96 protein-coding genes (1 of these 96 cut by a window edge) are annotated in these 115,343 nt (G+C 64.2%); 55 read left to right on the top strand and 41 right to left on the bottom strand.

Features of this window, described 5'->3' with window-relative positions; all coding sequences use genetic code 11:
- Positions 1-52 precede the first annotated feature (52 nt).
- Both AC07X6_RS02380 and AC07X6_RS02385 read left to right on the top strand, forming a co-directional pair.
- Positions 53-1,444 carry a Gfo/Idh/MocA family protein gene (locus AC07X6_RS02380; protein WP_494789972.1) on the top strand — a complete coding sequence of 464 codons (1,392 nt, stop codon included), beginning with the start codon at positions 53-55 and terminating at the stop codon, positions 1,442-1,444.
- A 63-nt stretch (positions 1,445-1,507) separates the two neighbouring features.
- On the top strand, positions 1,508-2,770 hold the full coding sequence (locus AC07X6_RS02385; protein WP_494789973.1) for a DUF3472 domain-containing protein: 1,263 nt from the start codon (positions 1,508-1,510) through the stop codon (positions 2,768-2,770).
- A gap of 10 nt (positions 2,771-2,780) precedes the next feature.
- Here AC07X6_RS02385 and AC07X6_RS02390 read toward each other — a convergent pair whose 3' ends face one another.
- Entirely contained in the window at positions 2,781-3,293 is a 513-nt protein-coding gene (locus AC07X6_RS02390; RefSeq protein WP_230538242.1) for a hypothetical protein, read from the bottom strand.
- 250 nt (positions 3,294-3,543) lie between these two features.
- Between AC07X6_RS02390 and AC07X6_RS02395 the strand changes: the two genes are divergently transcribed.
- The 3 genes from AC07X6_RS02395 (at position 3,544) to AC07X6_RS02405 (ending at position 7,577) form a co-directional block, all read left to right on the top strand.
- Complete coding sequence (locus AC07X6_RS02395) at positions 3,544-4,056, top strand: sigma-70 family RNA polymerase sigma factor (RefSeq protein WP_494789974.1); 513 nt, start codon at positions 3,544-3,546, stop codon at positions 4,054-4,056.
- Positions 4,029-5,030 carry a FecR domain-containing protein gene (locus AC07X6_RS02400; RefSeq protein ID WP_494789975.1) on the top strand — a complete coding sequence of 334 codons (1,002 nt, stop codon included), beginning with the start codon at positions 4,029-4,031 and terminating at the stop codon, positions 5,028-5,030. Before AC07X6_RS02395 ends, AC07X6_RS02400 begins: the two co-directional genes overlap by 28 nt.
- Positions 5,031-5,114: 84 nt before the next feature.
- The gene (locus AC07X6_RS02405) at positions 5,115-7,577 is read left to right on the top strand and encodes a TonB-dependent siderophore receptor (protein ID WP_494789976.1); all 2,463 of its coding nucleotides are present in this window, start codon (positions 5,115-5,117) and stop codon (positions 7,575-7,577) included.
- Positions 7,578-7,581: 4 nt separating this feature from the next.
- Here AC07X6_RS02405 and AC07X6_RS02410 read toward each other — a convergent pair whose 3' ends face one another.
- On the bottom strand, positions 7,582-7,959 hold the full coding sequence (locus AC07X6_RS02410) for a SirB2 family protein (RefSeq protein ID WP_494789977.1): 378 nt from the start codon (positions 7,957-7,959) through the stop codon (positions 7,582-7,584).
- Positions 7,960-8,046: 87 nt separating this feature from the next.
- Positions 8,047-8,493, bottom strand: a complete 447-nt coding sequence (locus AC07X6_RS02415; RefSeq protein ID WP_494789978.1) for a GNAT family N-acetyltransferase — start codon at positions 8,491-8,493, stop codon at positions 8,047-8,049.
- A 283-nt stretch (positions 8,494-8,776) separates the two neighbouring features.
- Between AC07X6_RS02415 and AC07X6_RS02420 the strand changes: the two genes are divergently transcribed.
- The 3 genes from AC07X6_RS02420 to AC07X6_RS02430 all read left to right on the top strand — a co-directional run bounded on the left by AC07X6_RS02420 (position 8,777) and on the right by AC07X6_RS02430 (position 12,160).
- Entirely contained in the window at positions 8,777-10,021 is a 1,245-nt protein-coding gene (locus tag AC07X6_RS02420) for an MFS transporter (RefSeq protein ID WP_494790081.1), read from the top strand.
- On the top strand, positions 10,018-11,403 hold the full coding sequence (locus tag AC07X6_RS02425; protein WP_230506046.1) for a NarK family nitrate/nitrite MFS transporter: 1,386 nt from the start codon (positions 10,018-10,020) through the stop codon (positions 11,401-11,403). The genes AC07X6_RS02420 and AC07X6_RS02425 overlap by 4 nt, the downstream gene beginning before the upstream one ends.
- A 61-nt stretch (positions 11,404-11,464) precedes the next feature.
- On the top strand, positions 11,465-12,160 hold the full coding sequence (locus tag AC07X6_RS02430) for a carbonic anhydrase (RefSeq protein WP_230538235.1): 696 nt from the start codon (positions 11,465-11,467) through the stop codon (positions 12,158-12,160).
- Here the strand turns inward: AC07X6_RS02430 and AC07X6_RS02435 are convergent.
- On the bottom strand, positions 12,146-12,517 hold the full coding sequence (locus AC07X6_RS02435; protein WP_494789979.1) for a ribonucleotide reductase subunit alpha: 372 nt from the start codon (positions 12,515-12,517) through the stop codon (positions 12,146-12,148). The two genes, AC07X6_RS02430 and AC07X6_RS02435, sit on opposite strands and share 15 nt — an antisense overlap.
- Positions 12,518-12,759: 242 nt before the next feature.
- Between AC07X6_RS02435 and AC07X6_RS02440 the strand changes: the two genes are divergently transcribed.
- From AC07X6_RS02440 to AC07X6_RS02480, 9 genes are all read left to right on the top strand, one after another.
- The gene (locus AC07X6_RS02440; protein ID WP_494789980.1) at positions 12,760-16,467 is read left to right on the top strand and encodes a nitrate reductase subunit alpha; all 3,708 of its coding nucleotides are present in this window, start codon (positions 12,760-12,762) and stop codon (positions 16,465-16,467) included.
- Positions 16,464-18,014 (top strand): nitrate reductase subunit beta, encoded by a 1,551-nt coding sequence (gene narH / locus AC07X6_RS02445; RefSeq protein ID WP_494789981.1) that lies wholly within the window; start codon positions 16,464-16,466, stop codon positions 18,012-18,014. The genes AC07X6_RS02440 and narH overlap by 4 nt, the downstream gene beginning before the upstream one ends.
- A gap of 21 nt (positions 18,015-18,035) precedes the next feature.
- Positions 18,036-18,692 (top strand): nitrate reductase molybdenum cofactor assembly chaperone, encoded by a 657-nt coding sequence (narJ, locus tag AC07X6_RS02450; RefSeq protein WP_494789982.1) that lies wholly within the window; start codon positions 18,036-18,038, stop codon positions 18,690-18,692.
- 27 nt (positions 18,693-18,719) lie between these two features.
- On the top strand, positions 18,720-19,406 hold the full coding sequence (gene narI / locus AC07X6_RS02455; protein ID WP_494789983.1) for a respiratory nitrate reductase subunit gamma: 687 nt from the start codon (positions 18,720-18,722) through the stop codon (positions 19,404-19,406).
- 15 nt (positions 19,407-19,421) lie between these two features.
- Complete coding sequence (locus tag AC07X6_RS02460) at positions 19,422-20,168, top strand: peptidylprolyl isomerase (protein WP_494789984.1); 747 nt, start codon at positions 19,422-19,424, stop codon at positions 20,166-20,168.
- Positions 20,169-20,270: 102 nt separating this feature from the next.
- Complete coding sequence (gene moaA, locus AC07X6_RS02465; RefSeq protein WP_494789985.1) at positions 20,271-21,257, top strand: GTP 3',8-cyclase MoaA; 987 nt, start codon at positions 20,271-20,273, stop codon at positions 21,255-21,257.
- A 29-nt stretch (positions 21,258-21,286) separates the two neighbouring features.
- Complete coding sequence (locus tag AC07X6_RS02470; RefSeq protein WP_494789986.1) at positions 21,287-23,188, top strand: type IV pili methyl-accepting chemotaxis transducer N-terminal domain-containing protein; 1,902 nt, start codon at positions 21,287-21,289, stop codon at positions 23,186-23,188.
- A 24-nt stretch (positions 23,189-23,212) separates the two neighbouring features.
- A complete protein-coding gene (locus tag AC07X6_RS02475; protein WP_086147379.1) occupies positions 23,213-23,875 on the top strand; it encodes a response regulator in 663 nt (220 codons plus the stop codon).
- A gap of 135 nt (positions 23,876-24,010) precedes the next feature.
- The gene (locus AC07X6_RS02480) at positions 24,011-25,222 is read left to right on the top strand and encodes an NnrS family protein (RefSeq protein ID WP_494789987.1); all 1,212 of its coding nucleotides are present in this window, start codon (positions 24,011-24,013) and stop codon (positions 25,220-25,222) included.
- 7 nt (positions 25,223-25,229) lie between these two features.
- On the opposite strand, the gene AC07X6_RS02485 is transcribed toward AC07X6_RS02480, so the two are convergent.
- The 9 genes from AC07X6_RS02485 to AC07X6_RS02525 form a co-directional block, all read right to left on the bottom strand.
- Positions 25,230-25,355: a hypothetical protein gene (locus AC07X6_RS02485; RefSeq protein WP_494789988.1), complete on the bottom strand. Its 126-nt coding sequence runs from the start codon at positions 25,353-25,355 to the stop codon at positions 25,230-25,232.
- A gap of 33 nt (positions 25,356-25,388) precedes the next feature.
- A complete protein-coding gene (locus tag AC07X6_RS02490) occupies positions 25,389-28,805 on the bottom strand; it encodes a response regulator (protein WP_494789989.1) in 3,417 nt (1,138 codons plus the stop codon).
- A 74-nt stretch (positions 28,806-28,879) separates the two neighbouring features.
- The gene (locus AC07X6_RS02495) at positions 28,880-30,604 is read right to left on the bottom strand and encodes a sensor histidine kinase (protein WP_494789990.1); all 1,725 of its coding nucleotides are present in this window, start codon (positions 30,602-30,604) and stop codon (positions 28,880-28,882) included.
- Positions 30,605-30,758: 154 nt separating this feature from the next.
- Positions 30,759-33,005 (bottom strand): hybrid sensor histidine kinase/response regulator, encoded by a 2,247-nt coding sequence (locus tag AC07X6_RS02500; protein ID WP_494789991.1) that lies wholly within the window; start codon positions 33,003-33,005, stop codon positions 30,759-30,761.
- Positions 33,002-33,364, bottom strand: coding sequence for an Hpt domain-containing protein (locus AC07X6_RS02505; RefSeq protein WP_230538222.1), 363 nt, complete (start codon positions 33,362-33,364; stop codon positions 33,002-33,004). The genes AC07X6_RS02500 and AC07X6_RS02505 overlap by 4 nt, the downstream gene beginning before the upstream one ends.
- Positions 33,365-33,391: 27 nt before the next feature.
- On the bottom strand, positions 33,392-34,018 hold the full coding sequence (locus AC07X6_RS02510; protein WP_230538221.1) for a response regulator: 627 nt from the start codon (positions 34,016-34,018) through the stop codon (positions 33,392-33,394).
- Between the two features lie 74 nt (positions 34,019-34,092).
- Positions 34,093-35,007 (bottom strand): HDOD domain-containing protein, encoded by a 915-nt coding sequence (locus AC07X6_RS02515; protein ID WP_494789992.1) that lies wholly within the window; start codon positions 35,005-35,007, stop codon positions 34,093-34,095.
- Complete coding sequence (locus AC07X6_RS02520) at positions 35,004-35,642, bottom strand: hypothetical protein (RefSeq protein ID WP_230538219.1); 639 nt, start codon at positions 35,640-35,642, stop codon at positions 35,004-35,006. The genes AC07X6_RS02515 and AC07X6_RS02520 overlap by 4 nt, the downstream gene beginning before the upstream one ends.
- 49 nt (positions 35,643-35,691) lie before the next feature.
- The gene (locus AC07X6_RS02525; protein WP_494789993.1) at positions 35,692-37,395 is read right to left on the bottom strand and encodes a methyl-accepting chemotaxis protein; all 1,704 of its coding nucleotides are present in this window, start codon (positions 37,393-37,395) and stop codon (positions 35,692-35,694) included.
- Between the two features lie 310 nt (positions 37,396-37,705).
- Here AC07X6_RS02525 and AC07X6_RS02530 point away from each other — a divergent pair, with 310 nt between their 5' ends.
- Positions 37,706-40,156, top strand: a complete 2,451-nt coding sequence (locus AC07X6_RS02530) for a membrane-bound PQQ-dependent dehydrogenase, glucose/quinate/shikimate family (RefSeq protein WP_494789994.1) — start codon at positions 37,706-37,708, stop codon at positions 40,154-40,156.
- A gap of 75 nt (positions 40,157-40,231) precedes the next feature.
- Here the strand turns inward: AC07X6_RS02530 and AC07X6_RS02535 are convergent, their stop codons facing one another.
- On the bottom strand, positions 40,232-41,323 hold the full coding sequence (locus AC07X6_RS02535) for a hypothetical protein (protein ID WP_494789995.1): 1,092 nt from the start codon (positions 41,321-41,323) through the stop codon (positions 40,232-40,234).
- A gap of 21 nt (positions 41,324-41,344) precedes the next feature.
- On the bottom strand, positions 41,345-44,815 hold the full coding sequence (locus AC07X6_RS02540) for a DUF748 domain-containing protein (RefSeq protein WP_494789996.1): 3,471 nt from the start codon (positions 44,813-44,815) through the stop codon (positions 41,345-41,347).
- A 255-nt stretch (positions 44,816-45,070) separates the two neighbouring features.
- On the opposite strand from AC07X6_RS02540, the gene AC07X6_RS02545 reads away from it, so the two are divergent.
- From AC07X6_RS02545 to AC07X6_RS02580, 8 genes are all read left to right on the top strand, one after another.
- On the top strand, positions 45,071-47,206 hold the full coding sequence (locus tag AC07X6_RS02545) for a TonB-dependent siderophore receptor (protein WP_494789997.1): 2,136 nt from the start codon (positions 45,071-45,073) through the stop codon (positions 47,204-47,206).
- A gap of 180 nt (positions 47,207-47,386) precedes the next feature.
- Positions 47,387-47,782 carry a DUF2946 domain-containing protein gene (locus AC07X6_RS02550; RefSeq protein ID WP_494789998.1) on the top strand — a complete coding sequence of 132 codons (396 nt, stop codon included), beginning with the start codon at positions 47,387-47,389 and terminating at the stop codon, positions 47,780-47,782.
- Between the two features lie 98 nt (positions 47,783-47,880).
- Positions 47,881-49,968: a TonB-dependent receptor gene (locus AC07X6_RS02555; protein WP_494789999.1), complete on the top strand. Its 2,088-nt coding sequence runs from the start codon at positions 47,881-47,883 to the stop codon at positions 49,966-49,968.
- Positions 49,969-50,201: 233 nt separating this feature from the next.
- Complete coding sequence (locus tag AC07X6_RS02560) at positions 50,202-50,423, top strand: hypothetical protein (RefSeq protein ID WP_494790000.1); 222 nt, start codon at positions 50,202-50,204, stop codon at positions 50,421-50,423.
- A gap of 4 nt (positions 50,424-50,427) precedes the next feature.
- Positions 50,428-50,865: a hypothetical protein gene (locus AC07X6_RS02565; RefSeq protein WP_474291002.1), complete on the top strand. Its 438-nt coding sequence runs from the start codon at positions 50,428-50,430 to the stop codon at positions 50,863-50,865.
- 112 nt (positions 50,866-50,977) lie between these two features.
- Positions 50,978-52,309 carry a D-serine ammonia-lyase gene (gene dsdA, locus AC07X6_RS02570; protein ID WP_494790001.1) on the top strand — a complete coding sequence of 444 codons (1,332 nt, stop codon included), beginning with the start codon at positions 50,978-50,980 and terminating at the stop codon, positions 52,307-52,309.
- Between the two features lie 20 nt (positions 52,310-52,329).
- On the top strand, positions 52,330-53,229 hold the full coding sequence (gene dsdC, locus AC07X6_RS02575; protein ID WP_494790002.1) for a DNA-binding transcriptional regulator DsdC: 900 nt from the start codon (positions 52,330-52,332) through the stop codon (positions 53,227-53,229).
- 41 nt (positions 53,230-53,270) lie between these two features.
- A complete protein-coding gene (locus AC07X6_RS02580; RefSeq protein ID WP_494790003.1) occupies positions 53,271-54,092 on the top strand; it encodes a ferritin-like domain-containing protein in 822 nt (273 codons plus the stop codon).
- Between the two features lie 27 nt (positions 54,093-54,119).
- Here the strand turns inward: AC07X6_RS02580 and AC07X6_RS02585 are convergent, their stop codons facing one another.
- Positions 54,120-57,563 carry a hypothetical protein gene (locus AC07X6_RS02585; protein WP_494790004.1) on the bottom strand — a complete coding sequence of 1,148 codons (3,444 nt, stop codon included), beginning with the start codon at positions 57,561-57,563 and terminating at the stop codon, positions 54,120-54,122.
- 226 nt (positions 57,564-57,789) lie between these two features.
- On the opposite strand from AC07X6_RS02585, the gene AC07X6_RS02590 reads away from it, so the two are divergent.
- The gene (locus AC07X6_RS02590) at positions 57,790-58,050 is read left to right on the top strand and encodes a hypothetical protein (RefSeq protein ID WP_230538206.1); all 261 of its coding nucleotides are present in this window, start codon (positions 57,790-57,792) and stop codon (positions 58,048-58,050) included.
- Positions 58,051-58,205: 155 nt separating this feature from the next.
- Complete coding sequence (locus AC07X6_RS02595; protein WP_230538205.1) at positions 58,206-58,589, top strand: YkvA family protein; 384 nt, start codon at positions 58,206-58,208, stop codon at positions 58,587-58,589.
- On the opposite strand, the gene AC07X6_RS02600 is transcribed toward AC07X6_RS02595, so the two are convergent.
- The 3 genes from AC07X6_RS02600 to AC07X6_RS02610 form a co-directional block, all read right to left on the bottom strand.
- The gene (locus AC07X6_RS02600; RefSeq protein ID WP_494790005.1) at positions 58,586-59,776 is read right to left on the bottom strand and encodes a serine hydrolase domain-containing protein; all 1,191 of its coding nucleotides are present in this window, start codon (positions 59,774-59,776) and stop codon (positions 58,586-58,588) included. The genes AC07X6_RS02595 and AC07X6_RS02600 overlap by 4 nt on opposite strands.
- 109 nt (positions 59,777-59,885) lie before the next feature.
- The gene (locus AC07X6_RS02605) at positions 59,886-61,181 is read right to left on the bottom strand and encodes a cation:proton antiporter (protein ID WP_494790006.1); all 1,296 of its coding nucleotides are present in this window, start codon (positions 61,179-61,181) and stop codon (positions 59,886-59,888) included.
- A gap of 50 nt (positions 61,182-61,231) precedes the next feature.
- Entirely contained in the window at positions 61,232-62,347 is a 1,116-nt protein-coding gene (locus AC07X6_RS02610) for a mechanosensitive ion channel family protein (protein WP_494790007.1), read from the bottom strand.
- A 238-nt stretch (positions 62,348-62,585) separates the two neighbouring features.
- Here AC07X6_RS02610 and AC07X6_RS02615 point away from each other — a divergent pair, with 238 nt between their 5' ends.
- The 3 genes from AC07X6_RS02615 to AC07X6_RS02625 are packed head-to-tail and all read left to right on the top strand — an operon-like array spanning position 62,586 to position 67,462.
- Positions 62,586-64,874, top strand: a complete 2,289-nt coding sequence (locus tag AC07X6_RS02615; protein WP_494790008.1) for an alpha,alpha-trehalose-phosphate synthase (UDP-forming) — start codon at positions 62,586-62,588, stop codon at positions 64,872-64,874.
- Positions 64,874-65,638, top strand: coding sequence for a trehalose-phosphatase (gene otsB, locus AC07X6_RS02620; RefSeq protein WP_494790009.1), 765 nt, complete (start codon positions 64,874-64,876; stop codon positions 65,636-65,638). Before AC07X6_RS02615 ends, otsB begins: the two co-directional genes overlap by 1 nt.
- 3 nt (positions 65,639-65,641) lie before the next feature.
- Entirely contained in the window at positions 65,642-67,462 is a 1,821-nt protein-coding gene (locus tag AC07X6_RS02625; RefSeq protein ID WP_494790010.1) for a glycoside hydrolase family 15 protein, read from the top strand.
- A gap of 23 nt (positions 67,463-67,485) precedes the next feature.
- Here the strand turns inward: AC07X6_RS02625 and AC07X6_RS02630 are convergent, their stop codons facing one another.
- On the bottom strand, positions 67,486-68,355 hold the full coding sequence (locus AC07X6_RS02630) for a hypothetical protein (protein WP_494790011.1): 870 nt from the start codon (positions 68,353-68,355) through the stop codon (positions 67,486-67,488).
- Between the two features lie 179 nt (positions 68,356-68,534).
- A complete protein-coding gene (locus AC07X6_RS02635; protein ID WP_494790012.1) occupies positions 68,535-69,470 on the bottom strand; it encodes a LysR family transcriptional regulator in 936 nt (311 codons plus the stop codon).
- Positions 69,471-69,589: 119 nt separating this feature from the next.
- Here AC07X6_RS02635 and mdcA point away from each other — a divergent pair, with 119 nt between their 5' ends.
- From mdcA to mdcH, 7 genes are all read left to right on the top strand, one after another.
- Complete coding sequence (mdcA, locus tag AC07X6_RS02640) at positions 69,590-71,263, top strand: malonate decarboxylase subunit alpha (protein WP_494790013.1); 1,674 nt, start codon at positions 69,590-69,592, stop codon at positions 71,261-71,263.
- A complete protein-coding gene (locus tag AC07X6_RS02645; RefSeq protein WP_494790014.1) occupies positions 71,263-72,150 on the top strand; it encodes a triphosphoribosyl-dephospho-CoA synthase in 888 nt (295 codons plus the stop codon). Before mdcA ends, AC07X6_RS02645 begins: the two co-directional genes overlap by 1 nt.
- A complete protein-coding gene (locus AC07X6_RS02650) occupies positions 72,137-72,445 on the top strand; it encodes a malonate decarboxylase subunit delta (protein ID WP_494790015.1) in 309 nt (102 codons plus the stop codon). The genes AC07X6_RS02645 and AC07X6_RS02650 overlap by 14 nt, the downstream gene beginning before the upstream one ends.
- Positions 72,442-73,296 (top strand): biotin-independent malonate decarboxylase subunit beta, encoded by an 855-nt coding sequence (locus tag AC07X6_RS02655; protein WP_494790016.1) that lies wholly within the window; start codon positions 72,442-72,444, stop codon positions 73,294-73,296. The genes AC07X6_RS02650 and AC07X6_RS02655 overlap by 4 nt, the downstream gene beginning before the upstream one ends.
- Positions 73,293-74,105 (top strand): biotin-independent malonate decarboxylase subunit gamma, encoded by an 813-nt coding sequence (gene mdcE / locus AC07X6_RS02660; protein WP_494790017.1) that lies wholly within the window; start codon positions 73,293-73,295, stop codon positions 74,103-74,105. Before AC07X6_RS02655 ends, mdcE begins: the two co-directional genes overlap by 4 nt.
- Before the next feature lie 104 nt (positions 74,106-74,209).
- The gene (locus AC07X6_RS02665; RefSeq protein WP_494790018.1) at positions 74,210-74,818 is read left to right on the top strand and encodes a malonate decarboxylase holo-ACP synthase; all 609 of its coding nucleotides are present in this window, start codon (positions 74,210-74,212) and stop codon (positions 74,816-74,818) included.
- Complete coding sequence (mdcH, locus tag AC07X6_RS02670) at positions 74,815-75,750, top strand: malonate decarboxylase subunit epsilon (RefSeq protein ID WP_494790019.1); 936 nt, start codon at positions 74,815-74,817, stop codon at positions 75,748-75,750. The genes AC07X6_RS02665 and mdcH overlap by 4 nt, the downstream gene beginning before the upstream one ends.
- Here the strand turns inward: mdcH and AC07X6_RS02675 are convergent.
- A complete protein-coding gene (locus tag AC07X6_RS02675; protein WP_494790020.1) occupies positions 75,747-77,003 on the bottom strand; it encodes a PepSY-associated TM helix domain-containing protein in 1,257 nt (418 codons plus the stop codon). The genes mdcH and AC07X6_RS02675 overlap by 4 nt on opposite strands.
- A 232-nt stretch (positions 77,004-77,235) precedes the next feature.
- Between AC07X6_RS02675 and AC07X6_RS02680 the strand changes: the two genes are divergently transcribed.
- From AC07X6_RS02680 to AC07X6_RS02705, 6 genes are all read left to right on the top strand, one after another.
- Positions 77,236-78,066: an alpha/beta fold hydrolase gene (locus AC07X6_RS02680; protein ID WP_494790021.1), complete on the top strand. Its 831-nt coding sequence runs from the start codon at positions 77,236-77,238 to the stop codon at positions 78,064-78,066.
- Positions 78,067-78,077: 11 nt separating this feature from the next.
- Entirely contained in the window at positions 78,078-79,619 is a 1,542-nt protein-coding gene (locus tag AC07X6_RS02685; protein WP_494790022.1) for a hybrid sensor histidine kinase/response regulator, read from the top strand.
- 477 nt (positions 79,620-80,096) lie between these two features.
- Positions 80,097-80,495, top strand: a complete 399-nt coding sequence (locus AC07X6_RS02690) for a DUF8788 domain-containing protein (protein WP_494790023.1) — start codon at positions 80,097-80,099, stop codon at positions 80,493-80,495.
- 315 nt (positions 80,496-80,810) lie between these two features.
- Entirely contained in the window at positions 80,811-81,332 is a 522-nt protein-coding gene (locus tag AC07X6_RS02695; protein ID WP_230538183.1) for a hypothetical protein, read from the top strand.
- Positions 81,333-81,345: 13 nt separating this feature from the next.
- Positions 81,346-81,750 carry a hypothetical protein gene (locus AC07X6_RS02700; protein ID WP_230538182.1) on the top strand — a complete coding sequence of 135 codons (405 nt, stop codon included), beginning with the start codon at positions 81,346-81,348 and terminating at the stop codon, positions 81,748-81,750.
- Between the two features lie 66 nt (positions 81,751-81,816).
- A complete protein-coding gene (locus AC07X6_RS02705) occupies positions 81,817-82,515 on the top strand; it encodes an aspartate/glutamate racemase family protein (protein WP_494790024.1) in 699 nt (232 codons plus the stop codon).
- A gap of 112 nt (positions 82,516-82,627) precedes the next feature.
- On the opposite strand, the gene AC07X6_RS02710 is transcribed toward AC07X6_RS02705, so the two are convergent.
- From AC07X6_RS02710 to AC07X6_RS02730, 5 genes are all read right to left on the bottom strand, one after another.
- Entirely contained in the window at positions 82,628-83,467 is an 840-nt protein-coding gene (locus AC07X6_RS02710; protein ID WP_494790025.1) for a DUF3037 domain-containing protein, read from the bottom strand.
- Positions 83,464-84,204, bottom strand: a complete 741-nt coding sequence (locus tag AC07X6_RS02715; protein WP_494790026.1) for a HipA family kinase — start codon at positions 84,202-84,204, stop codon at positions 83,464-83,466. Before AC07X6_RS02715 ends, AC07X6_RS02710 begins: the two co-directional genes overlap by 4 nt.
- 166 nt (positions 84,205-84,370) lie before the next feature.
- Positions 84,371-85,588: an MFS transporter gene (locus tag AC07X6_RS02720; protein WP_436496609.1), complete on the bottom strand. Its 1,218-nt coding sequence runs from the start codon at positions 85,586-85,588 to the stop codon at positions 84,371-84,373.
- 294 nt (positions 85,589-85,882) lie between these two features.
- Positions 85,883-86,299, bottom strand: coding sequence for an SRPBCC family protein (locus AC07X6_RS02725; RefSeq protein ID WP_494790027.1), 417 nt, complete (start codon positions 86,297-86,299; stop codon positions 85,883-85,885).
- 18 nt (positions 86,300-86,317) lie between these two features.
- Positions 86,318-87,334: an aldo/keto reductase gene (locus AC07X6_RS02730; protein WP_494790028.1), complete on the bottom strand. Its 1,017-nt coding sequence runs from the start codon at positions 87,332-87,334 to the stop codon at positions 86,318-86,320.
- A gap of 103 nt (positions 87,335-87,437) precedes the next feature.
- Here AC07X6_RS02730 and AC07X6_RS02735 point away from each other — a divergent pair, with 103 nt between their 5' ends.
- Entirely contained in the window at positions 87,438-88,340 is a 903-nt protein-coding gene (locus tag AC07X6_RS02735) for a LysR family transcriptional regulator (protein WP_494790029.1), read from the top strand.
- 27 nt (positions 88,341-88,367) lie between these two features.
- Here AC07X6_RS02735 and AC07X6_RS02740 read toward each other — a convergent pair whose 3' ends face one another.
- The 4 genes from AC07X6_RS02740 to AC07X6_RS02755 form a co-directional block, all read right to left on the bottom strand.
- Positions 88,368-90,617: a hypothetical protein gene (locus AC07X6_RS02740; protein ID WP_494790030.1), complete on the bottom strand. Its 2,250-nt coding sequence runs from the start codon at positions 90,615-90,617 to the stop codon at positions 88,368-88,370.
- A 243-nt stretch (positions 90,618-90,860) separates the two neighbouring features.
- Positions 90,861-91,334: a DUF6328 family protein gene (locus AC07X6_RS02745; protein ID WP_230538174.1), complete on the bottom strand. Its 474-nt coding sequence runs from the start codon at positions 91,332-91,334 to the stop codon at positions 90,861-90,863.
- A 74-nt stretch (positions 91,335-91,408) separates the two neighbouring features.
- Positions 91,409-92,116 carry a hypothetical protein gene (locus tag AC07X6_RS02750; protein WP_494790031.1) on the bottom strand — a complete coding sequence of 236 codons (708 nt, stop codon included), beginning with the start codon at positions 92,114-92,116 and terminating at the stop codon, positions 91,409-91,411.
- Positions 92,117-92,219: 103 nt separating this feature from the next.
- Positions 92,220-92,432: a hypothetical protein gene (locus AC07X6_RS02755; RefSeq protein WP_034751103.1), complete on the bottom strand. Its 213-nt coding sequence runs from the start codon at positions 92,430-92,432 to the stop codon at positions 92,220-92,222.
- Positions 92,433-92,694: 262 nt separating this feature from the next.
- On the opposite strand from AC07X6_RS02755, the gene AC07X6_RS02760 reads away from it, so the two are divergent.
- Entirely contained in the window at positions 92,695-93,114 is a 420-nt protein-coding gene (locus tag AC07X6_RS02760; RefSeq protein WP_230538172.1) for a YidB family protein, read from the top strand.
- A gap of 168 nt (positions 93,115-93,282) precedes the next feature.
- Here the strand turns inward: AC07X6_RS02760 and AC07X6_RS02765 are convergent, their stop codons facing one another.
- Positions 93,283-94,308, bottom strand: coding sequence for a LacI family DNA-binding transcriptional regulator (locus tag AC07X6_RS02765; RefSeq protein WP_494790032.1), 1,026 nt, complete (start codon positions 94,306-94,308; stop codon positions 93,283-93,285).
- Positions 94,309-94,546: 238 nt separating this feature from the next.
- Positions 94,547-96,640 (bottom strand): Ig domain-containing protein, encoded by a 2,094-nt coding sequence (locus tag AC07X6_RS02770; RefSeq protein WP_494790033.1) that lies wholly within the window; start codon positions 96,638-96,640, stop codon positions 94,547-94,549.
- A gap of 179 nt (positions 96,641-96,819) precedes the next feature.
- Between AC07X6_RS02770 and AC07X6_RS02775 the strand changes: the two genes are divergently transcribed.
- From AC07X6_RS02775 to AC07X6_RS02795, 5 genes are all read left to right on the top strand, one after another.
- Positions 96,820-98,070, top strand: a complete 1,251-nt coding sequence (locus AC07X6_RS02775; RefSeq protein WP_494790034.1) for an Hsp70 family protein — start codon at positions 96,820-96,822, stop codon at positions 98,068-98,070.
- Between the two features lie 119 nt (positions 98,071-98,189).
- The gene (locus AC07X6_RS02780; protein WP_494790035.1) at positions 98,190-98,819 is read left to right on the top strand and encodes a 3'-5' exonuclease; all 630 of its coding nucleotides are present in this window, start codon (positions 98,190-98,192) and stop codon (positions 98,817-98,819) included.
- Positions 98,820-98,995: 176 nt separating this feature from the next.
- The gene (locus AC07X6_RS02785; protein WP_329958032.1) at positions 98,996-100,384 is read left to right on the top strand and encodes a tetratricopeptide repeat protein; all 1,389 of its coding nucleotides are present in this window, start codon (positions 98,996-98,998) and stop codon (positions 100,382-100,384) included.
- 101 nt (positions 100,385-100,485) lie between these two features.
- A complete protein-coding gene (locus tag AC07X6_RS02790) occupies positions 100,486-100,962 on the top strand; it encodes a DUF4262 domain-containing protein (protein WP_474291037.1) in 477 nt (158 codons plus the stop codon).
- Entirely contained in the window at positions 100,959-101,387 is a 429-nt protein-coding gene (locus AC07X6_RS02795) for a DUF6386 family protein (protein WP_474291038.1), read from the top strand. Before AC07X6_RS02790 ends, AC07X6_RS02795 begins: the two co-directional genes overlap by 4 nt.
- 18 nt (positions 101,388-101,405) lie before the next feature.
- Here the strand turns inward: AC07X6_RS02795 and AC07X6_RS02800 are convergent, their stop codons facing one another.
- On the bottom strand, positions 101,406-103,193 hold the full coding sequence (locus tag AC07X6_RS02800; protein WP_494790082.1) for a GGDEF domain-containing protein: 1,788 nt from the start codon (positions 103,191-103,193) through the stop codon (positions 101,406-101,408).
- 414 nt (positions 103,194-103,607) lie between these two features.
- Between AC07X6_RS02800 and AC07X6_RS02805 the strand changes: the two genes are divergently transcribed.
- A complete protein-coding gene (locus tag AC07X6_RS02805) occupies positions 103,608-105,803 on the top strand; it encodes a prolyl oligopeptidase family serine peptidase (RefSeq protein ID WP_494790036.1) in 2,196 nt (731 codons plus the stop codon).
- Positions 105,804-105,818: 15 nt separating this feature from the next.
- Here AC07X6_RS02805 and AC07X6_RS02810 read toward each other — a convergent pair whose 3' ends face one another.
- The 6 genes from AC07X6_RS02810 to AC07X6_RS02835 form a co-directional block, all read right to left on the bottom strand.
- Positions 105,819-106,739 (bottom strand): STM4011 family radical SAM protein, encoded by a 921-nt coding sequence (locus AC07X6_RS02810; protein ID WP_494790037.1) that lies wholly within the window; start codon positions 106,737-106,739, stop codon positions 105,819-105,821.
- Complete coding sequence (locus AC07X6_RS02815) at positions 106,733-108,112, bottom strand: STM4012 family radical SAM protein (protein WP_494790038.1); 1,380 nt, start codon at positions 108,110-108,112, stop codon at positions 106,733-106,735. Before AC07X6_RS02815 ends, AC07X6_RS02810 begins: the two co-directional genes overlap by 7 nt.
- Complete coding sequence (locus AC07X6_RS02820) at positions 108,109-108,951, bottom strand: STM4013/SEN3800 family hydrolase (RefSeq protein WP_494790039.1); 843 nt, start codon at positions 108,949-108,951, stop codon at positions 108,109-108,111. Before AC07X6_RS02820 ends, AC07X6_RS02815 begins: the two co-directional genes overlap by 4 nt.
- On the bottom strand, positions 108,944-110,032 hold the full coding sequence (locus AC07X6_RS02825; RefSeq protein ID WP_494790040.1) for an STM4014 family protein: 1,089 nt from the start codon (positions 110,030-110,032) through the stop codon (positions 108,944-108,946). Before AC07X6_RS02825 ends, AC07X6_RS02820 begins: the two co-directional genes overlap by 8 nt.
- A gap of 13 nt (positions 110,033-110,045) precedes the next feature.
- Complete coding sequence (locus AC07X6_RS02830) at positions 110,046-110,972, bottom strand: STM4015 family protein (protein ID WP_494790041.1); 927 nt, start codon at positions 110,970-110,972, stop codon at positions 110,046-110,048.
- 237 nt (positions 110,973-111,209) lie between these two features.
- The gene (locus AC07X6_RS02835) at positions 111,210-111,401 is read right to left on the bottom strand and encodes a hypothetical protein (RefSeq protein WP_494790042.1); all 192 of its coding nucleotides are present in this window, start codon (positions 111,399-111,401) and stop codon (positions 111,210-111,212) included.
- Here AC07X6_RS02835 and AC07X6_RS02840 point away from each other — a divergent pair.
- Positions 111,400-112,347 carry a PEP-CTERM sorting domain-containing protein gene (locus tag AC07X6_RS02840; protein ID WP_494790043.1) on the top strand — a complete coding sequence of 316 codons (948 nt, stop codon included), beginning with the start codon at positions 111,400-111,402 and terminating at the stop codon, positions 112,345-112,347. The genes AC07X6_RS02835 and AC07X6_RS02840 overlap by 2 nt on opposite strands.
- Before the next feature lie 38 nt (positions 112,348-112,385).
- On the opposite strand, the gene AC07X6_RS02845 is transcribed toward AC07X6_RS02840, so the two are convergent.
- The gene (locus AC07X6_RS02845; RefSeq protein ID WP_071323776.1) at positions 112,386-112,961 is read right to left on the bottom strand and encodes a helix-turn-helix domain-containing protein; all 576 of its coding nucleotides are present in this window, start codon (positions 112,959-112,961) and stop codon (positions 112,386-112,388) included.
- Between the two features lie 222 nt (positions 112,962-113,183).
- Here AC07X6_RS02845 and kbl point away from each other — a divergent pair, with 222 nt between their 5' ends.
- Both kbl and AC07X6_RS02855 read left to right on the top strand, forming a co-directional pair.
- Entirely contained in the window at positions 113,184-114,410 is a 1,227-nt protein-coding gene (gene kbl, locus AC07X6_RS02850; protein ID WP_070218655.1) for a glycine C-acetyltransferase, read from the top strand.
- 20 nt (positions 114,411-114,430) lie between these two features.
- Positions 114,431-115,343: the 5' portion of an NAD-dependent epimerase/dehydratase family protein gene (locus tag AC07X6_RS02855; protein ID WP_494790044.1), read on the top strand. Its footprint extends 53 nt past the window's final position; 913 of the gene's 966 nt are visible here — the first part of the coding sequence; the start codon lies at positions 114,431-114,433; the stop codon falls past the right edge of the window.

The raw sequence follows: 115,343 nt of genomic DNA on the forward strand, positions 1-115,343 counted from the left end.
GGGGGGGGGGGGCCCCGCGACGATCATTACCAACGGAAGCGAGTAGAGACCAATGACAACACAAATCAATCGACGCAATTTCCTGTCCGCCAGCGCCGCGCTGGCCGGTGGTGCCATGGCCGGCAGCGCCTTGCTGCCTGGCGAGGCCAACGCCGCAGCTGCCGCCGGCCGCGACAAGGTCCGCCTGGGCGTGATCGGCACGGGCATGCGCGGCCAGGTGCTGCTGGCCGAACTGGTGCGCCGCGACGACGTCGAAGTAGTCGCCCTGTGCGATATCGAGCCGATCATGCTGAAACACGCGCTGGGCCAGGTGGCCAAAGCCGGCAAGCCGCGTCCGCGCACGTATGGCGAAGACCGCGACCAGAAAGCTTACAAGCGCATGCTGGACGCGGGCGGCCTCGATGGCGTGATCATCGCCACGCCATGGGAATTCCACGCACCGATGGCGATTGCCGCCATGCAGGCGAAAATCGCCGTCGGCTGCGAAGTGGTGGCCGGCATCACCCTGCAAGACCACTGGGATGTCCTGAATACCCAGCTGAAAACGGGTACGCCCTACATGTTGCTGGAAAACGTGTGCTACCGCCGCGACGTCATGGCTGCGCTGCAGATGGTGCGCGCAGGCCTGTTCGGCGAACTGCTGCACCTGCAGGGCGGCTACCAGCACGATTTGCGCGCCGTCAAATTCAACAGCGGCAATCCGGCCAAACCGTATGGCGGCGGCGTGGAATTCGGCGAAAAGGGCTGGTCGGAAGCCCATTGGCGCACGCAGCACTCGGTCGAGCGCAATGGCGAACTGTATCCGAGCCACGGCATCGGCCCATGCGCCATGTACACCAACATCAACCGCGGCAACCGCTTCACGCGCATCAACGCCTTCGCCACCAAGGCGCGCGGCTTGCACGACTATATCGTCAAGCAGCCGGGCGGCGCGCAGCATGCGAACGCCAAGGTCAAGTTCAAGCTGGGCGACGTCGTCACCACCACCCTGGCGTGCGAAAACGGCGAGACCATCATCCTGCAGCACGATACGAGCCTGCCGCGCCCGTATTCGCTGGGCTTCCGCGTGCAAGGCACGGACGGCTTGTGGATGGACCTGAACAACTCGATCCACATCGAAGGCGTCAGCAAGCCGCACCAGTGGGAAGACTTCAAGGTTTATCAGGACAAGTATGATCACCCGGTTTGGCGAAAATACGCGGCGCAAGCCGAAGGCGCGGGCCACGGCGGCATGGACTTCTTCGTCATCCACGCCTTTGTCGAAGCATTGAAGGCCAACGCGCCGATGCCGATCGATATCTACGATGCCGTGACGTGGAGCGCCATCACGCCCCTGTCCGAGCAATCTATCGCCGCCAACTTCCAGACCCTGGACTTCCCGGACTTCACGGGCGGCCAGTGGAAATCGCGCAAGCCGATCTTCGCCCTCGACGGCAAGTACTAAGCCTTAACGACCCGCTACCGCGCCTGCCGCCGTAGCGGGTTTTTTCCATCCCGGGAGACGTTGATGAAACACAGAAGTGCATTACTCCATTCAGTCCTGCCCGCCATGCCTTTGCTGGCCGCCTGCCTGGTCATGCCCGTGGCGTCCGCGGCGCCCGCCACCGTGGAACTGGCGGGCAACGCCTTCATCACCAGCGGCGACACAGGCGCCGTCATCAACGAACATGGCCTGGCCGGCTGGAGCAATCCCGCTGCCGTCGCCAGCACCTACTTCCGCGTGGCCGAAGCGGGCCCCGTCCAGGTGGCGCTCGATGCCAGCTTGGCCGACGGCGGCAACAGCACCATCCGCGTGAAGATCAACGGCACGCCGTTCGACGTCAGGCTGGCCGGCAAGGACCGCAAGACTTACGCTGTCGGCACGGTGCACGTGCGGGCGGACGGCTATGTGAAAGTGGACTTGCAGGGCCTGTCGCGGGTCAAAGCCACGTTCGGCGAGGTCGCCGCACTGAAGGTGACGGCCAGCGCGGCGCTCAATTACGCGAATGATCGCGCCAATTACTACTGGTCGCGGCGCGGACCGTCCGTGCACATGGGTTACACGGTGCCGGCCAATACCGAGTACTTTTATAACGAAATGACGATACCCAAGGGCCAGGACGCCATCGGCTCCTATTTCATGGCCAACGGCTTTGGCCAGGGCTACATGGGCATCCAGGTGAAGTCGCCCAGCGAGCGCTGGGTCCTGTTCTCCGTGTGGGACGCCGACAATGGCGCGAAAACCACCCTGGTCAGCAAGGGCGCCGGCGTGGTCGACAACGCGTTTGGCGGCGAGGGCACGGGCGGGCAAACCTACCTTTCATATAATTGGACGGCCGGCACGACGTACCGTTTCATCACGCGCGCGCGGCCCGACGGCAATGGCGGCAGCGATTATTCGGCCTGGTTCTTCGCGCCGGAAACGGGCCAGTGGAGCTACATCGCCACCTGGAAGCGGCCGGCGATTTCCACCTATTTGACGCGCGTGCATTCCTTCCTCGAGAACTTCATCGATACACTGGGCTACACGGAGCGCCGCGTCCAGTTCGGCAACCAGTGGGCGAGGAACGTTGCCGGCACCTGGTCCGAAGTGACGGCGGGGAGGTTCACCGGCGACGCCACGGCCACCAATGCGCAGCGCATGGATTACGCGGGCGGCCTGGAAAACGGCAGGTTCTACCTGCATAACGGCGGCTTTTTTGCCGATGTCGTGAAAACCGGCCAGAGCTTCACGCGTCCGGCCACGGGCCAGGCGCCCGCCGTCGACGTGAGCGCCTTGCCGATGCAATAGGCGTTGATCCTTACCCCGGCCGCTTGCCCACCATCGCTTCGATGCCGCGATAGTAAGTGAGCGGGCGGCCTATCGTCACTCCCATCAATGCCGCCGCCTGAATGATGTCGTCTGTATCGCGCCGGTACACGACCAGCGCATCCATCTGGTCGGTGCCGTTGCCGTCGATCTGGATCAAGTCATAGCCGCCTTCGTCCACGGCGCGCTGCGCCAGTTCCGCGTCCAGCCACTCGAAATAGGGCAGCGCGCTACCGTCGCCTCCCTCGAGCATTGCGTACGGGAAGTCGGGGAATTCGTCGAACATGTCCTGTATCTGTTCGTGCAGCTCATCGAGCTTGTCGCCCGACGCCATATAACCAGCCAGGTGCCAAAGGATCGCCACCGCGTAGGCATGCGCATCGCTGTCGATCCATTCGTCGCGCGGAGCGGAGGGCGCAGCGGTGATGGCGGTGACGGCTTCGTCGAGTTCCTCTCCTTCCAGTTCACCGCAGGTCAGCTTGGTCAGCAGTTCAGATAACAGCATGTTTGCCTTTCAATAGTGTGGATGCATGGCCAGGGAGGCCTGCTTGTTGAGGTGTTGCCAATACTATCATTGCCGCGTATCTGGGCGCGCTCTGCAGAACTTGCAATGTGGGCTACGCCACCGGAGACGATCAGCAAGGAAATGTTGGAAAGAAGCGCGTCAAACAAGCCTTTGCAGGGCGCTTGCGCCGCAGCCCCGCATGGATATAGAATGCGAATCATTATTATTTGCGAACCAGGGAGGTTGCGACGTGTCGGCTGCCCAACCCGGCGTCCACCAGGAGGTGGGTAGCCTGTATCACGAACACCACCGCTGGCTGCAAGGCTGGCTGCGGCACAAGCTGGGCAATGCGTTTGACGCGGCCGACGTGGCGCACGACACCTTCATGCGCCTGCTCAATCGCGAAGAAAGCATCGCCGCCCGCGAGCCGCGCGCCTTTTTGACGACGGTGGCCAAGGGCGTGCTGGGCAATCTGTACCGCCGCCGCGACCTGGAGGCGGCGTATCTGGACACCCTGGCCAGCCTGCCGGCGCAAAGTGCGCCCGATCCCGAGGCGCAGGCGATCTTGCTCGAAGCCCTGTTCGACATCGACCGCCGCCTCGATGGCCTGGCACCGGCCGTGCGCCGCGCCTTTCTGCTGTCGCAGCTCGATGGCATGCCGCAGGCGGCCATCGCGCTGGAACTGAACATCTCGCTGGCCACCGTGCAGCGCCACTTGGTCAAAGCCATGCACCAGTGCTTCTTTTCCCCGTCGGCGCCGTGATGGGCGGCTTGACGCCGGAAGCGGCCAGCTTGCAGGCGGTCGAATGGCTGGTGCGCCTGCAGGCTGGCGACGTAGCGCCGGAAGTGGAGCAGGCCTGGCGCGCCTGGCGCGGCAGCGACCCGGAGAACGAGCAAGCCTGGCAGCATGTGGAGGGCTGCATGGCGCGCATGCGTGCCTTGCCCGGGCCGCTGGCGCACGGCACTCTGGCGCGCAAGCCGCTGCACGCGCAGGCGAATGCGGCGCGCCGGCAGTCGCTCAAGCTGCTGGCGCTGCTGGCCGTGGGCGGAGGCGCCTGGCTGGCGGGCGGCGACGAGCAGGCGCGCTTCTGGCTAGCAGATTACCGCACCGGCACGGGCGAATTGCGCCGCCTTGTGCTGGCAGACGGCACGCGCATCACCCTTGGCACGGCTACCTCCATCGACGTGCGCTATGACGCGGGTCAGCGCCTGGTGACGTTATTCAAAGGCGAGATCATGATCCGCACGGCGCACGACGTGGCGGGCCGGCCGTTTTTCGTGCAAACGGCGCAAGGCCGCTTGCAACCGGTGGGTACGCGCTTTGCCGTGCGCGCCGGCGGCGAGTCCACGCGGCTGGGCGTGTTCGAAGGCGCCGTCGACATTCTGCCGGAACGGGCGCCAGAGGCGGCGCGCCGGTTGCAGGCGGACGAACGCGCGACGTTCACGGCCGGCCGCGTCGGGCCCGTCGAGTCCCTGCCTGCCGGCGCGGACGCCTGGACGGCTGGCATGCTGGTGGCGCACGACATGCCGCTGGCCGATTTTATCGGCGAGCTGGCCCGTTATCGTCAAGGACGCCTGGCCTGCGATCCTGCCGTCGCCCATCTGCGCGTGTCGGGCATCTACCCGCTGGCCGACACGACGCAAGTACTCGACATGCTGGCGCGCACCTTGCCCGTCGACGTGCGCCAGACCACGCGTTTTTGGGTGAGCGTGGTGCCGCATCGGCAGTATCCATAATTATTTTCTGAAAAGTGAGGGGTTTTCGATTTTCGCGTGACATAGCAAGTGAACCCTTCATTCACTTTCAGGAAAACAGTCCGCATGCCCAGCACAACACCTATTTACGCTTCTTCCATTTCCAGCACATGCCGCCGCAGCGTGGCGGCGCTGGCCGTCAGCCAGGCCCTGTGGCTGCTCGCCGCTGGCGGCGCCTCGGCCGCCGTCCCCGTTGCCCAGGCAGCCAATGCGGCGCGCATCGAGTTGGCGATACCCGCCGGCACCCTGGAACAGGTGCTGGTGCGCTTCGGCCAGGAGACGGGCACCATGATTTCCTACCAGGCCGCCGCCGTGGCGGGCAAGCGCAGCGCCGGGCTGACGGGCAGCTACAGCGTGCCTGCAGCGCTGGGCGCCATCGTCGCCGGCTCGGGCTTGCGCGCAGTGCCGCAGGCAAATGGCGGTTATGTGCTCGACGTGGCGGCGGCCGATGGCGGCCAGACCATGCCCGAGATGAAGGTCAGCGCCAGCGCCGATTCGAACGGCGCGACGGAAGGCAGCGGCTCCTATACGACGCGGAGCATGCGCTCGGCCACGCGCCTGGGCTTGTCGGTGCGCGAAACGCCGCAAGCCGTCGGCGTGGTCACGCGCCAGCAGATGGATGACCAGAATCTGCAAACGGTGGAAGACGTGCTGCAAAACGCGGCCGGCGTGGCCATCAACCGCTATGACAGCGACCGTACCTCGTTCTTCGCGCGTGGCTTTTCCATCGCCAGCTACCAGTACGACGGCATTCCCACCACGGTCGACAATGCGTTCAGCGTGGGCGACAGCACCCTGGACATGACGGCTTACGACCGGGTCGAGATCGTGCGCGGCGCCACGGGCCTGCTGACGGGCGCGGGCGAGCCGTCGGCCACCATCAACCTGGTGCGCAAGCGCGCGTCATCGAGGCAGCTGGCCGGGAATGCGGCCCTGAGCCTGGGTTCCTGGAACAATGCGCGCGCCAGCGCCGACCTGTCCACGCCCCTGAGTGCGGACGGCAAGGTGCGCGGACGAGTCGTCGCCAGCTACCAGGACAGCGAATCGTATGTGAATCTGTATCACGCCAAGAAAGCCATGGCGTATGCCACCGTGGAAGCGGACCTGGCGCCGGGCAGCGTGCTGATCGCCGGCTATGAATACCAGGACAACCGCCCGCGCGGCGGCATGTATGGCGGCTTGCCGCTGTGGTATGCGGATGGCGAACGCGCCACGCTTTCCCGTTCCGCCACCACGGCGACCACCTGGAGCCGCTGGTTCAGCACCAGCCAGACGGCGTTCCTGCGCCTGGAGCAGGAACTGGGCAAGGGCTGGAACCTGACGGCCATGCTGAATCACGGCTGGGGCAGTTACTCGGCGGCCGAGCTTTTCGCCAATACCTGGCCGGACAAGGCCACGGGGCAAGGCGTGACGGGCTACGCCGGTTTTTACGCGGGCACGCGGCGCCAGGACAGCGTCGACGCCTATGTGCAGGGCCCCGTGCAGCTGCTGGGCCGCACGCACGACCTGGCGTTTGGCGTCTCGGGCAGCAACCAGTTCTCCAGCTATCCGGGGATTGCCGGCAGCAGCGTCGATTACGGCAATTTCTACCAGTGGCAGGGCGTGGCGCCGGAACCGGACTGGAATGATCCGAGTTTCTCGCGCTGGCAGCTGCTCGACACGGTGCAGCAGCGCGGCATCTATGGCACGGCGCGCTTTTCGCTGGCGGATCCCTTGAAGCTGATCGTCGGCGCGCGTTACAGCCGCTACAAGGCGGACCACGTCGATGACTGGGGCGGCAGCTACGCCTATGCCAAGCACGCCGTCACGCCGTACGCGGGCCTGGTGTGGGATATCGATGCACAGCATGCGCTGTACACCAGCTACAGCAAGATCTTCAAGCCGCAGGGCTACCAGGACCGGTTCGGCTGCTACCTCGATCCAGTGCAGGGCAAGAATGTGGAGGCGGGCGTGAAGGGCGAGTATTTCGGCGGCAGGCTCAATGCGGCGCTGGCCGTGTTCCGCATCGCGCAGGATGGCCTGGCGCAGGAAGACACGGGCCGTTTCGTCGGCAATTCGCTGACGCAGGCGTACTACGCGGCCTCGGGCACCACCAGCAAGGGTGTGGAACTGGACGTGTCGGGCGAGCTGGCCAAGGGCTGGAACGTCTCGGCCAGCGTGTCGCATGCAGCGGCTGAGGACAACACGGGCGCGCGTCTGAACAGCTATGTGCCGCAGACCCTGGCGCGCGTGTTTTCCACCTACCAGCTACGTGGCGACTGGCGCGCGTTATCGGTGGGCGGCGGCGTGAACTGGCAGAGCGGTGCCTACCGCGATGCCACTGGGCCGAAAGGTACGGAGCGCGTGGAGCAGGGCGGTTACGCCGTGGCCAGCCTGATGGCGAAATACGCGCTGTCGCGCCAGCTGTCGCTGCAGGCGAACATCAACAACGTGTTCGACAAACATTACTACAGCCAGCTCGGCATGTACAACCAGGCTTACTGGGGCGCGCCGCGCAACGCCAGCGTCACCCTGCGTTACCTCTTCTGATGTATCAGAATGGCCAGGCCTGTTTGGTGACGGCCACGGCGACGATGTAGGCGAAGACCAGCACGGCTGCCGCGAAAGCGGCGCCGCGCACGGCCGGCGTCTTGCCCCGCTTCAGGGCGATGGTGCCCAGCACGATGTAGGCCACCAGCGCGCACAGCTTGGCGGCCAGCCAGGGCTGACTGCCCGGGGATTGGCCGCTCCACATGGCCAGGGTGATGGCGCTGGCCAGCAGGGCCGTGTCGACCAGGTGCGGCAGGATTTTTACCCAGCGCTGCTGCAAGGCGGGCGAGGCGCGCAGCATCCAGGCGCCGCGCAAGAGGAACAGCGCGCCGCTGGCGGCGGCGCAACCCATGTGGAAGTGCTTGAGGCTCAGATAATCCATGCGTGAGGTGGTGGGCGTTGATTGATGGTGGCGCCAGCATAGCCGCCTTTGGCGTCCTGCGCCATACGCCGTCGGGATGAGATGCAGCTAACGCAGGAATTTCACGTACACGAGTTCAGGGTCGCCCTCGTCGAGATGGTCGATCTGGCCGCTGCGCACGAAGCCAGCGCTGGCGAACAGCCGTTGCGCGGCGCCGTTGGATTGGTTCGTCGAGGTGAACAGTTTGGCCGTCGTGCACGCGTCTGCGGCCGCCGCCAGCAGGCGCAAGCCTACGCCGCGCCGCTGCTGTCCGGGAGCGACCATCACCAGCGAGACAAAACCGTGACCGAAGAAGTCGCCCTGCGTGAGGACATAGCCGGCCACCTGGCCAGCCCGGATGGCCACCTGGCAGTGCCCCTTGCCGACGGCATCGCGTACTGCCTCGCCACGCTCCGGGCGCGTCTGCGCATAAGCGTCGCAGCCCAGCATGGCTGCCACGTCGCCATGCCCGGCCACGCGCGTGACGATTTCATCTGCTTGCGTTCTGTTTTCCATGCCGCTCCCTGTTGTGCCGGTGCCGAGTGTGCCAAAAATGCGCCGTTTTGTAAAACACCCGCCATCCAGGCTAGGTCCATCCCCCGCCATCTAGTCACTTTTGCCGATGCGGCTATCCAGATTGCCTTTCCAGAATCACCCTGTGGCCGATAGTGCCTTTCGCCTCTGCCACGTAAGCTGGTCGGGACGGCTGGCCAGACGGCCAGTGCATTCATGGAGAAACATCGTGGCTACCCTAGATGGCACTAAGAACAACAGTAGTAACAAGGCAGTCGAACCCGGCATGCGGCGCAAGCAGTTTTCCGTGTTAGTCAGCAGTACCTTCGCATTTACCATCTGCTTTGCAGTCTGGATGATGTTTGCCGTACTGGGCATCCCCATCAAGACCAGCCTGGGCTTGACTGAAACACAATTCGGCCTGCTGGCCGCCATGCCCGTGCTGACGGGTTCCCTCGTGCGCGTGCCCTTGGGCATCTGGACGGACAAATACGGCGGACGCCGCGTCTTCTTCCTGCTGATGCTGGCCAGCGTGGTGCCGATCTACCTGATCTCCTACGCTACCGCCTATTGGCATTTCCTTGTGCTGGGCATGTTCGTCGGCCTGGCGGGCGGTTCCTTTTCCGTCGGCACGCCGTACGTGGCGCGCTGGTATGAAAAGGAGCGCCGCGGCCTGGCGATGGGCATTTTCGGCGCCGGCAACTCCGGTTCCGCGCTGACCAAGTTCGTCGCGCCCGGCATCGTCGCCGCCTTCGGCTGGCAAATGCTGCCCAAGGTGTATGCGGTGGCCATGCTGGCCACGGCCATCATCTTCTGGCTGTTTTCGTTCACGGATAAATCGCACCTGGCGCCATCGGGCGAAAGTTTTTCGGCTCAGATGAAGGTGCTGAAGGACCCGCGCGTGTGGCGCTACTGCCAGTACTATTCGGTGGTGTTCGGCGGCTACGTGGCGCTGGCCTTGTGGATGACGAAGTACTACGTGGCCGAATATGGCTTTGACTTGAAGCACGCGGCACTGCTGGCCGCCTGCTTCTCGCTGCCGGGCGGCGTGCTGCGCGCCGTGGGCGGCTGGATCTCGGACAAATACGGTGCGGCGAAAGTCACCTGGGCCGTGATGTGGGTGTGCTGGGTGTGCTTCTTCCTGCTGTCGTATCCGCAAACGCAGATGGTGGTGGAAACCGTCACGGGCCCGCTGGCCTTCCATATCGGCCTGTCGCCGCTGTGGTTCACCGTGCTGCTGTTCATCGTCGGCATCGCCATGGCCGTGGGCAAGGCGTCCGTCTTCAAGTTCATCGGCGATGATTTTTCCGACAACATCGGCGCCGTCTCGGGCGTGGTGGGTCTGGCCGGCGGCCTGGGCGGCTTCATCCTGCCCGTGATGTTCGGCGCCCTGGTGGACTTCACGGGCGTGCGTTCGAGCTCCTTCATGCTCCTGTACGGCACCGTCTGCGTTTCCCTCGTCTGGATGCATTTCTCGTTCAAGCCGCAGCGTGCGGCACCAACTACTCAACCTGCAGGAGTTAAAGCATGAGCCGCTATATGATCAATACCTGGGAGCCGGAAACACCGAGCTTCTGGCAAAGCACGGGCAAGGCCACGGCCGCGCGCAATCTGTGGATCTCGATTCCCGCGCTGCTGCTGGCGTTCGCCGTGTGGATGGTGTGGAGCGTGGTGGTGGTCAACCTGCCCAACATCGGTTTCACCTACAGTAACAACCAGCTGTTCTGGCTGACGGCCTTGCCGGGCCTGTCCGGCGCCACCTTGCGCATCTTTTACTCGTTCATGGTGCCGATCTTCGGCGGCCGGCGCTGGACGGCCATTTCCACGGGGTCCCTGCTGATTCCCGCCATCGGCATCGGCCTGGCCGTGCAGGACGTGAACACGGGCTATCCGACCATGCTGATCCTGGCGCTGCTGTGCGGCTTCGGCGGCGGCAATTTCGCCTCGTCGATGGCCAACATCAGCTTTTTCTATCCAAAGGCGAGCAAGGGTTTCGCACTGGGCATGAATGCGGGCCTGGGCAACCTGGGCGTGTCGGTGGTGCAGTTCGTCGTGCCGCTGGTGATCACGTTCGCCGTCTTCGGCGCCTGGGGCGGCGATTCGCTCACCTGGGTCAAGAATGGCGTGAGCAAGGAGATGTGGCTGCAAAACGCGGGCTTCATCTGGGTGCCATTCATCGCGCTGTCCACTTTGCTGGCCTGGTTCGGCATGAATGACCTGGCCTCGGCCAAGGCTTCGTTTTCCGAGCAGGCCGTGATCTTCAAGCGCAAGCACAACTGGCTCATGTGCTGGCTGTACACGGGCACCTTCGGCTCCTTCATCGGCTATTCGGCCGCGTTCCCACTGCTGATCAAGATCCAGTTCCCCGACGTCAATCCGCTCGATTACGCCTTCCTCGGTCCCCTCGTCGGTGCCCTGGCACGTGTCGCCGGCGGCGTGATTTCCGATAAACTGGGCGGCGCACGCGTCACCCTGTGGTCGTTCCTCTTGATGATAGGCGCCGTGCTGGGCGTGCTGTACTTCATGCCGCAGGCCGGCGTGGGTGGTAGTTTTAGTGGCTTCTTCTGGATGTTCATGCTGCTGTTCGCCGGCACGGGCATCGGCAATGCGTCGACCTTCCGCATGATCCCCGTGATCTTTTTGACGGAGCACCAGCGCGCGGCCGCCGGCAAGGGCAAGGCGGCGCAGGAACAAGCGATCGTCGACGCCAACAAGGAAGGCGCGGCGGTGCTGGGCTTCACCTCGGCCGTGGCCGCTTATGGCGCCTTCTTCATCCCGAAAAGCTATGGCACCTCGATTGCGCTGACGGGCAGCCCCGACGCGGCCCTGTGGTGCTTCATCGGCTTTTATGTCAGCTGCATCGCCATCACCTGGTGGTGCTACGCCCGTAAAAATGCGCCGATGCCTTGTTAATTGAGCAAAACGCCTGGCAAGTCGCACTTGTCAGGCGTTGTTTAAAGTATCAGAGGTAGTCATGGAAGAACTGGAAAAATTCGTCAACGGCTTCAGCCTGTTTCAGCAGCAGTATTTCAGCGAGCCGCAAACCTTGTACGACAGCTTGCGCGACGGGCAGCGACCCTCGACCTTGCTGATCGGCTGCTGCGATTCGCGCGTCGACCCCATGCTGCTGACGGGCAGCGATCCGGGCGACATGTTCGTCGTGCGCAATATCGCCAACCTGGTGCCGCCGTGCACGCCGGACGCGCCGCCCGGCGTCAGCTCGGCCATCGAGTTCGCCGTCTGCAAGCTGGAAGTGGCCAGGGTCATCGTGCTGGGCCATGCGCGCTGCGGCGGCATTCGCGCGTTGCTGGAACCGCAGCCGCGCGCGGAAGGCCAGGAAACGGACTTCGTGGGACAGTGGATGCGCATCGCCGAACCGGTGGCGCAGCGCGTGCGGCGCGACCTCGCGCACCGTTCGTCGGCAGAACAGCACCACGCGTGCGAACTGGCCAGCATCCTGCAGTCGCTGGACAACCTGCTTACCTACCCGTGGCTCAAGCGCAGGGTGGAGCAGGGCGTATTGAAATTGCATGGATGGTATTTTGATATCGACAGCGGGGCGCTGATGGCGTATTCGGCGCGCCAGCAGCAGTTTTTGCCGCTGGTCTGTCCCATCGAAAGGGCGCGCCACCTACACGAGCGCCCTTGGCCGGATTCAGCTAAAACGTAGCAAATCCCCGCTGCGGTCGAACGCCAGCAGGCTGTCGATGCGGCCTTGCTCGATGGCCGTCACCATGGCGCGCAGGGGCGCTTCGCATTCCTGCGCGGCTGGCGGCTGGCCCTCGCGACCCGCCAGTCCCGCCACGAAGACCACGTCCCAGTGCGTCTGCATCTGTTTCGACTCCTCCTTCAATGTCTCGAAGCTGCTCAGTTCCTCGGGCAGCTTGTCGGCGCACATCACGGGCGTGAGGGACTTGCCCTGTCCGCCAGGCTGGGCCTGCGCCTGGGTAAAAGTGAACAGCAGGCGTTGCGGCTGCTCCTGGTTGCGGGCGCTGCGCAGCAGGCTGGCGTAATCGGTAATGTGCATGGTTTTCCTCCTGATTGAACGATGGCGACAGGTATACCTCAGCGCCGCCTTGCCGCCCATAGGCAATAGTGACTATCCGGGTGACTACGCGCCTATGCATTCCTGGTGCCGGAAACCGACTTCTTGCCAATACCGCCGGGCAGGGCGCATCGATAGACTGTTTGTATCGACGCTTGAGCCATCCTGCTTGCAGCGTTTTTTAAGACCTGGCGCCGCTGCCTGCGGCGCAATGTGGAGGTAGCATGAGTCACTTTCTGGACCGCCTGAAATTTTTTAGCAAGCCCGCCGAGCCGTTTTCCAACGGCCATGGCACTGTGGTCGACGAAGACCGTACCTGGGAAAACGCCTACCGCCAGCGCTGGCAGCACGACAAGATCGTGCGCTCCACGCATGGCGTGAACTGTACCGGCTCGTGCAGCTGGAAGGTGTATGTCAAGAATGGCCTGATCACCTGGGAAACCCAGCAAACCGATTACCCGCGCACGCGGCCCGACCTGCCGAACCACGAACCGCGCGGCTGCCCGCGCGGCGCCAGCTATTCCTGGTATGTGTATTCGGCCCAGCGCGTGAAATACCCGATGGTGCGTGGCCGCCTGATGGAAATGTGGCGCGAAGCGCGCAAGACCATGGATCCCGTCACGGCCTGGGACTGGATCAGCCAGGACCCCGTGCGCTCGCAGCAGTACAAATCCATCCGCGGCCTGGGCGGCTTCGTGCGCGCCACTTGGGACGAATCGAATGAAATCATCGCCGCCGCGAATGCGCTGACGATCAAGAAATACGGCCCGGACCGCGTTGTCGGCTTTTCGCCGATTCCCGCCATGTCCATGGTCAGCTACGCTTCCGGCACGCGCTACCTGTCGCTGATCGGCGGCGTGGCCCTGAGCTTCTACGACTGGTACTGCGACTTGCCGCCGGCCAGCCCGCAAGTGTGGGGCGAGCAGACGGACGTGCCGGAGTCGGCCGACTGGTACAACTCGACCTATCTGATGGTGTGGGGCTCGAACGTGCCGATGACGCGCACGCCGGATGCCCACTTCTACACGGAAGTGCGCTACAAGGGCACGAAAACCGTGGCCATCTCGCCCGACTACGGCGAAATGGTGAAGTTCGGCGACATCTGGCTGGCGCCGAAGCAGGGTACGGATGCCGCGCTGGCGCTGGCCATGGGCCACGTCATCCTCAAGGAATTCCATTCGGAAGGGCAGAGCGCCTACTTCCGCGACTATGCGCGCCAGTACACGGACTTCCCAATGCTGGTGCTGCTCAAGGAGCATAACGGCACCCTGGTGCCCGACTACTTCCTGCGCGCTTCGCACCTGGACAACAACCTCGACGAAACCAACAACCCGGAATGGAAAACCCTGGTCATCGATGAAACCACGGGTGCGATCACGGCGCCGGCCGGCTCCATCGGCTTCCGCTGGGGCGAGTCGGGCAAGTGGAACCTGGAGCAGAAGGCCGGCGGCAGCGGCGCGCCCATCGTGCCGATGCTCTCCATGATCAACGACAGCGACGCCGTCACGGAAGTGGGCTTCGCCTACTTCGGCGGCAAGGACGCGTCCGACATGCTGCTGCGCAAGGTGCCGGTGAAAACCATCCGCCTGGCTGACGGCACGACGGGCCTCGTCACCACCGTGTTCGACCTGACCCTGGCCAACTACGGCATCGACCGTGGCCTGGGCGGTGAAAACGTGGCCGAGAGCTATGACGACGACGTGCCGTACACCCCCGCGTGGCAGGAGAAGCACACGGGCGTGAAGCGCGCCGACGTCATCACCGTGGCGCGCCAGTTCGCGGAAAACGCGGACCAGACGCGCGGCAAGAGCATGGTGATCGTGGGCGCCGGCCTGAATCACTGGTACCACATGGACATGACGTACCGCGGCATCATCAACATGCTGATGATGTGCGGCTGTATCGGCCAGTCGGGCGGCGGCTGGGCGCATTACGTGGGCCAGGAAAAACTGCGTCCGCAAACGGGCTGGACGCCTCTGGCATTCGCCCAGGACTGGGTGCGCCCGATGCGCCAGATGAACGGTACCTCGTTCTTCTATGCCCACACGAGCCAGTGGCGCCACGAAAAGCTGGAAACGGGCGACATCGCCTCGCCATCGGCGGCCGGCGGCACGGGCGACCTGACCCTGCTCGACTACAACGCCAAGGCCGAGCGCATGGGCTGGCTGCCTTCGGCGCCGCAGCTGCAGACCAATCCGCTGGAAGTGGCCAAGGCCGCCAAGGCGGCAGGGCAGGCACCCGCCGCGTATGCGCTTGACCAGATCAAGGCGGGCCAGCTGCAGTTCTCGTGCGACGATCCGGACAATCCGGCCAACTTCCCGCGCAATATGTTCGTCTGGCGCTCGAACATCCTCGGCAGCTCGGGCAAGGGGCACGAGTACTTCCTGAAATACCTGCTCGGCACGCAGAACGGCTTGCTCAGCGATGAAGACGACTGCATCACGCCGAAGCAGGTGAAGGTGCGCCCGGCCGCCGAAGGCAAGCTCGATCTGCTGGTGGTGCTGGATTTCCGCATGTCGACCACGTGTCTGTATGGCGACGTGGTGCTGCCGACGGCCACCTGGTACGAAAAGGATGACTTGAACACCTCGGACATGCATCCGTTCATTCATCCGCTGTCCGAAGCCGTGCAGCCGCTGTGGCAATCGAAGTCGGACTGGGAAATCTATAAGGGGCTGGCCGAGAAATTCTCGGAAATCGGCGGCGAACTGCTGGGCACCCAGCAAGACATCATCCTCACGCCGCTGATGCACGATACCCCGGGCGAACTGGGCCAGCCTTTCGATCCCAAGGACTGGCGCTCCGGCGAATGCGATGCGATTCCCGGCAAGACCATGCCGAACATGACGGTGGTCGAGCGCAATTACCGCGACGTCTACAAGAAGTTCACTTCGATCGGGCCGCTGCTGGAAACCATCGGCAATGGCGGCAAGGGCATTTCCTGGAAAACGGGGCATGAAGTGGACGTACTGCGCGGCATCAACCGCACGGTGCTGGAAGAAGGCGTGTCGCAGGGCCAGCCGCGCCTCGATACGGCCATCGATGCGGCCGAGATGATCCTGTCGCTGGCGCCGGAAACGAATGGCCACGTGGCCGTGAAAGCCTGGGCCGCGCTGTCCGCCATCACGGGACGCGAGCATACCCACCTGGCGCTGCCGCGCGAGCATGACAGCATCCGCTTCCGCGATGTGCAGGCGCAGCCGCGCAAGATCATTTCCTCGCCCACCTGGTCGGGCCTGGAAAGCGAAGAAGTCAGCTACACGGCCGGCTATACGAACGTGCATGAACTGATCCCATGGCGCACCCTGACGGGCCGCCAGCAGTTCTACCAGGATCACCTGTGGATGCGCGACTTCGGCGAGGGCCTGTGCGTGTACAAGCCGGCGATTAACACGAAGACGACGGAAGCGCTGCTGGGCACCAAGCCGAACGGCAACAAGGAACTGGCGCTGAACTTTTTGACGCCGCACCAGAAGTGGGGCATCCACTCCACGTATTCGGACAACCTGCGCATGCTGACCCTGTCGCGCGGCGGACCGCACGTGTGGCTGTCGGAGACGGACGCGCAAGCTGCCGGCATCGTCGACAACGACTGGATCGAAGTCTTCAACGTGAATGGCAGCCTGACGGCGCGCGCCATCGTCAGCCAGCGCATCCCGGCCGGCATGACGATGATGTACCACGCCCAGGAAAAGATCATCAACGTGCCTGGCGCCGAGATGACGGGCAAGCGGGGCGGCATCCATAACTCGGTGACGCGTGCCGTGCCCAAGCCGACGCACATGATCGGCGGCTATGCCCAGCTGGCCTACGGTTTCAATTACTACGGCACGGTGGGTTCCAACCGCGATGAATTCGTATTGGTGCGCAAGATGAACAAGGTTGACTGGCTCGAAGGGCCATTGGAAACAGAAGACGGGAGCATGGTATGAAAATCAGAGCGCAAATCGGCATGGTGCTGAACCTGGACAAGTGCATCGGCTGCCACACCTGTTCCGTCACCTGTAAGAACGTGTGGACCAGCCGCGACGGCGTCGAATACGCATGGTTCAACAACGTCGAAACCAAGCCCGGTATCGGCTATCCGAAGCAGTGGGAAAACCAGGACAAGTGGAACGGCGGCTGGCGCCGCACGGACGCGGGCAAGATCGAGCCGCGCCAGGGCAGCCGCCTGAAAATCCTGGCCAATATCTTCGCCAACCCGAACCTGCCGGCCATCGACGAGTACTACGAGCCGTTCACCTACGACTACGAGCACCTGCAAAGCGCGCCGCTGTCGCAGACGCCGCCGACGGCCCGTCCGATCTCCGTGCTGACGGGGAAAAAGATGGAGAAAATCGAGTGGGGCCCGAACTGGGAAGATGACTTGGGCGGCGAGTTTGCCCAGCGCAGCAAGGACAAGCTGTTCGACAACATGCAGAAGGAGATGTACGGCACGTTCGAAAATACCTTCATGATGTACTTGCCGCGCCTGTGCGAGCATTGCCTCAACCCGACGTGCGTGGCGTCTTGCCCGTCCGGCTCCGTGTACAAGCGCGAAGACGACGGCATCGTGCTGATCGACCAGGACAAGTGCCGCGGCTGGCGCATGTGCATCTCCGGTTGCCCGTACAAGAAGATTTACTACAATTGGTCTTCCGGCAAGGCGGAGAAGTGCACCTTCTGCTTCCCGCGCATCGAAGCTGGCCAGCCTACCGTGTGCTCGGAAACGTGCGTGGGCCGCATCCGCTACCTGGGCGTGCTGCTGTACGACGCCGACAAGATCGAGGCTGCCGCCTCCGTGCCGCAGGAGCAGGACCTGTACCAGGCGCAATTGGACCTGTTCCTCGATCCGCACGACCCGGCCATCATCGCCGAGGCGCGCCGCCAGGGCATCCCTGACCTTTGGCTCGATGCTGCCGTCAAGTCGCCCGTCTACAAGATGGCCGTCGAGTGGAAGGTGGCGTTCCCGCTGCATCCCGAATACCGCACCTTGCCGATGGTGTGGTACGTGCCGCCCCTGTCGCCGATCCAGGCTGCGGCCGAATCGGGCAAGCTGGGCGTGAACGGCATGCTGCCGGACACGCAAAGCCTGCGCATTCCGGTGCAGTACCTGGCCAATCTGCTGACGGCCGGCGACCAGCCGCCCATCGTCTCGGCGCTGGACCGCATGCTGGCCATGCGTGCCTACATGCGCAGCAAGACCGTCGAGAAGGTGGAAAACCTCACGGTGCTGAAACAGGTGGGCTTGAGCAAGGCGCAGGTGGAGGACATGTACCACATCATGGCCATCGCCAATTACGAAGACCGCTTCGTCATCCCCAGCAGCCACAAGGAAATGGCCGAGGACAGCTTCAACGAGAAGGGTTCGTGCGGCTTCAGCTTCGGCAATGGCTGCTCGGACGGCACCAGCGAGCCGACCTTGTTCGGCAAGAAAAAGCACGGTTCGGCCATCTTCATGCAGATGCCGAAGTCGCGCAAAACGGCGCCAGGCGCTTAAGGAGCTCATATGGAACACGCTATGCATCACTACCAAGTCCTTTCTCGCCTGCTGCTGTATCCCGAGCCGGAGCTGATCGCGCACCTGCCGCAGCTCGACGCCGCGCTGGCGGCCGTGCCGGAGCAGCACGCGCTGCTGCGGCCCTTGCTGGCGCACCTGGAAAGCAGCAGCCTGATCGACCTGCAGCAGCAGTACGTGGCCACCTTCGACCGCAATCCGTCGCACTCGCTGCACCTGTTCGAGCATATCCACGGCGAATCGCGCGACCGGGGCCAGGCCATGGTCGACCTGATGGAGGAATACAAGCGCCACGGCCTGCAAATGGTGGGCGACGACTTGCCCGACTTCGTGCCGCTGTTCCTGGAGTTTCTGGCGCAGCTCGACGAGGCAGTCTCGGCGCCGCTGCTGGGCGACGCCGTCCACGTGCTGGCGCACATCGGCCGCAAGCTGACGGCCAACGGCAGCCCTTACGCGCCCGTCTTCACGGTGCTCGAACGCCTGAGCCCCGTGGCGGCAGAAATGCTGGCAGAACCGCCGGTGCGCGACATGGACGAAGCGCTGGAAACCTTCGGTCCCGGTGCGGACGGCGTCGAGCCCTTGCTGCGTCAAGGTCCGGGCCAAGTTCCGGGCGGCGTCCATCCCGTGCATTTTCACCCGCAGCCGCGGCGCGCAGCTTGAACCGCGCCCGCATGAGGAGAGTACATCATGAGTAATTACTTGCATCAATTTGTGTATGGCATTTATCCATACATCGCGCTGGCCATCTTTTTCCTGGGAAGCCTGATCCGTTTCGACCGCGAGCAATACACGTGGAAGTCCGATTCCAGCCAGCTGCTGCACCGCGGCAGCCTGCGCCTGGGCAATATCCTGTTCCACATCGGCATCATCGGCCTGCTGTTTGGCCATGCGGCCGGCTTGCTGACCCCCGTCTGGGTGTGGGATACGCTGGGGGTGTCGCATAGCCTGAAGCAGGGCGTGGCCATGGCGGCCGGCGGCGTGATGGGCGGCCTGTGCCTGGCCGGCATCCTGATCCTGCTGGCGCGCCGCTTCGGCAATGCACGGCTGCGCGCCGTCACCACGGCCGGCGACAAGCTGGTGATGCTGTGGATCTTGCTGACCTTGCTGCTGGGCCTGTCGTCGATTTTTGTGTCGGCTTCGCACATGGATGGCCACATGATGGTCTTGCTGATGAACTGGGCGCAGCACATCGTGACTTTCCGCGGCGACGCGGCCAGCTTCATCGTCGATGCGCCGCTGGTGTTCAAGCTGCACCTGTTCATGGGCATGTCGCTGTTCGTCATCTTCCCGTTCACCCGCCTGGTGCACGTGTGGAGCGGCTTTGGCGCCATCGGCTATCTGGGCCGCGCTTACCAGTTGGTTCGCCGCCGTTAAGAAAGGAGCAACATCATGGGAATCTCCGTCAATGGCATCGATATCGACGATGCCGACATCGCGCAGGAATTGCCGCATCACGATGGCGCCGGCAATCCGCTGAAACAGGCCGTGCATGAACTGGTGCTGCGCCGGCTGCTGCAAGACGAAGCGCAGCGCCTCGGCGTGCAGGGCGGCAGTGACGATGCCCGCATTGAGGCGCTGTTCGAGCAGGAAGTGCGCGTGCCGCCCGCCGACGATGCGGCTTGCCGCACCTTTTATGCGCAGCGCCCGCAGCTGTTTCGCAGCGGGGCGCTGGTCGAGGCGCGCCACATCCTGTTCCAGGTGACGCCGGAAGCGCCCCTGGAGCTGCTGCGCACGACGGCGCAAGCCGTGCTCGACGCCCTGAAACTGGCGCCCGAGCGCTTCGCCGAACTGGCGGCGCAGTACTCGAACTGCCCGTCGGGCGCCCTGGGCGGGAGCCTGGGCCAGCTGTCGCCGGGCCAGAGCGTGCCGGAATTTGACGCGCTCGTGTTCCGCCTGGAAGAGGGCGCGCTGGCTGGCCACTTGCTGGAAACGCGCTTCGGCTACCACATCGTGCAGGTGCAGCGCCGGGTCGAAGGCCAGGCCATCCCGTACGAAGCGGTACAGGCGCAGATCGCCGACCGCCTGTCGCGGGCGGCGTGGCAGCGCGCCGTGCACCAGTATCTGCATTTGCTGGTGGGGCGCGCCGACATTGCCGGCATCGAGCTCGAAGGCACAGCCAGTCCGCTGGTTCAGTAAGTAGAAATGCGTAGCTAAAAAGGCGTAGGCCGCTAGGCCTTCTGGGGCACAGCCAGATCGTGCCCCAGCCTTTACAATCACGGAAGAATCAGGAGTAGCGTCATGGGTAGCGTCAAGTTGCAGGACCGTTTTGGCCGTTCGATCGATTATGTGCGGCTGTCCGTTACCGACCGATGCGACTTGCGTTGCAGTTATTGCATGCCCAAGGGCTTTCGCGGCTTCGAGGAGCCGAAGGACTGGCTGACGTTCGACGAGATCGAGCGCCTGCTGGGCATTTTTGTGCGCCTCGGCACGCGCCGCGTGCGCCTGACGGGCGGCGAACCCCTGTTGCGGCGCAACCTGCCCGAGCTGGCGCAAAAGCTGTCCGCGCTGCCCGGTCTGGACGACCTGTCGCTGTCGACCAACGCCACCCAATTGGGCAAGCACGCCGTGGCCTTGCGCGCGGCGGGCGTGGACCGCATCAACGTCAGCCTCGATTCGCTCGACCGCGCCTGCATGCAGCAGATCACGGGGCGCGACAGCCTGCAGCCCATTCTCGATGGCCTGGTGGCGGGCAAGGCGGCCGGTTTCGACCCGATCAAGATCAATATGGTGGCCATGCGCGGCATCAACGACGGCCAGATCGAGGCCATGGCGGCCTTCTGCATCGAGCAGCAGTTCATCCTGCGCCTGATCGAAGCCATGCCGATGGGCAGTACGGGCCGCAATGCCAGCTACATGCCGCTGGGCCCCGTGCGCGAGCGCCTGGCAGCCCGTTTTGGCCTGGTGCCGCAGGCGATGGAACTGGGTGGCGGACCGGCGCGCTATCTGGCGACGCAAGACGGACGCTCGAGTATCGGCTTCATTACGCCCATGTCGCAGCATTTTTGCGCCACCTGCAACCGCGTGCGCCTGTCCGTCGATGGTACCCTGTACCTGTGCCTCGGGCAGGAAGAGAAATTCGCCTTTGGTCCCATGCTGCGCGGCGGGGCCACGGATGCGCAGATCGAAGCGGCGATCCGCGCCGCCATCGAACTCAAGCCGCAGCAGCATGATTTCAATTCGCAGCCGGACAAAATCGTGCGCTTCATGGCGCAGACGGGCGGCTGAGACAGTTTGCATTTACATTCAAGGGCGGTATGAAATTCAAGGCGATGTTTTCCTCGTGGCAGAAGCTGTCGACCAAGATCGTCGGCGCGCTGCTGCTCATGCTGGTGCTGGCCCTGAGCGCCATCGGCTGCACCCTGTTCCTGTCGTGGCAGCTCGAAGGCAGTTCGGCCGCCATCAATGAAACGGGCCGGCTGCGCATGCAGACTTACCGCCTGACCCTGCTGCTTGCCAGCGACGCCGGCGAACAGGCGCGCCAGCAGGTGCTGCTGATCGACGAAACCCTGGCCAAGATCGGCCACGGCGACCCGCAGCGCCCCTTGTTCCTGCCTCCCAGCACGGCCATCAAATCCGAATTCGAGCGCATCGGCACCGCCTGGCGCGGCGCCTTGCGCCCGGCCGCGCTGGCGGCCGATTCCGCTGCGCGCGCGCGCCAGTTCGAGCATGACGCCGATACCTTCGTCGGCCAGGTCGATCAATTGGTGCGCCTGATCGAGCACGATAGCGAACAGCGCACCTTCTGGCTGCGCGCCTCGCAGCTGATCCTCGTCGGCATGGCCGTCATCGGCACGGTCAGCATGATTTACCTGATGTTCATGCTCATCATCGAGCCGGTGACGCGCCTGCGCCTGGGCATGCAGCGCATGAAGGAGCGCGATTTCAGCGTGCGCCTGGCTGTCGAGAGCAATGACGAATTCGGCCAGCTGGCCAGTGGCTTCAACCAGATGGCCGACCGCCTGCAGGCGCTGTACGGCAACCTGGAAGAGGGCGTGCGCAGCAAGACGGCCACCCTCGAATATCGTAACCGCGAGCTGGCGCTGCTGTACGAAAGCGCGGCCTTTTTGCAGCGCCCGCAGCCCCTGGAAGACATTTGCGGCGGCTTCATGCAGCGCATCGTCGATTATTTCGAGGCCGACGGCTCCACCGTGCGCGTGCTCGACGCCGAGCGGGGCAACCTGCACATGGTGGTGCATACGGGCCTGTCCGAGGAACTGGTGGCGTCCGAACACTGCCTGAAGGTGGGCGACTGCCTGTGCGGCACGGCTGTCGAGATGAAGGTGGCGAAGGTGCACGACATGCGCCGCATCGACAAGGCGCACGAGCTGCGCTGCCACCGCGAAGGCTTTGCCACCGTTTCCGTCTTCCATATCCATGCGCATGAACAGCACCTGGGCTTCTTCAACCTGCATTTCCGCCATGCGCGCGTGTTTTCCGCGCGCGAGCTGGCCTTGCTGGAAACCCTGGGCCAGCTGCTGGGCATCGCGCTGGAAAACCTGCGCCTGGCCGCGCGCGAACGCGAAATGGCCATTTCCGAAGAGCGCAACCTGGTCGCGCAGGGCCTGCACGACAGCATCGCGCAAAGCCTTAATTTCCTCAACCTGCAGGTGCAGATGCTCGACGACTCCGTGCGCAATGCGCGTTTCGACGAGGTGGCGGGCATCGTGCCGGCCCTGCATGCGGGCGTGAAGGAAAGCTACGAGGACGTGCGCGAGCTGCTGGCCAACTTCCGCAGCCGTTTGATGGAGGATGACCTGATCGGCTCCCTGCGCGCGGCAATCGACAAATTCCGCCGCCAGACGGGCATCGACGCCGAGCTGCTGGCCGACGTCGACGGCGCGCCATTCCCCCGCGAGCAGCAATTGCAGTTATTATTCATCGTGCAGGAAGCGCTGTCGAACATCCGCAAGCACGCCCAGGCCAGCCACGTCGAGGTGCGTCTCGCCGATCACCAGGATTTTACGCTGACGATCAGCGACAATGGCGTCGGCTTCGACGCTGCCGCCGTGCTGGAAAAGGGCGACAGCCACGTCGGCATCCACATCATGCGCGAGCGCGCGCAGCGCATCGATGCCACGTTCGACGTGCACGCCTGTCCCGGCGGGGGCACGACCGTCGAACTGCATCTGTCGCGCGAGCAGCGCCGCGCCGCCTAAGCCACTATCAGAAAGTACAAAAAAATGGAGACTCCCGATAAACCGATCACCGTCATGCTGGTGGACGACCACGCGCTGTTCCGCAGCGGCATACGCTCGCTGCTGCAGCGGCACACGGAATTTTCCGTCGTGGGCGAGGCCGCCGATGGCGTGGAGGGCATCAAGCGCGCCATCCAGCTGCAGCCCGACGTGGTGCTGCTGGACCTGAACATGGCCGGCATGTCCGGCGTGGAAGCGCTGCAGCTGATGCAGCACGACTGTCCCGACACGGCCATCGTCATGCTCACCGTGTCGGAAGATGCGGAGGACCTGGCGACGGCCCTGCGCGCGGGCGCCTGCGGTTACCTGATCAAGAATATAGACGCCGACTACCTGGTGCGCGCCATTCGCCGCGCGGCCGCCGGCGAAGTCGTCATCGCTGAAGCCATGACGGGCAAGCTGGTGGCGCAACTGCAGGCGGGCACGCGGCGCGAGGAACCCGTGTCGGAGCTGGACAAGCTCACGCCCCGTGAAAAGGAAATCATCGATTGCCTGTCGCGCGGCGAAAGCAACAAGGGCATCGCCCGCACCCTGGACCTGGCTGAAAGCACGGTCAAGATCCACGTGCAGAACGTGCTGAAAAAACTCAACCTCACCAGCCGCGTGCAGGCGGCCGTGTACGCGGTCGAGCATCGCCAGGGCAAGTAGCCCGGTAGTTGGGGTCTGACCCGCCGGGCCGGACCCCATGGTTAATTGTCGCTATCTCTCTAGTCCTTTTTGCCGATGGCAGTTCCTGCGCTTTTAAAGTAGTATATTAAATATATCTTTAAAGGCGACTCCATCATGGCCATCACCCCGATCAGCGAACCTTCTTCCTCTCCCGCCGCCTCCGGCGCGGCGCCATGGCAAGCCGGCCACGCCGTCTGGCAACTGGGTTTCCGCCCGTTTTACCTGCTGGCGGCCGTGTTTGCGGCCATCGGCATACCACTGTGGCTGGCCAGCTATGCGGGATTGCTGCCGGGCGGTTTGCAGGTGGGCCTGGGCTGGCACATGCACGAGATGGTGTTTGGCTTTGCCGTGGCCGTCGTCGTGGGCTTCCTGTACACGGCGGGGCGCAACTGGACGGGCTTGCCCACGCCGCACGGTGTCCAGCTGATGGCGCTGGCGGGCCTGTGGCTGGCCGGGCGCGTGGCCATGCTGTGCGGCCCCGGCCTTCTGGCGGCGCTGGTGGACTGGCTGTTCCTGCCGCTGGCCGCCTGGCCCCTGTACCAGGTGTTGCGCCGCTCTGGCAATACGCGCAACCTGTTCCTCGTCGGTCTGCTGGCCTTGCTGGCGCTGGCCAATGGCCTGTTCCACGCGGCTGAGCTTGGCTGGCTGCCGCTGTCGCTATTCCTGCCCGTGCAGGCGGCCATTTTCATCATCGTGCTGATCGAATCGGTGATCGGCGCGCGCGTCATTCCCATGTTTACGCGCAATGGTGCGCCGGGCAGCACGCCCGTGGCCAGTCCGCAGCGGGCCCTGATCGCCGTGGCCTGCATGGCGGCCGCCGCCATCGCGTGGCTGGCCGGTGCGCCAGCCTGGCTGACGGCGCCGCTGGCGTTCTGTGCTGCCGGCGTGTCGCTGGCCAACCTGCTGGCCTGGCAGCCGCAGCGCACCCTGCGCGTGCCGCTGCTGTGGATACTGCACCTGTCGTATGCGTGGATCGGCATCGGCTTTGCGCTGCTGGGACTGGCCAGTCTCGGCCTGCTGCCGGCCAGCGCCGCGCTGCACGCGCTGACCGTGGGCTCGATGGCGGGCCTGATCATCGGCATGATGACGCGCACCACCCTGGGCCATACGGGCCGTCCACTGAGGGGCGGCCGGGCGGAAGCGGCGATGTACTGGCTGATCCAGCTGGGCACGCTGGCGCGCCTGCTGGCCGCTGCCGGTCCCGCCGCGCTGGCCATGCCGCTGCTGCTGGCGGCCGGCGCGTGCTGGTCGCTGGCCTTTGGCCTGTATGCGTGCGTGTATGCGCCCTATCTGTGGCGCGCCAGGGTGGATGGGCGCGAAGGCTAAGCTGGTATCAGGACGGGCGCCAGGCCAGCAGCTTCCTGATTTCCGGCACCCAGTACGACAGCGATTCGCCCACGACGAATAGCAGCATGCCCAGCATGAAGGCTTTCAACAGCAGATCCCTGCACCAGATCATGGCGTCTCCTGAATTTTCATATTGGCAAGTTTATCATTGGCATGCGCTGCCATGTTGCGTTTCTGGCATGGCTGCCTGGCCAGGCGCCGGCGCCTGTGCCGTGTATGCGGCGGCGGCATCGATGGCGTGTGCCAGCGCCTGCTCCAGCGTGTCGAGCGCGGCGGCCGCGTCCTTGCCGGCGTGGAGCAGCTGCTCCGCGCGCTGGGCCGCGTGCAGGGTGGCGGGCAGGGCGAGGCTGCCCGCCACGCCGGCCAGCTTGTGCGCCAGCGCGGCGGCGTCGCCGCGCGCATTGGCCGCCAGCAGGGCGCGCATGGTGGCGACCGTGTTGTGGTAGGTGGCGCCAAAGCGCGACAGGTGCTGGCGGTAGGGCGCTTCGTCGAGCCACTGGGCCAGTCCTTGCGCCAGGTCGATCACGGGTGCCGTGCCGGATGGCGGCACGGGCATCGCCGCCGCGCTGATGGCTGGCGGCAGGGCCGGCAAGCCTTGTGCATGGCGCCGGTGCACGCGCGCGACCAGGGCGATGGTCTGCGGCACGTCGAATGGCTTGCTGATGAAATGGTTCATGCCCGCTTCCAGCGCCGCCGTCTGCTGCGTCTGGAATGCGCCCGCCGTCAGCGCCACCACGGGCAGGTCGTGGAATTGCGGCAGCTGGCGCAGCGCGCGCGTGGCTTGCAAGCCATCCATGACGGGCATCTGCACGTCCATCAGCACGATGTCGACGTCATCCGGGTGATCCAGCAGCCAGTCCAGCGCCTGGCGTCCATCGCAGGCGAACGCGGGCAGGGCTCCCTGGTCGCGCAGGATATGGTTCACCACGTCGCGGTTGATTTCGCTGTCGTCGACCACCAGCACGCGCACGCCGGCGAGCTGGCGTTCCTCCAGCGCCGCATGGCTGGCATCGAGGCCGGCCAGTTCGGCGCGCCGCTGGCGCGCATCCATCGTTGCGTTGTACAGGCTGGAGGCCGTGACGGGTTCGTTGAGGATGGCATCGGCGGGATTGTCCGGATCGGTATGGCGCCGCGCGGGCGCCGTGGCCGGCGCGCCGCTGGCCGCCACGATGACGACGGGGCAATCCTGCGGCGGCAAGTGCTCGCGCAGCGCGCGCGCGACGGCTTCGCCATCCATGTCCGGCAGGTGCGCGGCCAGCAGGACGACGCCGGGCCGCGCGCCTTCGGCGCAGGCAAGAGCGTAGTCGAGCGCCGCCTCGCCGCCGGCGACCGCATGCACGCTCCAGCCCAGGCCTTGCGCCACGGCGCCGACCGTCGCGCGCGTGGCGGCGTTGCCGTCGGCCAACAGCACGTGCAGGCCCTGCATGTCGGGCATGCCGCGCGCGCGCGCGGGCATCAGCTGCAGCGGCGCCGTGAAACTGAATTCGCTGCCCTGGCCCAGCGTGCTTTTCAGGCGCAGGGCGCCTCCCATCAGACGCACCAGCTGGCGGCAGATGGTCAGGCCCAGGCCCGTGCCGCCGAAGCGGCGCGTGGTCGAGGTGTCGGCCTGGGTGAAGGCGGAAAAGATCGTTTCCTGCACTTCGGGGGCGATGCCGATGCCCGTGTCGCGCACGCAAAAGCGCAGCACGGCGACATCGCCATCGCGGCTTTCCAGCGCCGTGTGCAGCTCGACCGTGCCCTGCGCCGTGAACTTGATGGCGTTGCTGGTGAGGTTGACCAGCACCTGTTCCAGCCGCAGCGCATCGCCCAGCACATGGTCGATGCCGTCGGGCAGGGGGCCGATGCGCACGGCGATGGGCTTGTCATGCACAGCCACGCCCATGCTGGCGGCGATCTTGTCGATCACCTCGGCCAGGCGGAACGGCGCCTGCTCCAGGTGCATATGGCCCGCCTCGATTTTCGACACGTCGAGCACATCGTTGATAATGCCGAGCAGCGACTGGCCGGCGGCGCGGATCTTGCGGGCCATCAGCAGCGCCTCGCCATCGAGGCCGCCTCTTTCCAGCAGCCAGGCCATGCCGAGGATGGCATTCAGGGGCGAGCGGATTTCATGGCTCATGTTGGCGAGGAATTCGGCCTTGCTGCGGTTGGCCGCCTCGGCCCCGTCGCGCGCCAGCAGCATGGCTTCCTCGGCCTGTTTTTGCGCGGATATGTCCTGCACGAAGATCAGCGTTGCCGGCCCGTCCTTGAGCATCACGCGGGCCGTCGTCTTGAGGATGGGCACGGGCCGTCCCTGCTTGTCCAGGCCGACGGCTTCGAAGACCTGCTCGCTGGCGGAATCGGCTTCGATCAGCGCCTCGCTGCTCGCCAGCGCCGCCTGCGATTCTGCCGTGAGCATGCTGCGCCACGGCAGGCCGCTCAAGTCGTCCTCGAGGGCGTAGCCGTGCAAGTGGCGGTAGCGGGGGTTCGAATAGACGAAGCGGCCATGGCGCAGGATGGCGATGGCCAGCGGCGCATCCTCGATCAGCGTGCGAAAGCGCGTTTCGCTGTCCGACACGGCCTGCATGGCCTGCCGCGCGCTTTCCTGCTGCGCGTGCCAGGCGGCCAGGTGCCGCCGGCGCCGCTGGCTCCAGTACAGCAGCGCGCTGCCGGTGGCGGCCAGGATGGCGAAGAAAATGGCATAGCCGGTTGCCTGGCGCCGCAGCGGGGCGGCGATGGCCGCTTCCTCGCGGCTCAGGCCGATGATCAGCGCGCGGTCCATGTGCAGCGCCGGCGGCGCGATCGTGGCCATGGCCATCATGCGCGGCGGGCTGGCGGGCTGGCCGGGCACCATCACACCGTCGAGCACCGCCGATGGCTGGCCGCTGTCGCGCAGGCGCCGCAGGAAGCTGCCGGGCACGTCCAGGTTGCTGCCGTCGACGGCGCCCTTGGCCGGGTAGTTGAGGAACTGGTGGCCGTCGCCGTGCAGCACCACGGCCCACACGTCGCCCGCATACATGGCGGTGCGGAACTTGCCCGTGAAATATTCGGGATCGAAGGTCGCCATCACCAGGCCGGCGAAGCGGCCCTGCCGGTCCGGCACCATGCGCGCGGCCGTCATCACGAGGTCGTTCCTGAACGAGCGGAAGGGCGGCGACAGGTACAGCATGTGCGCGTCGGGCGCGTCGCGCACCGTCTGGAAGTAGCCGCGGCGCGAAAAATCCTGTTGCATCAACTCCGGGATATTCGTGGCGAGGGGCTTGCCGCTGGCGTCGAGCACCAGCATGGTGCGCACGCCGGGCATGGCGTCGACCAGGGCGGTCAGGCGCCGGGGCAGGGCCTGGCTGGCGCCCGTTTCCGCCGCAGGGCCGAGAAAGTCGCGGATCACGCCTTCGAGCACCAGGTTGGTGGCGGCCAGGTCGACTTCGATATTCTTTGCCAGCAGCGCCGTCAGCACCTCCAGCCGCTCGCGTTCCGCCGCCGCGTGCCGCGTGGCTTCGGCGAGGTGCAGATACGCCAGGGTGACGCCGATGACCAGCAGTCCGAGGAGAAAAAAAAGCCACTCAATCAGTCGTCTGTGCACTGCGTCGCCACCTGGTAGTCGGATCATGTGACGATGCTATACCGTATAGGGGAGAAGAACAACTTTCCCTGTGACTACTCAGCCGATAGTGTGGTCAATTTGTCGAAGTGGCCCACCGGCTGCGCCGTGTCGGCCAGCGGCAGGTACAGGCTGAATACGGCACCCTGGCCCGGCGCCGATTCCACCGCGATGCGTCCGCCCATCAGGACCGCCAGGTGGCTGGCGATGGCCAGGCCCAGCCCGGCGCCGCCATGCGCGCGGCTGGGCGTGTCGTCCGCCTGCGAGAATTTCTCGAAGATGCTGGCCTGCTGCGCCTGCGCGATGCCGACGCCCGTGTCGCACACGGCGATGCGCAGCTGGCCGACGTGGCGCGCCACGCGCACGTCGATGCGTCCGGCGGGCGTGAAGCGCAGCGCGTTGTCGAGCAGGATGGCGAGCAGGCGCACCAGGCGCGGGCGGTCGCAAACGAGGTGCGACGGCGTATCGGCGGCGGCGCACCAGGCCAGGGCGATGCCCTGCTCCGCCGCGCGCTGGCGGAACGGCGCCAGCGCCTGGGCCAGCACGCCGGGCAGCGGCTCCACCGCGCACTTGAGCCTGAGCTGGCCGCCCTCGAGGGCACTCAGTTCCATGGTCGCCTCGACCAGCGCCAGCAGCTGGCGGCCGCTGGCGCGTATGGCCTGCGCGTGGCTGGCCAGCCCGGGCTGCGGCTGCAGCTGCTCCAGCAGCAGGTCGGAAAAGCCGAGGATGCCGTTGAGCGGCGTGCGCAGCTCATGCGACATGTTCGACAGGAAGCGCGACTTCGCTTCGCTGGCGGCGATGGCCCTGGCGCGGCTGTCGATCAGGCGCCCGATCAGCAGCACCAGCGCGGCCCACGACAGCACGATCAGCGCGCTGGTGACGGCCGCCATCAGCAGCGCCTGCTCGCGGCGCGAAGCGTAGTCGGCCAGCACCGTGTCGCGGTCCAGGCCGATCAGCATGTAGAGCGGATAGTGCGCCAGCTTTTCAAACGCGTAGTAGCGCAGGGTGCCGTCGATGGGGCTGCGCTGCAGGAAGCTGCCGCGCGTCTTGCCGCGCATCTGCGCGAACAGGGCGCTGTCGCCGACGTCCTGGCCGATGGTGTTGACGCTGCCGACGCGGCGCGCCCGCATCACGCCATCGGTGCCGATGAGGGCGATGGAGCTGTTCTTGCCCAGGTCGACCTCGTCATACAGGCGCGTGAAGTAATACGGATCCATCGACGCCACCACCACGCCCTTGAAGCTGCCATCGGGGTGATTGATGCGCCGCGTCAGCTGGATCGACCATTTTTTCGACACGCGGCCCAGCACGGGCTTGCTGATGTAGAGTTCGCCGCTGTCGCCGCGCACGTGCACCTGGAAGTGCTCGCGGTCGGCCAGGTTGGTGGGTTTGAACGGCTTGCTCGTCAGTACGGTGTCGCCCCGCTCGTTGACGATACTGAACAGGTTATACAGGGGGCCGGGATTGAGCCCCTGCTGCAGGTCGGTGACGATGTCGAGCTTGTCTCCCAGCGCATTGTAGCGCCCGCGCAGGTAAGTGACGGCCTGGTCGGCCCCTTCGATGGTGCGTATCGCATGTTCGTCGAAGACCCGCGCCATGCTGCGCGCATCGCGCTGGGCGTCGGCGATGGCCCGCTCGTGGGCGTGGTCGAGTTGCCGCAGCGTAACGCCCCACAGGCCGGCCAGCAGCAGGGCCACGAAAAACGACAGCAGGATGCGCGTGTCCAGGCGTTCCCAAGGCAGGGCCTGCCATTTCAATCGTGGTGTGATGTCGTGCCGCATGCCGCCTCCCACAGTAGTCGGCCCGTGACGGCCGCCGCGATGGCGGACCTGGACACGGACTGCATTGCTCTCTGCGATCAATTATATCGAATATAAATGATTTCATCGATAAAATTGAATTATTTGTGGTAAGTGTTGTATTTGAACGCTGCGCCTAGGATGCGGCCTGGCGTGCCAGCCAGTGTTCCACCAGCTCGCGCAACTGGGCCGCCGTGAAGGGTTTGGACAGGTAAGCGTCCATGCCGGCATCCATGCAGCGCTGCCTGTCGTCGTCGGTGACGCCCGCCGTCAGGGCGATGACGGGGGTGCGCGCGGCGCCGCTGCGCAGTTCGCGCGCGCGCAGCGTCTGGCAAGCCTGGTAGCCATCCATGACGGGCATCATGCAATCCATCAGCACCAGGTCGTAGCGCTGTGCCGCCAGGGCCAGCAGGCCCAGCTCGCCGTTTTCCGCCGTATCGATGGCGTAGCCGCGCCCGCCCAGCTGCAGGCAGACCAGCTGGCGGTTCAGCGCCGTGTCCTCGACCAGCAGGATGCGGGCCGCGGGCGCGGACTCCGGCTCCGGCGTCGGCGCAGGGGCGGGCGGTGCTGGCGGCGCGGCAGGCGGCGCGGCGCACGCATCGTCCTGCGGCACGCCAGCCGGGGCGGCCGGGCCGCACGGGATGCGCACGGTGAAGCGCGAGCCGGCGCCGGGCGTGCTGTCGCAGCCGATCTCGCCGCCCAGCAGTCCGGCCAGCTGCTGGCAGATGGCCAGTCCCAGTCCCGTGCCGCCATATGCGCCGCTGATGCTGGCGTCGGCCTGGCAGTAGGGCTGGAAGACGCGGCCCAGCTGCTCGGGCGTCATGCCGATGCCGGCGTCGCTGACGCGGAACAGGAGGGCGGCCGTGCCGGGGCTGTCCGGAGCGCCAGGCGCCAGCTGCAGGCTCACCGTCACCTGTCCCGACGCCGTGAACTTGATGGCGTTGCCGACCAGGTTGCCCAGTATTTGCGCGATGCGCGTGCGGTCCGAGCACACCTGCCGCGGCACGCGCGGGTCCACCTCGGCCACCAGCTGCAAGCCTTTGCGGTCCGCCTGTGCGCGGTGCAGCGCCAGCAGGTCGTCGAGCAGCTGGCGCGGGTCGAAGTCGCGCAGTTCCACGCCCATCTGGCCCGCCTCGGCCTTGGACAGGTCGAGAATGTCGTTGAGTATGTGCATCAGGTCGTGCACGCCGTTGCTGACGTTGGCCGCATAGTGGCGCTGCGTCGCATCGAGCGGGGTTTCCAGCAGCAGTTCGGCCATGCCGGCGATGCCGGCCATCGGCGTGCGGATTTCATGGCTCATGATGGCCAGGAAGCGCGACTTGGCGGCATTGGCCGCTTCCGCGTGCGCCTGCAGCGCCAGCGCCTGGGCCGTGTCGCGCTCGCGGCGCCGCAGCAGGCCCATGATCAGCGCCACGGCCAGCGCCACCGCCAGCAGGCTGACCAGCGCCGCCCCGCCCATGGTGCGCAGCATGCGGCGCCAGCCCGCCAGGTAGACTTCGTCCGTGACGGTGACGTTGACGGCCAGCGGATAGTCGCGCACCAGGCGGATGCCGGCCAGGCGGTCGACGGGGCGGCCCTGTTCGGCCGCGCGCGGCAAGTCCACCTGCAGCACGCCATGCGTCTTGCCCTGTTCCAGCAGGCGGTAGGTACTGCCCGTCAGGTTGCGCTTGCCCATCATGGCGGGGGCGGCTGGCCAGCGCGCCAGCAGGGTGTAGTCGCTGCGGTACAGGGAAAAGGCCGTATGCTCGCCGATGCTCGTGTTCTGGAAGAATTTGCTGAAGAAGTCGCACGACAGGCCCACCAGGATCACGCCCAGGAAGCGGCCGTCCGGCCCGCTGATGCGCCGGCTGATATAGAAGGTCCAGGCGCCGTTGCCCTTGTTTTGCACGGGCGCGCTGACGTGCATGCCGCCGTCCGGGTGGCGGCGGTGGTAATCGAAGTAATCGCGCTCGTCGAGGCGGATGGGCGGTGCGGGAAAGGCGCGGCTGAAGACCAGCACGGCGCCGTCGCCGCCCACGATGGACACCACGTCCACTTGCGGCACGCCGCCGATCTTGTGCCGCAGCATCTGGTGCATGGCCTGGTTGCCGGCGGTGGCGGCCAGCGCGGCTCCGTCGGCCGGGGCGGCTGCCTGCACTTCGTTGCTGACGCTGTCGAGCACGAGGCGCGCCGCCGTCATGCTTTGCGCCGTGTTTTCCGCCAGCAGCAGCGACAGGTTGGACAGATCCCGTTTCCAGTCTTCGACGGCTTCGCGGTGCAGCAGCATGCCGGAGATGACGATGCACAGCGCCAGCAGGCCCACCAGCGCCAGGCCGGCCACGGCTGCCGTGGTGCGCGGCGGATAGCGGTGGACCAGGCGCAGGATGGCCCGGCGCGCATTCATGCCTGTGCGCCCGTGTAGTCAAGCATGCTGCGGCGTACCTCCTGTTCCACCGCGCCGAGCAGCGCCGCCGTTTCTGCGAGCCAGCCGGGCGCCGCCACGCCCTGGTGGCGCACCAGCTGCTCCAGTTCCGCCAGGCGCGCCGTCAGCGCGCGGGCGCCCAGCAGGGCCACCGTGCCGCGCAGGGTATGGCAGGCATGCACGATGGCTTGCGCCGCGCCGCCGCGCACGGCCTGCTCCACGCGCGCGTACATGGCCGGCGACGTGTCCAGATAGGTCTGGGACAGGGCGCGGAACATCTCCAGGTCATGGCCGGTGGCCTGGAACAGCACGGCGGGATCGATGTGGCGATAGGCTGGCATGCTGGACTCCCGGACAAAGGTGGTGAACTAGGCGGCCAGGCTGTTGCGCCGCGCATGGCCGGCGCAGCAGGCGCGCAGATAGCCGCGCAGCTCGTCGTAATTGACGGGTTTGGCAAAGAACACCACGCCGGGCGGCACGCCGCCGCGTTCTTCGAGTTCCTCCGACGTCAGGCTCGACAGCATGGCGATATGCATCTCCGCCAGCAGCGGATCGGCCAGGATGGTGCGGATCACCTCGTAGCCGTCGATGCCTTCCATGACGATGTCGGCCAGCAGGATGTCGGGCTGGTCGCGGGCGATTTCCATCAGCGCCTGGTAGCCGTTCTCGCAAAAGCGCAATGCCGCCTGCAAGCCCCAGGAGCCGATCTGCTTTTCATACAGCGCGCGCTCGATCGGATTGTCTTCGATTACCAGGATGGAGGGCGGACGGCCTGATGGGGCGGGGCGGCTGGCGCGCGCCGCGCGCTGGTCCTGGCCCGGCTGGCCGGGATTGCCCTTGTAGGCCTCGACGGCCGCGAGGGGAATGCGCCGGTGGCCGCCCTTGGTTTTCCAGGCTTCGATTACGCCTGCCTCGACCAGTTGCTGTACCGATGTCACCGAAATACCGAGGATTTCGGCGGCCTTTTGGGTAGTGCAAACGTCTGCAGTGTGCATGATGGACTTTATGGTCGCGGATGAAGTTGAAGGGAATGATACGCAATCGCGCTCAAAAAATCAATTTCAACGAATTAGATGAATTCACTAAAAACCTGGCCGGTGGCGGGCCGGGGCCTGGTGCGCGTGCGGCAAGTGGCGACATGGGCGGGCGCTGCCAGGATCTCGCGCCATTCGCTCCACTCGGCGTTGCTGTGGCGTAGCAGGGTTTCCATGTGTTCTGCGTCCAGGCCCAGTACCCGCGCAGCGGCCAGGGCCGGCCCGCGCGGCCCCGCACCATTGTGCAGTATCAAGTCGGCGAAACTGCTGGCCAGCTTCAGCAGCCAGGCCAGGTCCGTCATGTGCCCGGCACGCCCGAAGCCGGGCGGCGCGGCATGGCAGCGCACGGCGTCGCACAGGATCTCCGGCATGCCCCAGCCCCGCATGAGGCTGGCCGACAGGGCCAGCCGGTGGTGGCCGAAGCGCCGCGACTCCGCGCACAGCAGCCGGGCGCCGGCAGCGTCGCCATGCTGGGCCAGCAGTTGTCCATATTCCTGCGGATGCAAGGTGGCCAGGGCCAGCTGGCCGCAGTTGGCCAGCAAGCCGCAGCTGTACAGCTCATCGGCCGGCGCCAGCTGCAGCGCGTCGCCCGCCACGCGGGCGGCGCACGCCATGGCCAGCGAGTGCGACCAGAAGCGCTGCGCGTCGAAATGCGCGCAGGTGGCCGCTGGCGGGGCCGGGGCGGCGATCGCCTCGCGCAGGGCGGGCAGGCCGATGGCCTCCAGCAGCGCGGCGTTGACTGCAGCATGCATGCGTTCGCCCGGTGGCACGCCGGCATTCGCCAGGCCGATGACCTTGCCGGTCAGGGCCGGATCGCAGCCTATCTGTTCGGCGAGCTCATCGAGCGGAACCTGCTGCTGGCAGCGGCTCGCCAGCCAGTGCTGGCGCCAGGCGGGCGAAGGCAGGATGGCGCCGCCGAGCAAGCCTGCCAGGTCGATGTGCGCGCTCATGGCCGGCTCCCGATGTCGCTATAGTCATCGGCTTGCGCCGTGCCCGTTTGCAGGGCCGTGACGGCTTGCGACAGCGCATCGAGCGCCATCAGCAGATCCGCATGCAGGAGGCGCAGCGCGCCGATATCGTTGGAGAAGCCCGCATGCACGGCCTGGCGCGCCAGCGCCTGCAAGGGAAGCAGTCCCATGGCCTGGCTGCCGTCGAGAATTTCCTGCGCCAGCACGCGTGCGGGGGCGGCCCGCTCGCAGCGCAGCGCATGGGCGATGCCGGCCAGGCGGTCGCGCGTCTCGGCCACGAACAGGGCCAGGATCTCGCCCTGCAGGCGCCGGTCGTAACCGAACATCGCGTCGAGCCGGGCCGCCTCGAAGGGCGGCGTGTCCGCTGCCCTGGGCGCCGGCGGCGGTGCGCTGTCAGCCGCCTTGGCCGGCGGGGCCGCTTTGCGCGTTTGCAGCAGCTGATGCAGATCGGGCGGCGTGCCGCCTGCGGCCGGCGCGCGGCCGGCATGGCGCCAGCGGGTACGGCGCCAGAGCAGGGCGGCCAGCAGCAACAGCAGGCCCGCCAGCGCCAGCGCCGGGCGCATCAGCGAGAGGTCTTCGCAGCGAAGGAAGGGGTGGATGGAGAGTAAGGCGTTCATGACAGTGCTCCAGTACGGACGATGCTTGTTATCTTGCGTGATGGCAGACCTAAAATACTTCCCAGTCGCCGGAGTCGGCCACCGCCGGGGCCGTGCCCTTGGACTGGCCCGGGGCAGGCGTGGCGACCAGTTTGAGCGACGCCTTGCGCTGTGCCGGCCGCGGGGCGGCAGGCGCGCGGGGCGCTTGAGGCGGCGCTGGCCGGGCCGCCGCGCCGGCTTGCCCGTGCGCCAGCTTGAAGGTCCCCACCACGCCGGCCAGGATGCCCGCCTGCTCCTGCAGCGATTGCGATGCCGCCGCCGCCTCTTCGACCAGGGCCGCATTCTGCTGCGTGACTTCATCCATTTGCGTGATGGCGCGGTTGATTTCCTCGATGCCCGTGCTTTGTTCCACGCTGGCGGCCGAGATTTCGCTGACGATGTCGGTGACGCTGCGCACCGTGTCGACCACTTCCGTCATGGCCTCGCCGGCCTGCCGGACCAGCTTGCCGCCTTGTCCCACCTGTTGCACGGAGTCGCCGATGAGTGTCTTGATTTCCTTGGCTGCCGCCGCCGAACGGTGCGCCAGGTTGCGCACTTCGGTCGCCACGACGGCAAAGCCGCGCCCCTGTTCCCCGGCGCGCGCCGCTTCCACGGCCGCATTCAGGGCCAGGATATTCGTCTGGAAGGCGATGCCGTCGATGACGCCGATGATGTCGGCGATCTTGTTGGACGCACTGTCGATCGCTTCCATGGTGCGGATGACGTCGTTCATCACCTGGCCGCCCCGTTGCGCCTTGTCCGAAGCGCTGACCGCCATTTGCTGGGCCTGGCGGGCATTGTCCGCGTTCTGCCGCACGGTGGCCGTCAGTTCTTCCATGGCCGAGGCGGTTTCTTCCAGCGAGCCGGCCTGTTGTTCCGTGCGCGCCGACAGGTCCAGGTTGCCCATTGCGATCTCACCCGACGCGGTGCTGATGGTGTCCGTGCCGGAGCGCACTTCGGACACGATGCGCACCAGGCTCCCGCTCATCTCCGCCATGGCGTTCATCAGCTGGCCCACCTCGTCGTTCGAGGTGGCGCTGATTTGTGCGCTGAGGTCGCCGCCGGCGATGGTGCGGGCCACGCCGATGGCGCTCTCGAGCGAAGAGGCGATGCGCCGCGCCAGCAGCAGGCCCATGCCGGCCACCAGCGCCGTCACGGCCAGGGCCAGGCCGAGCGAAATCCAGCGCGCGCTGGCCGCGGTGGCGGCGCCCTCGGCGGCTCCCCTGGTGGCCAGGCTTTCGTTGTAGCGGTGGTGGGCGGCGAGGGCATCGACCAGTTCCTTGATGACGGGCTGGCTCTGCATCAGAAAGTCGCGCGCCGCGTCGAGTTCTCCCGCCTTCGACAGTGCCAGTACCTTGTCGCGTACGGCGTCGTAGTGCTGCAGCACGGCGCGGTCCGCGGCCAGCAGTGCTTTATCTTGCTCATCGGAAAGGTTTTCTTTTTCATACTTGTCGAGCGCCTGGCCGACTGCCGCGCGCGCTTCCTTGATGCCCGCTTCCAGGGCGTCGCGCCTGGCGGCATCCTTGCTGGCCATGTGTTGCCAGACGGCCGTGCGCATCTGTGCGAACGGCACGAAAGCCTGGTTCAGGGTCAGCAGGCTGGGAACGGTGTTGACGGTGGCATAGCTGGCCGCCGTGTACACGCGATTCATCTGGTAGATGCCAAAGCCCGTCAGGGCGGCCAATCCCAGGACGACGGCAAGGATCAATAAGTACAGGCGTTTGGCAATAGTCATGATGGGGACCGCTCCAATGAAGTGAAATTCACGAAAAGTGCTTGTTTTCGATGTTTTTTCCATTCTACGATAAAAATATGTTTTATTCGAGAAATTTGTTGTTGATTTATTTTATTCAATGATTTTCATCAAAATCACACTGCTGTATCTGGCTTGACGGTCAGTTCGTGTATAAAAAGCCACACGGCACGCGGCGCGCGCTCTCGCGTGTGCCACGCTTTGCCGATTGGTGAAAAAATGAAATTGCATTGATCGCCGTCAATTCGGTGCGCTGGCGCGTGCCGCCGACTTACCCTTGCAAAGGAGCATCATGACTGCCTCTACCCGGCCTGGACCCTTGTTAGTCATTACCGCAGTCGTCTTTATCCTGCTTGGACTGGCGCTCGCTGGCGGCGGCGCCTGGCTCGTCAGCCTCGGCGGTTCCTGGTATTACGTGGTGGCCGGCATCGGCATGCTCGTCGCGGGCGCGCTCGTGGGGAAGGGGCGGCGCAGCGCCCAGCTTTTCCTCGCGCTGCTGCTGTTTGCCACCCTGATCTGGTCCGTCATCGAAGTAAAGTTCGACTGGTGGCAATTGCTGCCGCGCCTCGATATCTGGTTTGCCGCCGCCGTCTGGCTGCTGCTGCCGTTCGTCGACCGCCGTCTGGCGCCGGCCCTGATCCACGGCGCCAAACCGCGCGACGCGGGCAAGAGCGCCCTGACGGCGGCCGTGCTGCTGACGGCCGCCGTGGCTATCTTTTCCCTGTTCCAGGATTACTACACCTTGCACGGCGAAGTGCTGGCCGAGAACATGGCAGCCGCGCCGCAGGGCGACTACGCGCCCGGCGTGGCGCCCAACGACTGGGCCGCGTATGGCCGCTCCGGCTATGGCGACCGCTACGCGCCGGCCGCGCAGATCACGCCGGCCAACGCCGCGCAGCTGCAACAGGCGTGGGTCTACCACACGGGCGACTTCAAGGGGCCGAACGATCCGGGCGAGATCGCCAATGAAGTCACGCCCCTGAAAGTGAACGGCATGCTGTACCTGTGCACGCCGCATAACATCGTCATCGCGCTCGATCCGGACACGGGCAAGGAGCTGTGGCGCCACGATCCGAAGATCAACCGCGACGCGTCCAGCTACCAGCACATGATCTGCCGCGGCGTCGCCTACTGGGACGTCAACGCGGGCCGCGCCAAGGGCGACCCTGCGCCCGAGGCGGCCGGCATGGAGTGCCCGCGCCGCATCTTCGCCCCCACCATGGATGCGACCCTGATCGCCGTCAATGCCGATACGGGCGAAGCGTGCAAGAGCTTTGGCGAAAACGGGGTGATCGGCCTGTACCACGGCATGGGCATGAAGAAACGGGGCTTTCTGATGCCGACGTCGCCGCCGGCCGTGGCGCAGAACGTGGTGGTGATGGCCGCCAGCGTGACCGATAACTTTTCCACGGAAGAACCGTCAGGCGTGATCCGCGGCTACGATCCCGTCACCGGCAAGCTGATGTGGAACTGGGATGCCTCAAACCCGGACGACACGGCACCCATCGCCGATGGCAAGACCTATACGAACAACTCGCCCAATTCCTGGGGCGTCTCCAGCGTGGATGAAAAGCTGGGCATGGTGTACGTGCCGATGGGCAATGAAACGCCGGACACGTGGGGCGGCAAGCGCAACCCGAATGGTGAAAAGTACAACAGCGCCATCGTCGCGCTCGATCTTGCCACGGGGAAAGTGCGCTGGGTCTACCAGACCGTGCACCATGATATCTGGGACATGGATATCGGCGGCCAGCCCACCCTGGTCGACATCGACACGCCGAAAGGCAAAGTCCCATCGGTCGTCGCCACGACGAAACGGGGCGACATCTACGTGATCGACCGGCGCGACGGCAGCCTGGTCGTGCCGGCGCCGGAAAAACCCGTGCCGACCGCCAACGCGGCCCCCGGCGACCGCCTGTCGCCCACGCAGCCGTTCTCGGCACTCACTTTCTTGCCCGAGAAACACATCAGCGAAACGGATATGTGGGGCACGACGCCGTTCGACCAGCTGGCGTGCCGCATCATCTTCCGCCAGCACCGCTACGAGGGGCCGTTCACGCCGCAAACGGTGGCCGAAGGCAAGATCAAGGGCGCCATCATCTCGCCCGGTCCGCTCGGCATCTTCGAGTGGGGCGGGGCGGCCGTCGATCCCGTGCGCCAGTTGCTGCTGGTCAATCCCGACTACATGGGCTTTCTGGAGCGGCTGGTGCCGCGCGCGCAAGCCAATGCGCCGGGCGGCACGGGCACGGAAATGGGCTTGCAGCCGCAGACGGGCGTGCCGTTCGCCGTGGAAATCAAGCCCTTCCTGTCGCCGCTGGGCTTTCCATGCCAGGCGCCGCCGTGGGGCTATGTGGCCGCTGTCGACTTGCGCACCATGAAAAAAGTCTGGATGCACAAGAACGGCACGACCATGGACAGCGCCCCCGTGCCCATCGCCTTGCCGCTGGGCGTGCCCAGCCTGGGCGGCATGAGCACGACGGGCGGCGGCGTGGCATTTCTCAGCAGCACGCTCGATTACTACATCCGCGGCTACGACGTGCGCAATGGCAAAACCGTCTGGAAAGCCCGCCTGCCGGCCGGCGGCCAGGCCACGCCGATGAGTTATGTCTCCGACAAGACGGGCAAGCAATATGTCGTCGTCATGGCCGGCGGCCATGGCTCCCTGGGCACGAAGATGGGTGACAGCCTGGTGGCGTTCGCCTTGCCGGACGAGGCGGTGAAGGGGGCGGGGAAAGGGAAGTAAGAAGAAAAGTAAGTGAAGCGCATCCGCGGCATGGTCTGGCCATGCCGCGGATGCGCCGCCATAAGGGCCCCGACGCTATGGCAAGCGGCGATTCAAGATGATGAGTTCGGCATTATCCGCGGTATCGTCCGCCAGCGGGTAGAGCACGACCGCATAAGCACGCTCCGTGGTCTTGTTGATGCTGGAAATGATCAATTTGTCAGCGGGTATCGACAGAACCTCGTTGGTCAGCAGGTTCCGGTAGCCTTGCACGCCTTTGCTATAGAATATTTCCAGTAATTTATCATTTTGCGTGGTCAGCCAGCCGTTTCCAAACTCGGTATTGAAGCGCGTGACGAAAGTGTCGTCAGCGATGTCGACTGGCAGCCATGTATTGAACAGCGGGTCGGCAAAGTCCGCCAATTCGATGATCTCGCTTGCCCCGGACGCAGCTATTTTTTCGATAATGATTTTATCGTTTTCTTGCGCCAGCAGATAAGAATCCTTGTCGAAGGAGGCGCTTAATATCTGCAAAACCGGGATATCCTTCGCCTCCATCTCCCGCGAGCGCGTGACGTTGCCTTTTTCATCGATCTCCCGGTGCAGCAGGATGCTGCCGTCATTGGCCAGCAAGTGGATCGCCTTGTTGCAAATGGCAATGCGGTTATTTGCGGGCAAGGGGATCTTGCTATTGTGTTTCTTCTTCAGCTTCCCATTGATAAACTCGATGGCCAGGATTTTGTCCGGTTTCTTATCGTCAAAATCCACATCGTGAAATATCGAATGTGAGTCCGTCGTTCCAATGAAGTCTCCTGTACATGGACGGTTACCCTTTGGTAATTCCACATCTTCACGATGAAAGACGGGAATGCTGATTTCCAGTTCTTTATCAGAATGATAGGGAATGACGGAAACATAATTTTCCTGATCCGGACTCAGGAACAGTGTCGGCAAGATGCCGTCATCCTCGACGTAGTTTTCAATACTGCCATCCATCCCGACAGTCGTATATATCAGCTTGTAGGTGCCATTTTTTTCGTAGACGTAATTAGCCAGCAGCGTCTTTTCAGCAAAGGAGATGCTGTCTTTGGCTGATACGGCTGTTTCAGCAAGCAGTGTTGTCATTGTGCCCCAGTCGCCCTGCGTGACAGACGATGTATAGGGCGCTACTTTGTCGAGGTTTTTCATGCGTCTGATGCTCTCCGTATTTTATTGTGCCGCCAATCCCAGTTTCAAGCCCACCGGCTTGCCCGGTACGGCCTCCGTTTTTTCCGGCGCACCCGCGCTGACCCTGGCCGCCGGCGTGCCGTCCTGCTGCAGGGCCGCCAGGATGGCCGCGCTGCGCTGGGCGCCCAGCTTGCTCAAGGCGTCGGCAGGCAGGGCTTGCCTGGCTTCCAGCTGCTCGCGCAAGCCGTTATAGAAAGTGCCCGTGTCGGCCACTTGCGGTTCGCCCTCGATCAGCTTGCCCAGGCGCTGCAGGACGGGGATCTTGGCCGTTGCCGGAGCGGAGGCAACGGCGGATGCCGCCGCTGTGGCTGGTACGGCCGATTCCGCCGCCTTCTTCTGCTTGTCCAGCTCGGCCTTGCCGAAGCGTTCCGCGTACAGCTCGCGCAGGGCGCCCCGTATCTTGCGTTCGCCTAGGTTCAGCGGTCCCGGTTCTTCGCCCGCTTCCAGTTTGATGCCGGCCTTGGCGGCGACGGCGCGGCGCACGGCCTGGGCGCGCAGGGCGGCCCCGTCCGTGTCGCTGTACTGGCCCGGCACGGCCAGCTTCAGCTGTTCGCGCTTGGCGAGGATCTGCGCCACCTGCTTGAGCTTTTCCCGTTCGGGCGGCAGCAGCACGGCGCTGCCCGCATCGAAATCGATGGCTTCCAGCTTGTCGGCGCTGATGCCCAGCAAGTTGCCCAGCGCGCGGAACGGCGCCGTGACGATCTTGGTCAGCACATTGCCCACGGCTTTCCAGATCAGCGCGCCGTAGCTGAATTGCGGGTCGTTCATGTCGCCCGACACGGGCAAGCCCAGGTCGATGCGCCCGTCGCTGTCCTTGAGGATGGCCAGCGCCAGTTCCAAAGGCAGCTTCAAGGCGTCCGGGCTGTCGATGCGCTCGCCCAGGGTCAGCTTGTCGAGCACGATCTGGTTGGTGCCGTCGAGCTGGCGGTTGCGCACCTTGTATTGCAAGTCCAGCGAAATCTTGCCTTCGGCCACCTTGTATCCGGCGAACTTCATCGTGTACGGCGAGGCGGAGACCATGTCGACGTTCTTGAAGACGACGTTCAAGTCCGTGTTGTCGGTCGGGGCGAAGGGATTTAATTGTCCGCGCACGCGGGCCAGGCCGAATTCGTCGATGCGGCCATCGAGTTCGATCTGGCTGCGCGCATCGCGTTTCGTCGACAGGCCCGTGACGACGCCGTTCAATTCATAGATTTTCGCCGCAAACTGGGGCCGCAGGCTGAGGTCGGCAAAGTCCAGCTTGGCATTCTGCAGGCGCACGCGGCGTACGCGCACGGGGAAGGCGGCGTCGGCCGCCTGCGCAGTGGCGGTCGCAGGAGCCGGGGAGGGCGCCGTGGCAGGCTCGGGCGGTTTCACCAGCAGGCGCTGCGCGTTCAGGCTGCGGTCGTTTTCGATGATCAGCTGGGCGTTCGGTTCGACCACGCGCAGCTCGGGGATGTCGACAAAATCGGGGCCCACGCTGGCCGTCAGCTTGTCGGCGCGCACGCTTTTCCATGAGGCAAAACGCTTGCCATCCGTTTCATTGAGCACGAGGCCGGCGATATCCACGCCGCCCTCATAGCGCACTTTGGGCGCTTTCGGCGCGCCGCCGCCCGTCGTCAGGCGGCCGCTGCCGGAGAGGGTGCCGCCCGCCAGCTTGAGCTTTACATGCTGCGCCAGCAAGGGTTGCACGGGCGCCAGGGTCAGCTGTTTCAAATTCAGCTGCGCATCGACGGCGCCCGTGCCCGGCACGAACTTGCCGTTGGCCGTCAACACTCCGCCTTCGCGCAGGCCCACGCCCAGCTCGAACGGCAGCGCCTGCTTCATATCGTTGCTGACCTTGTGCAGCGACAGGCGCGCGTCCTGCAGCGTGCCCTTGATGCCCGTGCCCGCATCGTCGAAACGGGCGCCGAACTTGCTCAGTTCTACCTTGTCTACCTGGGTGGACCACGGCGCGGAAGCGGTTTCCTTGCCTGCGTCGGCCTTGCTGGAGGCAAACACGGGCAGCTTTTGCGCAATCGCAAACTCTCCCTGGCGGTTGCGCGCCAGGTCGATCTGCGCGCCGCTGGCCGTCACGGCGCCCACGTGCACGGTATGCGCGGCCAGGTCGATCTTGCCTTCCGTAAAGCCCAGCTGGGCCAGCTTGAACGGCGTTTGCGTGCCGCGTTGCATGGCCAGATCGGCCAGGCTGAAATTCGCGCCGTCGATCACGGTAGCCATGCCCGCTGGCCCTTGCTGCAAGCCCAGCTGAAGCTGCAGTTGCAACTGTCTGGCGCTCAGTTGCAGGGCGGGCGAGACGGTTTCATCGATGGCGGACACGTCCACATTGGCCAGCGCCAGCTGTTTTAAATCCACCTTCCACTTGCCAGGTTTGGCTGGCGCGGCGGCGGCCGATGCTGCGGGGGCGGGATTGCCCGGCAGCATCAGGTTCGCCACGTCGATCTCGCCCTTGCTGTTGCGCCGCACGGCCACCTTGCCGCCGTACAGATTGATTTTATCCACCGTGACGTTCTGGCGCGCCAGATCCACGTTCACGCCGGCGATGCCCAGGGTGTCCAGCGATGTAAATGGCGCGCCCTTGCCATCTTGCACCAGCGCCAGGTCGCGCAAGGCCAGGCCCGCGCCCTTGACGGTCGCTTGCAGCGTGCCGTCGGCATAGGAAAAGGCGTAGGGAAGGCGCGCCGACAGCTTGCCGCTGGCCACCGTCGCGCGCGTGTACGCCTTCAAATACGCGGCCAGGCCGGGCAGGGCAGCGTCGTTCAGTATCAGTTCGCCTTCGCCGCGAATCGGGCTGAGGGAGGCCGTGCCGCGCCAGTGCAGCTTGCCGCCGCGCGCCGCATCGGCGCTGAGGCTGTAGCTGCCGTTGGCGTCGGGCAGGGTCGAGATATTGTCGAGCGTAAAGTTGATCGGCGTGAAGTTATCCGCATAGCCCGCCTTCTGGTCTTGCCAGTCCACTTTACCTTGTTCCAGCGCAAAGTGGCCGATGACGAGGCGCGGCATGCCGCCGTCGCTCTTTTCTGGATGATTGCGTTGCCAGGTGGCCAGCACTTCGGCCAGGTTGAACTTGCCATCCGGCGTGATGGTCAGCTGCGCCTGCGGCGCCGTGATGCGGATTTCCGCCAGGCTCCAGGCGCGGCGCACGATGGATTTCCATTCCAGCTGCACGGCCAGGGCGCCGATGGACAGCAGCGGCGCACCGCTCTGGCCATCCGCGCTGGCCGCCTCCTTGAAAGCGATCTGGTCCGCTTCCAGGCGCAGGGTAAACGGATTGAAGCGTACGGAGCTTATGCTGGCCTGGCGCGCCAGTTCTTTTTCTGCAAATTTGGGCAACTGATTCTTGATGACGTAGGGCACCAGCCAGAAGCCGGCCGCGCTGTAGGCGGCGAGGGCGCAGCCGGTGCCAAGGGCCCAGCGCTGCCAGCGTTTCCAGCGAAATGTTTTCGTCTGCACGCTTTTGTTGTCGATTGTGTTCACGAACTTACCTTTTGATCTTGTTGGGCGGCGCATCTTGGGCGCCGTGACTGTCAGTATGCCTCTTTGCGGCCTCGTCTGCAAAATTCAAACGTGTTCAAGTGACAACAGGCGCCACGGTGGCCTTGTTTCTTCTGTAAAACTCACACAAACTCACACAAACTCACTCTTACTTGATAATGATTCTCATTATCGGTATCATGCCCGCTAACCGTAAGTTTCCATTCGTACATATTTTCTCATTGAAAGCCCGATGTCATGCCTGTCGTTTCTCCCCGTACCCGCTTACTTCCAGTCGCCGCCGCCCTGTCGCTGGCCTTTGCTTCCCATGCGGCCCATGCCGCCAGCGGCCAGGATGACTTGACGGCTGGCGATGAGAAAGTCATGCAAGCCGTGCAAGTGACGGGTGCCCGCGCGCAAGGCCTGGTGCCCGTGACCACGGAAGCGGGCAGCTTTCGCGGCGCCAGCATCATGGACGTGCCCTCGACTGTCAACGTGATCACGCGCGCATTGCTGGAACAGCAAGCCGTGTCCGGCCTGTACGACGCCGTGCGCAATACGGCAGGCGTGACGCGCCAGCAAAACGGCGGCGAAACGTGGGATCAGCTGGTCATCCGCGGCATCGCCGTGGAAAACCGCACGAATTACCGCCTCAACGGCTCCATGCCCATCATGAACTTCTCGCAAGTGCCCATGGAAAACAAGGAGCGGGTGGAAGTGCTGAAGGGGGCTTCGGCCCTGTACTACGGTTTTACGTCGCCGGCCGGCGTCGTCAACTTCGTCACCAAGCGGGCTGGCAGCCAGCCCGTCACCAGCATGGGCCTGGTCCTTGACGACCGCGGCAGCGCCGTGGCGAATGTCGACGTGGGCCGCCGCTTTGGCGCGCAGCAGGAATTCGGCGTGCGCATCAACGCCGCCGGCGGCACCCTGGGTTCCTACCTCGATCATGTCGGCAATGGCAACCGCAGCTTTCTCTCCACCGCGCTGGACTGGCGCGTGACAAATAAACTGCTGCTGAAGGCCGACCTGGAATACGACCGCCGCAAGGTGACGGAACAGGCGGGCGTGGCCTTGCCGGCCGCCGTGAAAGGCGTGATCAGCCTGCCGCGCGCCGTCGACCCGCGCCAGCTGATCGGCCCGGACTGGTCGAATTTCGAGGCGCAGACGAAAAACGCGCAATTGCGCGCCGACTACGCCATCACGGACGGCTGGGCCCTGACGGTGGAGGCGGGCCACTCGGAAACGGCGCGCGACCGCCGCCTGGCCATCTTTCGCCTGAACAACGCGGCCGCGCTGGCCACGGGCGCGGGCCGCATCACGGGGAATATCCAGCACAGCGTGACGGCGTCGGATTTGCTGCGCGCGGAACTGGCCGGCAATTTCAATACGGGTTTGATTGCCCACGAACTGACCCTGGGCGCCTCGCGCACGGACAAATCCCAGGATCCTATCTACCAGAGCAACTATACGATCGCGGCGCAAAACCTGTACCAGCCCGTGCCCGTGACGAATGTCGTGTTCGGTCCCAAGCCAACGGCGCCCACGACGGCCGCGCTGGAGACGCGCGACACGGGCTTGTACGCGCTCGACCGCATGGTCTTCAGCCCGCAATGGCAAAGCGTCATCGGCATGCGCCGCAGCAGTTATCAAAGCGACCAGGGCGCCAGCCACTACGACGTCAGCAAGACGACGCCGATGGCCTCGCTGATCTACAAGGCCACGCCAGAACTGTCGTTCTACGCCTCGACGGCGCGGGGGCTGGAAGAGGGAGAAACTGGCCCGACGGGCACCGTCAACCAGGGCGTCAAGATGGCGCCCGGTGTCAGCAAACAAAAGGAACTCGGTGCGCGCTGGCTGACGCCGGGCGGCACCTTGCTGTCGGCCGCGCTGTTCGACATCACGCGCCCCGGCTACTACACGAATGCCAGCAATATATTTACGTCGGATGGCGAACAGCGCTATCGCGGCCTGGAAATCTCGACGCAAGGCAAACTGACGCGCCAGCTGTCGTGGCAAACGTCGGCCCAGCTGCTCGACCCCAGGTTCGCCAACATCAACGCCGACTACAACGGCAAGGCGCCGGAAAACGCGTCGAAACGCACGGCCAGCGCCTTCCTCGCCTACGCCTTCGACGCCGTGCCTGGCCTGTCCGTCAACGGCGGCGCGTATTATTACAGCGCGCGTCCCGTCAACGACCTGAACCAGGCCTTCCTCGGCGGCGTGAGCCTGTTCAGCGCGGGCGCCCGCTATGCGAGCCGCGTGCTGGACAAGGCCGTCGTGTGGCAGCTGAACGTGGAAAATCTTGCCGACAAGCGCTACTGGGCCGGCGCCGGCACGCGTCTGGCGTCCGGTGCGCCGCGCGCCATTAAGCTGTCGATGAAGGTGGATTTGTAAGAACGCCTATCAAAACCTACTGCGCGTCGTGATCTGCGGCCTGCGATGCTCACTGTGCTCAAGCACAGTTCCGCTTCTCAGCCACAGCTCCCTTCCGCTCGCTACGGTTTTGTTAGGCGTTGTAAGCAAGGCTTGACCTGCTCCCTGTGCGCAGGGGCCTTGCCCTGATACAATGTTGCCATGTTCATCAGCAAAAGCAAGGCCAGCATCGTCCTGTGGATCGCGTGTATCGCCATCTTCCTGGCCACGCTCGCCCCTACGGTGTCGCGCGCGCTGACGGTCGCCAGCGGCCTGGCCGTGCCCAGCCTGGAAATCTGCTCGGTGGCGGGCGGCATGAATATGTTGCCCGCAACATTGTCCACTGACGCGCCTGATACTTCCAAGGGCAGCATGCGCATGGGCGACTGCCCGTGCTGCAGCATGCATGCCGACACCTTGTCGATACCGCCCACCTTGCTCGTGCTCGCGTCAGGCGAGCTCATCACGGGCTTGCTGCCCGAACTGTTCTACCAATCCGCCACACCGCTGTTCGCCTGGACGCCTGTCCAGCCCCGTGGCCCGCCCGCCGCTTTCTGACCTGTCCCTTATCCTGAACTGCCTTGCGCCGCGCGGCAATGTGCTGTGCTGCGCTTGCGGCCGTTCGTCTGACCCATACAGAATCTGAAAGCAGCACCATGAAACATTTACCGTTCTTGATTTCCCTCGCCATCGCCATGCCCGCCGTGGCGCAAACGCGCAATGAAGCAGGCACCACCGTCTTGCCCGAGATGAAAGTCATCGTCACGGCCATAGGCGACGGCTACCGTCCCGCCGCCGACACGGCGCTGATGCTCAGCAGCACGCCCGGCTACAGCGTGGCGGCAGGCGGCGGCGTGTCCGGCTTGCCAGTCATCAATGGCTTTGCCGATGACCGCCTCAAGATTCGCATCGATGGCATGGAACTGACGTCCGCCTGTGCCAATCATATGAATGCGCCGCTGTCCTACATTGATCCGCAACAAGTGCAGCGCATCCGCCTGATCGCCGGCGTGACGCAAGTCAGCGCGGGCGGCGACAGCATCGGCGGCACCATCGAGGTGCAATCGAACGCGCCCGTGTTTGCACAGCCCGGCGCGGGGCTGCTCACGCAAGGCAGCTTCGCCGTGTCGGGGCGCAGCGTCAACAACAGCGTGGCGACCAGCGTGAACGCCTCGGCCGCCAGCGACACGCTGAGCATCGGCTACAGCGGCGCCACCACGCGCGGTCACAGCTATGAAGATGGCCACGGCAATAAAGTGCTGGCCAGCATGTATGAAAGCGTCAACCAGGCCATCGTGCTGGCGGCGAAGGGCGATGGTCAGCAGCTGACCCTGCGCGCCGGCGTGCAGCACATTCCGTACCAGGGTTTCCCGAACCAGTATATGGACATGACGGACAACCATGGCCAGTTTGCCAACCTGGCCTACCAGGGCACGTTTGCCTGGGGCGTGTTCGATGCGCGCGCCTACTGGCAGCAGACGGACCATGAGATGGGCTTTTTCTCGCCCGAGCGCAAGGGTTCGATGCCGATGATTACGCATGGACGCAACACCGGTTATGCCTTGATGGCCAGCCTGCCGACGGCGGCGGGCGAGTTGCGCCTGGGCCAGGAGTGGCACGGCTTCCGCCTCGACGACTACTGGCCAGCCGTGCCCGGTTCCATGATGATGGGGCCGCGCACCTACCTGAACATCAATGACGGCAAGCGCGACCGCACCGTGCTGTTCGGCGAACTGGAAACGCGCCACGCTGCGCGCTGGACGAGCGTGCTGGGCGTGCGCGGCGAATCCGTGCGCATGGATGCGGGCGACGTGCAATCGTACGGCACCAACATGATGAACATGCCGGATCTGATGGCTGCCAAAGCCTTCAATGCGCGCAGCCGCGGCCAGCGCGACACGAATATCGATGCCACGGCGCAAGCCACCTTCACGCCGGACCTTGCCAGCAGCTATGAATTCGCGCTGGCGCGCAAGGTGCGCTCGCCCAACCTGTACGAGCGCTACTCGTGGGGCCGCGGCTCGATGGCCATGACCATGACCAACTGGTTTGGCGACGGCAACGGCTATGTGGGCAGTATCGACCTGAAACCCGAGACGGCGTACACGGCGGCGTTCACGGCCGACTGGCATGGCGGCGGCGAGGAGGGCTGGTTCCTGCGCGTTAATCCCTATTACAGCAAGGTCGACAATTACATCGACGTCGACGTGCTGGCGTCTTTCCACCCGTACATGAAAATGGGCGCGAACGGCAATTTGCTGCGCTTTGCCAACCACGACGCCAAATTGTACGGCGCGAATGTGACCTGGCAGTTGCCGCTGGCCAGCAGCGCGCGCTGGGGCCGCTTCATGGCGACGGGCAACGCCGCTTACACGCGGGGCAAGCGCAGCGATGGCGGCGATTTGTACCGCATGATGCCGTTCAACGCCTTGCTGGCCGTCGAGCACAAGCTGGGCGCCTGGAGCAGCCGCATCGAAACAAAGATCGTGGCCCGCAAGGATAAGGTCGATGCCCGGCGCTTCGAACCGGAAACGGGCGGCTATGCGCTCGTCAACCTGCGCAGCAGCGTGGCATTGAACAAGATGGCCAGCCTGAGCGCCGGTGTCAGCAACCTGTTCAACCGCGCGTATGCGGACCCGCTGGGCGGCGTGTACTTGTCCGGCTTGAAGGCGAACGGCGGCGCGCTGCAAGCGTTGCCGGCCGAGGGCAGGTCGATTGATCTGGGGCTGCAGCTGAAGTTCTAACAGCTACGGCGCCTTCCAGATGCCGATGCGGGCTATGGAAGGCGCCTGCCGAACTTGCCGTGTCGGCGAAAGCCAGGTGCTCGTGACAATGTGCGCATGTTTCTTCTTGGTAATTTGTTATGCTGCATGGTGTCCTGTTTCTGGCGTCCCGTTTTCGGCGTTTGCCGCACAGGTGCGATAGCGAGGCTTGTTGCTATCGGTGGACAGCGTGCTGGCTGATAAAAAGGGTGTACATGATCGCATTTAAAGATTTCCGTTCTACTACGTCGGGCAGTCCTCTGTCCGACGGCATCGACAGAGCGCTGGTATTGGCCAATGAATGGCTGGCAAAAACGGGTGTACGTCCTGTTAACATTGAAACGCTCACGGAAACCAGGGGCGCGGTGTCGATATCCCAGGTTGAGCGCGGTCTGCGCGTGTGGTACGAAGTGGGTTCCGTACCGCCAGCAGCGTAAGGGGATGGATATTTTCCCCCGCAAACTGCTTGGCGAAGATGCCGCCGCCATCGTGCTGTCCCTAACCGTTGTCGCGTATGTGGCATCCTTGTTTTTAACGGCAATCGTGGACTCCCACGAAGTCTTGCTCGGTGGGGGCGTATTATTGCTCGGATGGTTAGGGCCGTTGGCCGGCAGTTTTGCCTGGTTTGCCAATCCGCCGCTTATTTTTGCCATGTACTTTTCGAAAGAGAAGCCCAGTGCCGCCATGGTGGCCGCCTTTTTTGGCTTTGCGCTGGCACTGACAACCTTCGGCCTTAAAATAATTCCTAGTGATAATGGTTCCTACACGGTGCTGGGCTTCGGTGCCGGATGCTATCTTTGGCTGGCCTGTTTTCCAGCCGTGTTCTTCGCATCGTTCTTGAGCAGCAGAAAATCCAGGGCGCTTGCTTCTGGCGAATAGTTCTGTTGCAGCAAGACAGGTGATCTCCCGTCACCCATTGCCTGATCAAGCATCCTTTGCCAGCGGCGCCAGGATGCGGTCTAATCATGGTTTGTTCCTACACGAGCTTGCCATGCTGCCCACTCCCGCCATCGCCGCGCTGCGCGAAAAATTTCCCCTGATTACAGAATTGATGGCCTTGCAGCCCTTGAGCTGGTTCAATCCCGCCATCGCGCCTGCGGCCGAGGCCTTGAACGACGTGGGCTTGACGGCGTCCGACGTGGCCGACGCCAGCGCGCGCCTGGCGCGTTTTGCGCCGTATCTGGCGAAGGCGTTTCCGGAAACGCAGGCCAGCGGCGGCGTCATCGAGTCGCCCGTGGTGCCGTTGCCCGCCATGCAGGCGGCGCTGGGTTTGGCGTCAGGCATGACGAACGGTCAGCTATGGCTCAAGCAAGACAGCCATTTGCCCATTTCCGGCTCGATCAAGGCGCGCGGCGGCATCTATGAAGTGCTGAAACACGCGGAAACGCTGGCGCTCGATGCCGGTTTGCTGAAGGAGGGCGACGATTACAGCCTGCTGGCCAGCGACGCCGTGCGCGCCTTCTTTGGCCAGTATGCGGTCGCCGTCGGCTCCACGGGCAATCTGGGATTGTCGATCGGCATCATGAGCGCGCGCCTGGGCTTTCGCGCCACCGTGCACATGTCGGCCGACGCGCGGCAGTGGAAAAAGGATAAATTGCGCAGCCATGGCGTCACGGTCGTCGAATACGCGACCGACTACAGCGTGGCCGTGGAAGCGGGGCGCAAGCAGGCGGAGGGCGACCCCACCTGCCACTTCGTCGACGATGAAAACTCGCACGATCTGTTCCTCGGCTACGCGGTGGCGGGCCAGCGCCTGCAAGCCCAGTTCGCCGCTGCCGGCGTCGCGGTCGATGCGCAGCATCCGCTGTTCGTCTACCTGCCGTGCGGCGTGGGTGGCGGCCCCGGCGGCGTGGCGTTTGGCTTGAAGCTGGCGTTTGGCGATGCCGTTCACTGCGTGTTCGTCGAGCCGACCCATTCGCCGTGCATGTTGCTGGGCGTGCACACAGGCTTGCACGAGGGAATCAGCGTGCAGGAAATCGGCATCGACAACCTGACGGCCGCCGATGGCTTGGCCGTGGGACGCCCGTCCGGCTTCGTGGGCCGGGCCATGCAGCGGCTGATCGACGGCTACGCCACCGTCACGGATGAAGAACTGTACCGCTTGCTGGCGACGCTTGAGCAAACGCAAGGCTTGCGCCTGGAACCGTCGGCCGTGGCCGGTTTCGCCGGCATTCCTGCCGTGCTGGCCGCGCCGCAATACCAGGCAACGCTGCCACAGGCCACGCACCTGGTGTGGGGCACGGGCGGCAGCATGGTGCCGGCGCAGGAAATGGCGGCCTACGTGGCCCGTGGCCGCGCGCAGCTGGCGGCCGGAGCCGCGTGATGCCGGCCGGCGCGCCGCGCATGTCCACGCTGACGGCCAGCCAGTTCGCCAACCTGCACACCTTTCTCGTGGCGGCGCGCCATGCCAGTTTCGCGCTGGCCGCGCAGGAACTGGCGCTCACGCCCAGCGCCGTCAGCCACCGCATCGCGCGGCTGGAAAGCAGCCTGGGCTTGCGGCTGTTCCAGCGCCTGACGCGGCAAGTCAAGCTGACGGCCGATGGCGAACGCATCTTCGCCGCCCTGCAAATCGGCTGGGACGGCTTGCAGGCGGCGCTGGCCGGCGGCGATGCGCTGGCGGGCAGCATCACCGTGCATGCGCGCCCGTCCATCGCCCAGTGCTGGCTGGTGCCGCGCCTGGCAGGGTTCGCCGCGCAGTTTCCGGACGTGTCGCTTGATTTGCGCGTGGGCAATGAAAGCGTGGACTTTCGCGCCGGTCAGGTCGACCTTGCCTTGCACTATGGCGACGGCCACTTTCCCGGCCTGGCCTCGCGCAAGCTGATGGATGAATGGCTGGCGCCCGTGTGCAGTCCGCAATATGCGCGTGAACATGGCCTGTTTGACGCGCCGCAACACCTGGCCGGCGCAACTGTGCTGCACGATACCCTGGCCTGGCCCGCCTGCGCGCCCGACGCCGAGTGGCGGCTGTGGCTGGACGGGCAGGCGCCCGAGGTGACCTTGCCCGCGCGCAGCCTGCGTTTCGACCGCGCCGACCTGAGCGCGCAGGCGGCCATCCACCACGCGGGCGTGGCCATGGGCCGGCGCCAGCTGGTGCAGCCGTGGCTCACCAGCGGCCAGCTGGTGCTGCCGTTCGGCGCTTTCGGCTTGCCCAGTCCGCAGGCGTATTACCTTGTGCATGCCGCGCGGCCGCTGCCGGCCAGGGTACAGGCCTTGTTCGACTGGCTGCTGGGGCAGGCAATTTGATACACTGCGCCCCTCATTGAAACGCGCACGAAAGAATGCCCATGCAGCCATCCCCATCGACCTCGACCGCGCCGCCGCAATTGCGCGAGTTACGCAGCACCGCGCTGGCCTGCCTGCTGGAACCGGACCCGGCCACCAAGGTGGCGATGGTGGCGGCCATGGCCGAGGCGCAACTTTCTCTCGATGCGCAGGCGCCGCTGGCGCCCACCGGCGCCGTGCCGGGACGTCCCGAGCGTCCGGAACTGGTGCCGCCGCGCCTCGTGGGGCGGCGTTCGATGATCACGCCGGAAGGGCGCGCCATGCTGGTGCACGCGCTCGCGCACATCGAATTCAATGCGATGAACCTGGCGCTCGACGCCCTGTGGCGTTTCCCGGACTTGCCCTTTGAATACTACACGGACTGGCTGCGCGTGGCGAAAGAGGAAGCGACGCACTTCGCCATGCTGCAGGCGCACCTGCAGGTGCTGGGCCACGCGTATGGCGACTTTCCCGGCCACGACAGCCTGTGGGAAATGGTCGACAAGACGCGCGGCGACGTGCTGGCGCGCATGGCGCTGGTGCCGCGCACCCTGGAAGCGCGGGGCCTCGATGCGATTCCGCCCCTGCGCGCCAAGCTGGCGCAGGCGGGAGACATGGCCGCCGCCGCCATCCTCGACATCATCCTGCGCGATGAAGTGGGGCACGTCGAGATCGGCAACCGCTGGTATGGCTATCTGTGCGATCAACGGGGCCTGGAATTGCGCGCCACCTATGCCGAGCTGGCGCTGCGCTACGAAGCGCCCACCCTGCGCGGCCCGTTCAACCTGGAAGCGCGGCGCCGGGCCGGCTTTTCGGAGCTGGAATTGTCCGACTTGCCGGCCTGAGCCGCTGCATGCCCGCCGCCGGGACGCTCAGGGATGGGCCGTCAGGCTCAGGTGCCAGTGGCTCAGGTGGGCGGGATCGATGCTCACCTTGGCGGGTTTGGCCCAGGCCGGCACGCCGGGTATCCTGGCGTTGGGCGGGTTGGCAAAGCGGCCGTCGACGAGGGCCAGCTTGACGAAGCTGTGGCCGACGTAGATGACGCGCGTGGCGCCCTGTGCCGCTTCCAGCGTCAGCATGGCCCGGTTGGCCGCGATCCACGCCACCAGCAATGCCAGTCGCGGTTTTTTCGGCAGGCCGGCCGCCACTTCGGCCTGCGCGTCGTTGATCAGCTTGCGGATGCTGGCGCCGTTGCCGGCGCCGCCCAGCGTATCCGTGTAGCCGCCCGCGCCGTCCGCGTAGCGCATGTCGATCTGCTGGCCATCGCTGTGGCCGCTATGTCCGAGGATGGAGCGGCCCGCCGCCGTTTGCGTCACATGCTGGCCGCTGATGTCGTCGAAGCGGTAGGGCTTGTTCAACAGCCAGGCGATCGTCAGGCGCGTGGCCCACGAGTCGCCGCCCGCATCGCGGGCGCCGTAGCGCCGCGCCGCCAGCGCCGGCTCGTTGTTGGCCAGGTACAAGGGGATGAAGGCCGTGTCGCCCTTGAAATCCACCTGGCCCCCTTCGGCCGGATCGGACGTCGCTTCGCTGCCGTCGATCTGCCCCTTGAGGCGGATGGTGACGACGGCCTTCTTGTCGATCTTGTTGCCGGCAAAGGTGGGCAGCACCAGGCCCTCAAACTTGACCTTGCCGGGATTCTTGGTGTTTGCCTGGGCCAACAGGTTGTCGGCGCTGAACGACGGGTTGCCGCCGCCGGCGGATATGCCGATGTTGACTTCCGTAATGGTGGCCGCCGCCGGCGTGTACTGCAGTTCCAGCGGTACCGTGTGGGTCGGCGTGGTGGCGCCTTGCGACACGGAAACATAGGGGCCCGGCAAGTTGCCCGCTACCTTGATCGGTTGCAAGATGGGATGGCCATCCTTGTTGGGTGACAGAAATTGCGCCTTGCTGACTTTCAAACCCTTGCACGCCAGGCTCAGCTCTACCTGGGTGACGGTCGGCAGCAGGCTGTCGCCGATATTCGTGGCGCTGACGGCGCCGCCGAGGGCCAGGGCGCCATTCACGGTTTGCTTGCTGACATCGATACAATCGGTCTTGACGATGGTTCCCTGCGTGAAGTGCGACTGGTTCACGGCGCCGGCGGCTGCCAGGTTGGCGCCGGGCAAACCGAGCACGGCATATGACCAGGTGTCGTTGAAACGGCTTTGCTGCGTCGTGTACGCCGGATATTCGGCGGTGCTGACGGTGATCTTCACGCCCACGTATTTCGTGCCTTGCGGCACCGTGTAGGCGATGGGGACGCTGATGGTCTGGCCTTGCGCGGCCGCCGCGGCCGTAAAGGTCTGGCTGCCCTCGCCATTGAGCGGCGTGGCAGCGGGCGGCGGGACCGCATCTTCCTGCGCGCTGCGCGCGGGCGGCGCGCTGCCGTCCTGGGTGACGGTGCCGGCGACAAAGGCGCCGCCGGCAGCTGGCTTGGCCGCCGACGCCGCATAGGGATAGACGATGCCGACGTTGACCGTCGTGCTGTTCGGAAAGACGGCAGCGCTGATGCTGACCGCATTCGGATGTTCGAGGTCGTTCAGGGTCAGCTGGTAGGTGTCCGGGATGACGCCGTCGAAGCGGAAGGCGCCCTTGGCGTCGATCACGGCCACGCGGCGCTGGTGGAGGTTATAGCCGGCCAGCAAGATCTTCTTGCCGGCCAGGCCCGTGGCATTGCTGCCCGTCGGCGTGCGCATCTGCCCCAGCAGCACGGTGCTCGATTTGATGACGGTCAAGGCATACGAGACGGCAAATTCGCCGTCCTGCGAAACGAAGTTGAGCTGCATGTCGAGCGCGCCGGAGGGCAGGGTTGCCAGCAACTGCTGCATGGCCGTGGCGCTGATGGTGAAGCTGCCCGTATCGGGATGGAACACCCAGAACGGCTTCAAGGCGACGGCCGTGCCGCCGGGCGCCGCCAGGAAGCCGTCGCTGTCGTTCTGCAGGGCCAGCGCCGGTGCGCCGCTCAGGCGCAATGTCAGGCCGCCGGCCTGCAGCGTATTGTTCGGCCCCAGTCCCGTGATGGCCAGCTTGGGCGGCGTTGCCGGCAGGCTGCCATCGTCGAGCGGTTCGACATAGGTTTCCACCGCCGTCGGCACTTCCGTCTGGATCAGCACATCGAAGATGGCGACCGTAGCACCCTTGCTGATGAAAAATTGCGCATGCTGGTCGCTGCCCGTATCGCCGGGCGTGGAAAAGCGCAGGCTGCCATCCTTGAGCAGCACGTCGGTGATGGCGCCGGCGGCCTTGACGCTGTCGGCGCCATCCGGAAAGCCCAGGGCGTCCAGCGGCAGCACCACCACCTGCGCAGGCCGCACGGGGGCGAGCGCCACGCTGTCGCCGGCCGTGACGTTCCACACGAGGCCGCCCATTTCGAACGGACGCGTGCGGTCGATGCGCAGCACGATGACGTCGGTGGCGGTGACCGTCGCTCCTGCCGCGATGCTGCCGGCCAGGACATCGCCGTCGACGATGGTGGCGTCGTCCGGCGTACTGGCGAGGACGGCATGCACATTGTTTGCCGTGTCGCTGCCGTTGTTGCGGATGCTGACGCGAAACGTGTATTCGTAAATCCTGCGGTTGACGCGCCGCTCCGCCGTCTTGCGCAGCGACGTGACGTCAAAGGGACCGGCGGCTACGCCGGCATCCGTGCCATCCATGGCCGCTGGCGCCGCATCCTTGCCGGCGTCCTCTGGCGTGGCTGCCGCCTCTCCGTCCGCTGCCGCCAGCATGACTTTCGGCGTGGGCGGCTGCGTCGGGTCGTTCGAGCCGCCGCAGGCGCACAGGCCCGCAGCCAGCAATGGGACCAGCGCGGCGGCGGCCAGTTGCCGGCGCCGCAGGCACAGCATGGCCAGCACGCCGGCCAGCAGCAGCCATGGCGTGGCGGGCAGGGGCACGGCGGCCGCCTGCGTGAAGCCCGCGTCGAGCTCGGTGAAAGAGACGGGGTCGAGAATGGAAAACGGCTGGGCGCCGGGGCTGCCCGCGCCCAGGTAATCGAAGGTGACGGAAAAGCCCGTGGCCGTGGCGCCGGGGGCAATGCCGCCCAGCAAGGCCAGCGCATCGAAGTAGCCGCTGGCGGGAATGGCGGGATCGGGCTGCACCAGCAGCACATCCCAGCCGGGCGCCATGGAGACGTTCTGCAGGTTGGCGTACGTGCCCTCGCTGAAGAACAAGGTGAATTCGGCGATGGGCACGGCCAAGGTGGTATTGCTGACCGTGTAGTCGTAGCGCCACTGCGTGCCGCCCAGCGACGTCGCCGTGTAGCCGATGCTGGTGGCGCGTGCGGCCGGCAACATGCATAGCATGATGCATAAGAGCAGCGCTTGTTTGAGGTATCTCATGTGCACTCCCTGGTATGGTGATTTTGCATGGCGCATGCGGATCACGAAGCAGGAAGCGTTCCCGTCAGGTTTTTCCTTTTTAAACAAGGGCTTGCCGCACAGGCTGGCGGCGGGTGTCAAATCTGCCGACACTGCTTCTTATGGATGAGCCTGTCAGCGCTGTCCTACCCGTCTTGTCGAAAGCGTCTGATTGTATGCCTTGCGGAAACACGCGATGATCGTGTTCATGCTGCAACAGTCAACCAATCCGATGGAGTATGCGATGCACAAGCCTGACCAGTCTTTTCACGTGAACAAGCCATTCCTGCTGATCTGCCTGTTCACGTGCTCGACCCTGGCGGCCAGCCTGATGCCCGCAGGCGACGCTGTCGAAGCGGACACGGGTCCGGCGCCGATGGCGCGCGAGGCTGGCCATGCGACACTGCCGGTATGCAGTACCGACGCGCTCAAGTTGTCCGCCCATTGCCAGCCTGGCCGCCAGGCTTGATGCCAGCCTGCAGCCGCTGCTGCGCCCGCGCGCGGCGCGGCCCGTTGCCTGCAGATGGCCGTTGGCGTGCGGAACCTGCCGGGCTTGCCCACCCGGCGCGCCGTTATGCTAAGGTGCGCATTCGTAACGCCGTGCGCGGCAGACAGGAGCAGCAGATGTTTGGCAGAAAAAAGAATCTGGAAGAAGACCACGCCCCCCAGGCCGACAAGCAGTATGAAAAGAAATACACGGATGACAGTTTCTGGGACAAGGTCGTCAAGTTCGCCAGGACGGCGGGGCGCGAAGTCATCGAGAAAGCCCTGTGGCTGTACTACGCGGCGCAGCAGCCGAATACCCCGCTGTGGGCCAAGACGGCCATCTATGGCGCGCTCGGCTATTTTATCTCGCCCATCGATGCGATTCCCGACATCACGCCCGTGGTCGGCTATGCGGACGACCTGGCCGTGCTGGCGGCAGCCGTCGCCACGGTCGCCACCTACATCACGGCCGACGTCAAGGAACGGGCCGCCGACAAACTGCGCGGCTGGTTCGGCGCCTAGCCTTTCTTGGCCGCCGGCGCGCTGCTGCCGCCATGCGCCAGCAGGCGCAGCACGACTTCTTTCTGGAATGAACGAAACTCCTTGTCGGCGCTGACGTTGGCGAAGGCCAGCACGGCCGTCTTGCTGGCGCGGTCGACGCAGACGACGGACGCGGCGCCCGGGTCGCCGCCGCTGTGCGTGGCCAGCGGCTTGCCGTCGACGTCGCGCAAGAGCCACACGAGGGCTTGGCGCACGGAAGAGTCGGCGGGCACGACGGGGGCCGCTTGCGGGGCAAAAAACAATTGCAGGGTGGCATCTTGCAGGTAGCGGTGGCCATCGACCCGGCCGCCATTGCTGAAGATGGCCAGGAAACGGGCAAAGTCATGCGCCGAGCTGCGCAGCAGGCCGGCCGGCCAGTCCGGGTAGCCGACGGGCGGCAGCACTTGCAGGCCCGGCTCCTTGTGCGCATACGGCTGGGCCACGACGGCGCGCCGCGGCAAGCCGGCCAGGCTCCACGCCGTGTTGTCCATGCCCAGCGGCTCGAACAAGTGCTCGTGCGCAAAGGCGTCGAGGCCATCGGGGTTCAAGCGGCCCACCAGATAGCCGAGCAGGGCGATGCCGACATTGCTGTAGCGCCATTCCGTGCCGGGCCGGGCCGCAAACGACACATCCGCGTCATACCAGGCGCCGCCGCGCGACAGATAGCCCTTGACGAAGTCGCGCAGCGGCAATCGGGGGTCGCCCTGCACGGCAAATGCTGTCGTCTTGTCGTACACGGCGTCGGAAATGCCCGAGGTGTGGCTGAGCAAGTGCCGAAAGGTGATGGGCACGTCGGGGAACTTTGGATGCATGAGCGGGAAGTCCAGGTAGGCCGCCACCTTGTCGTCGAGCTGGAAGGCGCCCTGTTCCAGCAGCATCATGACGGCCGTGGCCGTGACGAGCTTGCTGACGGAGGCGACATGGAACACCGTGTTGGCGTCGGCCTTCTTGCCGGCCTCGATGTCGGCCCAGCCATAGCCGCGCGCGAAGATGGTCTGTTCGCCGCGCACCACGGCCACGCTCATGCCCGGCGTTTCCGTGCGGGCCAGGCCATCGCGCATGAAGCCGTCAAATTCCGTTTCCCACGCCAGCCTGGCCGGATCGGTGGCGCAACCCGTCTGCAGCAGGGCCAGTGAGACGCCCAGTCCCAGCACGCTTCTTCGTTTCATTGATTCTTTCTTTAGCCATTTTTAATTATCTTAACAATATTTCTGCCCGCCATAGGGGCGATTGACAAAACATTGCTCTGTAGCAATGACAAAGGGGGATTGCCGGCGCTCATTTTCGCCAGTAGCGTTCCAGCAGCGGCTTGACCGTCAGGCCGTGCGCGACGATGGAGACGATGACGACGACGAGGGTGATGTCGGCCAGTTCGCGCGCCAGGCCGCGCGGCAAGCCATGCGCGATCGCATAGCCGAGGTAATACAGCGAGCCGATGCCGCGCACGCCAAACCAGGCGGCCAGCCCGCGCAGGCGCACGCTGGTGCCCGAGGCCAGCAAGCCGAGCATCACGCTGGCCGGACGCGCCACCAGCAGCAGGAACAGCGCCACGCTCCATGCCTGCCAGCTCCAGGCGGCGGCCGTGACGGTGCCGCCCAGCAACAGCACCAGCGTCAGTTCGGACAGGCGTTCCAGGTGTTCCTTGAAGACGAGGGATTCGCCGCTGACGGTCAGCGTCACCTCGCCGTCGTGCGGCCTGGCGGCGGACACGGCATGCGTTTCCTCCGCCTGCAGCAAGCCTTGCCGGTCTTTCGGCGCGCCGGCCAGGCGCAATTCCGTCTGGCGCAAGGCGACGCCGGCAAAGAACACGGCCAGGAAACCCCACGCGTGCAGCCAGGTAGTCAGGCCATACACGAGGGCGATCAGGCCCAGGGCCGCCAGGTCGTCCAGCATGGCGTGTTTCGGCTCCTTGGCGCGCACCTGCCAGCCCAGCCATGCCAGCAGCGCGCCGCCGGCCACGCCCAGGGCGATGGCGCCCGCGCTGGCCCAGCATAAATCGCGCCACAGCCATGTGGCGCCGTGCGGCCCCAGCTCATGCAGGCCCAGCAAGCCCAGGCCCAGCATGACGAAAGGAAAGCCGCTGCCATCGTTCATGCCCGCCTCGCTGGTGAGCATGAAGCGCAATTGTTCGCTGTCGCCCGCATGGCGCAGCTGCACGTCGGTGGCCAGCACGGGGTCGGTGGGCGCGAGGATGGCGCCCAGCAGCACGCCCGCGCCCAAGGGCATGCCCAGCACCAGGCACGCGAAGGCGGCCACCAGGGCCACGGAAATGGCCATCGACAGCCACGCCAGGCGCAGCGATGGCAGCCAGCGCGCCAGGCTGAAGGGCACGGGCATCTTGACGCCGGCGGAAAACAGGGAGATGAGGACGGCGATTTCCGTCAGGGTTTCCAGCAGGGGCGCCTGCTGCAGCAGGTCAAACGAGAACAGGCCGAGGAACATGGGCCCCAGCAGCAGGCCCACGCCCAGGTAAGCCATGGCCGAAGTCAATGGCAGGCGCGCGATGCCGTCGGCGCCCAGGCCGCGCGCCAGCATCAGGCAACCGATCAGGATGAACCAGGCGGTGGTGCTCATGCTCCCTATTTTAGCGGCGCATGGGCCGGGGCAGCGCGCCGCAGCTTGTTTTACGCCTTGTGCAACTGTACCGTATCGTTTTGCGCCTGCATCGCGTGCAGCTCGATCGGGTCGTGCGTGGAGCGCAGGCGGGGCAGGCCGTGCGGATAATTGGCCGTGATAAAGGCCAGCATCTGTTCGCGCACGAGGCAGCGCAATTCAAACGCCGTGCCCGAATCCACCGCGCTGATGAGGAAGCGCACGCGCACGGCCCGCTCGTTCGAATCCGTCGCCTGCACGGTGCAGACCCGGCCGTCCCATTGCTTGGCCGATGCGCAGATGCGCGTCAGTTCGGCCCGCAGCGGCTCGATCGGGATGCTGAAATCGAGCCACAGGAACACCGTGCCCAGGATCTCCGAGGAGGTATGCGTCCAGTTCTCGAACGGATTTTCGATGAACCACTGCAGCGGCACGATCAGCCGGCGTTCATCCCACACGCGCACGACGACATAGGTGCCCTTGATTTCCTCGACCGTGCCCCATTCGCCATTGACGATCAGCACGTCATCGATGCGGATGGGTTGAGAAAACGCAATTTGCAGCCCTGCAATGAAATTGCCGAGCACGGGCCGGGCGGCAATACCTGCCACCAGGCCCGCCACGCCGGCCGAGGCCAGCAGGCTGGCGCCGATCTGTCTTGCGCCGGGCAAGGTCAGCAGTACGAAGGACACGCCCAGGAGGACGACGATGGCGTGCGCGCTGCGCGTGAGCACGCGGGCCTGGGTGATCCGGCGCCGCGCGCGCAGGTTGTCGGCCGCGTCGACGGGGTTGATTTCGGAAATCGTGATGGACAGTGCCTGAATGCATTGCATGGCCAGCCAGGTCAGCGCGATGATCAGCGCCACGCTGGCCAGGTGCGACATGGCGACCAGGCCCGGCGTATCGTCGGGCGCGCTGGCCAGCACCATGCGCAGGCCGAAGACGATCAGGCACAGCTGGCTGGCGCGGAAGGCCACGCGCGCCACGTTGCTGGCCAGTGCGTGGCCCTGGGCCAATCTTTTCAGCAAGCCGATGCCGGCCCGGTGCACGCCGATGGCGACGAGGGTGACGAGCAGGGCGGAAACGAGCACGGTCAGCGCCGAGCGCAGCGGGCCTCCCATCAGCGAGTGAAACGTGCTGAGATCCATAGGCGAAAACTCCTTATTGATAAGTGAAATGGATGTCGGAAGCGGTATTTTACGGGCAGATGGCGTAACGGGGGCGTGCGTTGCCGTACGGATAAGACCTGCGTCAAGGTGGATACTGGAAGAAATTGCTGCGCTGCGCCATGCCACGTTGACGTTTCAATACGGAAAGCAAGCGGGCGTCGCCGCATTGGAAACATAGTCATACTTGCCATGCTTTTTGTTTTTGCAAAGGAAACCGATGATAGTACGATCACTGCGAATGTCCTTGCGCTTCATCCTGCCGCTGGCCCTCATGCTGGGGCTGTTTGCCTATATCGTTGTGCCCCTGTTGGACAATATTACCCTGCGCTGGTATGTGCGCGACCTCGACAGCCGGGCCGAATTGCTCGCTGGAACCCTCCGCCCCTCGCTCACCGAATACCTGCCCGCGCAGGATGCCACGCGCATCAGTGAACTGTTCCAGGGCGCCACGCGCGACGAACGGCTGATCGCCATCGGCTTTTGCGACAACGCAGGCCACTTGCTGTACCAGTCCGCGCAATACCCGGCCTCCATCGGCTGCTGGAGCACGCCTTCGACGGGCGGCTTGTACAAGTCGCTCGCGCAATTGCCGCAAGGGCAAGTTCACCTGAGCGAAACCCCCGTCATGCAGGATGCGTCCCAGCTGGGCCGTCTGGTGCTGGTGCAGGACATGAGCTTTGTCGAGCGCCGCAATACGGATACCAAGCGTTTCATCTTTGCCTTCCTGGCCGTGCTGGCCGTGCTGATTTCCCTGATGACCGTGTTCGTGGCCCACCTGAGCTGGCGCGGCTGGTTGACGGCCGTCAAGGAGATCTTGCGGGGCGAGTTACTGCCGAAAAGCAATGGCACGGTGGCCGCCGCCACGGCGCCCGCCGCCGCGCCCGCGCCGCCGCCGGAAATGCAGCCGCTGATCGGCGACTTGCGCGAATTGCTGCAGGAATACCACCTGGAACGCCAGGGCGACAACGGCTGGTCGTCCGACTGGACGCCGGACAAGCTGCGCGCCTTGCTGGAAGCGGACTTGCAGGGCGACCAGGTGCTGGTTGTGTCGAACCGCGAACCGTATATCCACACCAAAACAGAGAGCGGGATCGTCGTGCAGCGCCCGGCCAGCGGCCTGGTGACGGCCGTGGAAGCCGTGATGCGGGCGTGTTCCGGCACGTGGATCGCGCATGGCGCCGGTTCCGCCGACCGCGAGACGGTCGACAAGCTCGACCACGTGCCCGTGCCGCCCGACAATCCCAGCTATACCTTGCGCCGCGTGTGGCTGACGCAAGAGGAAGAGCAGGGATACTATTATGGCTTTGCCAATGAAGGCATGTGGCCGCTGTGCCATATCGCCCACGTGCGCCCCGTGTTCCGCTCGTCCGACTGGGAGCAGTACGTTAAAGTCAACCGCCGCTTCGCCGATGCCGTGATCGCCGAGGCGAAGACGGACAACCCCGTCGTGCTGGTGCAGGACTATCACTTTGCCTTGCTGCCGCGCATGGTGCGCGAAGCCTTGCCGAAGGCGACGATTATTACTTTCTGGCATATCCCATGGCCGAACTCGGAATCGTTCGGCATTTGCCCATGGCGCGAGGAAATCCTCGACGGCTTGCTGGGCAGCACCATCCTCGGCTTCCATACGCCATTCCACCGCAAGAACTTCCTCGAAACGGTGGACCGCTACCTGGAAACCCGCATCGAGCCGGAAGCATCGACCATTTCGTATGGCGGCGAGATGACGCAGGTCGAAGATTACCCGATCTCGATCGCCTGGCCCGAGGATGATCCGGCGCAACCCGACGTGGCCACGTGCCGCGCACAGATCCGTGCCGAACTGGGCGTGGCGCCCGACCACTTGCTGGGTATCGGCGTCGACCGCCTCGATTACACGAAAGGCATCGTCGAGCGCTTCCAGGCCGTCGAGCGCATGTTCGAATTGCAGCCCGGCATGGTCGGCAATTTCACGTTCGTGCAGATCGCCGCCCCCAGCCGCGCTTCGCTTGACGAATATCAAAGTTTTGATGCTCGGGTGCGCAAGATGGTCGAACGCATCAACCGCCGCTTCGGCAGCGGCGACTACGTGCCCATCCTGCTGAAAGCCGAGCATCACGGCCAGGACGATTTGCAGCGCTATTTCCGCGCCTCGGAAGTGTGCATGGTGACAAGCTTGCATGACGGCATGAATCTGGTGGCCAAGGAATTCATCGCCGCGCGCGACGACGAACTGGGCGTACTTGTTTTAAGTCAATTCACCGGCGCGGCGCGCGAACTGCATGAGGCGCTGATCATCAATCCGTACCACATCGAGCAGGGCGCCGACGCCCTGTACCGTGGCCTCGTGATGCCGCCCGTGGAACAGCGCGAGCGCATGAAGAGCATGCGGGCCAGAGTCAAACATTTCAATGTGTACCGCTGGGCCGGTCGCATGCTGCTGGACGCGGCCCGCTTGCGCCAGCGCGACAAGGTCATGACCAAGATCGACGCCCACAGCCGCATCAAGCGGCGCAAGGGGATGTGATGGCCGATCTCCGTGACGATAGCGCCGCCCTGTTGCAGCTGCTGAGTGCGCCCGGCACAGCCGTCTTCCTCGACTTCGACGGCACCCTGGTCGACCTGGCGCCCACGCCCGACGGCGTGCGCGTGGCGCCCGGCGTCATCGAAGCGCTGGCGCTGCTGGCCGAGCGCCATGGCGGCGCGCTGGCCCTCATTTCCGGCCGTCCCGTGGCGCAGATCGACGCCATGCTGGCGCCCCTGGTCTTGCCTGTTGCCGGCGTGCACGGCGTGGAGCGGCGCGGCGCCGATGGCCAGTTGCACGTGGCGGCCACGCCCGATGTCTCCCCCGTACTGGCGTGCGCGCAGGCGCTGGCGGCGATTCACCCCGGTTTGCTGGTGGAGCAGAAGCGGGGCGCCGTGGCCCTGCATTACCGCCTGGCGCCCGAGCTAGAACCGTTATGCCTGCAGGAAATGACCGCCGCCGTGCAAGCGTGCCCGGGGGTATTGCTCTTGCATGGCAAAATGGTCCTGGAAGCCAAGCCGGTCGCCACCGACAAGGGCGGCGCCATCGCCGCCTTCCTGCGCGAAATCCCGTTTGCCGGCCGCCGGCCCGTGTTCGCGGGCGACGACACCACCGACGAGGCAGGCTTTGCCTTTGTACAACAAGCAGGCGGGCAGGGCGTCAAGGTGGGCAGCGGCCCCAGCGCCGCCACCCTGCGCCTGGCCAGCCCCGGCGCCTTGCGCGCCGCGCTGCTGGCCGCGTCCGTATCCCCGACATCGAAGGAGTAGCCCATGACGACATCGCATGACACCCCCGCCAGCCCACCGTCCGCGCAAGCGTCCTTGAACTGCGGCGTGGTGGGCAATTGCGCCTTCAACGCGCTGATCGACCAGGCCGGGCAGGTCGTCTGGTCCTGCCTGCCCCGATTCGACGGCGATCCCGTCTTCAACCGTTTGCTGGACGACACGGAAAACGGCAGCGTGTGGGCCATCGACATCGAAAACTTTGCGCGCAGCGAGCAAGTCTATGAACCGAACACGGCCGTACTGCGCACGCGCCTGTACGACACGCAGGGGCGCGGCGTGGAAATCACGGATTTCGCGCCCCGATTCCTCAGCCGCGACCGCATGTTCCGCCCGCTGATGCTGATCCGCCGCGTCCGGCCGCTCGACCATGCCGTGCGCATCCGCGTGCGTCTGCGCCCCCGCTACGACTGGGGCCGGCTGGCGCCGCAGATCACGCAGGGCAGCCACCACATCCGCTACGTGGGACCGGAACAGACCTTGCGCCTGAACACCGATGTGTCGCTCAACTATGTACTGAGCGAAACGTATTTCGTGCTGGGCGGCACGGCCAACTTCCTGCTGGGCCCCGATGAAACCCTGGCCGGCGGCATCGACGAGACGGCGCGCATCTTCGAAAAGGAAACCATCAACTACTGGCGCACCTACACGCGCCGCCTGGCCGTGCCGCTGGAATGGCAGGACGTGGTCATCCGCGCCGCCATCACCTTGAAACTGTCTTTATATGAAGACACGGGCGCCATCATCGCCGCCATGACCACCAGTATTCCGGAAGCGCCGGGCAGCAGCCGCAACTGGGATTACCGTTATTGCTGGCTGCGCGACGCCTTCTTCGTCGTGCGGGCATTGAACAGCCTGTCCGAAGTGGGCACGATGGAAGAATATCTGCGCTGGCTGACGAATATCGTCGCCCGCTCGAAAGGCGGCCACATCCAGCCCCTGTACGGCATCGGCCTGGAAGAGCAGTTGCCCGAATCGATACTCGACCACTTGCCCGGCTACCGGGGCAACGGCCCCGTGCGCGTGGGCAACCAGGCGCAGGAACACTTCCAGCACGATGTCTACGGCAACATTGTATTAGGGGCGGCACAGGCCTTCCTCGACCACCGATTGTTCCACCGCGCCGGCAAGGCCGAGTTTGCCGCGCTGGAAGCCGTGGGCGACCAGGCATTCCGGCTGCATGCGGAGCCGGACGCGGGCATGTGGGAGCTGCGCACGCGCGCCAGGGTCCACACCTCGTCCATGCTGATGAGCTGGGCCGCCTGCGACCGCCTGGCCAAGGTCGCGCACAAGCTGGGCTTGGACGACCGGGCCGACCACTGGAACAGCCGCGCCGTGCTGATCCGCGAACGGCTGCTGCGCGAAGCGTGGAGCGAGGAACGCCAGGCCTTCGCCGAAAGCCTGGGCGGGCGCGACCTCGACGCCTCCGTCCTGCTGATGGCGGAAGTCAACTTCATCGACCCCATGGACCCCCGTTTCATCGCCACCGTCGACGCGCTGGAAGCATCGCTGTGCGACGGCCCCTACATGCGCCGCTACGAAGCGCCCGACGACTTCGGCAAACCGGAAACAGCCTTCAACATCTGCACCTTCTGGCGCATCGACGCCCTGGCGCGCATCGGCAGGAAGGACGAAGCGCGCAAAATCTTCGAAACCATGCTGCTGGCGCGCAACCACCTGGGCCTGCTGTCGGAAGACACGCACCCCGTGACGGGAGAGATGTGGGGGAACTTTCCGCAGACTTACTCGATGGTGGGCCTCATCAATTGCGCGGTGAGGTTGTCGGCGCCGTGGGATAGTGCGGTTTAGGTGTTTTCCATAAGAAAAATACTTTAATTTTTAGGATTTGGTAATTTTGGCGTTCTTTTTTCTATGGGTATGGCTTTGTGATCAAGGAACAATATTTGGCTTAATGGAATTTCACGAATTCTTTCAGCGGGCGATTCGTAAATTAAAATGGAGGTCGTTGTTCTCAGCATTAAGTAAGCGTCCAGATTAGTTCGTTGTGAATTTTCAGTTGCCTCGCCAATAATGGTTATTTGAACAGGCAATCCTCCGCCGTAGCCTAATTCCCTTAAAATGTAATTGTAAACATTAACGTTGAAAAATGAAAATGGAATTATAATGATAAATGCAGTTACGCCCGAAAGAGCTAATATTCTGGGAACTCTTTTGTCCCATAGTAATAGCATGACTACGAAAGAGAAAATTCCTGCTAAAATAAGTTGCTGGTTTTTATTGCTGTCGTTATCTAAAATTCCTATGCTGTAAATTATTAATGGAACTGCTATTGCAATGGCTAATGAAACAGCTAAAGCTGTAACTAATGAAACTTTCTGATATAGCTCTCTGCCACCCTTAGTCACCTTTTCTATTTTGCCTGTTATGCTTAAACTTTCAAGTTGCAATTCTGCCCATTGAAGGATTCTGTTGGCAAAAAATTCTATTGCTACAAAGGTAATTGCCCCGCCTAGCAATATAAATACTGTTAATCCAGTTACTGCTAATTTCAAATATGGAATTCCTTCAAGTGGAGGGCGTACACCATAATATATTGCCCAACTGTATGCGGCATATTCTGCAAAAAAACCGAGTCCAGTACCGGCGACCAGCGTCACGCAAGCGCCTATAATTAGACGAAATGGAAGGCCCCAATCGCCATATATTTTCCATGCTTTATTTATTTTTTCTTTTAGAGTCATATTAATTTAGTTTGATAATTCCAATTATTTTATGGTGTAGAGCTTATTTTCATTGTTCTTGAAAAAACAAAACATTAATTTGCTTTTTTGAAATAGTCAAGTGAATTTTACTATTTATAGTTGTGTTGCTTTGGCTAAATATGAAATTTTTCACTTTATTGAAAAATTTGACCGGAAAACTATTTTTTTTCGCTTCCACTTGTATACTTTTCGCCACGCCCATACAACCTGCACTCCGCCGCCAGCGCTAGCAAATTCGGGTCGCGCTCGCGGCTGCTCAGCATCAGCAGGGTGATTTGCTGGTGCGAGCCGTAGCGCGCGTCGAGCGGTAGCAGTTCGATGCGCGAGCTGAAGGCGCGCACGCGGCCGGGCAGCAGGCTGTAGCCGATGCCGCCGCTGACCAGGTTGATCAGGGAGAAGATGTCTCCCACGCGCATCGCCGTGTCCGGCACGAATCCCGCCAGGTCGAAGGCGTGGTTGAAGCTTTGCGAGGTGACGAAACCCTCGCTGAGCGTGACGAATTTGTCGTCGCGCAACGCCTGCAAGTCCACGGAAGCGGCCCCGGCATAGGGCGAGGCCAGCGGCGCGGCCAGGTAGATGTCGTCCTGGAACAGGGGCACGGCCACCAGCCCCGCATGCTGTTCGTCTTCCTGCACGCCGATGATGATGGCGTCCAGGCGGCCGTCGGCCAGGCTTTGCAGCAGGTCGCGGTTCGAGCCCAGGGTCAGGTCGATGTCCAGGCCCGGCCGGCGCAGCTTCAGGGCGATCACCAGCTGCGGGATGCAGTGCAGGGTCAGTGAGTACAGCGAGCCGATCTTCAGCCGCACGGGATTGATGCCCGACATTTCGCGCACCTTGCGCACGCCTTCCTCGCATTCGGCCAGCGCGCGCCGCGCCGATTCGGCAAAGGTGTAGGCCGTATGCAGCGGGATCAGGCTGCGGCCCTCGCGCTTGAACAGGGGGCAGCGCAAGCCGTCTTCCAGCGAGTGCAGGGCGCGGTGCACGCTGACCGTGCTCTGGCCCAGCGCATCGGCCACCCGCGCCAGGTTGTTCAATTCCATAAAGCTGAGAAACACTTCCAGCTTTTTCAGGGTAATTTCTTCGTTGATGGCCATGACTAGCCTCTTTCAAGGGAGTTCATTAACTTCAAGGTAATGAACATGCTAGCAGATTGATTGTCGCGCTGGCGCTTTCGTTCTATCGTCTGGATTCGATAGCTCATTCCGGAGGCATGATGTCAACCGCCACAGCAGTGCCAGCGCAGCGGCAAAAACAATGGGACACGCGGCGCACCGAGAAACGCCGCCGCCTCGCCGCCGTGCGCCAGTACGCGAACGGCCCCGTGCTGCAACCGGGCGACATGGTCGCCGTGCTCGAAGCGCTGCTCGCGCCGGGCGACCGCGTCGTTCTTGAAGGCAATAACCAGAAGCAAGCCGATTTCCTCGCCCGGATGTTGACCCAGGTCAACCCTGACAAGATCCACCATCTGCACCTGATCATGCCCAGCGTCAGCCTGCCCGAGCACCTGGACCTGTTCGAACGGGGCATCGCCCGCAAGCTCGATTTCTCGTTCGCCGGCACGCAAAGCCTGCGCATCGCCCAGTTCCTGCAGGATGGCTTGCTGGAAGTGGGCGCCATCCACACGTATATCGAGCTGTATGCGCGCCTGTTCGTCGACCTGACACCCAACGTCGTCATGGTGGCCGGCTACATGGCCGACCGCCAGGGCAATCTGTACACGGGCCCCAGCACGGAGGACACGCCCACCCTGGTCGAATCGGCCGCCTTCCGCGACGGCATCGTCATCGCCCAGGTGAACCAGATCGTGGACGACGTCAGCGACTTGCCCCGGGTCGACGTGCCCGGCTCGTGGATCGATTTCGTGGTGCAGTCCGATAAACCGTTCTTCATCGAGCCTTTGTTTACCCGCGATCCGCGCGTGATCAAGCCCGTGCACGTGCTGATGGCCATGATGGCGATCCGCGGCGTGTATGAAAAACACCAGGTGCAGTCGCTCAATCACGGCATCGGCTTCAATACGGCCGCCATCGAGTTGATTCTGCCCACGTATGGCGAGCAGCTGGGCTTGAAGGGCAAGATTTGCCGCAACTGGGTGCTCAACCCCCATCCCACCCTGATCCCGGCCATCGAGACGGGCTGGGTCGAGAGCGTGCACTGCTTCGGCGCGGAGCTGGGCATGGAAGGCTATGCGGCCGCCCGGCCCGACGTCTTCTTCACGGGCCGCGACGGTTCCATGCGCTCGAACCGCGCCCTGTGCCAGCTGGCGGGCCAGTACGCGGTCGACCTGTTCATCGGCGCGACTTTGCAGATGGATGGCCTGGGCAACTCGTCCACCGTCACCAACGGCCGGCTGGCCGGTTTCGGCGGCGCGCCCAATATGGGCCACGACCCGCACGGGCGGCGCCACCCGACGCCGGCCTGGCTGGACCTGATCGAGACGGACGACCCGCTGGCGCGCGGCAAGAAGCTGGTGGTGCAGATGGTCGAGACGTTCCAGGATGGCGGCCAGCCGACCATCGTCGAATCGCTCGACGCCGTGGCCGTGGGCCAGGCCAGCGGCATGCCGCTGGCGCCCGTGATGATCTATGGCGACGACGTCACCCATGTGCTGACGGAAGAGGGCATCGCCTACCTGTACAAGGCCCGTTCGCTGGACGAGCGCAAGGCCATGCTGGCGGCCGTCGCTGGCGTGACGCCCATCGGCCTGCGCCACGACCCGAAGACGACGGCGAAATTGCGCGCCGGCGGCCTGATCGCGCTGCCCGAGGATATCGGCGTGCAGCGCGGCGCGGCGAACCGCTCGCTGCTGGCCGCGAAAAGCATCGCCGACCTGGTCGAGTGGTCGGACGGCCTGTATCAACCCCCCGCCAAATTCAGGAGCTGGTAATGAGCACAATGATGACAATGACGCCGGTGCGGGAACGTTCGGCAACGCTGGGTCGGCAGGTGCTGCAGGCGCTGCTCGATGAAGTGACCCTGACGCCGAAACCGGGCCTGGTCGATTTGCGCAGCCGCGGCGCCCACACGGACTTGAACTGGGCCCTGATGTGCCACTCGGCCTGCGTGCTGCAGCCCGTGTTTGCCGCCATGGCGCAGGCAGGCTGGGAAAGCGGCGATGACGACCTGCTGCGCCAGCGCATCGGCGCCCTCGGCCGCGACGGCGAGGCGCTGATGCTGGCAGCCACGGGCGGCGTGAACACGCACCGGGGCGCCATCTGGGCCCTGGGCCTCCTGGTGACAGCGGCGGCGCAGCTGGGCGCGCGCGGAGCGTCGCTGGCCTCGCTGGCGCCGCAAGCCGTGGCGGCGCGGGCCGGCGCGCTGGCCCGTTTGCACGACCGGGGCGCGCCTGCCGTCACCGGCAACAAGGGCGAGCTGGCGTGCCGCCAGTACCAGGTGGACGGCGCGCGGGGCCAGGCCCGGGCCGGTTTTCCCCTCGTGACGGGGGCGGGTCTGGCGCAGCTGCACGCGTCGCGGGCGCGCGGCGACAACGAGACGACGGCGCGCCTGAATGCCTTGCTGGCGATTATCAGCCAGCTGGACGACACCTGCGTGCTGTCGCGCGGCGGCGAGACGGCCTTGCTGGCACTGCAGGCGGGGGCGGCACGGGTGCTGGCCGCCGGCGGCGCGGCCACGGCAGATGGCGCCAAGGCGCTGCTGGCGCTGGAAGCGGCGGCGCTGGCGCGCGGCGTGTCGCCGGGCGGCGCGGCGGACTTGCTGGCGGCGACCCTGTTCCTGGACAGATTACAAGAAGGAGAAGCGCATGGAAACGCGTGACTACACATTCCCCGCCGGGCAGCCGGCATCGGGGCGCGCGCTGGCCGGCGTCGTCGGTTCGGGCGACCTGGAAGTGCTGCTGCAGCCCGGCGAAGATGGCGTGACCCGCATCGTCGTCAACACCTCCGTCGACGGCAAGGGCGCCGTCTGGGATGCGCTGTTGCTGCGCGTGTTCGGCGGCGAGCCGCTGCCGGCGGCGCGCATCGTCATCAACGACTGCGGCGCCACGCCGGGCGTGGTGCGCATGCGCATCGAGCAAGCCTACGAAGAATTGCAAGCGGGGAGGGCGGCATGAGTACATTGACGGAACTGCTGGAGCGCGACAGCTTCATCGAACGCGGTGCCCGGAGCCGCGCGCGCGCCTTGCTGGATGCGGGCAGCATGCGCGAACTGCTCGACCCGTTCTGCGGCATCGCGTCGCCGTGGCTGCCGCAGCAAGGCGTCACGGCCCAGGCGGATGACGGCGTGGTGGTGGCCAAGGGCCTGTTCGACGGCCAGCCGGCCGTGGTGCTGGCCATCGAAGGCGCCTACCAGGGCGGCAGCATGGGCGAAGTGGGCGGCGCGAAGATCGCCGGCGCGCTGGAACTGGCGGCGCGCGACAACCGCCAGGGCGTGCCGACGCGCGCCGTGATCCTGTTCGAGACGGGCGGCGTCCGGCTGCAGGAAGCCAACCTGGGCCTCGCTGCCATCGCCGACATCCATGCCGCCATCGTCGACCTGCGCCGCTACCAGCCCGTGATCGGCATCACGGCCGGCACCGTCGGCTGCTACGGCGGCATGTCGATTGCGGCGGGCTTGTGCAGCTATGTTGTCGTGACGCGCGAGGCGCGACTGGGTCTCAATGGCCCCGCCGTGATCGAGCAGGAGGCGGGCGTGGACGAATTCGACTCGCGCAACAAGCCATTTATATGGAGCCTGACGGGCGGCGAACAGCGCTTTCACAGCGGCCTGGCCGACGCCTATGTGGCGGACGACACGGCGCAGATGCGCGCCACGGTGGCCGAACTGTTCGCGCGCGGCGTGCCGGGCCGGCACCGCAGCAGCCAGGCAGACGGTTTTCTCGCCCGCCTGGCGCAAGTGGACGCCGGCCCGCAAGCCACGCCGGAAGCCGTACGTTTGATCTACAGCAAAGGAGCCGCAGCATGAACGCCATCACCAATTCCAGCCGCGGCGCCACCTGGCTGGCGGCCCTGACCGACAGCACCGCACCGCTGGATGGCTATCCGCCATCCGTGCGCGTAGCCGACGCGCCGCTGGCGGGCGAGCCGGCGCGCTATGTCTCCGTGCTGCCCGATCCGGACAACCGTTTTACGCGCGCCCGCACGGGAGAAATCGGCCTGGTCGAGGCGTGGCAGCTGGCGCGCGCCGTGCGGCAAGTGGTTCTCGCAGACCAGGCGCAGGCCGTGAAACGTCCCATCGTCGCCGTCATCGACGTGGCCAGCCAGGCGTATGGCCGGCGCGAAGAGGCGTACGGCATCCACCAGGCGCTGGCCGGCGCGGCGGGGGCGTATGCCGAAGCGCGCCTGGCCGGTCATCCCGTGATCGGCCTGATCGTCGGCAAGGCCATGTCGGGCGCCTTTCTCGCGCATGGCTACCAGGCCAACCGCCTGATTGCGCTCGACGATCCGCAAGTGATGGTGCATGCGATGGGCAAGGCATCGGCCGCGCGCATCACCCTGCGCACGGTGGCAGCGCTCGAAGCGCTGGCCGCGACGATTCCACCGATGGCTTATGACATCGCCAATTACGCGACCCTGGGCCTGCTGTGGCAAACCTTGCGGGTGGCGCAGCCGGACGCGCCGTCAAACGAGGATGTGGCGCAGGTGGCGGCCAGCCTGCAGTCGGCGCTGGCCGACATCCGCGCCGATCCGCAAAGGGACCTTTCCAGCCGCCTGGGCGCACCGCAGCGCCAGGCGTCTGCCAGGGTCAGGGAAGTGCTGGCGCAGCAGTGGTAACTGAAATACAACCGATGAAAGAGCGTCGCCATGTCGGACAACTTTGAGAAAATCGCCATCCACCACTGCCTCGCGGCCTGGGTGCCGGGCGTGGTGGTGGTCTGATGCACGGTCTCCGCGCGCATGATTTGCTGTGGGTATCCGGCCTGCCGGACGGCGCATCGTTGCCTGCCTGGCTGGATGCCGCGTGGCTGGCCGCCGCGCCGCTGGTGGTGCGGCGCGCCAGCCCCTCGCCAGGGCGCATCCCCGTCGGCGTGCGCGGCATGCTGCGCAGCGAGCGGCAGGCGTGCGAAGTGGACGCTGCCGCCGTCGTGCGCCGCGTGACGCCTGAAATGGTGGCGAGGATGCCGCTGCCTGATTTTTCCTGCGCCGCGCTGGACGCGTTGCGGCTGGTCGCGCCCCTGCTCGACGCCACGGGCTGGGCCTGGGGCCCGGCGGGCGGCGTGGGTTTCGCGCTGGCCAGCGGCTTGCCCGTGCTGCGGGCCGACAGCGATCTCGATCTCGTGCTGCGCATGGCCGCGCCGCCGGACGCCGCCCAGGCCGAGGCCCTGCGCGCCATCGCGGCGACCGTCTCCGTGTGCCGGCTGGACCTGCAGATCGACACGGGCCTTGGCGGTTTTGCGTATGCCGAGTGGGCGGCGGGGCGGGGCAGGGTCTTGCTGAAGACGGATCACGGTCCTGTGCTGACGGCCACGCCGTGGGAGCCAGCATGAGCGTGCTATTCACCTTTCCGGGCCAGGGCGCCCAGTCTGCGGGCATGCTGCATGCGCTGCCCGGCGACGCGGCGGTGGCGGCGACTTTGGCCGAAGCGGCTGAAGTGCTGGGCCACGATCCCTTGACACTGGACACGGCTTGCGCGCTGGCGTCGACGCGGGCCGTGCAACTGTGTCTGCTGATCGCCGGCGTGGCGATGGTGCGCTCTTTGGCGGCGCGCGGGGCCCGGCCCGACATGGTGGCCGGTTTTTCCATCGGCGAATATGCGGCGGCCGTCGTCGCGGGCGCGCTCAATTACGCGGATGCCGTGCGCCTGGTGGCGCGGCGCGGGCAGTTGATGGAACAGGCGTATCCCACCGGCTACGGCATGGCGGCCATCGTCGGCCTTGATCTGGCGCAACTCGAACCCTTGCTGGCCCGGGTGCACGGCGCGGCCACTCCCGTGTATATCGCCAACCTGAATGCGCCGCGCCAGATCGCCATCGCCGGCAGCGCACCCGCCTTGGAGGCCGTGATGGCGCTGGCCCTGGCGCACGGCGCCGGCAAGGCCAAGCGCCTGGCCGTCAGCGTGCCGTCGCATTGTCCGTTGCTGGACGGCGCCGCCACCGGCATGGCCGCCGCTTTCGAGGGCGTGGTTGTCCGCCGCCCATCGCTCGTCTACCTGAGCAGCAGCGCGGCGCGCGCGCTGTTCGACCCGGCCCGCATCCGCGACGGCCTGGCCGCCAACATGGCGCAGCGCGTGCAATGGGCCGCTACCGCGCGCCTGGCGTGGGAGCGGGGCGCCCGGCTGGCGCTGGAAATGCCGCCCGGCAGCGTGCTGACGCGGCTGACGGCGCCCGACTTCACGGATGGCGTGGCCGTCTGCTGCGACGGCAACCGGGGCGACAGCCTGCTGGCGCTGGTGGGGCGGGAGCGCGATAGCGCCGCTTAATCGGCGGCCACTGTCTTTTTATGCGCCTGCAGCCGGCGCGCACGGCGCTTTCTTTCCCATATAACAATGCCCGTCACGGACAGCATGGCCACCATGAGGCCCATGCAGGACATCAAAATGCGCCCGGGCAAGCCGAGGATGCGGCCCGAGTGCAGGGGGAATTGCAGTTGCACGAAGACGTCGGCGGCCGTGCCTTCCCAGGGCTTGTGCTGGCCGATGATGCTGCCGTCCATGCCGTCGACGTACAGGTTCGACAGGCCCATGCCGGCCGCGCCGAATTCGTCGGCCGGGTCAAAGAACGAGACGTTGTAGAACGAATAATTACCGCCATAATAAATGCCGCCGATGGGCGCCGTGATGCCGCGCTGCACGGCTTGCTTTTTCGCAATGTCTACTGCCTGCTCGAAGCCGATCACGGGCGCGATGTAGCTGCCGTAGGGCGCCGGCGTCTGCGTCTCGTACGGTCCCGGCGTGGTGGTCGAGATGAGCGACATGACGGGATAAAACACTTCGCGGTACAGGTTCAGCGAGAACGAGGTGAATGCGACGACGATGATGATGGCCCACACCCACAGGCCGCCCGCGCGGTGCAGGTCGAAATTGAGCTTGTAGCCGCCGGCAGCCCAGCGCAGCACCCACGACGGTTTCCAGCGTTGCCACCAGCTGGCGGCGTCGCGGTGGCGCGGCGCATCAGCCCGTTCGCGCAGGCGCCGCGGCGTGGTCAGGTAAAACGCCACCATGCTGTCGAGCAGCCAGATCAGGGCCACGCTCCCCATCAGCCAATAGCCCCAGCGGTCCGTGCCCCAGAAGGCGGGCACGTGCAGGCTGTAGTGCAGGTGGCGCAAGAACGGCATCAGGCTGCGGCGCGACAGGGAAATGGCCGTCGAATCGCGCGTGCCCGTGATCTGCGCCGTAACGGGGTCGATGTAGACGGTGTTGTAGTCGAGCACGAACGGCTTGTTCGTGGCGGGATCGGTCAGCGGGCGCACCATGAAGGCGGCCGCATGGCCTTCTTCCAGACCCAGGGTCATGTAATTGACTGCCGCGCGCGGGTCGGCGGCGGCAACCTTTTGCGCCAGCGCAAACGGCGCCTGCAGGGGGCCGCGGCCCGGCGTGTCCATGATGTCGGCGTTGAGCCATTCATCGAGTTCATGGTCCCACGAGGTGACGGCGCCCGTCAGGCCCGCGACGATGAGGAAGAGGGCGATGGTGAGACCGGCCCAGCGGTGTATGACAGTCCAGAAAGCGCGCATGCGGTACAAACCTTCAACAAAAACCGGCTTGTTGCCGCCAGCGGGCGCCATGGCGGCGCATAGGAAAACGCCAGGCACACGCCTGGTAGTTTGATAATGGGAATCGTTCTCATTATCCGCCTGGGCGCGGCGTTTGTCCAGCGCCAATGGTGTTGCCCAAGGTCAAATCGCACATGCTAAGATGCTAGCAAGATGCTAATTTGAGTTCCATGTGGCAATACTCAGGACGAACATGCGTATAGAAGACCGTAATAATATCCGCGTGAGCGAACGCAGCGGTGCGCAGCAGGCGGGCGCGGCAGCCACCATGGTATTCATGCACGGTTTTGGCTGCGACCAGACCATGTGGCGCTACCTGGAGCCGCTGTTCCGCCCGTACTACCGCACCGTGCTGTTCGACCTGGTCGGCAGCGGCGCGTCCGACCTGGGCGCCTACGATTTCGATCGCTACGCGCAGCTCGACGCGCATGGCGCTGATTTGCGGCAAGTCATTCACGCCGTCGGCGGCGGCCCCGTCATTTGCGTGGGCCATTCCGTCAGCGCCATGAGCGCCTTGCTGGCCACCATCGCCGAGCCGGACCTGTTCGCCGCGCAAGTCATGCTGGCGCCGTCGCCATGCTATGTCGACGATACGGCGGCCGGTTACCGGGGCGGCTTCAGCCGTGCCGATATCGACGACTTGCTCGATGCCATGGACAGCAATTACCTGGGCTGGTCCGCCGGCATGGCGCCTGCCATCATGGGCGCCCCCGGCCAGCCGGCACTGGGACAGGATCTGGTGAACAGTTTTTGCCGCACGGACCCCGTCATTGCCCGGCATTTCGCGCAAGCCACTTTTCTGTCCGACCACCGCGCCGTCTTGCCGCACAACCGCACACCGGCCCTGATCGTGCAATGCAGCGACGATTTCATCGCGCCGCCGGCCGTGGGCGTGTATTTGCGTGAAATGTTGCCGCACAGCAGCCTGCACGTGGTCGAGAACGTGGGCCATTGCCCGCACATGAGCGTGCCCGATGCCAGCTACCGCGCCATCCGTCAGTTTCTCGACGGCCTGTACCTGTAATGCGCGACGCCATGCCCACGCCTTCCTTGCCCGACGCCCATACCCTGTTCCAGCATGCGGCCTGCGGCTTGCTGCTGTGCGCGGCCGACGGCACCATCGTGCAGGCGAACGCCACCTTTTGCGGCTGGCTCGGCTATGGCGCGGGGGAATTGCTCGGGAAAAAGAAACTGCAGGACTTGCTGACCATCGGCGGGCGCGTGTTCCACCAGACGCACTGGCTGCCGCTGATGCAGGTGCAGGGCAGCGTGTCGGAAGTGCTGCTCGACATGCGCCAGCGCCAGGGGCAAGCGATACCCATGCTGTTCAACGCCGTGCGGCGCGTGCATGACGGCGTGCCCTACGACGAAATCGCCGTGTTTGTCGCCAGCGACCGCCGCAAATACGAGCAGCAGCTGCAACTGGCGCGCAAGGAAGCAGGCGAGCTCAACGATCAACTGGCCGCCGCCGACCGCCGCAAGGACGAATTCCTGGCCACCCTGGCGCACGAGCTGCGCAACCCGCTGGCGCCGATCCGCAATGTGCTGGAAGTGCTGCGCCTGGCGCAGCTGGATGACCCGCAGCTGTGCTGGGCCCGCGACGTGCTGGGCCGGCAAGTGGGGCACATGACGCACCTGGTCGACGACTTGATGGAAGTGTCGCGCATCACGCGGGGGCGCATGGAGTTGCGCCGCGCCAGCGTGGAACTGGCGCCCGTGGTGGAGGCGGCCCTGCACAGCGTGGCGGAGCTGGCGGCGCAGTCGGGCCACAGTGTGCACGTGGAGCAATGGCCGCAGCCGATCTGGCTCGACGCCGACGCCACGCGCCTGGCGCAAATGATCGCCAACCTGCTGACCAACGCCGTCAAGTACACGCCCGCCAACGGCGTCATCGGACTGGACGTGGCCTGCACGGAAAATGAGGTGCGCATCAGCGTGCGCGATTCGGGCATCGGCATCGCGCCCGAGCATCTGGACACCGTGTTCGAGCTGTTTTCTCAGCTGGAACCGGCCCTGTCGCGCGCCCAGGGCGGCCTGGGCATCGGCCTGTCCCTCGTGCGCGGCCTGGCTGAGTTGCATGGCGGCAGTATCAGCGCGCACAGCGATGGCGTAGGGAAGGGCAGCACGTTCGAACTGCGCCTGCCGCTGCCGGCCGTGCCGCTGGAACCGGCCGTGCCGCCGGACCGCCGCCTGCTGGCCGGCACGCGCGAGGGCACGGTGCTGGTCATCGACGACAGCGCCGACGCGGCCGAAAGCCTGGCGCTGGCGCTCGACATCCTCGGCTACGAGGTGCGCACGGCCTACGATGGCGCGGCAGGCATTGCGGCAGCGCAAAGCTTCATGCCGCAAGTCATCCTGCTCGACATCGGCTTGCCGCACATGAACGGCTACGACGTGGCGCGCCTGTTGCGCAGCGAACCCTGCGGCCAGCACGCCATCCTCGTGGCCGTGACGGGCTGGGGCCAGGACAAGGACCGCCAACTGGCGTCCGACGCGGGCTTTGATCTGCACCTGACCAAGCCCGTGGATTTTTATGAGCTCGATGCGGTGCTGCAAAAGATGCTGCAAACGCGTTGAGTTGCCGTGGGGCCAGTCGGCTCCATGCTGCCCCCATTGCCTGAGCCTGTTTTTCTTCTCCTCACATCTCTTTCCGTCGGTATATCTCTATTGTTTGTGCTAAATCAAACACGAAGTTCCAATATTCAATATATAAGAAATTTCATTAAAAATTAAATGTTATTAATGGATAGATTCTAAATATTATTAAAAATAATTTGACTTAAAAAAATATATAAAATATTCTCTCTTCGTGGTTGCGGTAATGAAGATCAAAAAATCCCATTGATCATCAGATGCATGATCTTATCGATAGATTTGGTGATTTATTGATATATTTCGTGTATTTTTAGTTGATACATTTTGCGTATTTTTATGCGCCAGTGATGGAATCCGTTTGCGCCGATGGCGCTGCCGGTAATTTGACTGGATCTTCATTATTTCATCGCACAAAGGATAGCTGTAATGTTTAATTCCATTCCAAAGAGGGGCAAAACCATGGCAACAATTAATGTGCTGGTAGCGGTCAATGTTGGTCAGGCAGTGGCACAAAAAGATCTGAGCAGGTACGTCTTCATGGTCGATACGACCGGCTACTCGGGCAATGGCAACGAAGGCGGCAATGAACTGGTGACGACGTGCAAGAACGGCGACACCATCGTCTGGAACGTGAGCTCGCTGGACCCGGCCGAGCAAGTTTCCATCCATAACTTCGATGGCACGGCCATCACCAGCGGCATGATCAATCCGGCGCCTTACCCGCAATATGACAGCACCGTATGGGGTGGCCGCGTGAATGCCAAAGGCAGCAATGTGCAATATACGATCACCTTGTTGTTGGCGGGCAATACTCTGCTGACCTTCGATCCATTCATCGTGGCGTCGAATCCGCAATAATCGGGCAAGGGCCATGTTCGGCATGTCGCGCGCATGGCCTGTTTTGATGTTTCTTAAAAAGAATACTTTCCCGATAAACTTCGGACTGAATATTTAAAATTGATTTATTGTTTCCATTCTCCTGAATAATTGCCCCGCTGCGCGGCAGTATAGTCAATTGTTTCCCTTTCTTTCCTGTCGAAGCGTAAGCCCTTCGTTTCAGCCCTTATTCCCTGCGTGCGCTTTGCACTGTCCATCGTATAATATGTCCGCAACAACCATCCTTTCAGGTGCCGGGCACCGTTTATAGCAGCGACGCGCTTGCGAAGAATAACAATGGAACAATTGACAGAACTTGAGCTGGAATGCTTCCAGCTGCGCCATGGCGATGGCCGGGCGGACCGCTGCGTGGACTGGGCCGTGGAGCGCTTGCGCCTGGATCAGGAGGGCGACGACCTGAATATCGTGCTGCTGGCCAGCGCCCGGGGCATGGACGAGGTGCTGGCGCTGGCCGAGGCCATCATCGGACGCTATCGTGGCGACGCGCGCCTGGAGGAACAATTCCTCGCCGGCAAATACCTCGTCGAACTGCGCGCCGCCTACCTGGCAGGCAGGGAAAGCGTGCAATCGCTGGACGCCAGGCTGACGCGCTTGTATCCGGCGCTTGGCTATCCTGACTGGCTGGTCATGCTGAGCCGCAATTGCGAATACGCGATCGACGTGCCCGACTTTGAGCAGCCGTTCGAGCGGGAGTTCGATTACCTTGCGGGCTTGTGGGCCGAGGCCGGTAATGTTGCCGAATTTGAGCAGCAATATTCCCGCGAGACGTCGAACCGGCACGATGTGAGCGCTACCTGATGCAGAACGCACTATGAAGAAAATCGATATCTTTGTCTGTTCCGAGGCCGAAATGCGCGCATGTGCCAACTGGCAGGATGCTTTCAATGCGTTTCCCGTCACCGGCATCACCTTGCCCGGCGAACTGGATTTTGTGTCACTTGGGCAATTATTGACGCAGTCGGCAGCATCTGCCCTCCGGCCGGCGACGATGCATGGGCGCGAGCTTTACGTGTTTACGGACGCCATAGCGCGGGCGATCGGCGGCATGGCGGCCGACGAGTTGAGCGATATCGCGGTGGCATGGTCGAAGACGGCACCTTGGGCCGGTTCGGATATCAATCCCTTCGACTTGGCGGGATTTCTCTTGGAGCTGCAGTCGGCCTGGCATCAATCCGTGACACCGGACAAGGCGCTGTTTGCGTGGATCGACGCCTGATGCCGGCATACTCATGGGGGTGATCGCTATCGTATAATTTGCGCAATTCTTTTCGCTGGGAATAATGTGCAAAACAAGACGATAGGACTCATCGGCGGCATCGGCTGGGCTTCCACCCTGGAATATTACCGCTTGCTCAATGAAATGCTGGTGGCGCGCATCGGCCCCGCGCACAGCGCGCGCATCATGCTGGTCAGCATGGACCAGGCCGATTTCGTCGCGCACGCGGCGCAGCCCGGCACGCAGGCGATCGAGCAATTCCTGGTCACGCAAGGGCAGCGCCTGCAAGGCATGGGCGCGGACTTCTTTTTGCTGTGCGCGAATGGCGCGCACCGCTTCGCGCCGGCCGTCGTGCCGCGCATCGGCTTGCCTTTTATCAGTATCGTCGAGGAAACGGCAAAGCGGGTGCAGCAGTCGGGCGTACGCAAGGTGGGCTTGCTGGGCGTCAAACAGACGATGGCGGGCAGTTTTTATCATCAGGCGCTGGAGCAGCAGGGCATCGCGACGGTGACGCCCGATGCGGCCGACCAGGAAATCCTGCACGACATCATCTATACGGAGCTGGTGCAGAATGTCTTTACCGACGCTAGCCGGAACATTTTCCTGGAAATCATCGAGAAACTGCGGCTGCAAGGCGTGCAGGGCGTGATATTGGGTTGCACGGAAATACCGCTGCTGATCCAGCCCGGCGATGTCGACTTGCCGCTATTTAATACCACGGCCATTCACTGCGAGGCGGCGGTGGCGTTTGCCATTGCGGAGTAGCGATCCTGTCAATGTCCTCTGCGCGATACGAGTAGCGATCTGGGTCATTCACGGACATTTTGAGCGGTACGGCCACTTTTAAGATCGCTACTATTATGATCAGGCGCTAAAGTCAGCTTCTGTCAGTCGCGAACTTGAGTATTTGACGTTCATCGTCTGCGGCCACTACCTGTACATTTTCAGCCAGCAAATCTTGCCGAATCTCTTGGAATGCATGGTAAGGCTTGGTGTTGGCTGCCGGTTGAGTGACGGGGAACAAGACCTTTGGTGGTAGTGCATTGCGTTTGCGTAGGCGCCGGACTTTGTCAACCCATTGACCACCATGCGTAAGGATCTTGGTGCTGTCGCCTTGGGCAAGGTACAGTGGTTTGATCACTCGCTCAGCTTTGCCTTCAATCATGTCGACAAAGGGAAAGTTTACGGCGAAGTCCTCCGTACCAACCTTTTCACGTTGATATCGCGCTCCGATTTGCGCGTTGAGGAGGAGTTTGCGAACATTGTTTTCCAATAAACGCTCTTGGTATTCCTTGGTTACAAAGTTGCGTTCGACATAATGATCAAAGAGCTGCAGAAGTTTGGCCTTTGGATCCTCCGCCAAGACGACTCGTTGATCGGCAAACTGCAGCATCGCTTCTCGTGGGCGTACCACTTCAGCAAACAGATTTCTTGCGAGCACTATATCTGGCTGTGTTTTTCGTCCATCTAGTGCCAGCCGACGAAGCTCGAGAGCGAAGCGATCCATCTCTTCTTTAAAGAGTTGGCGGCCATCCAGATAAATTTGACGGTCAAGCTGATGAAAGAATTGCGTGATACGGCCATACCGCTTCAGTATGCGGAAGCCAAAGAAGCGCGCTTCGGGTGCGATCAGCGCAATACCGACGTTGGCGAACTCTCCGGTTTCGACAAACGGGCGAAATCGCAAAAGAGCATATTGGCAGGCGAACTTTTTCATGGGGTATTCCAAAAATCTTCTCGGCGGCACCGTTGCAGGCATGCTTCGATTTCATCCCATGTCACATTTGCTGGGACGCCCTCGTCAACATACCACCAAGAGTCAGGTATGTTAGCACGGATATTCGCCAATTTTGGCAAAATTGCCTCCAGTTTCCTTGCGTAGTGTTCGCGTTGAAAATGGTCGCTAAAAATGTCATTCCACCTGCTCGCAAACACATGCGTTTTCAGGAAGTTGCTCGAATCAAAGTGTCGATCAAAGGCTTGGTTATGGTCGATCACGACCAACTCTGAACTCTGCATGTCCCAAAGCAAGTTAGGATTGCCGCCACGTGCGGTTAAATGACGATCTTCGTTATGCAACCACCAGTCGAAAACCAACACATCGCTTGCCAGTTGATCCGGCACAAGGTCTCGTGTGATCGCTGTCAGCTCTTGTGGATGTGGAAGCTCTTTCGATGCAAAGACTATCCCGCTACCGAGTTGGCTGATATTGGGAAATGCATCTGCCTCGATGAGTTCCTCAGCTACTTCGGCCAATGCATACTCCGCGATGGGAAGGCCAAATTCGGTGGCTAGTTGCGCCGAGACCCACTCACAAATCTGGCTACGCCGACCAGCCCCTTTGCCTTTGATAAAGTAAATCGCCCCATCGTCGCCTCGGCAAATAAATGGCTCGGTTATGCCTTGCTGCGCTCGCCCGAGAACCTCGTCAATGAAGATGGTCGCGGTACTCACAGAGGACAGCTTTCAGATGTGTATCTGGCGATGATTGCTTTGTTCATGGCTTGCACATTCATCATGTAAAGAAATCGGATGCGCAGGAATTGCGAAATCCGATCTTTATTCATGATATAGGAAATGATAACTATCCTAAGAAAATTATCCTACCAATGCGCAAGCATCAAGCCGGCTGCGCGCCGCCCACATTCCGGCTGCGGTTTTCCACCAGCACGGAAATACCGAGCACGACGATGCCGCCGCAGGCCAGCATGGCGCCCACCCAGCCCGTCGAGCGCAAACCCATGCCCATGGCGATGGCGATGCCGCCGGCCCAGGCGCCCAGCGCGTTGGCGATGTTGAAGGCGGAATGGTTGAGCGCGGCGGCCACCGTTTGCGCGTCGCCGGCCACGTCCATCAGGCGCGTCTGCACGGCCGGGGCGACGGCGATGCCGGCGCCGATGGCGAACAGGTTGATCGCCGTCAACCAGACATTGCTGCTGGTATAGGTAAACGCGGCCAGCGCGGCCACGTTCCACAGCAGCACGCCAAAGATGGTCCACAGGCGCGAGCGGTCGGCCAGCCAGCCGCCGATCAGATTACCCACCGTCATGCCCACGCCGATGATGGCCAGCAAGATCGAGATGACCAGCGGCGACACTTTCGTGATTTCCAGCAAGGTTGGCGTAATAAACGTGTAGACGGCGAACATGCCGCCGAAGCCGATCGCCACCATCAGCAGGGTCAGCCACACTTGCAGGCGGCGGAAAACGCCCAGTTCGCGGCGCGGGCTCGAATCGCCGGCGGCGACCATGGGCACGAAGATGCGCACCATCAGCATGGTCAATAACCCCAGCGCGGCCACCAGCAAAAAGGCCGAGCGCCAGCCCAGGGTCTGGCCGATGTAGGTGGCCAGCGGCACGCCGAAGATATTCGCCACCGTCAAGCCCATCAGCACGCGGGCGACGGCCTGGCCGCGCCGGTCCGGTTCGGCCAGGGCGGCTGCCACCAGGGCTGCCACGCCGAAATACGCGCCATGCGGGATGCCGGCCACGAAGCGGGCGACGACCAGCAAACCGTAGTTGGGGGCGATGGCGCTGAGCAAGTTGCCGCCCGCGAACATCAGCATCAAGCAGATCAGCATCAGCCGGCGCGGCATGCGCGCCAGGAAGATGGTGATTAATGGCGCGCCGATGACCACGCCCAGCGCGTAGGCGCTGATCATGTGGCTCATCTGGGGCAGGGTCGTGCCCAGGTCGTCGGCCACCACGGGCAGGATGCTCATGGAGGCGAATTCGCCCGTGCCGATGGCGAGGCCGCCGATGGCCAGGGCCAGGTCGGCATAGCCAGCGCCAAAAGGCGCGGTGACGCGCGGAATCAGGGGATCTACGGAGGCGTGCATGTTCTTGTTGTTTGGGTAAAGAATGACAGGGTGGAGAGGCGCGCAGTGGCCCGGCCGGAAGTGGCAATGCGCCACCAGAGTCGACGGCTGGCCGGTATTTTCGGGCTATAACAACTGCCCAAGGACAACATTGTAAAAGATTCGGGCAAGTTCTGCCGGGCGGCGGCCAAAATATGCTGCACTGCACCTAACAGCGCTTGCTCTTGTTGTTAACGATAACACGGAATGCCTGCGATTCCGCCACAGGGCCGGCGAAGAAAATCCGGCTGTGGCGGAAATGGTCTTCGCGGCTTGTTACTTCGCCAAGGATTGCTGCAGCGCTTTCAATCCTGCCACATAGATGCCGTGGAACAGCGCCGTGACTTCCTGCTCGCTCACACCCACGGGCGTGAAGCGGCCGGACCAGGTGACCCTTGCCCCAGCGCCGTCCGCCAGGGGTTCAACTTGCAGGGTAGACAGGTAATCCGTGGCGGGAAACGGCGCCTGCAAGATGGAGTAACTGTAGCGGCGCGCCGCATTGTCGTACGCTTCGAGCTGTTCGACGATGACGTCGCCGGCCGGATTGGCCAGGTGGCGGATGCGGCCGCCGCCGCTCAAGGTGCTGCTGGGAATGTAGGGCAGCCAGTCGGGCAGCGAGTTGAAGCCGCCGATCAGTTGCCACACTTGCGCCGGCGTGGCGGCGATGTCGATCGAGGTGGTGGTGTGTGCCATGGTGTGTTCCTGTATATATTAGTTGGCGCCGGTTGGCAGCGGGGCGAACGGCGACACGAGTTGCTCGGCGCGCATGTCGTGCCAGAAGGCGGCCGGGATGACAGCGTGTAACGCTTGCTGGTCTTCGGCCAGGCGTTCCGGACGGCTGGCGCCGGGGATCACGGCGGCGACAGCGGGATTGGCCAAGGAAAATTGCAGGGCGGCAGCCTTGACGCTGACGCCGTGGCGCGCGGCGATGGCCTTGATCTTTTCCACTTTCGCGATGATGGCGGGCGAGGCTTTCTGGTATTCGAAGTGGGCGCCGCCGGCCAGGATGCCTGAGCTGTAGGGACCGCCGACGACGATGTCGACGTTCTGGCTTGCCGCGGCCGGCATCAATCGCTGCAGCGCCCGTTCATGGTCGAGCAGGGTGTAGCGGCCGGCCAGCAGGAACGCGTCCGGTTGCGCTTCGCTTAAATCCAGGGTCAGTTCCAGCGGTTCCACCTTGTTCACGCCCACGCCCCAGGCCTTGATGACGCCTTCTTCGCGCAAGCGGGTCAGCACGCGGAAGGCGCCTGTGCGGGCAATCTCGAATTGCGCCAGCCAGTTGTCGCCATGGAAGTCTTGCGCGATGTCATGCACCCAGACGATGTCGAGGCGGTCCGTATCCAGGCGTTTGAGGCTGTCTTCAATCGAGCGCAGGGTGGCGTCGGCCGAATAGTCATCGACGATCTTGTTCTTGCGGCCGAATTCGAACAATCCCCCTTTTTCGCCCAGTTCGCGGCTGGCCGGGTCTTCCAGTTCGTCGAGGATCAGGCGGCCCACCTTGGTGCTCAGCACGTAATCGTCGCGGCGGCGCTGTTTCAGGGCGGCGCCCAGGCGCAGCTCGGCCAGGCCGGCGCCGTAGAACGGGGCCGTGTCGAAATAGCGGATGCCCGATTCCCAGGCCGCGTCGACGGTGGCCAGCGCTTCTGCTTCGGGAATGTTGCGGAACATATTGCCCAGCGGCGCCGTGCCGAAACCCAGCTTGCCCGTCAGTAAGTGTTTGATCGTCATGGTGTTTTTCCTTCAATGAGTGAGTGAATGGAGACAGAATAGCTGGACAAGTTAAGCCTGTCCAAGACATAATTGGCGCAACTTGAGTCCTGAAAGGTCTGATATGCTGGACATGCGCCAATTGCAATACTTCATCGCCGTCGCCGAGGAAGAACACGTGGGACGGGCCGCCGAGCGCCTGCATATTTCCCAGTCGCCGCTGAGCCGGCAAATCGCCCAGCTCGAAGACAAGCTCGGGTTGACCCTGTTCGAGCGCAGCGCGCAGCGCATCCGCCTGACGCGCGACGGCCATACCTTCCTGGCCGAAGCGCGCGCTTTTATTACCCACGGGAACCGGCTGGAAGCGCTGGCGAAACGCCTGGGGCGTGGTGACGAAGGGGGACTGTGCATTGGCTACATCGAGAACGCCATGCATGCGGGCGTGTTGCCCGACGGTTTGCGCGCCTTGCGCGCCACGCGGCCGCAAGTCCACGTTGCCCTGTACAACCTGCATTCGGCCGAACAGATCGAGGGCTTGCGCCAGCGCAGCCTCGATATTGCCTTGCTGTGCGAACCGCCGCTGCCGAACGACCCGGACCTTGACTGCGCGCAAGTGCTGAGCGACCCCATGCTGCTGGCCTTGCCGGAAAGCCATCCCCTGGCGGCGCAAGCGGCGCTGACGCCGGCCGACCTGGCGGGCCAGGAGTGGATTGCCGTGCTGCACAAGGAAAGCGTGCTGAAACACGATAACTTCATCGCCGCCTGCGCGCGCGCCGGTTTTACGCCCGATATCCGCATGGAAGCGACGGAGCCGCTGACGGCGCTGGGCCTGGTGGCGGCCGGGCTGGGCATGGCCATGATCCAGCACAGCCTGCGCCAGCACGCGCCGGCCGGCGTCGTCGTGCGCGAACTGCCGTGGTTCAGCTACCGCACGCCCCTGTGGCTGGCCTGGCACAAGGTGAATCTGCGTCCGCTGGTGGGGATTTTCCGCGCCACCTTGCTGGAACAGGCGGGCGCGCTGGCCTGACGGGGCGCCCGCCTGACCGGCCCGGCATCATGCGCTGCCGGGCCGCGGAGCGCGTGGCGTAGGCTTGGCGATGACGGGGACATCCGTCAGCCTCGCTTTCAGGCGCGCAAACTGCGGCCAGCAGGGGATGGCCAGCTTCTGGACTTGCTGCGCTTGCCGCTCGGCTGGCAGCTTGCTCCAGGAATCGACATGCAGGTGCCCGTTTTTGATATCGATGCTGTAACGGGCCGTGTACAGCGCTGGCGTATCCTGCACTTCGAACTGCCAATGGTCTTCGTTCCTCTTCTTCGTCACGCTACGGTGATGGATGCTGGCGAACAGCGTGCCATCCTTGCATGGGGACAGCGATCGAATGCCGATCAGCGGCGGGTAGGTCCTGGTCTTGCGTTGCCTGTCCCACCACTTGTTTTCCTCATGGGCATCCCTGTCGCCGATCAGCGCATCGGGCGAGTGCGTCATCCACCTTGGCTTGTCGATCAGCCCGCGCAGGCAGCTGATGACCGAGGCGTGCGTGGCGCACGCCATGCCCCATGGCCCGAAAACCCAGAGAAAGTGCGGGTCGACGTCGATGCCGCCATAGCTGCCCCACGGAGACGGCACGTAGCGCAGTGTGTTTAGATAATCAACATAGATGTCGCCGGACGAGGCGAGCGCGCCATACAGGATGGCATGCTCTTCGCCCTTGCCTTGCAGTAACTCTGGCGGCATGGCGTCCCCGTGCGGATCGCCAGGCAAGGTGGCGGGCGGGTGGTGAAGGGCGCGCACATTGACGATGCCGGATTTGGTGGTCGCTTTCCAGCCGATTTCCTGCAAGGTGTCGCTGGCACCGATCGCAAACAGTTTGACGGCGCCACTGTTGCCATCATTGCGTGCCGCATACACGAACGAGGTATCGCGCTCCTTGGGGGAGGGGATGGCCCAGACGTCATGGAATTTATCCGGAGAAATCATGGCGCGGCCAGAAATGTCGACGGCGGCCGGGTCTACCCAGCCGTGCTCCATGTCTCCGTTGTCGGACAATACCCAGTGCTGGCAAAAAAAGATGCGATAGCGGGCCTGCAGCGAGCCCGCGAATGTTCCGGGAATGCTCATGGCGAAGCGGTGGCCGCGGTCGTAAGGCCCCATTTGCAACAGGGTCCAGTCAGCGGGTTCCATGACCTTGCCTCCCGTGGCAGCGTAGAGGTCGGACTTGTTCCTGTTTCTATTGTTATAGTTGTTGTTCAGGTTACTGTTTTCACTGGCGCCGAGGTAGACGAACAGTCCCCGCGCGCGTGCCACCGGCTCGACGGCCTGCATGAACCGCAAGATCAGATCGTTACCGTCGTCCCACAGCTTCGGTATCGCCTCGACGGTGGCACTGAGCATCATCAAACGATCATAGATCGCGTCGAATTGGTGCTGGAACCTCGTGTAGTCCGGGTTTTTACTCGAGGCGTCGTCCAGCCGTTGATTCACCACGGCAAGGTTTGCCATGGATGCCAGTGCCATGTTGGCGAGCAGGGAATCGGCGTAGGTGCGGCAGAAAACGCCCAGGATTTCCGGCCATTGGGGCAGTTCCTGGGTTTTCGGATCCTTCAGCCATTCCGCGGTCGCCCATTTTTTGTATAGCAGGGAAATCTTGTCGTGCGCCTTGTTGATGGAAACGAGGCAGGTATCGAGACCTTTGTGGAACGTCCTGAGGTCCTCTTCCGTCTTCATGGGAAGTTGCAACAGGAGCGGCAGGTCTGCTCGCATGCGATACACGGTGCGCGTATATTCGTCGACGACATTGGCATGCTCTTGCGCGTTGCGCAGTTTTTCGTCCGCGTTCAGCCCCTTGATCGCCTCGATGATCTGGTCCTTGAGGGAAGGCTGCTCTTCCCCGAAATACGTGAGGAGCTGGCCGACGAGGCCAAACAGCGCCGCAAACGCCACGCCATACGGACCTGCGGCGACAGAGAAGCCGGCGAGTATCTGCATGCCGGAAGCGCAGATAGTCATCAGCGCGGCACTGCCGTTGATATGGTCGCCGGCCTTGAAGGCGGCAGACGCGGACAGCATGGCGTCGACCATGTCGGGCAGGTTCTTGTCGATGGCGTCGAGGATATCCTTGGCATCTTTCCTGGCCTTGCCGCCTGATTTCTCGTCGTGCAAGATGCGCAGCGCATCCTCATACGTCGTCTGTATCTCGCGGGTTGCCGTCGCAATGATCTGGATCTGCTTGTTTTCCTTGGTCGATTGCGCATGCACGTTCATCAGCGCAAGCTGTCTCTTGATTTGGTCGGGATCGGCAGTCAAGTTGTCATCCTTCCATTGCGACGCAAGCGCTTGTTGGGAAAAGAAAAATATTGCATCCAGAATAACATGGGCGGCTGGGCGCAGAGGTAATATTTGATGGCGGCAAGCCAGCGCAGCGGCATGCGGCGGCCGGCACCCTGGCGCCACTGGACGAAGGAAGGGGATGGAATAGCCGTGTTGACGGGCAATATTGTCATGCAGTAAATTAAAATGGCTATGCTTTCGCTAGTCAGCCAGCCCCGCCTAGATTTTCCTGCTGCGCTTCAAGTGCAATGGCAGCAGCCACCACAGGCAGACGATGAGCGTGCCCATCAGCGCGCAGGCGACGATGCCGGCGACGTGGCCGAAGACTTCCGATATCACCAGATTCGTGCCCAAAATAAACGCCAGCGCCAGGGAAAAGGCACCGCACATCATGATGCGGTCGGCCACGCGCTTGAAGCGTTCGCGGTCTTGCAGGGGGCGCATCACGCGGTGCTGGATGGCCGGAGCGCTGAGCAGCACCAGGCTGGTCATGGAAAGGAAGAACGTGGCCAGGAAGACGATCTTTTCCGCCTGCACGATCTTCGCGAAGCCGCCGTTGAAGGGCAGGATGATGAGGAAGGCCGTCAGCATCTGCGCGCCCGGCAAGAGGATGCGCAATTCGCTGAGCAGGTCGGACAGATCGCCTTCGTCGTCTCGCTGGCTATTCTCGTCGTGTGGCGGGGTGTGCGGCATGGCGGCGTTCCTGATGGTGGCGATGGGCCCAGTCTACGGGGCCTTGTCCGTGCCGACTGTGGGCGGGCGCACCTTCAGACGCAGTGCGTGATGCGCTGGCGCAAGCGCCACAGCGGTGTCGAGACGATGGCGGTGGCGCTGTGCGAGGCGTCATGGCCGCAATGGCCGCAGCTGTGGCGCCGGTGCGGCGCCAGCGCGAAGCTGCCCAGGTCCAGGTGCGGGTGGCCGCAGCGGGCGCAGTCGCTGCAATCGAGCGGCGTGCCGGCCTGCAAGGCGGCAACGTAGGCTTGCGCGGCGGGCGGCGTGAGGTTCAGCTGGACTATGTCGGGCGGAAACAGGCCGGGCAGGGCGCGGCAATCGATGGCCAGCGCGGCCACGTCGCGCGCCAGCAGGGCGCCGCCGTCATCGGCCCGGGCGCGCAGTTGCAGCAAGCCGTCCGGACCCAGGCGCAAGGTGGCGGCGTGGAACCGCATGGGATCGAACAGTTCAGGGTACAGCACATAGCCCATGGGGCTGGCGTGCTGGCGGCAACGCATGTGGCCTGTGGCCTGCCAGTTGGCCAGGTCGGCCTTGGCGCCCCAGTAGCACTGGTGCGTGCGGCACCAGTGGCGCGCCGCGCCATTGCGAAATTTTCCGGCCGGCAGCAGATCGCACAGCACGATGGCATCGCAGCCCGCCCCGGCGCGAAAATGGCCCGTGATGTGGGACGTGGCGACGGCAAGATCGCCCGTGCTCGCTTGCAGGGGCCAGCAAATGCCGGGCAGGGTCAGCGGCGTGGGCAAGCGCGCCTCCGCGCGGCGACCGGCGTGGCAGCCGCCATGGCGTAAAAAAGCCCGCCGGCTGGGGCGGGCCGTGCTGACGGGAATGCCTGCGGCATGGCCCGTTCTATTCTTCCGTATCGGCCAGGGTGACGATGGCGCGCGCCCACTTCGAGTATTTCAGGTTCGCCAGGTCGCGCACGGTCTTGATGTTGAACGCTTGCTTGAGCAGTTCCGCATCTTTCTCGCTCACGCCTTGCAGCGCATCGACGGGCGCATCGGCGATTTCCTTGAACGTCTTTTTTTCGTAGGCTTTGTCTACCGCTTTATTGATGTTCATGTGTTGATACTCCTCAGTAAGTAGGAAAATTAATTCTACACGGTTTTGTAAATCGTCAATTTACGCTTGCATGTTGTACCGAACTAAATATGATGGAGGTGGGTGAGGCTGCTGCCGAGCCTGTTTTTAGCCCGCCCGTTGAATTGTAAAAGTGACATTGTAATTATTCATAGTATAATTGTTGTGTGTGTCGGCGACTATGCGCCGGCATTACCGGACGCCGCTGTACGCGGCACTGATTGACAGCGTTCAGGAGAATACGATGAGTTTGCTAGACCAACTTGCAGGACAGGCGATGAGCGCTTTGGGCAACAAGGGGGCGGAGGGGGAAGCCCCGTCGGGACTGATGGCCAGCGTGATGGACCTGGTCAACCAGCATGGCGGCTTGCCCGGCCTGCTGCAGAAATTCCAGGAAAGCGGCCTGGGCGACCAGGTAGCCAGCTGGATCAGCACCGGCGCCAATGCGCCCGTCTCCGGCGAGCAGATCAAGGATGCGCTGGGCGCCGACACGATCACGCAAATCGCGGAAAAAGCGGGCGTCGCCCCGGACGCGGCTTCGGGCGGCCTGGCAGCCTTGCTGCCCCAGCTGATCGACAAGCTGACGCCGGACGGTCAGGTACCGGAAGGCAATGACCTCGTCAGCCAGGGCTTGAATATGCTCAAGGGCAAGATCTTCGGTTGATATTCATTGGCACAGAACTCAAAAAACCTCGCAGCGATGCGAGGTTTTTTTATGTGCAAGGTTTTGTGTGCGAACTATGAACGTCTGAAAAACGCCCAGGGCTAGGCGCCGCCCCGAAGACAGTACGCGAGTACGGCGAGGGGCAGGCAATAACGCCATGGGCGTTTTTCAGGCGGCGGCCATCATGCCGAAGTGGGGAGGCGCGCCGGTCAGCCTGGCCGTACTCCCCTCGACCAGATACGAGCAGTACCGTCTCCGCTCGGCGCTGCCGCCGCGCCTCTCCATCAGTTCGCTCAGCATGGCGACGGCATCGGTGGCCATCTTTTGCACGGGCTGGCGCAGGGTGGTGATGTCGTAGCTGAGCCAGCCGGACGCTTCCAGCGCGTCGAAGCCGGCCACGGACATCTGCAGCGGCACCTGGATGCCCATCTGGTGGCGCGCCGTGTCCAGGCAGCCGATGGCCATGATGTCGTTGCCGCAGATGACGGCGTCCGGCACGCGGCCCAGGCGGTCGATGACCTTGCGCAAGCCCCGGCCGCCGCTGGCGTAATCGTAGTTGCCGCTGACGACGATGGGCGCGGGCAAGCCTAGCGTGAACAGGCGGTCCAGCATGCCCGCCTTGCGTTCCTGCGCGACGGCCGAGTCGCCGGGGCCGTCGATGATGGCGAACTGGCGGTGGCCCGCGTCGGCCAGGCGCGAGACGAGCAGGCGCGCCGCTTCGCCCTGGTCGCACAGCACGGCATGCACGGCGTGTTCGCGGGGGCTGCGGTTGAACAGCACCAGCGGCACGTCGCGCCGGGCGAATTCAGCCATCTGCTCGTCCGACAGGCAGGCGGCGACGACGGCGCCGTCGACCTGGTATTGCCACACATCGCTCAAGACCTTGCCGATGTCCGCTTCGCGCTCCAGGGTAAACAATAACAAGCGCTTGCCGAGGCGGGCGATTTGCTGGCTCAGGTCGGACAACACTTGCGGATAGTACAGATTGGCCAGGTTGGAAATGATGACGGCCACCAGGTTCGAGCGCCGCGTGATCAGGCTGCGCGCGGCCGCGTTGGGGATGTAATCGAGGGTGATGGCCGCCTGCATGACCTTGGCATGCGTGGCTGGCGAGACGCTGGCGCCCGGCTTGAAGCAGCGCGATACGGCCGATTGCGACACGCCGGCCAGCAGGGCCACGTCATACGAGGTCACGCGCCGTCCGGCACCGGGTATGGCGCGGGCAGTGGTGCCGGGTGTCCTGGCTACAGTATTCTTTTTTCGCATATTGGTTTGGCAAGCAACCTGTCTCAAAGTATTCCTGCAGGCCCGGCCGCTTGTGGCGGCCTGGGCGGGAAAAATGAGCATAGCGAAAATATTTCCATGTGGCAAGACTGTTTTCTTATCCATGTTGCAAATAATTTGATTGAATGGCAAGTGGTATGCTTGCCCCTCAATCGGCACTGTCGCAGGGGCCGCTGCCATAGGGGCTGAGGCGTCCCGGCGGGTCCACGCGGCGGGCGCTGAAGTCGCTGGCCAGGACGGGTAATGGAAAATCCGCGGTGGCGCTCGCCTCCGTGCCGCTGACGGTGCCCCGCACGGTCAGGGCGACCTCTACCCAGGAACCAAAGTTGCGCGGATAGCTGATGGTCACGGTGGCCATGCCCAGCGCGTCGCTCAGGCCGCTGGCGCTGACGGTCAGGGGGATGCCCGGGTCGAGCACGCCATTGCCGTTGCGGTCGTAGGCGGCGTCATAAATGCCGTTGCGCAAGACGTCTTCGTTGGCGCAGCTGTAGTGGGGCAGGGCCAGGCGCCACACGCCCGTGTCGGGGAATTCGGGCTTGTCCGCTTGCCACACATAATATCCCTTGGCATAGCGGCTGGGCCAGGCGGCGGCCGTGATGGCGACGCCGGACACGGCATTGCCGGCGCTGTCGGACACGAACACGGCAAAGTCCTTTTGCAGCACGCCGGCCGAATATTCGCGCAGCAGGCTGCCCGTGCCCAGCTTGATCGACAGCGCTTGCCGCGCCACCGTCAGGCGCACGAGGGCCGTGGCTGCCGCCTGCGGGGCGCCCTCGATGCGGGCCTGGATCAGCACGCCGTCGCGGCCGCTGTCGGCCGGACCCGCCACATACGCGGCCCGCGCCAGGCCGTCGCTGCCCGTCAGCACCCGGCCCGCCTGCCGCAGGTAGCCGCCGCTGGGGTCGCTCAAGATGGTGAACACGACGGGCGCATTCTTGACCAGGTTGTTCGCCGCGCCGTCGCGCACCACGGCGCTGATGGTGCTGATACTGGTGCTGGCGTTGTCGGCCGGGGCCGCCGAAGTGCCCGTATTTGCGCGCAGCACGGCCGGCTCCGCCTGCACGGCCAGCTTGCTTGCTGGGCTCAATGGCGCGACGAATTCCAGCCGCGTCTGCGCCGAAGGGCCGCCCGCCACGGCGGCCGTGACGGTGGCCACGCCCGCGTTGGCCGACTGAATATAGCTGCGCGGCAAGTTGCCGTTGCTAAAGATCAAGCTGGCGGGCAAGGCCTGGCTGCAGGCGCTGTCGCCGAACAGGCTGCCGCGCGTGGTGGACAGGCTGGCGCTGCCCGTTTGCGCCACGCCCGCCTTGTCGTAGCGCGTGTCGATGGCCTGGCACGCCAGGGTCGCCACTTCCGGCAGCACGTCCGCGCCGCTGGCGTCCTGGCCCACGGCCGGACTCAGGCGCAGGTCGCTGCCGGCCACGGCATACGCTTGCGTAGCGGCGGCGCCCAGCGCGCTGACGGACACGGCATCCTTGCCCAGGCTGTTTGCCGTCAGGCGCAGCACCAGCTGGCCCTGTGCATTGCTGAGCGCCGCGCCGCCATCCCTGACACGCAGGCCGTTGCCGGTGCCCGTGCTGTAGGCGATGGCGGCGCCGGCCACGGGCCGCTTTGCCGAGTCGCGCACGGTGACGGTGAGGTCGGCGCCCTGGCCCAGCATCAAGGCGGCCGGCCCCAGCAGTTCCACGCTGCTGCCCGTCACCGCCACCGTGCCCTTGCCGCTGCGCGTGCCCACCGTGGCTGTCACGGTGATGCTGCGGTTGCCGTTGGCGCCACCGGTGCCCAGCAGCGCGCGCGCCTGGCCATTCTTGTCCGTCACGGCATCGACGCTGCCGAGGATGCCGGAATCGGCGGCAAAGGAAATTTTTGCGTTTGGCAAGGCCAGGTTGGCGCCATCCTTGACGAGGGCCGTGACGGCCACCTCGCTGCCGGCCAGGCCCGCCGAGGCCAGTTCCGTGCTGGAAAACACCAGGTTGACGGCGCTGGCCAGGCTGGCCGGTTCGGGCGGCGTGACGGGCGGATTCACGGGTGGCGTCACGGGCGGGGTGACTGGCGGCTTCACGGGCGGCACAACGGGCGGCGGCGGGCTGCCGCCGCAGCCTGCCGTGCTGTGCAGCGAGCAGCCGGCGCCGGCCTGGGTATCGGTGCCGCCTCCGCCGCCGCAACCGGCCAGGAACACGAGGAAGGCAGCCAGCCAGGCGGCGGGCAGGCGGGGCAGTTGGCGCACGGGGGCGTAGGGCACGATGGGTCTCCGGAAGCTTGCCGAGTTGCTCGGCATCAATTTCCCAAGAGTAGCTTTTGCGCGCGGCCAGTACTTGATGCAAAGCAAGCTTATGCTGTTGACCGAGCCGAACGGTTTTTTCTGGTGCAATGGCCTGCGTTCTGATAACATAACGCCCCTTTATTCAGGGAAGGGTCGACATGGCCAATGCTTGCGGCGTCGATTTCGGCACGTCAAATTCCACGGTAGGCTGGGCGCGTCCCGGGCAGAGCACCATGCTCGGCCTGGAAGATGGCAAGACGACCCTACCGTCCGTCGTCTTCTTCAATGCGGAAGACGAGGAAGTCAGTTTTGGCCGCGCGGCGCTGGCCGGCTATCTGGCCGGTTACGAGGGGCGCTTGATGCGCTCGCTGAAAAGCTTGCTGGGCACCAGTCTCATCGATGGCCAGACGGAAGTGGGCGGCCGCGCCTTGCCCTTCCGCATGTTACTGGCCCAATTCATCGGCGAAGTGAAGCGCCGCGCCGAGCAGTCCGCCGGCCGCGAATTCACGTCCGCCGTGTTCGGCCGTCCCGTCTTCTTTATCGACGACAATGCGCAAGCCGACCAGCTGGCGCAGGATACGCTGGCCGAAGTGGCCCGTTCCGTCGGTTTCAAGGACGTCGCCTTCCAGTTCGAGCCGATCGCCGCCGCCTTCGACTACGAGTCGCAAATCGACAGGGAAGAGCTGGTGCTGATCGCCGACATCGGCGGCGGCACGTCCGACTTTTCGCTGGTCCGGCTGTCGCCGGAGCGGGCGAAAAAGACGGAGCGCCGCGACGACATCCTCGCCACGGGCGGCGTGCACATCGGCGGCACGGACTTCGATAAATACCTGAGCCTGTCTTCCGTCATGCCCTTGCTCGGCTATGGCAGCCGCCTGCACAACAATAGCGAAGTGCCGTCCAGCTACTATTTCAACCTGGCCACCTGGCACACGATCAACCTGGCCTATACCAAGAAAATCTGGGTACAGCTGGCCGACGTGTGCCGCGATGCGCGCGAGCAAGACAAGATGGGGCGCTTGCAAAAGCTGATCGACGAGCGCGCCGGCCACTGGCTGGCCATGAAGGTGGAAGAGGGCAAGATCGCCTTGTCCGACGCGGCCGAAGTGCAGCTGGAACTGGACCGTCTGTCGCCCGCGCAAAGCCTGTTGCTCAAACGCACGCAATTCGACGACGCCATCGGCCATTTGTGCGGTTCCGTGGAAGAAACCGTGCTGCGTTTGCTGCGCGACGCGGGCGTGGCGCCGCAAGACGTCGACACCGTGTTCTTCACGGGCGGATCCAGCGGCGTGCGCTTGCTGCGCGAAAAGATCGCCGCCCTGGTGCCGGCCGCGCGCAAGGTCGAAGGCGACTTGTTCGGCAGTATCGGCGCCGGTCTCGCGCTGGACGCCGTGCGCAAATTTGGTTGATAAAATGTGCATGGCGGCGTTGCCGCGTCTTGCCGTACTAGTGTACTGTCTGCGACGCGGCGCCTTGCCCTGCGCATTTTATCGATACACCCACTGTTGCACCCACGAAAGAGCGCCCCATGAATGTGTTTGACAAACCGATCGTCATGATCGACTTCGAGACGACCGGTTTATCTCCCGACATGGGCGACCGCATCACGGAAGTGGCGGCCTTGCGCATCGAGGGCGGGCAGATCACGGACCGCTATGTGACCCTGATCAACTGCAATGCCCGCATTCCCGCGTTCATCACGGGCTTGACGGGCATCACGCAGGCCATGGTGGACAAGGCGCCGCCCGTGGCCCAGGTAGTGCCGCAGCTGCTGGATTTTATCGGCAGCGATGCCTTGTCGGCGCACAATGCCAGCTTCGATGAAAAATTCCTGCGCGCGGAAAGCGCCAGGCTGAACCTGACGCCGGCGCACCAGTCGCTCGTGTGTTCCTTGAAACTGTCGCGCCGCGTGTTTCCCGGCCTGTCCAGCTACAAGCTGGGGCTGCTGTCGAGCCAGTTGGGCATCGCCTTCAAGAGCGCCGCCCACAGGGCCGAGTCCGATGCGGAAGTGGCGGCGCAAGTGCTGATCCATATCGGCCGCCATTTGCGCAGCAGCTACGGCATCGCCGATGTCGACGCGGATTTGCTGGTGTCGCTGAACAAGCTGGCCGCCGCCAAGGTACCGCAATTCCTGCAAAAGCACCCATCACGCCGCTGATCTCCGCATCGCCTACAGGCGGGCTCATCAGAACGATATAATTTTGTTATTTCCTTTGAGCCTGCTCAAGTCCTTTCCCCGCATCGAATTTAAAATTTAAGCAACACACGATTTCGCCGCCCTGGGCCGCCGTTTTGCGCGTGCTGCCGGCAAGCGCAATGTGGATGGGGGCGCACATGGACAAGCACCAGACTGCCAGAGATAGCCACCAGGCGTATATCTGGTTCCGCACGGCTGCCGAGCAGGGCAATGCCTACGCCCAGTTCAACCTGGGCCTGATGTACAAGAAGGGCGAGGGCGTGGCGCAGGACGATGCGCGCGCCTTTGTCTGGCTGCGCCTGGCCGCGCTGCAGGGCCTGGCTTTCGCGCAAAACCACCTGGGCGCCCTGTATTACCACGGCCGCGGCGTGGCGCAGAGCGACGAGGACGCCGTGCTGTGGTTTCGCCGCGCGGCCGCGCAGGGCGACGCCTCGGCGCAGCAAAACCTGGGACAGATGTACCGCAAGGGACGCGGTGTGCTGCAGAGCGACGAGCTGGCCCTGGCGTGGTTTTACCGCGCCTCCGAGCAGGGCGTGGCCAGCGCGCAATCCTTGCTGGGCGAAGCCTATGCGCAAGGGCTGGGCGCGAAAAAGAACGATGCGCTGGCCCTGGCCTGGTTCCGCAAGGCCGCCTTGCAGGGCGATGCGCAGGCGCAGCTGAACCTGGGTCTCGTCTACAAGCGGGGCCAGGGCGTGGCGCAAAGCGATGCGCAGGCGCTGGCCTGGTTCCGCCAGGCCGCTGCGCAAGGCCTGGCTGTGGCGCAGCGGCAGCTTGGCGTGGCGTATGCGGAAGGCCTGGGCGTGGCGCCCGATCAGTTGCGCGCCTACGCCTGGCTGCAGCGGGCGGCCGAGCAGGATGACGCCGACGCCCAGTTCAACCTGGGCCTGATGCTGGCGCGGGGCCAGGGCGTGGACCGGGACGAGGCGCGCGCCGTCGCCTGGTACCGGCGCGCCGCCCTGCAGGGCCATTGCATGGCGCAATACAATCTGGGCGGCATGTTTGCGGGCGGACGCGGCGTCGCCCGCGACTTGCGCCAGGCGCTGGACTGGTATGCCCGGGCGGCGGACCAGGGCGCGTCGAATGCGCAGTTCAACCTGGGCGTGATGTATGCGAATGGCCAGGGCGTGGCGCGCGACGCGGTGTGCGCCGTGCGCTGGTATCGCACGGCCGCCGAGCAGGGCGATGCCAGCGCGCAAAACAACCTGGGCGTCATGTATGCGAACGGCCATGGCGTGCCGCAAGACGATGGCCTGGCCGTGCAATGGTATGCGCGCGCGGCCGGCCAGGGCCATGCGCTGGCGCAGTACAACCTGGGCGGCATGTACAACAGCGGGCGCGGCGTGGAGAAAGATCCCGTCTGCGGCTACATGTGGCTGGCGCTGGCTGCCGAGGGCGGCGACAGCGGCGCGGCCCGGGCCAGGGAAGCGGCTGCCGCCAGGCTGGAGCCGGCGCAGCTGCAAGAGGCGCAGCAGCGCATGCGGCAATGGCACCAGGTGCGCTTCCCGCCGCTGCCGCCGAGCGACTGAGGCACGGGTGCCGCGCGCGCAGCGATGCGCACCGCATGCGATAATTGCCGAAGAGCATGTCGCGCAGGCGGCGCGGTTTTCGGCACAGTGAAAGGTGGAACATGGTAAGGCAGGCAGGCGAGGATGCATCCGAGCAAAAAGTCATCGACGACATCGCCACGCATGGCTGGCATGGCGTGCATATCAGTGCCGATGAAGAAGGTCCCGGCTATGCCTTCACCATAGGCGCCGGCCACAGCTTCGGCCAGCCTGAATTTCTCATCATGGGCTTGCCGCGCTCCACTGCTCATCAGATACTCGACGTGGCGCTCGATGCCGTGCGCAGCGGCGCCATCACGGATTTTACTGCCACCACGGACGCCTTGCTGGAAGGCCATCCATGCGCCTTCGTGCGCGTGCCCGTCGAGCAATACCGCAACTACGTCGGCTATGCGCGCTGGTATTACCAGGGCGATGATTTTACCGTGTACCAGATCGTCTGGCCTTCGCGCGATGGCCATTTTCCATGGCAGGCGCAAGCGAGCGCGCAGTACGTGGAAAGCCAGCCCCTGCTGGGACCGGCGCCGCTGGCCGCATGACGAGAATCGCAACCGGCACGGCCACCCTGTGCGTGTTCGACCCGGCCCTTCTGCGCCACAAGCTCGGCGATGACTGCGACTGGTGGAGCCTCCCTAGTGCGGAACTGGCGGCCGTGAATGCGGGACACGTGGCGTTTTTCAACGTGGGCGGCGACGGCGCGTATGACATCGCCTTGCACGCCGAACTTGCCGAGCCCCAGGTAACCGTGCATCTGACTGTCGCCTCGGGCCGCGTCTTCATCGGCGCCGGCGAAGACGTTACGGGCGGCGGCCTGGAACCGGACACGGCTTATGGCGGCCTGTTCCTGGACGTTCCCGTGGGCAACTGCCGCGTGCAGGCGCGCCGCGATGGCGAGCGCATCAGCCTGGCATTCGTGCCCGATGCGCGCGGCAGCAATGCGTTTGACGACCTCGTGCGTATTTGATGCCCCGTTGAGCCCTGGCTAGGCATCCATGCGGGCCACGCCCGTGCCTTGCCGCCTATCCAGAAACAGGCTGTTGCCGTGGATTTTCTTCGCTTGCTTCTTCGCTTCGGCCGCCTGCGTGGCGATCTGATGGTGCGTGTAGTACTGGTGCGCCTCGACCTTGATCACGCCCAGCGACAGGCTGATCAAGGAATAAAACACTTTCTTGCCTTGCCGGTCTTCGCTGATGTAGCCGCCCCGTTCGCAGTCGCCCGTGCTGTAGTAGGCGAGGATGGCGGCCGCGAAGTCGTCCAGCATGGCGTGGCAGCGCGTTTCCCAGTCTTCGCTCTGGAACAGGATCATGAAATCGTCGCCGCCGATGTGGCCGATGAAGTCGCGGTTGGGGTCGCAATGGCTGCTGAGGATTTCTCCCGTCAGCTGGATCACGTCGTCGCCCTTGCGGTAGCCGTACACGTCGTTGAAGGGCTTGAAGTGGTCGAGGTCGCAATAGCAGACCCAGAAGCGGCTGCCGCTGTGCAATAAGCGGTCGATATGCTCGTTGATGGGCACGTTGCCGGGCAGTTGCGTCAGCGGGTTGGCGTAGCGGGCCGCATTGATCTGCATCTGCGTGATTTCGCGCATCAGGTCGTGTCCCGTGCCCATGCCCAGGTAGCGGCCGTGTTCGGTGATGATGAAACCGTTGAACAGGTGGTGGGCGCTCGATTGCACCATGGTGTAGCTGAGCTCCTGCAAGCTCGTTTCGTGGTCGGCGATCAGGGGATTGGCATCCATGAACAGGCTGCACGATTTCTTGCCATACAGTTCGCGCTGGTAGGGACGGGCGAAGTGGTCGATCATTTCGAAGCGGCTGATCAGGCCCAGCGGCACGCCGTCGTCGACGACGGGGATGATCATCAGCTTCGGTTCCTTCAGGAAGATATCGTACACCTCGTTATTGTTTTTCTCGGGCGAAACGGCCGCCACGCGGTGCAGCAGCTTGCGGATGCTGGCGCCGTTCTTTTCCAGGCTGCTGCGCTGCGGATACACGGCCACGCCGTTGCGCCCCAGCGCCTGCACCACTTCGGCCGGCAGCGCCCGCGCCGGCACCGCATTGGGGCGGCCCAGGTGATAGCCCTGGCCGAACGCCACGCCCAGGTCGCGCAAGACCAGCAATTCCGTCTGCGCTTCGATGCCTTCGGCGATCACCAGGGTGCCCGATTTTTCCGCGATTTCCTGGATCGAGCGCACGAATTGCAGTTTCACGGGGTCATTATTGATGCCCTGGATGAAATGCATGTCGATTTTCACGTACTCGGGGCGCAATTCCGACCACAGGCGCAGGCTGGAAAAGCCTTCGCCCAGGTCGTCAATGGCGATCTGGAAACCCATGTTGCGGTAATGCAGCACCGCCTCGCGCATCAGCTCGTAGTCATACGTGGGCTGGTTTTCCGTCAGCTCGATGATGACCCTGTCCGGGTTGATGCCGATGTGCTCGATGTATTCCAGGGTTTCGCCATGGCGCGCATTGCGTAGCAGCAAGCATTCCGGGCTGACGTTGAGAAACAGTTTTCCTGGCAATTGCAGTTCCGCAAAGCGTTCCAGCACGACTTGCCGGCACAGATGTTCCACTTCCAGGGTCAGGTCATGCGCGCGCGCCACCTTGAACAGATTCATCGGCGCGTGCAGGGGGCTGTCGGACGGTCCCCGTATCAAGCCTTCGTAGCCGATGATGTCGCCGCTGTGCATGTGGATGATGGGCTGGAACAGCGCGCTGAGCTTGCGGCTCGCCAGGATATCGTGCAAGGCATCCGTCCCTTCGATGGTCATGGCGGCCGATGGCGGTTTCAGGTAAGCCACATTCGATGGCATCGCGCCGGGCGGCACGGCGGTGGCGGAAGGGAGGGCGAGAGTGTGCATAGGCGGCTGTGGCGGCACGGCCTCTGGACGGGCCATGAACAAGTTGCCTATGGTAAGGACTATTTATGACGGCTTGATGAAACGTATTTGCTTTTGATAATGTTTCTTGCATGAACGTCAGTTTGCCGATTCCGGCGAAAGCGAGATTTATCACGGCAATTCCTTGGAATTGTCCAAATAAAAGACGGCAAATCCACCGGATAACTGTGCTTTAAAAGTGGCAATCCGCGCTATGATTTCTCTTGGCGAAAGTCAACATGGGCAGCCGCAGCGCGAGTTTGAACGGCTTGCTTTCCTCGACATCCAACAATGAGACAACAACCCATGCAATTACGTAGTGCAACCCTCATATTCAGCTTGCTGGCCGCTTTCGGTGGCAATGCCCTGGCGCAAAACGCCGCGATGCCAGCGTGCCCGGCCGGCGATGGCGCCCCCGTGACGTATCCGGTCAGCAAAAAGGTCGACCAGCAAGACAGCTATTTCGGTACCACCATCGCTGACCCCTACCGCTGGCTGGAAGACGCCAACAGCGCGGAAACGGGCGAATGGGTCACGGCGCAAAACAAGCTGACGCAGTCGTACCTGGGCACCATCCCCGAGCGCGCCGCGATCAAGCAGCGCCTGACCAAGCTGTGGAATTATGAGCGTTTCTCTACGCCAACGAAGCAGGGCGGCCGTTACTTCTATAGCCGCAACGACGGCTTGCAGAACCAGGCCGTGCTGTACACGGTGAAAAAACTGTCCGACGAGCCGCGTTTGCTGCTCGATCCGAACACCCTGTCCACCGACGGCACGGTGGCGCTGGCCGGCACCTCGATCAGCCCGAACGGCAAATACCTGGCGTATGCCACGTCCGCTTCCGGTTCCGACTGGAACGAGTGGAAAGTACGCGACATCGAATCGGGCAAGGATTTGACGGACCACATCAAGTGGGCCAAGTTCTCGGGCGCTTCGTGGACCAAGGACAATAAAGGTTTCTTCTACAGCCGCTATGACGCGCCGAATGAAGCGACCAAGCTGGCCGATATCAATTACTTCCAGAAATTGTATTTCCACAAGATCGGCACGCCGCAAAGCGACGACGTGCTGGTCTTCGACCGTCCCGACCAGAAGGAATGGGCGTTTGGCGGCAGCACCGTCAGCGACGACGGCAATTACCTGATCATCACGGCCACGCAGGGCACGGAACGCAAGAACCGCGTGTTTTATAAGGACTTGCGCCAGAAGAATGCCAAGGTCGTGGGCTTGCTGGAAGAATTCGACGCATCGTACTCGTTCATCGACAATGACGGCCCCGTGTTCTTCTTCAAGACGGACAACAAGGCGCCGAAATCGCGCGTGATCGCCATCGATACGCGCAAGCCTGCGCCTGCCGACTGGAAAGAGATCGTGCCGCAAAGCGCGGAAACCCTCGTCGCCGTCAACCTGATCAACAACCAGCTGGTGCTCGATTACTTGAAAGATGCGCAAACGCAAATCAAGATCGTCGATCTGAACGGCAAGCTGGTGCGTGAAGTGGCCTTGCCGGGCATCGGTTCGGCCGGCGGTTTCGCGGGCAAGCGTGGCGACACGGAAACGTTTTACTCGTTCACCAGTTTCACGACGCCGGCGACCATCTACCGCTACGACATGAAGTCGGGCAAGAGCACGGTGTACCGCCAGCCGAAGGTCGATTTCGACCCGAACGCCTTTGAAACGCGCCAGCAATTCTTCACCAGCCGCGACGGTACCAAGGTGCCGATGTTCATCGTCTCGAAAAAAGGCATGAAGCTCGATGGCACGAATCCGACTTACCTGTACGGTTATGGCGGCTTCAATATTTCGCTCACGCCTAGCTTCTCCGTGGCAAATCTTGCCTGGGTAGAAATGGGCGGCGTCTACGTGATGGCCAACCTGCGCGGCGGCGGCGAGTACGGCGAAGCCTGGCACCAGGCTGGTACCAAGCTGAACAAGCAAAATGTGTTCGACGATTTCATTGGCGCGGCGCAATGGCTGGTGGACAACAAGGTCACCTCGCCATCGAAGCTGGCGATCGGCGGCGGCAGCAATGGCGGCCTGCTGGTCGGTGCGGCCATGACGCAGCGTCCGGACCTGTTCGCCGCGGCGATTCCGCAAGTGGGCGTGCTCGACATGTTGCGTTTCCACAAGTTCACCGTGGGCTGGGGCTGGGTGCCTGACTACGGCTCGTCGGACGACGCCGAGCAGTTCAAGGCGCTGGTGAAATACTCGCCGCTGCACAACCTGAAGGCGGGCGGCTGCTACCCGGCCACCATGATCACGACGGCCGATCACGACGACCGCGTCGTGCCTGCCCACAGCTTCAAGTTCGCCGCCGCCGCCCAGGCAGCGCAAGGCGGTGCGGCGCCCGTGCTGATCCGCATCGACAGCAAGGCGGGCCATGGCGCCGGCAAGCCGACGACCAAGCAGATCGAAGAAGTGGCCGACCGCTGGGGCTTCCTCAGCCGTTCGTTGAAGATGGCGCCGGTAGTGGCGGAGCCGGCCAAGGTGGCGGCGCAGTAAGCTCGCTGTAACCTTTTAACCCGAAGCAGAAACTGGGGTCGTACCCTCAGGGTACGACCCCGGTATTTGCATAGGGGTTATCCTCGCCAATACCCCCTCCCCAAATACGGCCTGAAACGGCAAATCCTTGCGCTGCGCGTAGCCGATATAGCAGTCGCACTTGAAGCGGGGGCAGGAGCGTTCCCGCAGCATCTCAGCCAGATCATCCACATACAGATTCCCCAGCCGCTCGGGCACGAAATGGCAGCGCGCCAGTTCGCCGTCGCCATCGACGGACAGCGACGCTTCGCCCGCCAGGCACGGTTTATTGCGCGAGGGCGACGGGCGGCGGTTTTGCGCGAACCACGGGTCGACGGCGTCGAGCCAGGCCAGGTCTTCCGCACTGTAATAGCCGGGGCCGCGCCTGTCGTAGGCGTTCAGCCACAGGTAGACGTGGGCGGGCAGCGCCGCGCGCAGGGCGCGGATGGCGTCCTGGTGCTCGTTCATCGCCACCACGCCGACGGAGTAGCGTACGCCCATGGCGTCCAGGCGCGCGCAGCGGGCGAGAAAGCGGGACAAGGTCGTCTGATCCGGGTGGTAGGTGCACCACAGGCCGACCTTTTCCAGCCCGTCCATCTTATCCAGCCAGTCCAGGGGGCCGGACAGATTCGTCTGCAGCGCCACCTGGCGCACGTGGGGCAGCGCCGCCAGTGTCTGTATCGCGCTCCGGTAGTGGCGCCGCACCAGCGCTTCGCCCCAGGGCGTGAACAGCACGCCAATGGGGTGCGCTTGCGCCGCTACCCAGTCCGTAAATCGCGCCACTTCGCGCGCATCGCGGGCCAGCGCGGCGCGGCTGTCGCGCTTCTTGGCGAACGGGCAGTAGCCGCAGGCGTAGTTGCAGCTGGCCAGGGTGCCGCGGTACAGCAGGGACAGCGTTGCCGCTTGCGCCGTCAGCACGCCTGGCCGCCTTCGGCCATCAGCGCGCGCACCGTATCGGACGCCAGCCAGGGGCCGATGGTATCGGCGTAGCTGTAGCCCCGCTCGTTCAGCCGCAGCAGCGGGCCTTCTTCTTCCACCAACTCCAGCGCGTGCAGCTCGGCCAGCTGCGGCAGATCAATCTCGCAGCGCGTGCCGAAGCGGGCCGTGTAGGCGTCGCGGTCCAGGCCCGGTTCCGTCAGCAGCGACTGGATCACGTAGCGGCGGCGCTGTTCTTCGCCATCGAGCTGGTAACCGTGTTCGGCCTGCGCGAAGCGCGCCTCGTCGAGCGCCAGGTAGTTGTCGATGATGTTGATGGTATCAAGCCGCGCCACCGCGTATTCGCTCGAGTAATGGAGGCTGGCCGTGTACGAGCGGGCGCCCGCACCCAGGCCCACCATGCCGTCATTCTGGCAGCAGTACGAAGGCCCGTCTTGTTCCGGCGCATGGGGGGCGCGGAACATGCGCATCGACACCTGCTCGTAGCCCTGGGCGCGCAAATGGTCGCGCGCGGCCGCGTACAGGGCCAGGCGGCTGTCGCCGTCCTGCGCCAGCATGATGGGACTGAGCGATTGCGCGCCCTGGCGGCGCGCCACTTTTCCAAGGCCCGTCTGTTCGCGCACGTACAGCGGATACAGATAGATTTCCTCGGGCCGGAAGGCCAGCGCGCTGTCGATGGAAGCGAGCAGGCTGGCGACGGTTTGCCCCGCGATGCCGTAGATCAGGTCCAGGTTCAGGGTGGGGAAGCCGGCCGCGCGTATCAGGCCGATGGCGTGGTGGACGGTGGCGTTTTGCTGGGGGCGGGCCAGCGCGCGCATTTCGCCGGCGGCAAAGCTCTGGATGCCCAGGCTGACGCGGTCGATGCCGTGCGCGCGGCAGACGGCCAGCCGTTCGGCCGTGATGGTTTCGGGCGACGCTTCGATGCCGGCCGGCGTTTGTTGCAGGTCAATGCCGAGGATGTCGCGCGCACCGCACAGCAGGGTGTCCAGCTGCGCGGGCGACAGGTAGGTGGGCGTGCCGCCGCCCAGCGCGAAGCGGGCAAAGCGCCGTTCGCCCAGGGCGCCGGCCAGGGCGCGCATCTGCACCAGCACTTGCCGCACATAGCGTTCGACCATGTCGGCGCTGGGGCGGGCCATGGCGAACAGGTTGCAAAAGCCGCAGCGCATCTCGCAAAACGGAATATGGATATACGCGAACAGGGCGGAGCGGTCTTGCCGCGCCCACAGTGGCGCCAGCGGCGCCGCCTGCGGCAAGGCGCGGTAGGCCGCCTTGTGCGGATACGAATAGGAATAGGCCTGGTAGGGCGTGTGGCGCATGCGCTGCGCCAGGGTGCCCGGTTGTTCGGAAGGGTTCACGGTGGGGATTCCTTGGGAAGTGTATCGGGGGCGATGAAGAAGTGCGCGTACGGCACGTTCCACACGCTGTCATGGGCCACCCGGTGGCCACGGTAGCCGTCTTCGCCATATGCGCTGCCGTGGTCCGAGCAGACGATGGCGAACGTGGGCGCGCGCGCGGCGCAGGCGGCAAACAGGGGCGCCAGCGCGCTGTCCACATAGCGCAGGGCGGCAGCGTGGCTGTCCAGGCAATCGGCGCGGCAGCCGGGCAGGTAGGCGCGGTTCGGCGTATGCAGGGCGGCCACGTTGATGAATAAAAAGGTGCGCTGCGCACCGTCCGCCAGGCGGTCGATGGCCAGCGCCACCTGTTTTTCGGTCGAATGGCGGCTGGCCACGCCCATGCCCGCGCTCCAGTGGCTTTCCTGGAACTGCGACGGCAGCACCGTGCCCAGCGCCGTTTGCTTGTTGAAGAAGCCCACGCCGCCAATGCAGATGGTGCGGTAGCCGCGCGCGGCCAGCGCGGCGGGAAGGTCCGCTTCTTCGAACGCAAACGTGTGCGGCGACGTCGTTTCGCTGCCGGCGAAGGCGGAAGCGAACAGGCGCGGATGGCGGCCCGGCGCGGCCGGCGTGGGCAAGAAGCCCGCGAAGAAGGCCTGGTGCGCCGCATACGTGAACGTGGCGGGCGAGTGCCGGCGTTCCCAGCCGCCGGGCGGCAAGAAGCGCCCCAGCACGGGCAATTCGCCCGCCTCGTACAGCGCTTGCGCCACGTCAAAGCGCAGGGTGTCGAGCGTGAGGAAGACGATATCGTGGCTGCCGACGATGGCGTGCATGTCGGGGATGGCCGGGGTGTTGTTAAACATGGGTCAGTTGCGCCGTGTAAGTATTGATGCCTTGCCACAGCAAGCCTGGCAGCAGGTCGCCGAAGGCGTTCGCTTCGAGAACGTGGGCCTGGCCGTGGCGCACGACGAGGTCGTAGCCCGTCACGTGGCTATGGGGGAAGGCGCGCGCGGCCAGGGCGGCAGTCTGTTCCAGCGCGGCCAGGTCGGCGTCGTCCAGCAGGCCGGACGCGTCGCCGCGCCGGTTGTCGAGGTGCAGATTCGTCATCATGCGGTCGCCGATGCGCGCCACCCGGTGCGCGGGCTGGCCTGCCACGGTCACGACGCGCAGGTCGTAATGGCTGTCGCCGCAGCGGGGCTTGTTCAGCCACGCTTCCGCGTACAGTTCCTGCGCGGCCAGCGCATCGACGAGGGCGGCGATGTCGTGTTCGGATTCGTAGCGCGCCATGCGTTTGCTGTTCATCAGGCGCGTTATGCCCTCCGTGCGGTGCAAGGTTGCCGAGGTGGTGGCTTGCTGGCGGCCCGTCTTGTTGCGGCGGTAGGCGACGACGCCGGACGCGGACGAGCCGTAGCGCGGCTTTAAATACACGCGGTCAAGCTGGCGTTCATGCAGCAGCGCCTGCAGATGGTCGTAGCCTTGCACGGGTCCCAGCAAGGCCGGTATCGGCACGCCGTGCGCGGCCAGGTGGCGCTGGCAGGCCAGCTTGTCCGTCATGACGGTGATTTCGCCTGGCGCATTGAATACGCGCGTTTGCGGCAGGTCAAGCAGTTGCGCCGCCAGGGCAGTCATGGCGGCCGTAAAACCGGCGAACCACGCATCCATGGCCAGCAGTTCGCCGTGTTCGGGCGCAGCGACCGGCGCACGCTCCAGCAGCCTGCAGCCTGCCTGCAGCAACAGCCGGTGGGCGGCAGGATCGTCGCCGGGCGGTTCGATTTTGAAGATGCCTGGCTGGCGCATTGCTTCATGCAGCAGGGCAGGCTGCGCCAGCCAGTCGCGCCATTCCAGCACCTGCGCGGGCGGCAGGCGCAATTGCGCGCGCGCCGCCTGCATCAGGCGCACGCGCTTGCTGCCCTGTGTCGCCAGCAGGGTGAGAGGCGTGTGCAAAGGGGGAATCCGCTTATTCGCCGACCGCCACGTAGCGGTAGCTTTCGCCGTCGTCCTCGTCCGCTTCCTGCGGGTCGTCCAGCACCACCTCGAAGGGCAGCGCCTTCAGTTTTTCCTGGTTTTCCTCGGAGATGTAGTGGTGCGACAGGTCCAGGCGCTTCAAGCCGCCCAGTTGCGTGTGATTGAGCACGGCCACGGCGCCCAGGTCGCCGATGGTGCCCAGCGACAGGTCCAGCGTGTCGAGCTGCGCCACCAGCGGTTCCTCGGCCAGCCAGACGGCCAGGTCGTCGGCGATTTCCGCGTCGCGCAAGCCCAGATAGCGCAGGGTGGGCACGGTCAGCTGCGCCAGCACCTTGCGGTACAGGTCCACGTCGCCCGAGAAGCCGTATTCCTCGGTGCCAAGCCACAGTTCCAGGTGTTCCAGCTGCGGCATGCTCGATTGCGCCAGCGCTTCGGCGATCTTTTGATCGAGGCCGCCCGCCTCGATGGTAAAGCGGCGCAGGTGCTGGTGCGCGAACGGTTCGATGACGAGCTCATTGCCGCCGCGGATGCGCAATTCTCCCAGCAGCGGGAAAGCGTCCAGCAGGGGCTTGTAGCTGCCTTGCACGATCCACGAGATTTCGCATTCCTCGTACGTCATGTCGCCGATGAACAGGGCGCGCAAATTGGGCAGCTGCGGCGCGTGGGCGATCAGCGCGGCCATCACTTCGTCGGCGCCCGATTCGTACGGGTCGCCCCACATGCCGATGATCAGCGCTTCGAGCGCGCCCTTGTCGGCCTTGCCGAGAAAGCCGGCGATCAGCTCGTCCATCTTGCGCTTGTCGTCGTATTCGAGCGACAGGCGGTAGACGATGCCGGGCGAGGCGTCGAAGGGCAGGTCAGGGTCGTACTGGACGACTTTCTTGTTGTGGAAGGTGGTGGTGCTGTCGGAAATGGTCATCGCGTGGGCTCCGTTAAAAACAGTTGGGGCCTGGATGCCGCGCAGGGGCGTAGCAAGCATGGGGTGAGCCGGGATGTACTGCGGCGCTCTGCAAAGACATCCAGGCCTGGAAATCTTGTCTATTGCGAAATCTTAGCATGGACAAAAGGACTTATTGCGCACGGCTGCGCGGCAACGCAGTGATAGAAAATGCCTTACAAACAACAATGTTGTCAAATAAGTTTACATTTTTGATATTTAATCGTATCGTGCATTTTTCTTGGAGGGAATAATGAAAATAATCCGGAGAATCGCGCTGCCCTTGTTTTGCGCTTGCGTCAGCACGCCGGCGCTCGCACAGGGGGCGCCGGCATCGCCGCCCCGGTTTTCGGTCACGGTGTTCGAGAATGCATCGCTGGCAAATCTGAGCGTGGGCAGCATCAGCGCCATGGGGCAGATTTACGGCGTGGGCCGGCTCGACGGCGTCGACATGGTGTATGCCACGGCGGGCAGCCAATTGACGGTGGCGCCGAAGGCCGCGGTGAGTAATCTGGTGTTTGCCAGCAATGCGGCAGGGGACAGCCTGATACGCTCGGCCGGCAGCAATGGCAATGCGCTGGTGCACATCCTGTCGGGCGGCGTGGCGACTTCGCTCAATATCGCCGGGCAAACGACCTGGTCCGGCACAATGAATGCTGCAGGGCAAGTTGCCTTCAATGCGGGGTTTGGCAGCTATGCCACCTTCGACTACACGACGAAAGCCTATCTGTACGACCCGCAAACGGGCATGCGGGCGCTGGGCACCCTGGGCGGCAAGGACAGCTATGTCACGGGCATCAACGACGATGGCGTCGTCGTCGGCGCTTCCGCGATGGCGCCGGCGCCAGGCGGCGCGCAAGGCTTCATGTACAAGGATGGCGTGATGACCAGCGCGACGGGCTGGGGCGGTTACCAGAGCGCGATTTCGGGCATCAACAATGCGGGCCAGATGGTGGGCCATGTCACCCCCGACTGGAACCAGGACCGGACGCGCGGTTTTCTCAAGACCGACGGCAACAACACGTTCCTGAAATCCATCTCCACACCGATCGGCGTGGATGGTTTGGGCCAAGTGCTGGGGGAAAACGCCATGTTCTACAGCAATGGGGTGACTTACAGCCTGGAAAGTCTGGTGCAGGGAGAGGCGGGCTGGAGTTACATGGCCGTCGGCGGCATCAACGAGGCGGGACAGATTTCCGCGCGCCGTTGCCAGTCGCTCATTTGCGAGATTGTCCGTCTCGATCCCGTCAGCGCCGTGCCCGAGCCGCAAACCTATGCCATGTTGCTGGCTGGCATGGCCTTGCTGGGTTTTGCGGGGCGCCGGCGCCGGCAGCGCCCGTGTGATGCCGTAACGTAATACTTTCTGTCAGGCAGGGTGGAGGATGGGCCGGCGCGCTAGCGGTGGATCACCACCAGCAGCGCCTTGCCCTCCGTTTTTCCCAGATTCCTGATGATATGCGGCTGGTCTGCCGGATAGCGGGCCGTGCCGCCATTCTTGACCTTTTTCTTCGCCGCGCCCACTTCCAGTTCCAGGTTGCCGTGGATCACCGTCAAATGCTCGGTGGTGCCCGGGTCGTGCGGCTGCGACGCCAGTTCGCCACCCGGCGCCAGGGTCACTTCATACCATTCGTATTTGCCCGCCAGCTCCATCGGTCCCAGGATGCGCAGCACGTAGCCCGCGTGGTCGCCGGGCAGGGTGGGGGTTTCGTGGGCGTCCGTGATGCGGATGGTTTCCACGGCTTTTTCCGCGCTCGACAGCAATTCGCCGATCTGCACGCCCAGGGCGTTGGCCAGGCGCCACGTGATGGCGATGGTGGGATTGGCTTTTTCGCGCTCGATTTGCGACAGCATGGACTTCGATACGCCCGCGATGCGCGACAAATCCTCGAGTGTCAGGCCGCGCGCCAGGCGCAGCCGTTGCAGGGTGGCACCCACTTCAGGGGGAGAATTGGTCGAAACGCTGGTTTTCATCGGCAGGTGGCTTGCAAAGTTCAATAGGCTTGGGTAATATCCACTATATTGAATTTCAGTTCGAAATAGTGGATTTTGAGGAAAAACACGGAAACGTGTAGACTTCAAACAGCGCTTCACGGTACAGCATTGTGCGCGCACCGGTCAAGCGGCGGCTTTTTCCCTATGGCGGCTGAAACCACACGCACACCACACGCATACATCAGGGACACAAGGAATATCATGAGCGAGCAAGCGAAGAACACCTTTTTCAGCGGTCTGCAACAGAATCTCGATCAACTGCGCCAGCAAGGCTTGTACAAGCCCGAGCGCGTGATCGCCTCGCGCCAGGGCGCCGAAGTGGTGTGCGACGATGGCCGTACCCTGATCAATATGTGTGCAAACAACTACCTGGGCCTGTCCGGCGACCTGCAGACGCAGGAAGCGTCTATTGCCGCCACGCAAAAATACGGCTACGGCCTGTCGTCCGTGCGCTTCATCTGCGGCACGCAAACCGTGCATAAAGAACTGGAACAGGCCATTTCCGCCTTCCTGGGCACCGAAGACACGATTTTGTACGCGGCCGCCTTCGACGCCAACGGCGGCGTGTTCGAACCGCTGTTCGATGAAAACGACGCCATCATCTCCGACGCGCTGAATCACGCCTCCATCATCGACGGCATCCGCCTGTGCAAGGCTGGCCGCTACCGCTATGCGCACAACGACATGGCCGACCTGGAAGTGCAGCTGCAGGCGGCGATTGCCGCCGGCAAGCGCCACAAGGTCATCGTCACGGACGGCGTGTTCTCGATGGATGGCACGATCGCGCAACTCGACAAGATCTGCGACCTGGCCGACAAATATGGCGCGCTGGTGATGATCGACGAATGCCACGCTTCCGGCTTCATGGGCGCGACGGGCCGCGGCACGCACGAACACCACAATGTGATGGGCCGCATCGACATCATCACGGGCACGCTGGGCAAGGCCCTGGGCGGCGCCATGGGCGGCTTTACGTCGGCGCGCAAGGAAGTCATCGACACCCTGCGCCAGAAATCGCGCCCCTACCTGTTCTCGAACACGCTGGCGCCATCGATCGCCGGCGCTTCGCTGTCGGTATTGGAACGCCTGGCCAAGTCGACGGAACTGCGCGACCGCCTGCATGACAACACGGCCTTCTTCCGCAGCGAGATCGAGCGCATCGGCTTCACCATCAAGCCGGGCACGCATCCGGTGGTTCCCGTGATGCTGTTCGACGCCCCCGTGGCGCAGAAATTCGCCGCCCGCCTGTATGAACTGGGCGTGCTGGTGACGGGCTTCTTCTACCCGGTCGTGCCGATGGGTCAGGCCAGGGTCCGCGTGCAGCTGTCCGCCGCCCACACCCGCGAGCAGCTGGTGCAGGTGCTGGCCGCCTTCGAGCAGGCCGGCAAGGAACTCGGTCTGCTGACCACCACTACCACGACCAACTAACAAGAATTCAGGAAAATAGCATGGAACGCATCTTAGTCATTGGCGCAAACGGCCAAATCGGTAGTGAACTGGTGGGCGCGCTGGCGCAGCAGCACGGCGCGGACAACGTCATCGCCAGCGACATCGGCACGAACAATCTGTACCAGGCCAAGCGCTATGCGCAATTGAATGTGCTGGACAAGGACGGCCTGGCGAAGATCATCGCCGACGAGAACATCACCCAGGTGTACCAGCTGGCGGCCATGCTGTCGGCCACGGGCGAAGCGGCGCCGTTGAAGGCGTGGAGCCTGAACATGGATGGCTTGCTGAATATCCTGGAACTGGCGCGCGAGCGCGGCGAGGCGGGCAAACCGCTGCGCATCTTCTGGCCATCGTCGATCGCCGCCTTCGGCCCGAACACGCCGCAGGTGAACACGCCGCAAATGACGGTGATGGACCCGACGTCGATGTACGGCATCAGCAAACTGGCCGGCGAGCGCCTGTGCGAATACTATTTCAACAAGTATGGCGTGGACGTGCGCAGCATCCGCTACCCGGGCATCATCAGCTACAAGTCGCCTCCGGGCGGCGGCACCACCGATTACGCCATCGCCATCTTCCATGCGGCCTTGCGCGGCGAGCGCTATGACTGCTTCCTCGATGCGAACACCACCCTGCCGATGATCTACATGCCCGACGCCATCCGCGCCACCATCGAACTGATGGACGCTCCCGTGTCGCAGATCAAGATCCGTTCGTCCTACAATGTGGCCGGCGTGTCGTTCAACCCCGAGCAGCTGGCGAAAGCCATCGTGCACATGGTGCCGGACTTCAAGATCAGCTACAAGCCGGATAGCCGCCAGGCCATCGCCGACAGCTGGCCGCAAAGCCTGGACGACAGCAAGGCAAGCGCGGACTGGGGCTGGAAGGCGCGGATCGGCGTCGAGCAGATGG

It is taken from the genome of Janthinobacterium sp. GW460-12-1-14-LB5, from assembly GCF_059423585.1.

Excerpts from the sequence above, each read along its gene's own strand:
- AC07X6_RS02380 (WP_494789972.1), top strand. The coding sequence starts at position 53 with ATGACAACACAAATCAATCGACGCAATTTCCTGTCCGCCAGCGCCGCG.
- AC07X6_RS02385 (WP_494789973.1), top strand. The coding sequence starts at position 1,508 with ATGAAACACAGAAGTGCATTACTCCATTCAGTCCTGCCCGCCATGCCT.
- AC07X6_RS02390 (WP_230538242.1), bottom strand. The coding sequence starts at position 3,293 with ATGCTGTTATCTGAACTGCTGACCAAGCTGACCTGCGGTGAACTGGAA.
- AC07X6_RS02405 (WP_494789976.1), top strand. The coding sequence starts at position 5,115 with ATGCCCAGCACAACACCTATTTACGCTTCTTCCATTTCCAGCACATGC.
- AC07X6_RS02410 (WP_494789977.1), bottom strand. The coding sequence starts at position 7,959 with ATGGATTATCTGAGCCTCAAGCACTTCCACATGGGTTGCGCCGCCGCC.
- AC07X6_RS02415 (WP_494789978.1), bottom strand. The coding sequence starts at position 8,493 with ATGGAAAACAGAACGCAAGCAGATGAAATCGTCACGCGCGTGGCCGGG.
- AC07X6_RS02420 (WP_494790081.1), top strand. The coding sequence starts at position 8,777 with ATGCGGCGCAAGCAGTTTTCCGTGTTAGTCAGCAGTACCTTCGCATTT.
- AC07X6_RS02425 (WP_230506046.1), top strand. The coding sequence starts at position 10,018 with ATGAGCCGCTATATGATCAATACCTGGGAGCCGGAAACACCGAGCTTC.
- AC07X6_RS02430 (WP_230538235.1), top strand. The coding sequence starts at position 11,465 with ATGGAAGAACTGGAAAAATTCGTCAACGGCTTCAGCCTGTTTCAGCAG.
- AC07X6_RS02435 (WP_494789979.1), bottom strand. The coding sequence starts at position 12,517 with ATGCACATTACCGATTACGCCAGCCTGCTGCGCAGCGCCCGCAACCAG.
- AC07X6_RS02440 (WP_494789980.1), top strand. The coding sequence starts at position 12,760 with ATGAGTCACTTTCTGGACCGCCTGAAATTTTTTAGCAAGCCCGCCGAG.
- narH (WP_494789981.1), top strand. The coding sequence starts at position 16,464 with ATGAAAATCAGAGCGCAAATCGGCATGGTGCTGAACCTGGACAAGTGC.
- narJ (WP_494789982.1), top strand. The coding sequence starts at position 18,036 with ATGCATCACTACCAAGTCCTTTCTCGCCTGCTGCTGTATCCCGAGCCG.
- narI (WP_494789983.1), top strand. The coding sequence starts at position 18,720 with ATGAGTAATTACTTGCATCAATTTGTGTATGGCATTTATCCATACATC.
- AC07X6_RS02460 (WP_494789984.1), top strand. The coding sequence starts at position 19,422 with ATGGGAATCTCCGTCAATGGCATCGATATCGACGATGCCGACATCGCG.
- moaA (WP_494789985.1), top strand. The coding sequence starts at position 20,271 with ATGGGTAGCGTCAAGTTGCAGGACCGTTTTGGCCGTTCGATCGATTAT.
- AC07X6_RS02470 (WP_494789986.1), top strand. The coding sequence starts at position 21,287 with ATGAAATTCAAGGCGATGTTTTCCTCGTGGCAGAAGCTGTCGACCAAG.
- AC07X6_RS02475 (WP_086147379.1), top strand. The coding sequence starts at position 23,213 with ATGGAGACTCCCGATAAACCGATCACCGTCATGCTGGTGGACGACCAC.
- AC07X6_RS02480 (WP_494789987.1), top strand. The coding sequence starts at position 24,011 with ATGGCCATCACCCCGATCAGCGAACCTTCTTCCTCTCCCGCCGCCTCC.
- AC07X6_RS02485 (WP_494789988.1), bottom strand. The coding sequence starts at position 25,355 with ATGATCTGGTGCAGGGATCTGCTGTTGAAAGCCTTCATGCTGGGCATG.
- AC07X6_RS02495 (WP_494789990.1), bottom strand. The coding sequence starts at position 30,604 with ATGCGGCACGACATCACACCACGATTGAAATGGCAGGCCCTGCCTTGG.
- AC07X6_RS02500 (WP_494789991.1), bottom strand. The coding sequence starts at position 33,005 with ATGAATGCGCGCCGGGCCATCCTGCGCCTGGTCCACCGCTATCCGCCG.
- AC07X6_RS02505 (WP_230538222.1), bottom strand. The coding sequence starts at position 33,364 with ATGCCAGCCTATCGCCACATCGATCCCGCCGTGCTGTTCCAGGCCACC.
- AC07X6_RS02510 (WP_230538221.1), bottom strand. The coding sequence starts at position 34,018 with ATGCACACTGCAGACGTTTGCACTACCCAAAAGGCCGCCGAAATCCTC.
- AC07X6_RS02515 (WP_494789992.1), bottom strand. The coding sequence starts at position 35,007 with ATGAGCGCGCACATCGACCTGGCAGGCTTGCTCGGCGGCGCCATCCTG.
- AC07X6_RS02520 (WP_230538219.1), bottom strand. The coding sequence starts at position 35,642 with ATGAACGCCTTACTCTCCATCCACCCCTTCCTTCGCTGCGAAGACCTC.
- AC07X6_RS02525 (WP_494789993.1), bottom strand. The coding sequence starts at position 37,395 with ATGACTATTGCCAAACGCCTGTACTTATTGATCCTTGCCGTCGTCCTG.
- AC07X6_RS02530 (WP_494789994.1), top strand. The coding sequence starts at position 37,706 with ATGACTGCCTCTACCCGGCCTGGACCCTTGTTAGTCATTACCGCAGTC.
- AC07X6_RS02535 (WP_494789995.1), bottom strand. The coding sequence starts at position 41,323 with ATGAAAAACCTCGACAAAGTAGCGCCCTATACATCGTCTGTCACGCAG.
- AC07X6_RS02545 (WP_494789997.1), top strand. The coding sequence starts at position 45,071 with ATGCCTGTCGTTTCTCCCCGTACCCGCTTACTTCCAGTCGCCGCCGCC.
- AC07X6_RS02550 (WP_494789998.1), top strand. The coding sequence starts at position 47,387 with ATGTTCATCAGCAAAAGCAAGGCCAGCATCGTCCTGTGGATCGCGTGT.
- AC07X6_RS02555 (WP_494789999.1), top strand. The coding sequence starts at position 47,881 with ATGAAACATTTACCGTTCTTGATTTCCCTCGCCATCGCCATGCCCGCC.
- AC07X6_RS02560 (WP_494790000.1), top strand. The coding sequence starts at position 50,202 with ATGATCGCATTTAAAGATTTCCGTTCTACTACGTCGGGCAGTCCTCTG.
- AC07X6_RS02565 (WP_474291002.1), top strand. The coding sequence starts at position 50,428 with ATGGATATTTTCCCCCGCAAACTGCTTGGCGAAGATGCCGCCGCCATC.
- dsdA (WP_494790001.1), top strand. The coding sequence starts at position 50,978 with ATGCTGCCCACTCCCGCCATCGCCGCGCTGCGCGAAAAATTTCCCCTG.
- dsdC (WP_494790002.1), top strand. The coding sequence starts at position 52,330 with ATGTCCACGCTGACGGCCAGCCAGTTCGCCAACCTGCACACCTTTCTC.
- AC07X6_RS02580 (WP_494790003.1), top strand. The coding sequence starts at position 53,271 with ATGCAGCCATCCCCATCGACCTCGACCGCGCCGCCGCAATTGCGCGAG.
- AC07X6_RS02585 (WP_494790004.1), bottom strand. The coding sequence starts at position 57,563 with ATGAGATACCTCAAACAAGCGCTGCTCTTATGCATCATGCTATGCATG.
- AC07X6_RS02590 (WP_230538206.1), top strand. The coding sequence starts at position 57,790 with ATGCTGCAACAGTCAACCAATCCGATGGAGTATGCGATGCACAAGCCT.
- AC07X6_RS02595 (WP_230538205.1), top strand. The coding sequence starts at position 58,206 with ATGTTTGGCAGAAAAAAGAATCTGGAAGAAGACCACGCCCCCCAGGCC.
- AC07X6_RS02600 (WP_494790005.1), bottom strand. The coding sequence starts at position 59,776 with ATGAAACGAAGAAGCGTGCTGGGACTGGGCGTCTCACTGGCCCTGCTG.
- AC07X6_RS02605 (WP_494790006.1), bottom strand. The coding sequence starts at position 61,181 with ATGAGCACCACCGCCTGGTTCATCCTGATCGGTTGCCTGATGCTGGCG.
- AC07X6_RS02610 (WP_494790007.1), bottom strand. The coding sequence starts at position 62,347 with ATGGATCTCAGCACGTTTCACTCGCTGATGGGAGGCCCGCTGCGCTCG.
- AC07X6_RS02615 (WP_494790008.1), top strand. The coding sequence starts at position 62,586 with ATGATAGTACGATCACTGCGAATGTCCTTGCGCTTCATCCTGCCGCTG.
- otsB (WP_494790009.1), top strand. The coding sequence starts at position 64,874 with ATGGCCGATCTCCGTGACGATAGCGCCGCCCTGTTGCAGCTGCTGAGT.
- AC07X6_RS02625 (WP_494790010.1), top strand. The coding sequence starts at position 65,642 with ATGACGACATCGCATGACACCCCCGCCAGCCCACCGTCCGCGCAAGCG.
- AC07X6_RS02630 (WP_494790011.1), bottom strand. The coding sequence starts at position 68,355 with ATGACTCTAAAAGAAAAAATAAATAAAGCATGGAAAATATATGGCGAT.
- AC07X6_RS02635 (WP_494790012.1), bottom strand. The coding sequence starts at position 69,470 with ATGGCCATCAACGAAGAAATTACCCTGAAAAAGCTGGAAGTGTTTCTC.
- mdcA (WP_494790013.1), top strand. The coding sequence starts at position 69,590 with ATGTCAACCGCCACAGCAGTGCCAGCGCAGCGGCAAAAACAATGGGAC.
- AC07X6_RS02645 (WP_494790014.1), top strand. The coding sequence starts at position 71,263 with ATGAGCACAATGATGACAATGACGCCGGTGCGGGAACGTTCGGCAACG.
- AC07X6_RS02650 (WP_494790015.1), top strand. The coding sequence starts at position 72,137 with ATGGAAACGCGTGACTACACATTCCCCGCCGGGCAGCCGGCATCGGGG.
- AC07X6_RS02655 (WP_494790016.1), top strand. The coding sequence starts at position 72,442 with ATGAGTACATTGACGGAACTGCTGGAGCGCGACAGCTTCATCGAACGC.
- mdcE (WP_494790017.1), top strand. The coding sequence starts at position 73,293 with ATGAACGCCATCACCAATTCCAGCCGCGGCGCCACCTGGCTGGCGGCC.
- AC07X6_RS02665 (WP_494790018.1), top strand. The coding sequence starts at position 74,210 with ATGCACGGTCTCCGCGCGCATGATTTGCTGTGGGTATCCGGCCTGCCG.
- mdcH (WP_494790019.1), top strand. The coding sequence starts at position 74,815 with ATGAGCGTGCTATTCACCTTTCCGGGCCAGGGCGCCCAGTCTGCGGGC.
- AC07X6_RS02675 (WP_494790020.1), bottom strand. The coding sequence starts at position 77,003 with ATGCGCGCTTTCTGGACTGTCATACACCGCTGGGCCGGTCTCACCATC.
- AC07X6_RS02680 (WP_494790021.1), top strand. The coding sequence starts at position 77,236 with ATGCGTATAGAAGACCGTAATAATATCCGCGTGAGCGAACGCAGCGGT.
- AC07X6_RS02685 (WP_494790022.1), top strand. The coding sequence starts at position 78,078 with ATGCCCACGCCTTCCTTGCCCGACGCCCATACCCTGTTCCAGCATGCG.
- AC07X6_RS02690 (WP_494790023.1), top strand. The coding sequence starts at position 80,097 with ATGGCAACAATTAATGTGCTGGTAGCGGTCAATGTTGGTCAGGCAGTG.
- AC07X6_RS02695 (WP_230538183.1), top strand. The coding sequence starts at position 80,811 with ATGGAACAATTGACAGAACTTGAGCTGGAATGCTTCCAGCTGCGCCAT.
- AC07X6_RS02700 (WP_230538182.1), top strand. The coding sequence starts at position 81,346 with ATGAAGAAAATCGATATCTTTGTCTGTTCCGAGGCCGAAATGCGCGCA.
- AC07X6_RS02710 (WP_494790025.1), bottom strand. The coding sequence starts at position 83,467 with ATGAAAAAGTTCGCCTGCCAATATGCTCTTTTGCGATTTCGCCCGTTT.
- AC07X6_RS02720 (WP_436496609.1), bottom strand. The coding sequence starts at position 85,588 with ATGCACGCCTCCGTAGATCCCCTGATTCCGCGCGTCACCGCGCCTTTT.
- AC07X6_RS02725 (WP_494790027.1), bottom strand. The coding sequence starts at position 86,299 with ATGGCACACACCACCACCTCGATCGACATCGCCGCCACGCCGGCGCAA.
- AC07X6_RS02730 (WP_494790028.1), bottom strand. The coding sequence starts at position 87,334 with ATGACGATCAAACACTTACTGACGGGCAAGCTGGGTTTCGGCACGGCG.
- AC07X6_RS02735 (WP_494790029.1), top strand. The coding sequence starts at position 87,438 with ATGCTGGACATGCGCCAATTGCAATACTTCATCGCCGTCGCCGAGGAA.
- AC07X6_RS02745 (WP_230538174.1), bottom strand. The coding sequence starts at position 91,334 with ATGCCGCACACCCCGCCACACGACGAGAATAGCCAGCGAGACGACGAA.
- AC07X6_RS02755 (WP_034751103.1), bottom strand. The coding sequence starts at position 92,432 with ATGAACATCAATAAAGCGGTAGACAAAGCCTACGAAAAAAAGACGTTC.
- AC07X6_RS02760 (WP_230538172.1), top strand. The coding sequence starts at position 92,695 with ATGAGTTTGCTAGACCAACTTGCAGGACAGGCGATGAGCGCTTTGGGC.
- AC07X6_RS02775 (WP_494790034.1), top strand. The coding sequence starts at position 96,820 with ATGGCCAATGCTTGCGGCGTCGATTTCGGCACGTCAAATTCCACGGTA.
- AC07X6_RS02780 (WP_494790035.1), top strand. The coding sequence starts at position 98,190 with ATGAATGTGTTTGACAAACCGATCGTCATGATCGACTTCGAGACGACC.
- AC07X6_RS02785 (WP_329958032.1), top strand. The coding sequence starts at position 98,996 with ATGGACAAGCACCAGACTGCCAGAGATAGCCACCAGGCGTATATCTGG.
- AC07X6_RS02790 (WP_474291037.1), top strand. The coding sequence starts at position 100,486 with ATGGTAAGGCAGGCAGGCGAGGATGCATCCGAGCAAAAAGTCATCGAC.
- AC07X6_RS02795 (WP_474291038.1), top strand. The coding sequence starts at position 100,959 with ATGACGAGAATCGCAACCGGCACGGCCACCCTGTGCGTGTTCGACCCG.
- AC07X6_RS02800 (WP_494790082.1), bottom strand. The coding sequence starts at position 103,193 with ATGACCATCGAAGGGACGGATGCCTTGCACGATATCCTGGCGAGCCGC.
- AC07X6_RS02805 (WP_494790036.1), top strand. The coding sequence starts at position 103,608 with ATGCAATTACGTAGTGCAACCCTCATATTCAGCTTGCTGGCCGCTTTC.
- AC07X6_RS02820 (WP_494790039.1), bottom strand. The coding sequence starts at position 108,951 with ATGTTTAACAACACCCCGGCCATCCCCGACATGCACGCCATCGTCGGC.
- AC07X6_RS02830 (WP_494790041.1), bottom strand. The coding sequence starts at position 110,972 with ATGACCATTTCCGACAGCACCACCACCTTCCACAACAAGAAAGTCGTC.
- AC07X6_RS02840 (WP_494790043.1), top strand. The coding sequence starts at position 111,400 with ATGGGGCAGATTTACGGCGTGGGCCGGCTCGACGGCGTCGACATGGTG.
- AC07X6_RS02835 (WP_494790042.1), bottom strand. The coding sequence starts at position 111,401 with ATGGCGCTGATGCTGCCCACGCTCAGATTTGCCAGCGATGCATTCTCG.
- AC07X6_RS02845 (WP_071323776.1), bottom strand. The coding sequence starts at position 112,961 with ATGAAAACCAGCGTTTCGACCAATTCTCCCCCTGAAGTGGGTGCCACC.
- kbl (WP_070218655.1), top strand. The coding sequence starts at position 113,184 with ATGAGCGAGCAAGCGAAGAACACCTTTTTCAGCGGTCTGCAACAGAAT.